We start from the raw sequence: 102,648 nt of genomic DNA on the forward strand, positions 1-102,648 counted from the left end.
GGGCCGGCTGGGCGGGGCCGCCGGGCCGCGCGCGGGCGGCCCCCGTGCCGTCGGCCCGGGCCGGACTCTCCTCGTGCGGACCGGCGGTGCGGCCCGCGGCCCGGAGCGTGACCGTGCCGTCGGTCGGCGGGCGTCCGCCGGACCGGTCGGCGCGGAGGGTCACGGTGCCGTCGGTGACCCGGTCGTCGCCGTCGCGCGGGCCGGTCCCGGCGCCGCGCGCGGGGACCGGGCCGGCGGGCACAGCGGCCGCCGGGGCGCCGGCCTCGGGGGCGCGCGGCTCGGGCGTACGGGCCTGAGGGGTTCGGGCCTCGGGCGTGCGGGGCTGGGGGGCGTGGGGGGCGTGCGCCTCCGGCGTGCGCGGGTCGGGGCCGCCCCATGCGACGTGGTGGTCGCGGTCGCCGCCGAAGCCGGCCTGCCGGGAGGTGTCCGCCTGCCAGGCGGTCGCCGGCAGGGACCTGCCGGCAGCGGCGTCCGGCGCACCGGCGTCCGGGCCGCCGTCGCCGCGGGCCGCGTCCGCCCCGGCGACCTCGTCGAAGTACATCGGCCCCGTCTCGTCCACCGGGGCGGAGGCGGCAGGGGCGGGCCCGGCCGGGGCGGAGGCCGCCGCGGGGGGCGTTCCGGGATGCGCCGCGGGGGGCGCCGCCTCCTGCGGAGGCGCGGGCCGGCTGGTGCCGGGGACCCACGCGGCGCCGTTCCAGTACCGGACGTATCCGGGGATGGACGGGTCGGGGTAGTAGCCCTCGCGGGGGCTTTCGTCACCGGGTGCCGGGGTTGGGGCGCTCATCACCGTGGTCCCGTATCTCTTCGAGGCCTCAATACAAGGGTCCACATCTATCAGACCGCCGGTCACCCCCGGGCCGGTCCTGCTGTTTGGACCACTTTCAGGGTCCGGGCAAGTTTTTCTGGGAAGTCGCGTCATAGACGTCCGGGAGGGCGCTCTCTCCTTGTGCGGACCGGTCACGGGACCGGGCCCTACGAGTATCGGAAGGTCGTGCACCCTCATGCAGAACGCCGTGGAACGCGAGCTGGAAGTGAAGCTGGTCCTGTCGCCCGAGCGGTCGGTCCCGGTGCCCGCCCGGCTGTCCTACTTCACCGACGACCCCTACGCCGTGCACATCACCTTCCACATCGGCTCCGAGTCCCCCGTGCACTGGACGTTCGCCCGTGAGCTGCTCGTGGAGGGGGTGTTCCGGCCCTGCGGGCACGGGGACGTGCGGATCTGGCCGACGAAGATCGAGGACCGGGGCGTCATCTGCGTCGCGCTCACCTCGCCGGACGGCAACGCCCTCCTGGAGATGCCCTCGGTCGCCGCGGCCGCCTGGGTGGAACGCACCCTGCGGGTGGTCCCCCCGGGCAGCGAGAGCGGTCTGCTGGGACTGGACGGGGCCCTCGCCGAGCTGCTCACCCCGCTGCCGGCCGACGACCTGTGGCTGAGCGATCCGTGGTCCCAGGAGGAGCAGCAGGACGGAGAGGGATGAGCCGGGGGCGCGCCGCCTCAGAACAGCTTGCCGGGGTTGAGCAGTCCGAGCGGGTCGAAGGCGGCCTTGATGCCCCGCTGCAACTCGATCCCGGTCTCGCCGAGTTCGCGGGCGAGCCACTCCTTCTTCAGGACGCCGACCCCGTGCTCGCCGGTGATGGTGCCGCCCAGCTCCAGGCCGAGCGCCATGATCGCGTCGAAGGAGGCGCGGGCCCGGCGCGACTCGTCGGGGTCGGTGTGGTCGAAGCAGACGACGGGGTGGGTGTTGCCGTCACCCGCGTGGGCGCAGACCCCGATGGTCAGCCCGTACTCCTCGGCGATCGCGGCGGTGCCCTCGATCATCGCGCCCAGCCGGGAGCGCGGCACGCAGACGTCGTCGATCATCGTGGCGGACTTGACGGTCTCCAGCGCGGGGAGGGACATCCGGCGTGCCTGGAGCAGGAGTTCGGACTCGGCCGCATCGTCGGCGGGCACCACCTCGGTGGCGCCGGAGGCCTGGCACAGCGCGCCGACGGCGGCGAGGTCGGCGGCCGGGTCGGGCGTGTCGAACGCGCAGAGGAGGAGGGCCTCGGTCGTCTCGGTGAGGCCCATGGAGGCCATCGCGTTGACGGCGCGCACCGTCGTACGGTCCATCAGTTCGAGGAGTGACGGGGTGTGGCCCCGCTCCATGATCCGGCACACCGCGTCGCAGGCCGCCGCGGCGGACGGGAACTCGGCGGCGAGCGCGAGCTGTCGTGGCGGCTGGGGCCGCAGCGCCAGGGTGGCCCCGACCACGATGCCGAGACTGCCCTCGGAGCCCACGAAGAGCCGGGTGAGGTCGTACCCGGCGACCCCCTTGGCGGTGCGCCGCCCGGTGGACAGCAGCCGCCCGTCGGCCAGGACGACGTCGAGGCCGAGGACGTACTCGGCGGTCACGCCGTACTTCACGCAGCACAGGCCGCCGGACGCGGTGCCGATGTTGCCGCCGATCGTGCACATCTCCCAGCTCGACGGGTCCGGCGGGTAGGAGAGGCCGAGTTCGGCGACGGCGCGCGACAGCGTGGCGTTGACGACCCCGGGTTCGACGACCGCGATCCGGTCGACCGGGCTGATCTCCAGGATCCGGTCCATCCTGACCAGGGAGAGCACGATGCAGCCGTCGGAGGCGTTGGCCGCGCCCGAGAGGCCGGTCCTCGCCCCCTGGGGGACGACCGGGATCCGCAGGGCGGTGGCGGTCCGCATGACGTGCTGGACCTCCTCGACCGTGCGCGGGAGCACCACGACGGCGGGGGTGCCGGCCTCGCAGAAGCTCGCCATGTCGTGGGCGTAGGAGACGGTGACGTCCGGGTCGGTGATCAGGGCCTCGGGCGGAAGACCTGCGCGCAGTCGTTCGAGGAGTGCGTCCATGATCCGAGCGTGACACCCGGGGCCAATGGTGTGAACCCGTCTGCGTCGGCCTTCCCGGAGCGCGATGTGATCGTCGTACTGACGCAGAGTGAAGGCCATGGATGCCAAGCCGCAGCAGAATCCGGAGCCGCCCCGGTCCTCCCTGCCGCCCCAGGGCGCGACGGCCGTCACCCCGCCTCCCACGCCGATGCGCACCACACTGCGCAGGGCGGCGTTCGGAGCGGTGGCCGGAGCCGTGCTCGTGGCCGGAGCGGTGATCGCCGTACCGGACGACGAGGTGGCCGCGCCGCCCGCGCCGGGGCCCGTCGCACGGGCCGGGGCCGCTGCGGCGGCCGGGTCCCCCGCGTCCCTGTCCGACCTGACGGCGCTGATCGGCGACCGGCAGAAGTGGGTGGAGACGCACCCCGCGGACGCCCCGTCCTGGGCGGTGCTCGGCACGTCGTACGTCGAGTGGGGGCGGCGGTCCGCGGACACGGCGTACTACTCCAGGGCCGAGCAGGCGCTGCGGCGTTCGCTGGCCGCCCAGCCGGGCGAGCGGGGGAACACGGCGGCGTGGGTGGGGCTCGGGTCGCTCGCCCTCGCCCGGAACGACTTCGTCGCCGCGAAGAAGTGGGGCGAGACGGTCCGTTCGCGGCAGCCCGGGAGCTGGACGGCGTACCCGGTGCTGATCGACGCCTACAACGGCCTCGGCGAGTACGCGGCGGCGGCCAAGGCCGTCGAGAAGTTCGGCACCCTGCGCAAGGGCGTCCCGGCGCTGGCCAGGACGTCCGACATGTACCGCAACCAGGGCTGGCGCGAGGACGCCCTGGCCACCGCCCAGGAGGCGGCGGACCGCGCCACGACGGCGGCCGAGAAGGCGGTGGCGCTGCACCGGCTCGGGGACCTCGCGGCGGAGCGCGGGGAGCCGGCGGAAGCCCTCGCGCAGTACGACGCGGCGCTGCGCACCGACCGGAGCCACCTCGTGTCCTTCGCCGGCCGGGCCCGTGCGCTCGCCGCCCTGGGCCGCACGGACGAGGCGCTGGCCGACTACCGGACCGTGACGGCGAAGCTGCCCCGGCCCGAGTACGTGCTCGAACTCGGCGAGCTGTTCGAGTCGGTGGGGCTCGACGGTGACGCCCGCACCCAGTACGCGAACCTCCGCGACCTGCTCTCGCGGGCGAGGACGGCCGGGGTCGACGAGTCGCTGACCGAGGCCCGTCTGGAGGCCGACCACGGTGATCCGGAGGCCGCGGTGGAGCTGATGCGCACCGCGTGGGGCGCACAGCGCCGCAGCGCGGCGGTGGCGGACACCCTGGCCTGGTCGCTGCACCGGGCGGGACGGAGCGAGGAGGCCGTGCAGTACGCCGACCGGGCGGTGGAGACCGGGGTGCGGAACGCCGCGTACACCTACCACCTGGGGGTCATCGAGAGTTCCCTCGGCCAGGACGGCCCGGCCCGCGGTCATCTGGAGGAGGCCCTCCGCACGGATCCGGGCTTCTCGCCGCTGGCGGCCCCGCTCGCGCGGGAGGCCCTGGACGCGCTGGGTGATCCGGCCGGGGGCGGCCCGGCCGAGATGCGGCCGCCGGCCCCGGAGCCCGAGCCGTCCGCCGCGCCCCCGCCCTCCCGTGCGCCGTCGCCGGAGCCCGCTGGTGCCGGGGCTTCGCCGGAGGCCTCGGAGCAGCCCTCGGCCGGGGGCGGCGAGGGGGCCCGGCGGGAGCCGGAGGCCTCGGCGACCCCGGCCCCTGCCCCGCGGGCGAAGGACGGGGCCGGCGCCACCGCTGCCCCGTGACGGCGTACGGGAGGAGCCCCTCGCCGGGGCTCCTCCCGTACGGCCGGGTCAGAGGTTGCCGCGCTTCTCCTGCTCCCGCTCGATCGCCTCGAAGAGCGCCTTGAAGTTGCCCTTGCCGAAGCCCATCGAGCCGTGCCGCTCGATCATCTCGAAGAAGACCGTCGGGCGGTCCTGGACCGGCTTGGTGAAGATCTGCAGCAGGTAGCCGTCCTCGTCGCGGTCCACGAGGATCTTCAGCTCGCGCAGAGTCTCCACGGGCACCCGGGTCTCGCCCGCCCACTCCCCCAGGGTGTCGTAGTAGGAGTCCGGGGTGTCGAGGAACTGCACGCCGGCCGCCCTCATGGCGCGCACGGAGGCGACGATGTCGTTCGTGGCGAGCGCGATGTGCTGGACGCCGGCGCCGCCGTAGAACTCCAGGTACTCGTCGATCTGCGACTTCTTCTTCGCGACCGCCGGCTCGTTGATGGGGAACTTCACCTTGAGCGTGCCGTCGGCGACGACCTTCGACATGAGGGCGGAGTACTCGGTGGCGATGTCGTCGCCGACGAACTCCTTCATGTTGGTGAAGCCCATGACCGTGTTGTAGAAGGTCACCCACTCGTTCATCCGGCCCAGCTCGACGTTGCCGACGCAGTGGTCGACGGCCTGGAAGGTCCTCTTGGCGGCCGGCTCGACGATCGGGTCGGCGGCGGCGTAGCCGGGGAGGTAGGGGCCGTCGTAACCGGAGCGCTCGACGAGCGTGTGGCGGGTCGTGCCGTACGTGGCGATGGCGGCGAGCACGACCGTGCCGTGCTCGTCCTTGACCTCGTGCGGCTCGGTGATGCCGCGCGCACCGTGCTCGACGGCGTAGGCGTAGGCCGCGCGGGCGTCGGGGACCTCGATGGCGAGGTCGACGACCCCGTCGCCGTGGGCGTGCACGTGGTCGGCGAGGAAGGTACCCCACTCGGTGGACGCCTTGATGACGGAGGTGAGGACGAAGCGCGCCGAACCGTTGGTCAGGACGTAGCTCGCCGTCTCGCGGCTGCCGTTCTCCGGTCCTGAGTAGGCCACCAGCTTCATGCCGAAGGCGGTCGAGTAGTAGTGGGCCGCCTGCTTGGCGTTGCCCACGGCGAAGACCACCGCGTCCATTCCCTTGACCGGGAAGGGATCGGCCTGCCGGGCGGTGTCGGGGGTGGTGTGCACAGTCTCAGTCATGTCCGAAGGTTCCCGCCGGTCCGCAAGGTGCGCAACAGTTCGCGCATCCACTGGTCAATGCGTACAGCCCGGGGCCAGGATGGGCGGACCATCTGTACAGGCTGACCATCGGGAGACGGTTCGTGGCGATCGATCATCTGGACGGCCGGCTCATCCTGCTGCTGGCCCGCGAGCCGCGTATCGGCGTGCTGGAGGCGTCCAGGCGTCTCGGGGTGGCGCGGGGGACGGTGCAGGCGCGGCTGGACCGCCTTCAGTCGAATGGCGTCATCCGGGGTTTCGGCCCGGAGGTGGACCCCTCGGCGCTGGGCTACCCGGTCACGGCGTTCGCCACCCTGGAGATCAAACAGGGCCAAGGATCGGACGTGCGGGCCCATTTGAGTGGTGTGCCGGAGGTGCTGGAACTGCACACGACGACCGGCCACGGGGACATGCTCTGCCGGCTGGTCGCCCGCTCGAACGCCGATCTCCAGCGGGTGATCGACCGCGTGGTCGGCTTTGATGGCATCGTCCGGGCGTCCACGGCGATCGTCATGGAAAATCCGGTGCCGCTGCGTATTATCCCGCTCGTTGAGCAGGCTGCAGGGGACACCGACTGAGCCTACGGAGCAACATGTGAACTTCTGGGAGTATCTGGGCACCCGCCACCAGCAACTGCTCATCGACACGTATCAGCACGCCAGCGCCGTCTTCCAGTGCATGGTCATCGCGACGCTCCTCGGCGTCCTGATCGGTGTCGTCAGCTATCGGAGCAGCTGGGGCGGCGCGCTGGCGGTCACGTCCACCTCGGCGATCCTGACCATCCCCTCGCTCGCCGCGATCGGCCTGCTCATCCCCCTGGTCGGCCTCGGGGTCCCGCCCACCGTGATCATCCTGACCCTGTACGGGCTGCTGCCCGTCGTCCGCAACTGCATCGTCGGCCTGCGCGGGGTCGACCCGTCGCTCGTGGACGCGGCCAAGGGCATCGGGATGTCCCGGACGCGGCGGCTCCTCAAGGTCGAACTGCCCCTCGCATGGCCCCCCATCCTCACCGGCATCCGGGTGTCCACCCAGATGCTGATGGGCATCGCGGCCATCGCCGCCTACGCCTCGGGCCCCGGACTCGGTAACGAGATCTTCGGTGGCCTCGCCTCACTGGGAAGCGCAAACGCCATCAACAAGGTACTCGCCGGCACGGTCGGCATCGTCATCCTCGCACTGCTCTTCGACGCCGCGTACGTGGTCCTCGGACGGCTGACCATCCCCAGGGGGATCCGTGCCTGACACCGCCACCGCGTCGACGGAGCCGATCGCGTCCGGCTCGGGTTCCGCCTCCGGCGCCACCATCCAGCTGGAAGACCTCAGCAAGTCCTACCCGGGCAGTGCCGGGCCGGCCGTGGACAGCGTGTCCATGGACATCAAGGCCGGTGAGACCGTCATCCTCGTGGGCCCCTCCGGCTGCGGGAAGTCCACCACGCTGAAGATGATCAACCGTCTGATCGAGCCGACCTCCGGGCGGATCAGGATCAACGACGAGGACGTCACCGACATGGACCCGGTGAAGCTCCGTCGCAAGATCGGCTACGCCATCCAGTCCTCCGGTCTCTTCCCGCACATGACGGTCGCGGAGAACATCGCCCTCGTGCCGAAGATGACCGGCTGGTCGAAGTCCGGGGTGAAGGACCGGGTCGAGGAGATGCTCGACCTGGTCGGACTGGACCCGCGGGAGTTCCACGGGCGCTACCCCCGTCAGCTCTCCGGCGGCCAGCAGCAGCGTGTGGGGGTGGCGCGCGCGCTCGCCGCGGACCCGCCGGTGCTGCTGATGGACGAACCGTTCGGGGCGGTCGACCCGATCACCCGCGACCACCTCCAGGACGAGCTGATCCGGCTCCAGCACGAGCTGCACAAGACGATCGTCTTCGTCACCCACGACTTCGACGAGGCCATCAAGCTGGGCGACCGGATCGCGGTGCTGCGGGAGCGTTCGCACATCGCGCAGTTCGACACCCCCGAGGCCATCCTGACGAACCCGACGGACGACTTCGTCTCCGGTTTCGTGGGCGCGGGCGCCGCCCTGAAGCGGCTCAACCTCACCCGTGTACGGGATGTCGGGATCGCCGAGTTCCCCACGGTGACCGTCGAGGACCCGCTCCAGTCGATCTTCAACAAGCTGCGGGACGGGCACCACAACGAGCTGCTGATGCTGGACCGCCGCAACCGCCCGTACAAGTGGCTGCGGCGCGGCGACCTGATGCGGGCCAAGGGCTCGCTCGCCCGTGCCGGGCAGCTGGTGCACGACACCGTGACCCGGGACGCGACGCTGCACGACGCGCTGGAGGCCGTGCTGACCGACAGCGGCGGCCGGGTCGCAGTGACGGGTCGGCGCGGTGAGTTCATCGGCGTGGTCGACATGCACACCCTGATGAACTCGGTGCAGGAGCTCCTGGAGGCCGACCGCCTCGCCGCGATGGAGCACCGGCACGACCGGGAAGAGCTGCGCGTCCACCGGACGGAGCAGGAGCAGGAGGGTGGTGACGGCGGGCTATGACCCCCAGTCATCAGGCTCCCGCCAAGGGAGCCCGACCGCCCGGAGAGCACGACGTCGGCGGGCACTCCTTCCGTGACGAGGAGACGGAGCCCTCGGCGCCGCACGCCGCGCCGGGACGCCGGATCACCTGGAAGAAGCTCGTCCTGGTGCCGGCCGTCCTCGCGGTCGTCCTGGCCCTGACCTACCTGTGGATCTCCCAGGTCGAACTCGACTCCATCGCGAAGAACTCGCTGGCCGGCGACACCGTCGAGGTCCGCTGGTGGCAGCACGTCAAGCTGACCGCGATCTCCACCTTCTGGGTGCTGATCATCGCGATCCCGCTCGGCATCGCGATGACCCGGCGCGGGCTGCGGAAGGCCGCACCCGGCGTCACGGCCGTCGCGAACATCGGACAGGCCACACCCGCCATCGGACTGCTCGCCCTGCTGGTGATCTGGCTGGGCATCGGTCCGTCGACCGCGATCATCGGCATGGTGATCTACGCCGTGCTGCCGGTGTTCTCCAACACGGTGGCGGGTCTGAACGCCATCGAGCCGACCCTCGTCGAGGCCTCCCGGGGCATCGGCATGTCGGCGATGGGCACCCTCACCAAGGTCGAACTGCCCCTCGCGGTCCCGCTGATCCTCGCGGGCGTGCGGACGGCGCTGGTGCTCAACGTGGGCACGGCGACGCTCGCCACCTTCGGGGGCGGCGGCGGACTCGGCGACCTGATCAGCTCGGGGATCCAGACCCAGCGCATGCCCGTGCTGGTGCTCGGCTCCGTGCTGACGGTGGTGCTGGCGCTGCTGGTGGACTGGCTGGCGTCGCTGGCCGAACTGTGGCTGACGCCGCGCGGACTGGAGGAAGCGTGAGGGTACGTACCGGCCTGGCATCGGCGGCCGCGCTCGCCCTCCTGCTCACGGGGTGCGGGCTGAAGAGCGGGTCGCCGCTGGTGGACGACGTGGAGCCGGGGTCGATCGGGAAGGGGCAGCCGCTCAAGGGCTCGTCCCTGACGGTGACCTCGAAGAACTTCAGCGAGAACATCATCCTCGGGCAGATCATGGGCCTGGTCTTCAAGGCGGCCGGCGCCGAGGTCCTGGACCGCACGAACCTGCCGGGGTCGGTCAGCGCCCGCGAGGCGGTCGTCAAGGGTGAGGCCGACGCGCTGTACGACTACACGGGCACGGCGTGGATCACCTATCTCGGCCACGCCAAACCGATCGTCGATCCGCAGAAGCAGTGGAAGGCCGTCCGCGACGAGGACATCGGCAACGGGGTGACCTGGCTTCCGCCGGCCACCCTCGACAACACGTACGCGCTGGCCATCAGCAAGAAGAACAACGCGAAGTACCACCTGAAGACGCTGTCGGACGTGGCCGCCCTCGCGAAGAAGGACCCGAAGGCCGTGACGGTCTGCGTGGAGAACGAGTTCGCCTCGCGGGACGACGGACTGCCCGGGATGCAGAAGCTGTACAAGATGAACCTGCCGGCCGCCAACATCCAGAAGATGGACGCGGGCATCATCTACACCCAGGTCTCCAAGTCCAACTCCTGTCTGCTGGGTGAGGTCTACACCACGGACGGCCGGATCAAGGCGATGGACCTGGACGTCATGGAGGACGACAAGCAGTTCTTCCCCAACTACAACGCGGCTCCCGCCATCCACACGAAGACCCTGGAGAAGCACCCGGAGATCGCCGAGCTGCTGGCGCCGATCACCGAGAAGCTCACGACCCAGCTCGCGCAGGAGCTGAACTCCAAGGTGGACGTGGACGGGGAGGACCCCCACGAGGTGGCGAAGGCCTGGCTGCTGAAGGAAGGATTCATCAAGGAGGGCTGACCGGGAGGCGGCCGGTCCGGTCCGGGGCTGCGGCCGCCCCTGGCCGGGCCGCTCTCTGCCGTGCGCCCGCGGCGCTCGGACGGGCTCGCACCGGGCGGGGCGCACTTCCGGGCGGGGCTCAGCCCGCCGGCGTCACCTCGCGCGGTACGGAGGGGCCGGTGCCGCGGGTCAGCAGCTCGGGACCTTGCCCCCGTGGTCCAGGGCCCGCAGCGAGGACACCGCGTTCGTGAGCGTGGTGACCGGGATCAGCCGCAGGCCGTCGGGCCGCTCGGCGTTCGCCTGCTTGCACTCGGCCTTCGGGACGAGGAAGACGGTGGCGCCGTCCCGCCGGGCGGCCTGCGTCTTGAGGGAGACCCCGCCGACCGCGCCGACCGTGCCGTCCGCATCGATCGTCCCCGTGCCGGCGACGGTACGGCCGCCGGTCAGGTCGCCGCCGGAGCCGTCGCCCGCCAGCTTGTCGATGATGCCGAGGGAGAAGAACAGGCCCGCGCTCGGGCCGCCGACGTCGGCGAGGTGCAGGGTCACGTCCACCGAGCCGGGCTTCTTGTCCAGGTACCGCAGGGCCGCGTCCACGGCGACGTTCTGCGACGTCCGCATGTCCTGGAGGTTGTGCTGCTCGATCTGCTTCTCGGAGCCGCCGGTCGGGTAGACGGAGTCGCGCGGCATGACCGCCCGGTCCGTCCTGAACCAGCTGTCGACGACGTCACCGATGCCGATGTCGGCCGTGGGGGAGGTCGCCAGGATCGTCGTCATCCGCAGCTCGCCGTCGGTGGTCCGGGTGGGCGTGCCCGTGATCGTGATGACCGGCGTCCCCTTGTCGTCCCCCAGCACGTCGGCGGTGGTGCCGGGCTGCGCGACGGTGAACGGCAGGGGCGCGAAGGCCGCCGCGCCGAACAGGGCGAGGACGGGCAGCGCACAGAGGGCGAGAGCGCGGGGGCGGGAGAGACGAATGGCCACCCGACCAATCTAACGGCCACGGGCCTCCGGGCCCGACCGCCCCGGTGCCTGCGGGAACCCCCGGCCGGGCCGGCGGGACGCCGAGGGTCCGCGGGGAAGATCCGGGCCGGGAGCCCGGGCTCCGCGGGGACGGTCCCGGCCGGGCGGCCGGGCGTCCCGGTGCCGGAGGGGCGGTCCGGGCCGGGGTGGCCGGACGACCCGCCTCCGGCGGGCGGGTCCGGTCCGGGCCGGCCGGGCACCCCCGCGCCGGAGGGGCCGTACTCCCGGCCGGGGCGGTGGACCTAGCGCAGGGCGTCGGCGACCTCGCGGGCCGCGTCGAGGACCCTCGGCCCGACCCGTTCCGGTACGGCGTCCGAGAGCATCACCACGCCGACGCTGCCCTCCACGCCCGAGACCCCGACCAGCGGGGCCGCCGCCCCGCACGCGCCGGCTTCGCCGCCGCCCCGGGTGAGGGTGTAGCCGGGGTGGTCGTGCGTCTTCTGACGGGCGGTGAGGATCGCCCGGCCCGCCGCGCCCCGGTCCAGGGAGTGGCGGAAACCGGCCCGGTAGGCCACGTGGTAGTCGGTCCAGGTCGGCTCGACGACGGCGACCGTGAGCGCGTCCGCCCCGTCCACCAGCGTGAGGTGCGCGGTGGCCCCTATGTCCTCGGCCAGCGAACGCAGTGCGGGCAGTGCGGCCTCCCTGACCAGCGGGTGCACCTGCCGGCCCAGGCGCAGGACGCCCAGGCCCACACGGGCCCGGCCGCCCAGGTCGCGCCGGACGAGCGCGTGCTGTTCCAGGGTGGCGAGCAGCCGGTAGACCACCGTGCGGTTGACGCCGAGTTTGTTCGACAACTCGGTGACGGTCAGGCCGTGATCGGTATCGGCGAGCAGTTTGAGGACACGCAGTCCCCGGTCGAGCGTCTGAGAAGTCTCCGCGGTCACGACGCCCTCTCCCTCGTGATGAGCGGGGCGGTTGTCTCCGGGGTGCCGACGCCGGTCCCACGGCGACGCACCGAGAGGCCGCCGGCTGGTCATGGCACCGGCTGCACTCCGCGGCGACACTGCCACGGGGCGTTCATGTTTCGGGGAGATTAGCGAGAGGGTCCGCTCAGCGGAAGCCCTCGTCCAGAATCCGGTCTCCTCCCCGAACGGCGCGGTATAACCGCCGGTCAGCGGCGGACCGTCCGGAACGCGAACATCTACGCGCGTTCAAGTCGGGCGACTCGGAGGCAACGCTCCGTGCATCAGGTGTGAACGATTGTTAACTCACCGTGAAGAGCGCGGAAAAATTTTTTCACCACCGGCGCCCGGAACCCCCACGCGCGCCCGCCCGGGTCCGCGCGCGCCGTCCGGCTCCCCGCCGCACCGTCCCGCACCCCTCCGGGGCCACGGTCCCGCCCGCGGATCCGCTGCGGGCCGGCGCGACGGCACGGCCACCGCGGGCGAGGGTGCGCCGGGCCACGCGCCGGTGTCCGGCCGAGGGGCCGGACATCCCGCCCGGACGACACCGCGGCCCCGGTGCGGAGGCGGGTCACGCCGCCGCACCGGGGCCGTCAGTCGTCGTACCGGGGGCCGGGGGCTGCCGCACCGGGGCCTTCGGGCCGGGGCCGTCGGGCCGGGCTCAGCGCATCCTGGTGGCCCACTCCTGGACCTTCTTGATCCGGTCCTGGATCTGCCCCGCCGTGGCCTCCGCACTCGGCGGGCCGCCGCACACCCGCCGCAGCTCGGTGTGGATCACACCGTGCGGCTTGCCGCTCTGGTGCGTGTAGGCGGACACCATCGTGTTGAGCTGCTTGCGGAGTTCCAGCAGCTTCTTGTGCGTGACGACGGGCCGCTCCTCGGCCGCCTTCTCCAGGAGGTCGGCCTCCGCCGCCGGCTTCTGACGGCTGTGGGCGATCTGCCGGGTCTGCCGCTTCTGGAGCAGCAGCTGCACCTGGTCGGGTTCCAGGAGCCCCGGGATGCCGAGGTAGTCCTGCTCCTCCTCGCTGCCCGGGTGCGCCTGCATGCCGAACTCGGCGCCGTCGTACAGCACCCGGTCGAAGACCGCGTCGGACTCCAGCGCCTCGAAGGGCAGCTGGTCCTCGGTCTCCTCGTCCTCCAGCTTCTCCGCGTCGGCGAGGAGCTGGTCCTCCTCGGCGAACGGATTCTCCTCGTCGCTGCCCTTCTTCGGCTTGTCGAGCACGTGGTCGCGCTCGACCTCCATCTCGTTGGCGAAGTCGAGCAGCATCGGGATGGTCGGCAGGAACACCGACGCCGTCTCACCGCGCCGCCGTGACCGCACGAAACGGCCGACGGCCTGGGCGAAGAACAGCGGGGTGGAGATGGTCGTCGCGTACACGCCGACCGCGAGGCGCGGCACGTCGACGCCCTCCGACACCATCCGGACCGCGACCATCCAGCGCGACCCGTCCTGGCTGAACGCGTCGATGTTCTTGGACGCGGCCTTCTCGTCGGAGAGGACCACCGTCGGCTTCTCCCCCGTCACCGACTTGAGGATCTTGGCGTAGGCGCGCGCCGACTCCTGGTCCGTCGCGATGACGAGCCCGCCGGCGTCCGGGATGCCCTTGCGGACCTCGGTCAGCCGCTTGTCGGCGGCGGCCAGCACGTTGGGGATCCAGTCACCGGTCGGCGCGAGCGCGGTGCGCCAGGCCTGCCCGATGGTGTCCTTGGTCATCGGCTCGCCGAGCCGGGCCGCGATCTCGTCCCCGGCCTTGGTGCGCCAGCGCATGTTGCCGCTGTAGCTGAGGAAGATCACGGGCCGCACCACGCCGTCGGAGAGCGCGTTGCCGTAGCCGTAGGTGTAGTCGGCCGAGGAGCGGCGGATGCCGTCGTTGCCCTCCTCGTACGCCACGAACGGGATCGGGTTGGTGTCGGACCGGAACGGCGTACCCGTGAGGGCCAGGCGCCGGGTCGCCGGGTCGAAGGCCTCCTGGCAGGCCTCGCCCCAGGACTTCGAGTCACCGGCGTGGTGGATCTCGTCGAGGATCACGAGCGTCTTGCGCTGCTCGCAGCGGTTGCGGTGCAGCATGGGCCGGACACCGACCCCGGCGTACGTGATCGCGACCCCGTGGTACTCCTTGCTCACGGGACCGGCGCTGTAGTCGGGGTCCAGCTTGATCCCTATGCGGGCGGCTGCCTCCGCCCACTGCTTCTTGAGGTGCTCGGTGGGCGCCACGACGGTGATCTGCTGCACCACGTGGTGGTGCAGCAGCCATGAGGCGAGGGTCAGCGCGAAGGTGGTCTTGCCCGCGCCGGGGGTGGCGACCGCGAGGAAGTCGCGCGGCTGCTCCTGGATGTACTTCTCCATGGCACCCTGCTGCCAGGCTCGCAGCTTCCCGGCCGTCCCCCAGGGGGCGCGGCCGGGAAAGGCGGGTGAGAGGTGGTGGGAGGCGGTAGTAGTCACGGTCTCCGGTTCGGGGCACTCGGGTACGTGGGGCGCTGTCCGTGCGGGCCGCGGGCAGCCCGTACGCGATACGACAACCGGGCCACCCTACCGGCGGGCGAGGCCGGACCCCTTGGCCGACGCCGCCCGGAGGGAGAGTGCGACGGCGGTCACACCGCGGCGACCACCGGCTCACGCGGGCGCACCCCCGCGATGACCTGGGGGTCCGCGGACGGCGGACACATCCGGTCGCCCTGGGCGGTCATCGCCTACTCCTGGGGTCGCGCACGGCCCGCGACCCACACCCCCACCAGCGCCACCGCCGCCATCGGCAGGAAGACGACGGTGAAGGCGCCGGGGTGCGCCGCCGCACCGCTGTCCACGGCCCCGTGCGCCGCCGCTCCGACCGCCCCGCCGCCGAGGGCGGCGAACACCGCGCCGCCCCCCGCGAGCAGCAGCGCGTTGGCGAGCCCGTCGGAGATCTGCAGCGCGGCGGAGTTGGCCCCCGCGTCCTGCGGAGCGGACAGCTGGAGGAGGAGCACGCTCGTCGACGCGATCACGATGCCCATGCCGAAGCATCCGACGGCCCAGACCACGGCCAGGGTCCACACCGGCACCGACTCGATCAGCACACTCGGCGCGGCGACGATCGCCACCGCCACGAGCACCATGGCCACCACCACGAGCGCGCCCCGGTACGGCTCCGTGCGCGGACGGGCGAGGATCCACGCGCCGAGCGCCCAGGTCAGACCGCCCGCCGCCAGGGAGAGGCCGGCGAGGGTCGGGGACAGTCCGCGCTGGGTCACCAGCATCAGCGGGACGAAGGACTCGGCGACGATGAACGAGCCGGAGGCGATCCCCCGCAGCAGGATCACGGCGGGCAGCCCGCGCGCGGCCCGCACGGTGCCCCGGGGCAGCAGCCCGCGTACGGCGGGGACGAGCAGGGCGGCGCCGGCCAGTGCCGGGACCAGCGACAGCCACCTCAGCTCCTGGCCCGCGTACTGGAGCAGCCCGGCCCCCGCCGAGATCCCGAGCGCGAGCCGGATACGGCGGCCGTCGAGGGGCTTCGCGGCGGCCTCCGCGTCCACCGGGCCGCCGGCCATCCGCCGGATCGCGGGCAGGGCGAGGCCGAGCGGCAGGAGGATGAGCACCGGGATGCCCACGAAGACCCAGCGCCACCCGAGGTGTTCGGTCACCGTCCCCGAGGCGAGCGGCCCGACGACGGACGGCACGATCCAGGCGGCCGAGAAGGCGGCCATGATGCTCGGCCGGATCCGCTCCGGATAGGCCCGCCCGATGACCACGTACAGCGCGACGATCACGAGCCCGCCGCCGACGCCCTGGACGGCACGCCCCAGGATGAACGTCCACATGCCGCCCGCGGTCCCGGAGAGCAGCAGTCCCGCCGCGAACGCCCCGATCCCGCCGGCCAGCGGTGCGAGCGGCCCGCGCCGGTCGGCCCACTGCCCGGAGACCACCATGGCGAAGAGGCTGGTCGTGAAGTACGCGGAGAACGCGAACGCGTAGAGCGGGATACCCCGCAGCTCACGGGCCGCGACCGGCATCGCCGTGCCGACGGCGGTCGCCTCGAAGGCGATGAGCAGGACGACGGACACGATGCCGACGCTGAGCGCCCGGTACGAACGCCCCAGCACGCCCTCCGCGGGAACGGGTGCGGCGGTCGTCTCCACGAGGGCGGCCGCACCTTCGGCGTCGCGGGGTTCCAGGGCAGTCATGAGCCCCAGAGTAAGGGCCGAACCGCCGGGTGACCCCTGTCGGTGGGCGGGATCCGGCTGGTCCCTTGGTCGTACGACCGGGGCCGGTGGCGTCCTTCGCCCGGTTCTTGGGGCGGGGCGGGGGCGCCACGCACACGGTCTACGCCGGGTCGAGTGCCGGCCGGGCTTCCAGCCCCCCGTCGTCCTCGCAGCCCAGCGCCTTCGCCATGGCCAGCGAGAAGGAGTGGGCGACGGTCGCGTAGGCGTCCCGCAACGCCCCGGGGTCGCCCTCGGGATCCGTGGGCATGCCACCGCGTTCGACGCCGATGTCGATGTGGGCCGGGCCGGATCCGGGCAGCTTTCCGCCCCGGCAGCCGAAGCGGAGGAACGCGCCGTCCGGCGCGGTCAGGGCACGCTCCCCCATCTTCAACACGGTGAACTTCTCGGCCGGGTCGTCCACCGGGGCGCTGCCGGACAGCCGCCAGGTGATCCGGAGCTCGTCGCCGGACGTGCCATCGGCGGTGTGGACGCGGCAGACGTCCCCGGTCGCCGTGGCGGAGGACGCGAACCGGTCGGCCAGCTCCTGTGCCGCGTGGGCAACCGTGGACCGCTCACCCGACGCCGCGAACTCCGACGAGCCGGTGATCACCTCCAACGCCTCGCCCGCACCGGTCGACACCGCCTTTCCGCCGCAGAGCCTCCCGGCCGCGACGGCCTCGTCCGCTCCCGTGGCGGGCTCGTCGGCCCCTCCCGCGCAGCCGGTGGCTCCGAGAACCAGGGAGCCGGCCACGGCGGCACCGAGGAGCCCCCCGCGCACCCTACGACTGACAGCCATCTGCATCCTTCCCGTCCTTGGGCGTCCACCGGCCTCAGCCGGTCTCCGGGTCGTTCCCCTGCTGGTTCTCGCGGTCATTGCCCGTCGCGTAACCGATCCTCATGGATTCCTTGAGGTCCTGTCCGAACGAACTGTCGGAGGTCACACCGTTCCGCTCCATGAACTCCTCCATCGGGGACTCGGCCATGCTTTCACCCGCGGAGTAGACCTTGGTCTTCTCGTCACGGGTGAGCTCCTCGACCTTCTCCTTGTGCTCGTCCACCGAGTTGTCGGACATATCACCGACCATCTGGCCGATGACCTGCTCGACGGCGCCTCCGGCCGTGTCGGTCGCCAGCGGGATGAGGACCGCCGCCGCTCCCACGGCCGCGGTCGCGGGAAGGAAGGCGACACCCGCCGCCACGCCCGCAACGGCCCCGAACTCGATCCAGCCGGACCGCTTGGCAACCGCCTTCTCGTAGTCCTCGTGGGTCTTCAGGTTCGTCGCCTCGACCTGGTCGGCACGGGACTGGTCGAGCATGCCCTGCACCTCGGCGCCCACGTGCACGGTCGCCCTGGCAGCACCCTCGTCGATCTTCCCGTCGGCGCCCACCTGCCCCTCCAGCACACTGCGGGAGTACACCTGCTCCGCGGCCGAGACCGTCGCATAGGCATCGGGGTGCTGGCCGAGGGCGCTGAGGAAGCCCCGGACCTCGCCCCGGCCGTTCTGGTCGTCGGTGTCCGCGAAGTCGAGATGCGCCCCGGAGTTCTCGCCCGGCGCAAAGGGGCTGTTCGCATCGTTCTTGTCCAGCGCCCAGTTGATGTCGTCGATGTAGCCGGCGCCCATGGTGCCCAGGCTGTCGGACATCGCCTCCTGCTCCTTGAGCAGGCCGGCGTCCGCCCCGTACTTCTCCATGACCTGCTGCATGACCGCCGCGTTGTCGGCGTCCCGCACCACGCTCGCGTCAGGGTGTCCGGCCGGGTAGCCGAGGGTGGCCGACTCCAGTGCGTGGCCCAGCGCGTCGGGCATCTGGTCGAGGGAGTTCTTGAGCTCGTCCTCGTCCAGTGAGTTGACGTCCGGGAAGGACTCCCACTTCTCGTTGCCGAAGAAGTCGAGGTAGTTGTCGATCGGCGTCTCGCCGTTCTTACCGAGGTCCGCCGTGGCGCCCCTGTTGACCGTGCCGTCCTCGTTGTACGCGGTGGGCGGATCGTTGAAGAAGTGCTTCGCCGCGTCCGGGCTGTTGCCGAGCGCCTCCAGCATGGCGGTCGCCGGGTCGTAGCCCGCACCGTTGACGCCCGAGGGGTTGAACGGGTTCTTGAAGGGGCTGTTCACCATCTTGTTCTCGGCGAACAGGTACGGGTCCTTCTGGTGCAGCTGCGCCACGTGCTCGGCGATCGGGTTGAGGAACGACTTGTCGTAGTTCCCGTACCGCATGATCCCGCCGAGCAGCTGGTACCCGAACGGCCCGTTGTAGTCGTGCTTGGCCAGCGGGATGCGCTCCGTGCCCATCTTGCGGAGCTCGGGGCCCCACTTCTCGCTGAAGTCCTTGTCGTGCGAGGCGGTGGCGAGGTTGAGTCCCAGGTTCTTCTGGAGCTCCTGGACGTCCTTGAGGCGCTCCTTGTCGACCTTGCCGTAGTCGTAGGTGTCCGTGGAGAGCTGCCCGAAGAACGCCAGCGACTTCTCGGGGCCGAGCTTCTCGTAGAAGTTCTTGGCGAACTCCGGCGACCCGCTGTTGTCGGCCAGCAGTTCGTTGAGCTGCTGGAGCTCGGTGTGCGTGATGTCGCGGCCCTTGGCGGCCAGGCCGGCGGCCCGGGCGGCCTCCTCCTGGTCCATCTTGGTGTACTTCGGGGCGTTGAAGTCCTTGCGGTCGGTGACGTTGGCTTCGAGGGAGTTCTTGAAGGAGACATCGGTGTCGTTGCAGTTGTCGACGATGAGGTCGATCTTCTTCTGCCAGGAGGCGATGTTCTCCTTCTGCTGCTGCACGAGCGCGGGATAGTCGGGGTCGTGCGCCTTCTGCTGGGGAGGCATGTCCTCCACCGGATGGCGCGCGAAGACCTTGCCCCTGCCGTCCACGCGGATCCCGGCGGCGGGGCCTTCGTGGTCCCGGATGTTCACCAGGTCGTCCTTGGCCTTCTTGAGGGCTGTGTGACCCTCCTGGAGGATCATCTTCACACCCTTGGCCTCGGCTGCGGCGTCCGCGAACTCCTTTGCCGTCTTGCCGACGAACGCCTTGGTGACACCCGCGTTGAGGCCTTCCCAGTTCGCCTTGTCGGCCTTGACCTTCATCCCGTCGGCGGCGTCTTCCGCGAGCTTCTCCAGCTTGCCCGCCATGTCCGACCAGTCGTCGGCAGCGGCCTTCAGCTTGCCCACCGGAGCGTCGACGATATCCTCGTAATTCAGCACGTTCGCACTCCCCCGAGCCTTACTTCATGTATTCCGTGAGCTTGGAGATCGGCGCCAGATCCCCTTCGATCTTCACTTCGTCCTTCGCATGCTGAGCCTTCGTGTAATCCAGGTGGTTCGAGATGTGCGCACAGGAATCCAACAGAGTCTTCAGATGGGTCTGCCAGAAGTCGTTCACCTTGAGCACCGCCGCACCACAGGAGAAATTCCCGTTGGTGAGCGCGACCCCCGCTTCATGGGTCGTCGGACGAGCGAGATCGCCTTCCTTCGACAACCTCGTCCTCAGCCCATAGGCGTCATTCCCGATAGCTCCGAGTTCGTCCCGGTTCACGACCAGGTCGCCACTCCCGCCACTGCCGCCTTCGGCAGGAACACTGTTGAGCCGCATGGCGCCCCGCCGGGCGGCTGCCTCGCGCAGTTCGGCCCATTCCTGATCGAACGTCACGAAATCCTCCTGTTCCCTGTGCGCAGGCCGTTTCGCCAACCTCATCCGGCCACCGACCCGCTCACCGTATCGGTCCCTTCTTCACCGACGCCGGACGGGCAACAACGGTTTCCGCAATTCCCGGAAAAGACGGCCGGGGGCGACGTCACGGGTCGGTCTGTGACGTGGAGTGACACGAGGGCACGGTTCGGGTCCCGTCGTCCCGCCACCGTTCATGAACGGCGTATGGCAGTCGCGTTGCGGCGCGCCCCGGTCCCTTGATGGTGCCCGCGCCCCGGCCGTACGGTCGTGAGCACGGGGAAGCGACACCACCTCGACCGTGTGCCCGAGAGGCTCAGGGGCTCGACTGCAACTCGAGTTACACCGGTTCGAATCCGGTCACGGTCTCCACCCACGGCGCCGGCGCGGAACATCCGCCCGGCGCCGCGCCGTCGGCGGGGCCCGTCCGCCGACGACGGCGCCTGCTGAGCCGGCGGATGCTGCCGGGGGGCTGCCCCAGGGATCAGGGGATGGTGACGCGGGGGCACGAATGATCGGCGGCTGTCGCGTCGAGGAAGTTCTGGAACGTTGACTTCCTGGCCTCCATGTACGAGCCCTCTCCAGGAACGCTGTCGGCCAAGGCCCTGTCGTACGCGGTGTTCCACTTCGCGGCGAAGTACACGTCACCGTCCCCACAATGCAGAACGGCCTGGCCGAGCGCTGCCACGCCCTTGCCACCCGGGAGCGCCTTGAAGCCGCTGTACTTGGCTTTCGTGGCCGTCTCGACGAAGTTCTTGTCCGATGTCGCGGAGAAGGACACCAGGCCCTTGGCCGAGCCTGCCAGGTGCAGGTCACACGCCCACGTATCCGCGCTCCCGGCACTCACCTGCTCCTGCCCCGGTTCGGCCCGGGAGGCGACCACGGCTTCCTTCGGCAACGTGAAGCCCGGCACCCCACATACGTTCCCGGCATCCGTCCTCCCCGGAGCGGACGGGGCAGCGAGATCAGGGTCGGCCGACAGTGCCGCCGTGCCGCAGCCTGCCTTCTCGGCAACCTGCCGCGCCGAGCGGGTGAGCAATCGGGCGAGACCGTCAGGGTCCACCGCCCCCTTCTCCACCGCGGCCTCCACGATCGCCATCACACCGTCGCCCCGCTCTCCTCGGAGCTTGTCCCAGCAAGGCTCAGGAAGGACCACGTACCCGCCGAAGTCCTGCGACACGGCGCCGGTCGCCCCACCCGTGAAATAGGACCGGGAAGCAGGGCTCTGCCAGACATGGGTCGTGAAGGGGAACGCCCCCTCCTTGAAACTCGTCCTCACCGTCACGCGCTGATCCTCGCCCCCGACGAAACGGCTGGTGCGCTCGACCGTGCAACTGAACGTGGGCCGCTGCGCATCGACCGACGCATCCACCTGCGACACACGACCGGTGGAGTCCAGAGCCGCCTGCACCTCCCCGCTGCCCATCCGGCCACCGCAGAACGACTCCGGACCGAGAAGGTTCGTATTCCACGAGCAGTAGGACCAGGCAAGCGCCACAACCGTCACCGAAGCGACCGCCGCTACACCTATAGGCCACTTCTTCCGCGCCTGCACTGTCATGGTCCTACCTATCGGTCTCTTGCGTCGGGCCGTAAGGGGTCGAGGTTCCGCACGCCGTGATCAATTACCTGGACCGCAGCGCCTCGTACGCTATCTGGCGGCCGCCCACGTAGCCCTCGCGGGCCTCTCTCGACGCCGCCCCCACGATGGGGTCGTCCGGCTGCATATCGTGCTTTGCGCCCCACTTGTGGACGTAGGCATCAATGTTGTCCTCGGCCTTGTCGTTGTTCCGACTCAACTCCTCCTTGGACAACGCACCCTCCTCGGCCTGGATGCCCGAGAGCCACTCGTTGAGTTCGATGTCCACCAGGCGCTGAGCAGCGTCGCCGACGACGGGGATTCCTGTGATAAGTCCGCCGCCCGAGTGGTACCCGTAGAACCGGATATCCGCGGCATTGTCGGTCTTGGCGTCATGGACATCCATTTTCACGTCACCTCCGACCGCATTGAGGGCGCCAATGACCTCGCCATACTTGTGGCCCTCATTCGCAGCAACGGTTGCGTCCGTTATGCCCTTCCTCGTCCATTCCTCCGCCATGTACCCCTGTTGCGCCTGGTAGACGCGCTCGAAGTTGGTGGTGTCGTCGGCCTCCGAGACGCCGCGGATCATGCGCACCAGGCTGCTGCGGCTGTTCTGGATCTGCGAGTCGTCACCGTCCCCGTAGGCGTCCCCCTTGCCGGACCGGCCGCCGGGCGCGTCGCCGTTGATGATGTCGACAGCATCCGGCGAGTAGTCCGCCAGGGCTTGGGACAAGGAGTCGCGCAGGGGCGCGTAGTCGTCCTGCGCCAGGACCTCATCGGCCTTGCCGACCCGCGGGTGCTTGGGATCCTCGCCGTACGTGCCATCGGCGTCGCCGTAGTCGATGAGGTTGATCGTGTCGTGCATGATGCGCGCCTGCGCGGCTGTGTGCCGGCCGAGCTCGTCGCCTTCCCCTGGCAGGTTCCCCGTGGCGCCCGCCGACAGAGCCAGGCCCAGGCCGGTGCGTACGTCCTTGTCGAAGGTGTCGTCCTGGACGGCTTCGTAGTCGCGGATCCACTCATAGGTGTTGACGTGGTTCCAGTCCCGGTCCCTGAGCAGGTACTCGAGGTTGTCGTTCTTCCCTGCTGTGCCCGGGTCGAGATAGCTCGTCGTCGTAGCCGGGTCCTTGGACATGATGCCGAGCACTCCATCGAGCGGGTCGTTGGCGAACCAGCCGTCTTCCTTCCCGCTGAAGTCACCGCGCAGATCCCAGATGTCAGGGTTTCCGCCCTGCCCCTTGTCCTCAGCGGCCCGGATGTCGGTGGCCACGTCCTTGAGGAACTGCCCGGAGTAACCGTCGCCCTGCTCCATCAGCGTCACGAGGCTCTGATAGCCACGCACCTGCTGGCCCTGCTCGGCGCCTACTGGAGTCTTGTCCGCCGCGACGTCCAGGTCGAACCTCTGGACGCCGGCTTTCTGCAGGTCGGAACGGAATTTCTTGTAGAAGGCCGAACCGGTGTCTTTCGTCGCCAGTGCCAGGGAGTTGGCCAGGTCGTCCTGGAACGCCGAGTACGGCCCTTTGTCCTTGCCGCCGTGGCTGAGGTCGCTCAGTTTGTTGGTGAACTTGATGGTTCCTGACGCCCCCAAACCGGCCAGGAACAGCTGATGGAACTTTTCGTTCTTGGCATTGTCACGGAAGGCGCGCTGTGCCTCTTTGATCTCCTGCGGGCTGGCGTCACCGGAGTTGATGTGCGTGGCGATATCGGCGAGCTCGTCCGCCTCGTACTTCTCGATATCGCCACTGGCCTTGCCGTTGAAGCCGTTCATCGTGCCGTCGGTGACATCCGAGTCGAGCACGACCCCCTTGAAGGCGATCTCCACGCCCTTGTCCGCGTCATCCACCGCGTGGACCGCGTTGTCGACGCGCTCCTGCCAGGAGGCGACTGCCTTCTGCGCGCTCTGCTGATAGTCGGGGTCGTGGTGAAGCGCGTTGCGTTCGCCCTCGGACAGTTTCTCGTAGTCGTACGTGACCACTCCCTGGTCCGAGACCTTCATCCCGGCCTGGATCGCCTCGTCCCGCGCGTCTTTCAACTTGGCCTTGAGGCTCACGTATTGCGTGTGTGCGTCGCGCAGCAGGGCGGCGATAGCCTTCGCCTCGGCCTGCGCGAACTGAAATTCACGTAGCGTGATGTCGAACTGCTGGTTGGCTGCCACGACGCTCACCCCCTGCCAGCCGGTACCTGTCGTGATGCCGTGCACATCCCGCTTGTAGGCGACTTCCTGACCGTGGAGTTTCTTGGCCGTGCCGTCCCAGCCGGTGGCAGCCTTGGTGAGCGTGCCGAGATCCGTGGTCATGATCTCGTGATACGTAGGCATATCTGGTCCCCGTGGAATACGTGTATACGTCAAGCGGGCCGCAGGAGCTCAGTACTTGTCGAAGATGGACGGCGTATGCACGCTCTGCACACCCGACCGTGCAGCGAGGTCCGTGTTCGACAGCTGAACGTTGGTACGGAGCAGCGCCGCCTGGTCGGCATGGAGCCGGTTCATCTGCGCTTGCATCTGCTCACCCCACGTCTTGTGAGCTTTCTTCAAAGCCGACGACATGAACCAGCCGTACCCGTCCTTGGCATCGAACGCCCTGACCACCTCGGAGGTCCCCTCGTCGGCGTGGTGACCAGCTGTCTTCGTCTGCGGCTTGATGTTCTCCTGAAGCGCGTCCGCTGCGGCTTTCTTCTGCGCAGGTGTCGACGCCAGCTTCTGCTGTCCGCCCCCAGGCCCTCCGCCCTGGTCGGCGGGGTACTGGTTGAGCCGCATGCCTATGTCTTCGGAGCCACTGGCCGACATGATCGCTATCCTCCCCGTGCGCTGCCAACGGTGTGTGAACGCCGACAGCGTTTGAGTAACCTATCAACCCGAACCTGTGATCGAGTGACGGGCTGCAGGAGCCGGAGCGCATCCGCGCCCGGCCCCTACGACTTCGGCGTAGCCGCCACCGCCGCCTGCGGCCTGATCGGGAGGCGGTTGACCGGGCGGCCCGTCGCGGCGCGGACCGCCGAGGCGACGGCGGCCGGAGAGGTCACCACCGGGACGGCCGAGACCGGTTTGGCTCCGAACGGGGCCACCACGTCGCGTTCCTCGACCAGCGTGACGATGCGGATGTCCGGCGCGTCCAGTGCCGTCGGGAGCGCGTAGCCGGTGAGGTCGGGGTGCCGGATCAGTCCGCGGGCGGTGCGGAGGTTCTCCGTGAGGGCCGCGCCGATGCCCTGGGTGACTCCCGCCTCGATGCGGGTCGCCAGCTGCGACGGGTTGAGGATCCGGCCGACGTCCTGGGCGACGGCCATCTCGACCACCCGGACCGAGCCGAGTTCGATGTCCACGTCGACCACCGCACGGACCGCGCAGAAGGCCAGGCCCACGAACGCGTCGCCCTGCCCGAACTCGTCCAGGGGCTCGGTGGGGTGGGGGCGGCACTGGGCGGTGGCCCAGAGTTCCTTGCCGTCCATCGCCTCCGTGACCGTGGTGGACAGCACCCCGTCGTACGAGGTGATCTTGCCGTCGGCGATCTGGAGGAGCTCGGTGGACATGCCGAACTTGTGGGCCAGCGGCTGGAGGAGCTGGGTACGGACCATCCGGGCGGCGCGTTCGACCGCACCGCCGGAGACCCAGGTGTGGCGCCCGTGCGTGGCCGCGCCCGCGGGGGGCTGGTCGGTGTCCACCGCCGCCACCTGGACCTCTTCGACGCCCAGGACCTCCTGGACGATCTGCCGGGCCAGCGTGGTGAAGCCCTGGCCGGTCTCGACGGCGGCGCAGATGACGGTGGCGACACCGTCGTGGACCCGGACCGTGGCCGTGGAGACCTCGTCGGCGCCCTCGGCGCCGAGCATGTGGACCATGCCCAGGGCGTAGCCGACGCCCCTGCGCACGGCACCGGGCTCGCCGGCGCCCTCCAGGCCGCCGGGCAGCAGCCAGTCGTCCTCGGGGGCGTCCTTGGGCAGGGTGGGCAGCGGGAAGTCGCGCAGCTCGCCGAGGAGCCGGGCGACGGGGGCCGGGCAGGTCACCGTCTGGCTGGTGGGCAGGATGTCGCCCGTGGACAGGGCGTTCCGCAGCCGCAGCTCCACCGGGTCGACGCCCAGCTTCGCGGCCAGCTTGTCCATCTGGCCCTCGTAGGCGGCGCAGACCTGCATCGCGCCCTCACCCCGCACGTGCCCGGACGGCGGGTTGTTGGTGCGGACCGCCCAGCCCTCGATGAAGGCGTGCGGGACGACGTACGGACCGCAGGCGAAGGCCACGGCGGCGGCGAGGGACTCGGACGAGGAGTCGGCGTACGCGCCCGCGTCGAGGAGGATCTGCGCCTCGACCTTGACCAGCCGGCCCTCGGCGTCCGCGTGGTGGCGGTAGCGCAGCAGGGTCGGGTGGCGGTGGGCGTGCCCGAGGAAGGACTCCTCGCGGGTGGCGGCCAGTTTGACGGGGCAGCCGGTGTGCAGGGCGAGCAGGCCCAGCGGGATCTGGAAGCCGGGGTCCTCCCGGTCGCCGGTCGCCCCGGGGACGCCGGTCACGACGACCTTGACCCGCTCGGGGTCCAGGCCGAAGCAGGCGGCGGCCAGATCACGGTCGGTGTGCGGGTCGGTGGACGCCGTGTAGAGCTCGACGCCCCCGTCGGGACGCGGTACGGCGAGGCCGGCCTCGGCGCCGATCGGGGCGGGGTCCTGGCGGCCGATGCGGTACAGGCCCTCGACGATGACCTCGCCCACGGCGTCCGGGTCGCCGTAGCGCAGCGGGATGTGACGGACGAGGTTGCCGTCGGGGTGCAGCGGCTCGGCGGTGAAGGCCTTCTCCGGGTCGGTGACCGGTTCGAGCACCTCGTACTCGACCGCGACGGCCGCGGCGGCCAGCCGGGCGGTGTCGGGGTGGTCCGCGGCGACTGCGGCGATCGCCTCGCCGTGGTGGCGTACGAGGTCGGAGGCGAACACCGGCCGGTCGGCGATCCGCCGGCCGTAGGAGCCGTCGCCGGGGATGTCCTCGTGGGTGACGACCGCGCGGACGCCCGGCATGGCGGCGGCGGCCGTGGTGTCGATGGAGAGGATGCGGGCGTGCGGGTGCGGGGAACGCAGCATCGCCGCCCACAGCAGCCCCTCGGCCCACAGGTCGGCGGCGTAGGGGAAGGTGCCCTCGGTCTTGGCGCGGGCGTCGGCGGGCGGCAGCGAGGCACCCAGTCCGAGCACGGGGACTTCCCGCTCCGGTTCGCCGCCGTCGGGCTGCGGGGTGGTCCGCGTGGTGCTGGTCGCGGTGGCTGCGTCGCTGGTCACGCCGCCTCCTTGTCGTTCGCTCCGCCGGTGTGGCTGTCGGTGGGGGTGACCGGTCCTGCGGGGGACGGCGCGGAGTTCACGGGACGTCTCCCTCGTGCGTCTGGACGCCGCCCTCTCCGGGGGCGGCCTGGTGCGGGATGCGCGGTTCGGCGTCGTCCGGGGCGGTGGCCGCGTCGGCGGCCGCCTCCCGGGCCGCGACGACGTCGCGTACGGCGTCGAGCACACCCCGGTACCCGGAACACCGGCACAGGTTGCCGCACAGCGCCTGGCGGGTCTCCAGCTCGGTGGGGGCGTGGTTGCCCTCCAGGAGGTCGTGGACCGTCATCGCCATGCCGGGGACGCAGAAGCCGCACTGGACGGCTCCGCAGCGGGCCAGGGCCCGTTGCACGTCGGACGGTTCGCCGTCCACCGCGAGGCCCTCGACCGTACGGACCTCGCTGCCCGCCGTGGTGGCGGCGGGCACCAGGCAGGACGCCACCAGGCGGCCGTCGACCTGGACGTTGCAGGCACCGCACTCGCCCTGCGAGCAGCCGTCCTTGGCGCCCGCGAGACCGAGGCGCTCGCGCAGGACGTACAGCAGCGACTCGCCGATCCAGGCGTCGCTGACGGGCCGGTCCGCACCGTTCACGTGGAGGACGTACGAGGCCGAGGGGTGCTCGCTGGGTCCGGCCCCGGGCGGGGCGGGCGCGTCGGCCTCCTCCGCGGGCACGAGCCCGTGCTCGGGGGCGGGTTCCGGCTCGGCGGGCGCCGCCGGGTCGTCGGCCTCGGGCACCTCCGCGGCCTCCGCCAGGGGCACCGCCGGGGCCTCGGGCTCCGCGGACCACGCCGGGTCGTCCGCCGCCGGGTCGCCGGCCTGCGGCTCGTCCGCCGGGGGTTCGTACACCTGCGGCTCGTCCGCGAGCCGGTCGTCCTGCGGCTCGTCCGTCGGCCGGACGTCCTCCGGCGGGGCCTCGGCGGCCTCCTCCGGACCCGCGGGCTGATCGGCGGCCTCCGGGGCCTCGTCCGGCTCCGGGGCGGCCTGGACGGCTTCCTGGGCCTCCGGGACCTCCTGGGCCACCGGGACCTCCTGGGCCTCCGGGACCTCCTGGGCCACCGGGACCTCCTGGGCCACCGGGACCTCGTAGGCCTCCGGGCCGTCAGGGGCCTCCGGGGTGTCGGCGGGCTCCGGCAGCCCGGCCGTGGTGTCCTCGGCGGCGGGGGCGGGGGCGACCGGGTGGTCCTGGGTCGCCCACGGCGCGGGAGCGCCGCCCGGCAGGGTGGCCGGGGGCGCGTCGGCGTACCACGGGGAGGCCATCGCGGAGGCCGCGTACTCGCCGGACTCGTCGGGCAGGTCGCCGTCGGCCACCGGGATCGTCCACTCGCCGGTGTGCCCGGCGGGTTCCGGAGCGGGCTCCGGCTCGGGCAGCGCCTCGGTGTAGTTCCACTGGGCGGTCGTGGACGAGGTCTGCGCGTACTGCGAGGTGTCCGGGTACGGCTGCTGGTACGGGTCCTGCTGCTGGTTCGGGTCGGGCCAGTGCACGGCCCCGGTGTCGGCCGCCCGCTCCTGCTGGCTCTGCGTCTGCACGACCCAGCTGCCCGTCGCCGCGGGGTCGAGACCCGCGGCCGGGGTCAGCGGCAGGATCATCGGCGGCACGTAGTTGTGGCCGGGGGCGGCCAGCGGGTCGTTCCCGAGGCCGGCGAGGTCCTCCGGGTCCAGGTGGACGAAGGCGGTGGCCTCGGCGTCGTACTCGCCGCTGTGCGGGGTCGGCTGCCAGCCGGCGTCGGCGTCGTAGGCACCGCCCTGCGGGACCGGCTGCCAGCCCGCGTCGGTGTCGTACTCACCGCCGTGCCGGGCCTGCTGCCAGTCGGCGTACGGGTCGGGCTGCCCGTGCTGCTGCCCGGGGTTCTCTTCCTTGCTCACGACAGTGCCCTCCCCAGTGCGCGTCGGGCGAGCGCGGCGACCGTGCGCCGCAGGTGCAGGACGGCGGGTGACAGCGGAGGTGCCTCGCCCCCGTCGTCCGGTGGATCGTGGTCCGGGATGCAGGCGGCCGCGACGTACTCGCCGAACGCGGCCAGCGCGTCGGGGGCCAGGCCGCGTTCGCCGTCCCAGTCGATCAGGGAGGCGATCCAGCGTTCCGCCTCCAGCGGGCGCAGGGGCATCGGGGCGATCGCGCCGACCGCGCAGCGCACCCCGCGCCGGGCCGGGTCCAGGACGATCGCGACGGACGCGGTGGCCCGGCCGGGTCCGGTGCGGCCGGTCGCCTTCAGGAAGACCTGCGGGGCGTGCAGCAGCGGTACGCGGACGAAGCCGATCAGCTCGGCGGGTTCGAGCATCTCGCGGCCCGCCAGCAGGTGCGAGACGGGGATCTCCCGACGGGAGCCCCCGGCACCGGCGATGACCAGCTCGGCCTCCAGGGCGGCGAGCACCGGCAGGGCGTCGCCGGTCGGCGCCGCGGTGGCGATGTTGCCGCCGAGCGTCCCGGCGTTGCGGATCTGGGGCGGGCCCGCGGCGCGCGCGGAGGCGGCCAGTGCGGGGATGAGCGCGGCGAAGTCCGGCCGTCCCATGCGCGCGTGGGTGAGACCGGCGCCGAGCAGCGCGTGGCCGTCCTGGTAGTGCCAGCCGCGCAGCTCGCTGATCCGGCCGAGGCCGACCAGCCCCGAGGGCCGCAGCAGGCCCTTGTTGACGGCCGACATGAGGTCGGTGCCGCCGGCCACGGGGACGGCTGCGGGCATGGCGCCGAGAGCCGCCACGGCCTCGTCGAGCGAGGCCGGCAGCGTCACCGACTGCATCGCCTGCGGTGCGTGCGTGGTCAACCCAGCTGCCCCTTCCCGGTATCCCGGCAGTCCCGCCTGTCCGCCGTACGGTACGTGCTCACGGCCGGGACGTGGCAACTCTGGCACATCTTCCGGACGGTCCGACGCGAGGGGCCACGAAGGGCGATTCCGTCCCCGGCCAGGGGAAAAGTCACCTTTGGCAGAGCTTCTGCCCGGCGTACGAATTGCACCTCTTCAGCGATTTCGCACGACTTACTCGGTTCCCCCGGCCGGGGCGCGGGAGCCTGCTCACATGATCGGGGGCGATCCCTCGATCGGGCGACCGAGGATCCCCGGACGGCGTTGCCAGGGCAGCGGCCCCGCGGGCGGCCGGTAGTCGACCCCCAGGGCGTCGAGCCGGGTGTAGTGCGTCTCCATCCTGCGGGCGAACGCGGCGAAGTCCCTCTCGCCGGGGCCCGGGAGGCGCGACCAGGCGACCTCGGCGAAGGCGGCGAGCCGCGGGAAGACCTGGTAGTCGACCCGGCGGCCGTCCTGCATCACCTCGGTCCAGACGTTGGCCTGCGTGCCCATGACGTGTCCGGCCGCCCCTTCGGAGAGTCCGGGCGGAAGGGGCTCGAAGCGGTAGACGTCCTCCAGGGTGCGGACGTAGCCGATGGGCATCGGCTCGTCGGCGCCGGCGTCCTGACGGTAGTCCAGATAGACCTGTTGCAGGGGGCACATCACGACGTCGTGCCCGGCCTCGGCGGCGGCGGCCCCGCCCGCCCAGCCGCGCCACGACGACACCGCTGCGCCCTCGGCGAGGCCGCCCTCCAGGATCTCGTCCCAGCCGATGAGCCGGCGGCCCCGGTCGGTGAGCCAGCGGTCGAAGTGGCGGATGAACCAGGACTGGAGCCCGTCCTCGTCGGTCAGGCCGAGTTCCGCGATGCGGGCCTGCGCGGTGGGCGACCGCTTCCACTGGTCCTTGGGGCACTCGTCGCCGCCGACGTGGACGAACGGCGAGACCTCGGCCGGGAAGAGGTCCAGGATCTCCTCGAGGACGCCCTCGAAGAACCGCAGGGTGGTGTCGGTGGGGGCGAGTACGTTCGGATTGACACCCCAGGTGTCCCACACCGTGAGGGCGGAGGTGTCCACGACATCGGTGTTGCCGAGTTCCGGATAGGCGCTGATGGCCGCCTGCGAGTGGCCCGGGATGTCGATCTCGGGCACGACCCGGATGTGGCGCTCGGCGGCGTACGCGACGATCTCGCGGATGTCGTCCTGCGTGTAGAAGCCGCCGTGCGGCGTCTCGTCCCAGAGTTCGGAGTCGCGGTGGCCGAGCTTGGTGCGTGCGCGCCAGGCTCCGACCTCCGTGAGCCGGGGATGGCGCTTGATCTCGACGCGCCATCCCTGGTCGTCGGTCAGGTGGAAGTGGAAGACGTTGAGTTTGTGCGCGGCCAGCAGGTCGAGCATGCGCAGCACGCCGTCCTTGGGCATGAAGTGCCGCGCCACGTCGAGCATCAGACCGCGCCAGCCGAAGCGCGGGCCGTCCTCGATCTCGGTGGCCGGAAGCGTCCGTCGCACGGTGGCGACGGGTGCGCGGCGGAACGCCTCGGGGCCGAGGAGCTGGCGGAGGGTCTGCGCCCCCCAGAACACCCCGGCGGCGCTCCCGCCGGTGATCCGCACACCCCGGACGGGGGCCACGGAGAGCCGGTAGCCCTCGGGTTCCAGGGCGGGGTCGACGCACAGTTCGACGGTGTCGGCGGGCTCCCCGGCGCCCGCGGGGGCCGGGGCGAACGGCAGGCCGAGCGCGGCCCCGACGGTGGAGCGCAGCCAGCGCGCGGTGCCCTCGGTCCCGGGGCCCGCGGTGATCGTGGTGGCGGCGCCCGGGAGGAATCCTTCGCCCTCCCCGTCGGAGGTCCGCACGGGGGCCGGAATCAGATGGTGCATGTCAGTCCTTGACCGCACCGCCCAGTCCGGAGACCAGACGGCGCTGTACGAGTACGAAGAAGACCAGCACGGGGACGGTCATCACGGTCGATGCGGCCATGATCCCTCCCCAGTCGTTCTCGTCGGGCTTGAAGAAGACCAGCAGCGCCATGGGCAGCGTCGACTGGGAGGTGTCGCTGATGAGGAAGGACTTCGCGAAGAGGAAGTCGTTCCAGGTCGAGATGAACGAGAAGACGCTGGTGGCCACCAGGCCGGGGAAGACCAGCGGGAAGAGGATCTGCCAGAGGAACCGGGCGCGGCTCGCCCCGTCGATGTAGGCGGCCTCCTCCAGGGCCTCCGGGACCGCCTTGACGAATCCGCGCAGCATCCAGATCGCGAACGGCAGCGAGAAGGCGAGGTGCGGGAGGATCAGCGATCCCAGCGTGTTCAGCTGGCCGAAGTCCCGCATCAGGAAGAAGAGCGGGATGGTGAGGGCCTCGACCGGCACCATCTGCGCCACCAGGAACATGATCAGCAGGGTGGTGCGGAACCGGAAGCGGAAGCGGGTGACGGCCGTCGCGGCGAGGAAGGCGACCAGCGCGGAGGCGATGACGACCGTCCCGGCGACGATCAGGCTGTTGAGGAAGTAGCGGCCGAAATCCTGTTGTTCGAAGACCCGCCGGAACGAGTCGAGGGAGGGCGCCAGGGTCCAGGGGCGGGCCTCGGTGGACTGGATCTCACCCGCCGGCTTGAAGGCGGAGAGCACCATCCAGTAGAGCGGGAAGGCGACCGCGGCGGCGATGACGAGGGCCGCCGCCTCCGCGGCGAGCCTCCCGGGCCGGCGGATGCGGAGCAGCGCGCGTGCGCTCACAGTTCCTCCCCCTGGCGCCGCACCAGGCGCAGGTAGACGAGCGTCACGGCCAGCAGGATCACCAGCATCACGACGCCGATCGCCGATCCGAGGCTGTACTGCGAGGACGCGAACGCCTTCTGGTAGGCGTACACGTTGAGCACCAGGTTCTGGCCGGCGATGCCGCCGCCGTTGGTCATGACGTAGATCTGGGTGAAGACCTTGAAGTCCCAGATGACCGACTGGATGGTGACGACGATCAGGATGGGCCGCAGCATCGGCGCCATGACCGACCGCCAGATCCGCCACTGCGAGGCGCCGTCCAGCGAGGCCGCCTCCAGCACCTCGGTGGGGATCGCGCGGATGCCGGCGTACACGGTGACCATCACGAACGGGAACGAGCACCAGAGCACTTCGAGGAGCACCAGGGCGAAGGCGCTGTAGCGCCCGTACGTCCAGGAGAAGTCGCCGAGGCCCAGCACCCGGTTGACCGGGCCGAAGTCCGGGTCGAAGAGGAAGACCCAGACGGTCGACCCGGTGATCGCGGGCATCGCCCAGGCGCCCAGTGCGGCCAGCATGAGGGCGAGCCGGGGCACGGCGCGGATCCGGGTCAGCAGGACGGCCAGGGCGCAGCCGGTGACCAGGGTGGCGAGCACGCAGGCCGCGGCGAAGACGACGGTCGCGAGGAGCACCTGCCAGAACTGGCTGTCGCGGAAGAGCGTGGCGTAGTTGCCGAAGCCCTGGAAGGTGGTCGGTTCGCCGCCGCTGACCTGGGCCTGGGTGTACTCCAGGAAGGAGATCAGGCCCAGTTGGTAGATCGGGTAGACGAGGAGTCCGCCGAGGAGGACGAGGGCGGGGAGCAGGTAGAGCCAGGGCGTCCAGCCGGAGCGCCGTGCCGGTGACGCCGGGCGGCGCCGGGGCGGGCGGGCCGCGACCCGGCCCGCCCCGGCCCGCCCGGAGGCGGCCTTGTGCAGGGTGTCCGCGGTCATCGTCAGCCCGCTTCGGCGAACGCCGCGTCCATCTTCTTCGCCGCGTCGTCCGAGGCGGCGGCCACGTCCTTACGGCCGCTGACGATCTCCTGGAACATGGTCGGCAGGATCAGAGAGGCGTCGATCTGGCCCCAGGCCGGGGAGGCCGGGACGAACTTCGCGCCGGCGCCGAGCGTGGTGACGAACGGGCCGACGAAGGGCTCCTTCTCCGCGGCGGTGTCCCGCACGTCGGTGTAGGTGGGGAGGAAGCCCATCGCGTCGAACATCTCGGCCTGGGTCTTCTTGCCGGTCAGCGACTTCATGAGGTCGACCGCGAGGGTGCGGTGCGCACTGCTCTTCAGCACCCCGATGTTGTTGCCGCCCGCGAAGGCGGGGGCGATCGAGCCGTCCTTCACACCGGGCAGCGGGACGACCGCGTACGAGCCCTTCACGCTGCCGGCCTCGACGGCGGCGTGGCTGAAGTCGCCGCCGATGGCCATGGCCGCCTTGCCCGACGCGAAGGCGGTGACGGTCGCGTTGCCGCCCATGGCGGCGCACTTGGCCGCCGGGCAGTTGTCGTCGCCGAAGAGCGAGGTGTAGGCCTCGATGCCCTTGCGGGCCTTCTCGCTGTTGACGGCGGAGGCGTAGGCCACCCCGGTCTCGTCGGCGAGTTCGCCGCCGTGCGCCCAGATGAAGGGCATGGCGCCGTAGGTGTACGCGCCGCCCACCGCGAGGCCGTAGAGGTCGGGCTTCTCCCGGTGGATCTTCTTGGCGGTGGAGATCAGCTCGTCCTGGGACTTCGGGGGCTCGATGCCGAGTTCGTCGAAGACGTCGGTTCGGTAGTACAGCGCCCGGACGCCCACGAAGAGGGGCGCGCCGTACACCGCTCCGTCCACCGTCACGGACTGCTTGGCAGTCGGGTCGGTGTCCTTGGCCTCGTCCCAGGCCGCGAACTCCTTGCTGATGTCGGCCAGTCCGCCGTCCTTCACGTAGCCGGCGGTGTCGGTGTTGCCGTACTCGATGAGGTCCGGGGCGCTCTTCGGGTCGTTGAAGGCGGCCTTGATGCGCTGGGCCCGGGTGTCGACGGGTATGTACTCGACCTCGACCTCGGCGCCCTCGTGGGACTTCTCGAAGGCGGCGACCGCGGCGTCGACGACCTTCTCCTTGGGCTTGTTGCCGACCTCCTGGAAGAGCCAGACGCGGAGGGTCCCGGTCTTCTTGTCACCCTCGGCGCCGGTGTCGGAGGTCTGCGGCGCGCAGCCGGTGGCGGTGAGGCCGGCCAGCACAAGGGCCGCGACGGGAGCGGCCATTCGAGCAGAAAGCTTCATCCGGAACCCCTACCGGTCAGCGTTGCATTCCATGCAACGTGCATTTCGTTCTGCACAACTGGCAGGAGACTAAGCGCGCCCCCGCACCCCGACAAGTGGTCTCAACCACTCTGTGACCACGCGATGCAGCCCGTGCAACGCGGACCGGTGCCCGGAGACCGGCACCCGGACATGACGACGGCCCCCGGGATGCGCGTCGCCGCGCGTCCCGGGGGCCGGAACCGGAGTCGGGGAGAGGAACGTGGAGGGACGGACGGGAGTCCGGCTACTTCTTGTCGCCGCCCTTGCCGCCCTTGCCCTTGTCCTTGTCGCCGCCGGCGCCCATGGACTCGTAGATCTCCTTGCACATGGGACAGACCGGATACTTCTTCGGGTCACGCCCCGGGACCCAGACCTTGCCGCACAGGGCCACCACGGGAGTGCCCTCCAGGGCGCTCGCCATGATCTTGTCCTTCTGGACGTAATGGGCGTAGCGCTCGTGGTCACCGTCGCCGTTCGACACCTGCGGCGTCGGCTCTACGAGGGTCCCCGTACCTGCCCCGCGCTCGGGCTCAAGAGTGCTCATAACTGCCAAGCGTACTGAAAGCCCCGTGCATCAGTTCAGCGAAGGGTCGTCCGGATACGTCGCGATCATCGCGAGTTCGCTGCGCTGCCGGCGCAGGACCGCCCGCCAGAGGCGCTCCGGGTGCGGGGACGAGACGTCGCCGGGCTCCGACTCGACCACGTACCAGGCACCGTCCGTCAGCTCCGACTCCAGCTGACCCGGCCCCCAGCCCGCGTATCCGGCGAAGATCCGCAGCGCCCCGAGCTCCGCGGCCAGCAGCTCCGGCGGGGCGTCCAGGTCCACCAGGCAGATCGCCCCGTGCACCCGCCGCCAGCCGAGGGGCACCGCTCCCCCGCCGGGACGGAGACCGGAGCTCGCGGAGGCCCCCTCGTCCCCGGGGATCAGCGCGACGCCGAGGGCCGAGTCGAGCGACACCGGGCCGCCCTGGAAGACCACGCCCGGTTCCCCGGTCAGGCTCGCCCAGGGCTCCAGGATGTCCCGGACGCCGACCGGGGTCGGCCGGTTGAGGACCACGCCGAGCGAGCCCTCCTCGTCGTGGTCGAGGAGCAGCACCACCGCGCGGTCGAAATTCGGGTCCGCCAGGGCGGGTGCGGCCACGAGCAGCCGCCCTGTGAGCGAGGACACCTCCGTCATGGCACCGATGATCCCGCATCTTCGCCCTCCGCGGGGCCCAAGTGGCCCGCCCGGTCCCGGCCGCGGCCCGTCCGCAGCTCAGGACGCACGGGGGCGGTGCGGGACACCAGGAACGGGCGTCCACCGGGGCACCGCACGGCCCGGAAGGGCGGTGACCCTGTGCGAGGACCGGCCAGCGGAACGTGTCGGACGGGCGGCGCGACGTCCGTGCACCCCCGGCGCCTTACGGAAGGGGGCTGTCGGCCCATTACCCTTTTGTTGGCCCCCTGCCCGACCACTCCGGAACGCGAGATACATGACCGGCACAGACGATGTCCTGCTTGTCCACGGCGGAACCCCGCTGGAGGGCGAGATCCGCGTCCGAGGCGCCAAGAACCTGGTGCCGAAGGCAATGGTCGCCGCGCTGCTCGGCAGCGGGCCCAGCCGGCTCCGCAACGTACCCGACATCCGCGACGTGCGGGTGGTCCGAGGTCTGCTGCAGCTGCACGGCGTGACCGTCCGCCCCGGTGACGAGCCGGGCGAACTCATCCTCGACCCGTCGCACGTCGAGAGCGCGAACGTCGCCGACATCGACGCCCACGCGGGCTCGTCGCGCATCCCGATCCTCTTCTGCGGCCCCCTGCTGCACCGCCTCGGCCACGCCTTCATCCCGGGCCTGGGCGGCTGCGACATCGGCGGCCGGCCGATCGACTTCCACTTCGAGGTGCTCCGCCAGTTCGGCGCCACCATCGAGAAGCGGGCGGACGGCCAGTACCTGGAGGCGCCGCAGCGGCTCCGCGGCACCAAGATCCGGCTGCCGTACCCCTCGGTCGGCTCCACCGAGCAGGTACTGCTGACCGCGGTCCTCGCCGAGGGCGTCACCGAGCTGTCCAACGCCGCCGTCGAGCCGGAGATCGAGGACCTCATCTGCGTGCTGCAGAAGATGGGCGCGATCATCTCGATGGACACCGACCGGACCATCCGGATCACGGGTGTCGACCGGCTGGACGGTTACACCCACCGGGCGATCCCGGACCGGCTGGAGGCCGCCTCCTGGGCGTCCGCGGCGCTGGCGACCGAGGGCAACATCTACGTGCGGGGCGCCCAGCAGCGCTCGATGATGACCTTCCTGAACACCTTCCGCCGGGTCGGCGGCGCCTTCGAGATCGACGACGAGGGCATCCGCTTCTGGCACCCGGGCGGCGCGCTGAACGCCATCGCGCTGGAGACGGACGTGCACCCCGGCTTCCAGACCGACTGGCAGCAGCCGCTGGTGGTGGCCCTGACGCAGGCCTCCGGGCTGTCGATCGTCCACGAGACGGTCTACGAGTCCCGGCTCGGCTTCACCTCGGCGCTCAACCAGATGGGTGCGCACATCCAGCTCTACCGCGAGTGCCTCGGGGGCTCCGACTGCCGCTTCGGCCAGCGGAACTTCCTGCACTCGGCGGTCGTGTCCGGGCCCACGAAGCTCCAGGGCGCGGATCTGGTCATCCCGGACCTGCGCGGCGGGTTCTCGTACCTGATCGCCGCCCTCGCGGCCCAGGGCACGTCCCGGGTGCACGGCATCGACCTGATCAACCGCGGCTACGAGAACTTCATGGACAAGCTGGAGAAGCTCGGCGCCAAGGTCGAACTCCCCGGCGGCGCACTCGTCTGACGCACCACCCCGGCGCGCTCCGGCGCGCGCACAGTGCTGCCGCACACAGCACTGCGCACCCCCGCACCACGGTCCGCCGCCCCGGCCCCCCTCACGAGGGACCGGGGCGGCGGACTTTCACGTGCCGTACGCGTCCCGGCGGCGGGACGGCCCGGCGGCCGGGACGCCTACGGCACGACGGCCCGGCCCGGCGGCAGGGACCCGGACGGCGGGCGGCCACCCGTGTCGGCGGCGGCGCCGCAGAACGCCCGTACAGCGCCGAACGGGACGGACCGGGCTCCCCCGGGCCGCCGGAGGGGCCGGGGAGCCGCAGCCCGCCCCACAGCCTCCGCACAGGCGCCGCGCCCCGCCCGCGAGCGGGCCGGGACGGCCCGGGGCAGCTCAGGGCAGGTCTCCGGGTCCCCGGGAACGCCGAAGGGCGGCCGTCCGGTCGGGACGGCCGCCCTTCTTGTTGCTGCCCAGGGGGACTTACTTGCCCTTGGCGGCTTCCTTGAGCTTGGAGCCCGCGGAGACCTTCACGCTGTAGCCGGCCGGGATGTTGATCGGGTCGCCGGTCTGCGGGTTACGAGCGGTGCGAGCGGCACGGTGGGTGCGCTCGAAGGTCAGGAAGCCGGGGATGGTGACCTTCTCGTCGCCCTTGGCGACGATCTCGCCGACGGTCTCGGCGAGCGCGGCCAGAACGGCGTCCGCGTCCTTGCGGGTCACCTCGGCACGGTCGGCCAGGGCGGCCACCAGCTCACTGCGGTTCATGTGTGTACTCCCGTGTTCTTCTTGCCTGTGAGGCGTGAGATCGAAGCCGATGCTGCCAGGGCCCTCTGACAGTCCCCGGACCCGGGTCTGATGTCAGACCCTCGCGCCCGAATACGCATCCTGCCCCCACCTGCGGCGCTAACGCCAATCCGGAACCACTCGGCGTCACACGAAACACACCACCGCGTGGCCGTGATGACGTTCCGTCGACTTGTTGGAGCGGTCCGCAGCGGATGCCGGGCCGGTGGGGCTCGCTGCCCGCCCACCCTAAAGGGGCGTTTGGGACGTCGCGACCCGCGACGCGCCGTACGGGGCACCCGGACGTGACCTACGGCACCGTCAGGGGCGGCCCGGGACGGCTCCGCCGTACGCCCGGACGGCGTACCGCAGGGCCGTCCGGACGTCTGTGCGGGCGGTCCGGCCGGCAGGACGGCCGGCCTGCCGGACCGCAGGGGCCCTCAGACGGTGTCGGAGGCCGCCTCGGCGACCCCGGCCGCCTTCGCGGCCTCCCGGACGGCGCCGGCGACGGCACCCGCGACCTTGTCGTTGAAGACCGACGGGATGATGTAGTTCGCGTTCACCTCGTCCTCCGCGACGACGTCGGCGAGGGCGCCCGCCGCGGCGAGCATCATCTCCGTGTTGACGGTGCGGGACTGAGCGTCCAGCAGACCGCGGAAGACACCCGGGAAGACCAGCACGTTGTTGATCTGGTTCGGGAAGTCGGAGCGTCCGGTGGCGACGACCGCGGCCGTCTCGCGGGCGACCGCCGGGTCCACCTCCGGGTCCGGGTTCGCGAGCGCGAACACGATCGCGCCCTCCGCCATGGCCGCGACGTCGGAGCCGTCCAGGACGTTGGGGGCGGAGACCCCGATGAAGACGTCGGAGCCGGCCACGGCCTCCTTGAGGGTGCCGGTGACGCCCTCCGGGTTGGTGTTGTCGGCGATCCAGCGCAGCGGGGAGTCCGGGGTGGCGTCCACCAGGTCCTCGCGGCCCGCGTGCACCACGCCGTGGATGTCGGCGACGACCGCGTGCTTGACGCCGGCCGCGATGAGCAGCTTCAGGATGGCCGTACCGGCCGCCCCGGCACCGGACATGACGACCCGTACGTCACCGATCGCCTTGCCGACGACGCGCAGCGCGTTGGTGAGCGCGGCGAGGACGACGATCGCGGTGCCGTGCTGGTCGTCGTGGAAGACGGGGATGTCCAGGGCCTCGCGCAGCCGTGCCTCGATCTCGAAGCAGCGGGGGGCGGAGATGTCCTCCAGGTTGATCCCGGCGAAGCCCGGGGCGATCGCACGGACGATCGAGACGATCTCGTCGGTGTTCTGCGTGTCCAGGCAGATCGGCCAGGCGTCGATGCCGGCGAACCGCTTGAAGAGGGCCGCCTTGCCCTCCATCACGGGGAGCGAGGCCATCGGGCCGATGTTGCCGAGGCCGAGCACCGCGGAGCCGTCCGTGACCACCGCGACGGAGTTCCGCTTGATGGTCAGGCGGCGGGCGTCCTCGGGGTTCTCGGCGATCGCCATGCACACCCGGGCCACGCCCGGGGTGTAGATCATCGAGAGGTCGTCACGGCTGCGGATGGGGTGCTTGGACGCCATCTCGATCTTGCCGCCGAGGTGCATGAGGAACGTACGGTCGGAGACCTTGCCCAGCACGACGCCGTCGATGTCGCGCAGACCCTCGACGATCTCGTCGGCGTGCGAGGTCGAGGAAGCCGCGATCGTGACGTCGATCCGCAGCTTCTCGTGACCGGAGGCCGTCACGTCGAGGCCGGTGACCGAGCCACCGGAGGACTCCACGGCCGTGGTCAGCTGGGAGACCGCTGTGCCGCTCGCGGGCACCTCCAGCCGGACCGTCATCGAGTACGAGACGCTGGGCGCCGTTGCCATGGCCGAGTCCTTCGCTTTCCTGAGCTTCGTTGCCGCACGTGAACGGGGCTCAGCCCGCACGTGCGTTCCGATCGTCGCACCTACCGACCGGTAGCAGGTAATGACTGCCACCTTTCGGAAATTTGTTTCCACCATACGAGAAGTTGCCGTTCGGCGTCACCCCGGTCCGCCGGGAGCCGGGGCAGCGGCCGGGCGGGGCTGTTCGTGCGGGGTTCGCCTCCTTCCCCCAGGGCGGGCGCCCCCCCCCATACACGAACAGACCCGCGCCACCATCAGGTGACGCGGGTCTGTCTTCTGCGAGTCAATGACACCGGCCCGCCATGCTCGCCTCGCGGCAAGTGGTCGCTCGTGGCGACGAAGGTTGGGCCCGGGGGCTTGGATCGAGCCGGTGCCGTTATCAGGCTAACAAACACCTCGGAGAAGTGACTCCCGTGCGACGGGTTGACTCGCAGAAAGGCTTCCCCTCCCGGCTCCGGCCGGCTCCGCTCAGTCCCTCAGCAGGTCGGGAACCCCGTCGCCGTCCGGCATGTCGCGCTCCCCCGAGACCACGGTGAGCTGCTGCGTCGCCCGGGTGAGGGCCACGTACAGGACCCGCAGGCCGGCCGGGGACTCGTCGGCGATCTCCGCGGGCGAGACCACCACCGTGGCGTCGTACTCCAGGCCCTTCGCCTCCAGGCTCCCCAGCGCCACGACGCGCGCGCCGAGCTCCTCCAGCCAGCCCCGGGCCTCGGCACGGCGGTTCATCGCCACGACCACCCCGACGGTGCCGTCCACCCGGGCGAGGAGCCTGCGGGCCTCCTCCCGCACGGTCGCGGCGAGGTCGCCGTCCCGCACCGTCTCGAAGCGCGGCTCGACCCCCGTGGAGCGGACCGCGGCCGGGGACTCCATCCCCGGCATGGCCAGCGCCAGCACCTTGGCCGCGAGCGCGGCGATCTCCGCCGGGTTGCGATAGTTCACGGTGAGGGTGAAGTGGCGCCGCGGCCGGTTGCCGAGCGCCTCGTCGCGGGCGGCGGACGCCTCGTCGGGGTCGGACCAGGAGGACTGGGCCGCGTCCCCGACGATCGTCCAGGTCGCGTGCCGGCCGCGGCGGCCGACCATCCGCCACTGCATGGGCGTGAGGTCCTGCGCCTCGTCGACGATGACGTGGGCGTACTCGGTGCGCTCGGCGGCCAGCCGCTCGGCCCGCTCGCGCTGGGTCTCCTCGCGCTGCGGCATCAGCTCCTCCAGCCCGGTGAGCTGGTCCAGCGGATCGGCCTCCCGCTTCCGCTTCGGGCGGGCCGGGGTGCCCAGCAGCGTCTGGAGCTCGTCCAGGAGCGCCACGTCGTGGACGGACAGCGCGCCGCTGCCGTCCTCGCCCAGCCGTCTCAGCGAACGGGCCAGCCGGCGCACCTCACCCTGGTTGAGGATCCGGCGCGCCCACCGGTTCAGGCGCCGCTCGTCGGACATCGCCGCCAGGACCTGACGGGGGGTGAGCTCCGGCCACCAGGCGTTCAGGAAGGTGAGGAAGGGGGTCTCGGTGGACACGTCCTCGTCGAACGAGGAGCGCAGTTCGGCGGCCAGTTCGGGGTCGGTGTAGCGGCCCCGGCCCGACGACTTGTTCCACAGGGCGTCCAGGAGCAGCTTGCGGGCGCGCGGGCGCAGCAGGTTGACCGGTGCCGTGCCGCCGAGGACGTTGTGCCGGATGCGCCGGAGCTCCTCCGCCTCCAGCTCGATGCGGGCGCCGAAGGCCACCACCCTCAGCCGGGTCGGGGTGCCGGCCTCGGCCGGGGCCTCGCCGAACTCCAGCTGTCCGTCCTGGGGGGCGGGCCGGGGCGCGGGCTGCTCCAGCGCCCCGCGGGCCGCCTTGCGCAGCACGTGGAGCATCCGGGACGCGCCCTTGATCCGGGCGACGGCGGGCTCGTCGTAGGTGGTCGCCCCCTCGGCGCCCGCGGCGTCGTCGGACAGCGATCCGACGGCGCGGATCGCGACCTGGCCCTCCTCGCCGAGCGAGGGCAGCACGCCCTCGGTGTACGCGACGAGCAGAGGGGTCGGCGAGACGACAAGGATGCCGCCCGAGTACCGCCGGCGGTCCTGGTAGAGGAGGTAGGCGGCCCGGTGCAAGGCCACCGCCGTCTTGCCCGTACCGGGGCCTCCGGACACCTCGGTGACGGAGGCGGCGGGGGCGCGGATGACCATGTCCTGCTCGGCCTGGATCGACGCGACGATGTCGCGCATCGTGTGGCTGCGGGCCTGGCCCAGCGCGGCCATCAGGGCGCCGTCGCCGACCACGGGGAGCGTCTCGCCCCCCAGGGTGGCGGTCAGCTCCGGGCGCATCAGGTCGTCCTCGACCCCGAGGACCCTGCGGCCCTTGGAGCGGATGACCCGGCGGCGCACGACCCTGCCCGGCTCCCTCGGCGTCGAGCGGTAGAAGGGGGCCGCCGCCGGCGCCCGCCAGTCGATCACCAGGGGCGCGTAGTCGGAGTCCAGCACTCCGATGCGGCCGATGTGCAGGGTCTCCGCGATCGAGGCGGTGCCGTCCTCGGCCACGGCGTCGTCGGCGGCCTCGACGGAGGTGAAGGCACCGTCCGGTCCGCGCTCGCCGTCCTTGCCGCGGAGCAGGTCGATCCGTCCGAAGAGGAAGTCCTCGAACTCGTTGTTCAGCCGGTTGAGGTGGACCCCGGCGCGGAAGACCTGGGCGTCCCGCTCGGCGAGTGCCCCGGGGGTGCCCACCTGGCCACGTTTACTGGCGTCCTCCATGAGAAATTCCGCCTCGTCGATCTTCTCTTCGAGACGGCGGTAGACCCGGTCCAGATGTTCTTGTTCGACACCGGTCTCCCGGTCCCGCAACGAATCGACAGCGGCATCCTGCGCGGCCACCGAGGCCCCCTTCTGACGTGCATCGGGCAGCCGACAACCGTACGCGAAAGGGGGCCCCGCGCGCACCTGCCGCTCCGGTCACGTTTCGGGTGGTGAAGCCTCCGCCCGGGTCATGCCGGCGTCTGCGCACGGCGGCGGTGCCGGGCCACCCGCTCCCTGTTGCCGCAGATCTCGCTGGAGCACCAGCGGCGCCGCATCCCCCGCGAGGTGTCCAGATAGAGCCGCCGGCAGGCATCGCCCTGGCAGCGGCGCAGGGACGCCCGCGCCACCGGGTCCGTCAGCAGGTCCACGGCGTCCCGTGCCACCGCGGCGAGCAGCGCCCCGCACACCGGGTCGGCGCCCAGGACCCGTACGAGCGCTCCGCCCCGTCCCCGCACGGCCCGCAGGACCGGCGGGGCGACCGCGGCCAGCGCGTTGACCCGCTCCAGGGCGTCTTCGGCGCTCCCGCCGGACAGCTGAGCCGTCATCAGCCGGTCGACGCACGTCCGCAGGTGCAGGAAGCGGTCCAGCCAGGTCTCGTCGACGGCCTCCAGGGGCGTGCCGCGCGGGACCAGGCGCGAGGACACCAGCCACTCGGCGAGGCGTGCGGGACGGTCGAGCCGCTCCCGGGCGCCGGAGGTCTCGGCCCCGGTCGCCACCAGGTCCAGGCAGACCCGGCCCGAGTCGAACCGCCGGCCGTACGCACCGGTGCCCTCCGCCATGAGCCTGTCACCGCCTCGGGGTTCACCTGTGGGGTCGCCCCCAGAGTGCCCGCATCCGGCCCCGCCCGGTACCCCTCCCGCCGGGCCGTGTCGTGCGCGGAGTGGAGGCCAGGGGTCGAGAGAACGTCATCGGGCCGGTCGCGGGACGACTCGGTGGCCGCCTGGCATCACAGAGCGCTGTCAGCGGTGGATGGCAGCATCAGGTGCATGGCGCGTACGACACCTTTCGACTGGCGGCCGTTCCTGGACAGATGGAGCGGGGAGTGGTCGGATTCCCGGCCCGATGACGAGACTCTGAACGAGAAGGACGAAGCTGCCCGACGTGGCCGTTGGCTGGGGTTTCCGCCTGCGTCCGAGGAGCGCATCGCAGCCATGGAGGAACGCCTCGGCCGACGGATGCCCCCGTCGTACCGGGAATTCCTCAAGGTCAGCGACGGATGGCAGCACGCCGGTGAGTTCATCTGGCTGCTGGCGGGGACCAAGGACACGCGCTGGCACAACAACGAGTCCGGACTCGCGGACATGTTCGGGGAGTACCTGGACGACGACGCCGGGCCCGCCGAGCGGCGGGCTGCGGACGTCTGGCGGCACGGGCTCCAGCTCGACGTCGAGTCCGACGTCACGTACGTCGTTCTGGATCCCGATGACGTGGACGAGGAGGGCGAGTGGGCCGTGTACACGTGGGCGAGCTGGCTGGCCGAGCCCCCCGAGCGCCACGCGAACTTCGTCGAGTTCATGCGGGACAGGTACCGGGAGTTCCACGCGCTTCATGCCCGCACGGCCGACGGGGCGCCGGAGTTCACCAACGACACCACACGAGAGCTGGACGCCCTGGTGGGCCGGGCCCGGCTGGAGGCATTGCGTGGCGATTGGGAACGGGCCGCACAGACACTGGACGAGGCGAAGGAGTACGGCAGACCGTGCGCCGCCGGGCTGGGTGACCAGATTCGCCGCCTTCTCGGACAGACCTACATGGTGTATTTCCAGGACCTGGTGACCGATCCGCAGTACGCGGCCGAACTGCTGCCGGCCCTGGCCGCCGAGCACGCGCGCAGGGACGACTCGACGCTGAAGTTCCACCTCAGGGGAGCCGGTGAGGACGTGGTGTCGCTGGCCTACGAGATGCTGGAGCAAGCGCGCAAAGGCACCTACCGGTACACGGCGGCCGGACCGTTCGGGCAAGCGGTCGCCCAGGCGCGGGAGCTGGCTCGATGGGGCGACACCGACGGGGCATGGCGCAGGCTGATCGACGCTCTGCCGGTGTGGCAGCCGTTGGGCCCCGACCACCTGGCGCCGCTGGGGTGGGTGGCAGACCCCCTTCTCGGCCCCTTGCTGACCCCGGAACGGGGCCGCGAGCTGCTGTCCACCCCCCGGGGCGGGCAGACGGGTGAGGGACCGAGCCCGACGGCCGGCCTCGACCCGGACGGCCTGGCGTGGCTCGCGCGTCCGGAGGCCCACCACCTCACGTCGTACCGGTTCGTCCTGGTCGAAGGCGTGGAGCCGGAGAACCTGCCAGGACGTCTCGCGGACGGGAACGAGGCAGCGCTGAGTGATCATTTGACCTGCGACGAAGTCCGCAGGCGATCGCTCCGCGGACGGAAGGAGTTCTCGCCCGACGACGACAGAGCCCTCATGGTGGTCGGCCAGGCCGGCACCCGTTGGAGCTTCGCTTTCGACGGCGACCCGGCGCAAGTGGCCCCGAAGCGGTTCGTCTCCCCAGCCGCAGCCGCCAGCGAAGGCACCCGCGCGGTGGTCGTGTGGAGCGGTTTGAGGTCCTGGCACGGGGATCCGTTCTTCCATCTTTCCGTAGCGCAGGACTGTGCCGAGCAGTACGCCTTCACGTATTCGGGCGGAGTGATACACCGAACGGGAGAAGTCCCACAGGCACTGGACCCGGAGCGGTTCTTCGGATCCCGGGGGGAGGGCGACGATGCGGAACGGTCGCTCCTGGAGGCCATCACCGGTGAGTTCGGCGTCCGACTGCCACGCCACGCGATCACCTGCGGACGGCTGCACACGTTCGCCACCCGCTCATGGACTCGGCCGCCGCGAACCGGGGAGACGCACATCAGGCTCTCCATCAGCTGATGTGCCGCGCGTTGGCGGATGCGTCGTGCACCTCCGTCTTACGCGGTCACAGTCCCGTACAGGAGGGAGCGGCCGACGCCGAGGTGCACGCCGGTGGCGGTGGCGGACTCCTTCACGCCGTGGCGGTGCAGGGCGATGGCCGGCATGTCGCCGTCGGCGGGTGGTTGCCGTTCGCCGGTGCCGACCACGACGCGCCCACCGTCGTCACCGCCCTCGCGTGGACGGACTGCCCCGCCGTGTCCTGTCCGCGCCCCTCCCGCCGGAGCCGAGGCGTGCCGCTGCGCTCCGGGCGGGGTTCGTGCCCGCCGGGCCGTCGCGGCGGCCGCCGGCCTGCCACCGGTACGGCAGGCGCCCGCCGTTCAGCCCTCCGGCGGGCCGTCGTGCAGGATGCGCTGGAACATCCGGTGGTCCTGCCACGCGCCGTCGATGTGGAGGTAGCGCGGCGCCGTGCCGTACGGCTCGAACCCGCACTTGGCCAGGACCCGCTGCGAGGCCAGGTTGTCCAGGACCGTCCCGGCCTCGATCCGGTGCAGTCCGAGCCCGTCCCGGGCCAGTGCGCACACCCGGGTGACGGCGGCCGTGGCCAGGCCGCGGCCCGCCCGGTCGACGTCGATCCAGTAGCCGAGCCGGGCGTTGCGGAACGGCCCGCGCTCGATGGAGGCCAGTGTCAGGGCCCCCACGATCCGGTCCTGCTCGTCGGCCAGCGCCCAGGGCATCGCGCGCCCCGCGTCCCGGTCGGCCAGCAGCCCGGCGAGCCGGCCGGCCTGGCCGTCGGCGGTGTAGAAGGCGTCGGGGCGGACAGGCTCCCAGCGCCGCATGTACGCACGGCTGCGGGTCAGGGTCTCGGCGAAGGACTCCGCGTCGCCGGGGGTCACCGGCCTGAGCCTGACCCCGTCCGTCAGGGGGTGGATGTCGTCGGTCATCCCCGCACGCTAAGGGGTGTCCCCCGGCCCCCGCGCGCCGCACCCCGGCCGGCCGGGAGCCGCGGTCTCAGGAACCGTCGTACTTGGTGTCCGCGGAGGGGTCCAGCGCGAGCCGGTACCCCCGTTTGACGACCGTCTGGATCAGCCGCGGCGCCCCGAGTGCGGTGCGCAGCCGGGTCATCGCCGTCTCCACCGCGTGCTCGTCGGTGCCGCTGCCGGGCAGGGCCCGCAGCAGGTCGGCCCGGGAGACGACCCAGCCGGGCCTGCGGGCCAGCGTGTGCAGCAGGGCCATGCCGGCCGGGGGCACCGGGTGCAGGGCCCCGTCGACCAGCACGGCGTGGCCGCGGATCTCGACCCGGTGGCCGGCGACGGGGAGCGCGCGGGCCCGGGCGGGCAGCCGGGTGCAGAGCACCTGGACGAGGGGGCCGAGCCGGAAGCGTTCCGGCTGGACGGTGTCGATGCCCTTGGCCTGCAGGGGCAGGGCGGTCACCGGTCCCACGCACGCCGTCACGACGTCGTGGTTCAGGGCGTCCAGCAGCTCCGGGAGGGTCCCGCGGCCCTCCGCACGCTTCAGGAAGGAGGCGGCGGCGGGGGCGCTGGTGAAGGTGAGGGCGTCCAGGCCGCGGGCGACGGTGGCGTCGAGCAGCCGGTCGAGCGGGGCGATGTCCTCCGGCGGCATCCACCGGTAGACGGGCACGCCGACGACCTCGGCGCCCGCCGCCCTGAGCGACTCGACGAAGCCGGGCAGCGGTTCGCCGTGCAGCTGGAGCGCGATCCGGCGGCCCGGGACGCCCTCCTGCAACAGCCGGTCCAGGACCTCGGCCATGGACTCGGACTGCGGCGACCACGCCTCGGTCAGACCGGCCGCCCGGATGGCGCCCTTGACCTTGGGGCCGCGGGCCAGCAGCTCCGTACCGCGCAGCAGGTCGAGCAGCCTTTCGCCGATGCCCCAGCCCTCGGCGGCCTCCACCCAGCCCCGGAAGCCGATGGCGGTGGTGGCGATCACCACGTCCGGCGGATCGGCGACGAGTTCCTCGGTGGCGGCCAGGAGTTCGCGGTCGTCGGCGAGCGGGACGATCCGCAGGGCGGGCGCGTGGAGCACCGCGGCGCCCCTGCGGGTGAGGAGCGTCCCGAGCTCCTCCGCGCGACGGGCTGCGGTCACCCCGACCGTGAAGCCCGCCAGAGGCCCGTGCTGTGCGTCGTCGTCGTGCATGGAATGATACCCGGCTCTCGTCCCGCTGGTGCCCGCTGGTCTCGTCCCGCTGGTGCCCGCTGGTGCGGAGGACCGAGCCTGTCAATTCCGCGTGACGGTCTCGGTCCTCCTGTATTTCCCGCCCGTTACGTCCTGCGGCGGACGGCGGCGGTCTCACACCTCGGCGTAGCTGAGCCGGGGCTTGGTGGCGACCGCCGCGGGACGCCGAAGGTATACCGCCCAGGTGAGGGCGAAGCAGACGGCGTAGAAGCCGAGGAAGCACCAGAAGGCGGCCGTTCCGGTGCCCGAGGCGGCGAAGGACTGGCGGAACGCGAGGTTGATCGCGAGGCCGCCCAGCGCACCGACGGCGCCGATGATGCCCATGGCCGCGCCGGACAGCCGCCGCCCGTGGGCCGCGGCCTCCTCGCCGCGCAGCCCCTCGGCGACCCCCTGTGCGTGGAAGATGCCCGGGATCATCTTGAACGTGGAGCCGTTGCCCAGCCCCGTCAGCACGAACAGCGCGATGAAGCCGACGAGGAACACCGCGAGCGACTCGGCGCCCGAGGCGTACACGACGACTCCGGTCGCCGCCGCCATGGCCGCGAAGGTCCACAGGGTGATCCGGGCGCCGCCGTAGCGGTCGGCGAGCCAGCCGCCCGCCGGACGGATCAGGGAGCCGAGCAGGGGGCCGATGAACGTGAGCGAGGCGGCCTGCAGCGGGGTACGGCCGAACTGGGTCTGCAGCACGAGTCCGAAGGCGAAGCCGTAGCCGATGAACGAGCCGAAGGTGCCGATGTAGAGCGCCGACATGATCCAGGTGTGGGGTGCGCGCAGCACCTGGAGCGCGGCCCCGGTGTCGTTCCGCACGGGCCGGAGGTTGTCCATCCTGAGTGCCGCGCAGAGTGCGGCGACGACGATCAGCGGTATGTACACGCCGAGCACGATCCGCGGGTGCGCGGCACCGGCCGTGCCGATGACCAGCAGGCCGACGAGCTGGACGACCGGGACGCCGACGTTGCCGCCGCCCGCGTTGAGCCCGAGCGCCCAGCCCTTCCGGCGCAGCGGGAAGAAGGCGTTGATGTTCGTCATCGAGGAGGCGAAGTTGCCTCCTCCCAGGCCGGTGAGCGCGGAGACGACGAGGAAGGTGGTGTACGAGGTGCCGGGCTCCATCACCCAGTAGGCGGCACCGGTCGGCACCAGGAGCGCCAGCGCGCTGAAGACGGTCCAGTTGCGCCCGCCGAACAGGGCGACGGCGAAGGTGTAGGGCACCCGGACGAGGGCGCCGACCAGGGTGGCGGTGGAGATCAGGAAGAACTTCCCCGCCGGGTCGACGCCGTACTCCGGCCCCATGAACAGGACCATGACGGACCACAGGGACCACACGGAGAACCCGATGTGCTCCGAGAACACGGAGAGCCACAGGTTCCTGCGGGCGGTCCGCTCCCCCGTCTCCCGCCAGAAGGCCTCGTCCTCCGGCTCCCACCGCTCGATCCAACGACCGGCCATCTCGCGCCTCCACAGAGTTCTCAGGATGTTGTCGTGCCGACGCTAGGCGATGCGCGTTTCGGCGCGGTGCCGTGAGGTGACCGGTGCGCAACCTCGCTCTCACCCGCCCGCCGGCGGAGCGGTGAGCAGGGTGGGGAGGAGGGGCGGCCGTACGGGGGTGCGGCGACGTGTGCCGCACCCCCGCACGGCCGGTCAGGCCCCGCGCGTGCGGCCCCCGCCGGTCGGCCACAGGCGCGGACGGCGCCGGGCGGCGATGTCCTCGACCCAGCCGAACGCCAGGATCGCCAGCCCGATGAGGGGCCAGATCACGATCAGGATGAGCACATCGTACGACTGCTCGATCCGGGTGCTGAACGTGTCCCCGAGCCACGGCACGGACCACAGCAGGTCCACCAGGTGCGCGGCGGCGATCAGCAGCAGGTTGTGCCACAGGTAGATCGTCACGGCCCGGTTGTTGGCCAGGGTGACCAGGCCGTCCCAGCCCGCGAGCCGGCCGGGGAGCTTCTGCCAGGACGGGGCGTAGACCAGGAGGATCGCGCAGAAGCCCAGGGACCAGGTGGACTGGGCCAGCGGGATCTCGTCGAGGTTCCAGCCCTCCTCCGTGAGGTGCCCGGACGCCCACCACAGGCCGAAGCCCATGACGAGCGCGGCGGACGACACCGCCAGGTAGCGCGGGACCTCCTTCAGCAGGCCGTCGTTGTGGGCGAATCCCAGGACCCAGCAGGACCCGAACACGGCGAAGTCGACGAGGCTCTCGCCGAACGTGCCGGGCACCGTCACCAGGCCGGTGCCGATGACGGCGGTGAGGAGGACCGGGGCCGCCAGGGTGACCCACGGCAGCCTGCGGAACGCCCTGAGCAGCAGGGGCGACGCGAGGACGAACCAGAGGTAGGCCCGGATGTACCAGAGCGGCCCCGCGGCCTGGTCGGCCCAGCTCAGCTCCAGCCACCCGCCGGCCGAACCGCTCTCCTCGGGGAAGGGCGGCGAGCCGAGCGGGACCACGTAACTGCCGAGCCTGACGAACCACCACAGCCCCTCCTCCCGGACGGGCTGCCAGCTCAGCGCGAACATCACCGGTACGACGACGAGCGAGAACAGCCACATCGGGGGGAGCAGCCTGCGCAGCCGGCCGCGGAGGACGCCGCCGGCCGGGCGGGACAGCGAGCGGGCCATCAGCGAACCGGCCAGGGCGAACATCACGCCCATGGACGGGAACAGGAAGGTCAGCCAGGCCCAGCCGAACAGGTGGAAGAAGACGACCCGGACGAGGGCGACGGCCCTGAGCAGGTCCAGGTAGCGGTCCCGCCCGGGCCTGGCGCGCGGGCCGGGGGTCCCGGCGGCGGGGCTGCGCTCCGGGTGCTCCGCCGGGGCGGGCACGGTGGGACCCGGGCGCTCCGGGTGCGCCGCCGGGAGGGGCAGGGTGCGGGCGTGCACGGACGGGTCGGGCCCGCCCCGGTCGTGAACGGTCATGCCACCGGCCTCCGTTCGGTGTCCTTGCGCCGGTTCGGGGTCCCGCCCGGCGCCTCCACCACGCCGGTGCGGCGCAGTTTCTGCCAGCGCAGCCGGCCCCCGGTGAGCGCGGTGATCCAGGACTGGAGCAGCACGACGTACATCAGCTGCCGGTAGAGGACCTGTTGGAGCGGCAGGGAGATCAGGTGGGTCATGCGCTCCCGGTCGAGCCGGAAGGCGTAGGCGGCGCAGACGGCCTGCACCAGCAGGACCCCGAACCAGGCGGCGACGGTCTTCCCGGTGGGGCCGAAGACCAGCCCGTACAGCAGGAACACGTCGATCAGGGGCGCCAGCAGCGGGGCGACGACCATGAAGAGGGAGACCAGCGGCAGCCCCACCCGGCCGAACCGGCCCGAGGGCCCGCGCTCGACGAGCGCGCGGCGGTGCTTCCAGATGGCCTGCATCGTGCCGTAGGACCACCGGTAGCGCTGCGACCAGAGCTGCTGCACGGATTCGGGGGCCTCGGTCCACGCCCGGGCGTTCTCGGCGTAGACGACGCGCCAGCCGTCGCGGTGCAGTGCCATGGTGACGTCGGTGTCCTCGGCGAGGGTGTCCTCGCTCATGCCGCCGATGCGGTCCAGCGCGTCCCGGCGGAAGGCTCCGACGGCGCCGGGGATGGTGGGCATGCAGCCGAGGAGGTCGTACATCCTGCGGTCGAGGTTGAAGCCCATCACGTACTCGATGTGCTGCCAGGCGCCGATCAGCGAGTCGCGGTTGCCGACCTTGGCGTTGCCGGCGACCGCGCCGACCCGGGGGTCGGCGAACGGCTGCACGAGCTCGCGCACGGTGGCGGGTTCAAAGACCGTGTCGCCGTCCATCATGACGATGATGTCGTGACGGGCCTTCGCTATCCCGTGGTTGAGGGCCGCGGGCTTGCCCGAGTTGCGCTGGCGGAGGACCCGGACCTCGGGTATCCACATCGCCTCGACCAGGTCGGCCGTGCCGTCGGTCGAACCGTCGTCGATGACGAGGACCTCGATCGGGTGGTCGCCGGCCACCAGGGACCGCACGGTGGCCTCGATGCACGCGCGCTCGTTGTACGCGGGCACGAGGACCGAGACCGGGGCGGTGAACGGCTCCTTGCCCCAGTGGAAGTCCCTGCGGCGCACCTTCCTGGCGTGCAGGAAGGAGAGCAGCAGCATCAGTCCGAAGCGGACCATCACGAGGACGCCGACGACCGCGAGACCGGCCACCAGGACACCGGTGACGCGCTCGGAGATCTCCACCGCGGCGACGAACGCCCTGCCCTTCCACAGGGCGGACCCGGTGACCGGGGTGTGGGCGCTGGGGGCGCCGAGCGCCGAGGTCAGGTTGGTGAACTCGTAGCCCCGCTCCTGCATACGCGGCAGGAAACGGCCCAGGGCGGCCACGGTCTGGGACCGGTCGCCGCCGGAGTCGTGCATCAGGATGACCGCGCCCTCGTCGCGCTTCGGCGTGGCGCGTTCGATGATCGCGGGCACGCCGGGACGCTTCCAGTCCTCGCTGTCGGTGTTGTTCACGACGGTGAGGTAGCCGCGGCTGCCGACGTACCGCGTGACCGGCCAGGACTTGTCGTCCATGGCGTCGGAGAACGAGGAGTAGGGCGGCCGGAACAGGGACGTGCGGATGCCGGCCGCGCCCGCCAGCACCAGCTGGTTCTGGGAGAGTTCCCAGTCGATCCGGTCGGTGGACTGGAAGGAGAGGTCGGGGTGGTTGAAGGTGTGCAGCCCGATCTCGTGGCCCTCGTCCACCATCCGCCTCACGAGTCCGGGGTGGCGCGAGGCCATCGTGCCGGTGACGAAGAAGACGGCGTGCGCGTGGTGCTTCTTGAGCTCGTCCAGGACGCGCGGGGTCCAGACCGGGTCGGGGCCGTCGTCGAAGGTCAGGACGATCCTGCGGTCGGGTATCCGGAGCGTCGTGGCGTCCCCACCCGCGCGGGCGTCGATGACGGGACCGCCTTCGAGCACCTTGTCCGGCACCCGGTCGGTGGGCGCGGGTGGCTGGACGCGGTGGTCGGCGAGTATCTCGCTGTGCACGTAACCGCGCAGCATGAGCATGGCGAGCAGGGCCACCAGGAGGAGCGAGGGAAGCAGGTAGCGCAGGGGGAACCCGCGCCTGCCCGTCCGCTTCTTCTTCCTCCGGTTGTGCCTGCCCCGCGCAACGGGGGATGTCATCTACTGGGCGCCTTCTTGTGGTTGCACCGGTGATTCCGAGGGGTCCGGGGACGTCGGCGGACTCTCCTCGACGGACGGTTCGGGGACGACCGACGGCGACGGACCGCCGCTCGGCGGTACGGAGACGGAGGCCCGCGGGGCGGGCGCCGAGGAGGCGGCGCCCCGCGTGGGCCTGACGGACGCGGAGGCCGAGGCGCTCGCGCCGGGCCCGGCCGGGGCAGCTGTGCCGGACGCCGGGGCGCCGGCCGCGGCGGGGACCGCGGCCGCCCCGGAGGACGGCGCGGAGGCACCGGGCGTGGTTCCGGGGTCCCCGGACACCACGTCGCTCGGCGCGGGCCGCACCTCGACCTCTGCCGCGTGCTTCTTGTCCGGGCCGGAGAGCGGCAGCCAGGGAGCGCTGGAGTTCCCTCCCAGCACGGCCACCCCGAGCGTCACCGCGTACACGGCGCAGACCGAGGCGAGCACCCAGCCCACACGCCGGTACGTCTTGCTGCGCCGGCCGCTCTCGTCGACGAAGACCGGCCCGTCCGCAGGATCCGGCGGGCCGGGTTCGACAGGTAGTTCGGAGAGCTGACGCCCCAGTCCGTCCAGTGGGACGGTGACGTCGCTCGATTCATGCGTGTGCCCGGTTCGGGCACCTTCGCGCCAATTTTCCACAGGTGTTCGCACATCCCCCAGTCAAGGAAACAGGTGCCGTGGAATGACTGGAATCATGCCAACGTCCAGGGCCCCCACCCCGTACGTGCGCCGCTCCACGAGCACCCGAAGCCCTGAATGTAGCGCAAGAGGGGATCTCAACAAGGGCGTTATCACCTGTTGTTCATCAACAGTGACGCATGAGTGACGCATCCACCGCAGGCAGCCAGGAGCCAGGGATTCTTTTCAGCCACCCTTCCGTCTCGGCGAGTTCGGCGGCCGCCGCGCGCAGTGCGGACAGGCCGGGATGGTCGAGTCCCGCACGCCACACCATCAGCAGCGGGGACAGCGGAACGGGCCCGACGAGCGGGCGCAGCACCGTCCCCGGCAGCGGCGGAAACCCCTCAACGGCCAGCACCGGATGCCCCGTCCTCGCCATGACCCGCTGGAATTCGGCCACACCGACGGCGAGGGGCGCGGGCGGAGCCAGCACGATGTCCCACTCCGCGAAGAGCGCCGCCGCGAGATCGGTCCACTCCAGCGTCCGCTCATTGCCCGCCCCCGCGTAGACGGTTTCGCCGGCCAGATCGCACAGGGCGACCGCTTCACGCCCGGCCAGAGGGTGATCGTTCGGCAGGAGCACGGCCATCGGCTCGTACCGCACCGGCTGTACGGAGAGCCGGGAGAGGACCGCGGGGCGGAGTCCGGCGGCGCGTCCGAAGGAGACGTCCAGCCGCCCGGCGAGCACCTCGTCCGCCGCCCACGTCAGTCCGCTCTCGAAGCGGGCCATCAGCTCGCACTCGGGGGCGCGCTCCCGCGCCCGGGCCAGCACCCGGGCGGCCGTCATCCCGTCGGTGTTGAGGTCGACGAGCAGCGGACGGCCCGCCGGGTCCGCACAGGCGGCCCGGAGCGCGGCGTGCGCGTCGAGCACCCGGCGGGCGTACGGCAGGAGCCGCTCCCCGTCCGCGGTCAGGGACACCTGCCGGGTGGTCCGGACGAACAGCTCCCGGCCCAGCTCGCGCTCCAGCCTGCGGATGTCCCGGCTCAGCGCCTGCTGCGCCACATGGAGGCGGGCCGCGGCACGGGTGAAGTGCAGTTCCCCGGCGACGGTGACGAAGGCGCGGAGGAGGCGGGGATCGAGATCGGGCGCGGTCATCGGCAGAATTTACAACAGGGGCGCGTCAATGGGCTCCGAACAGGTGTTGGACACCGAGGAGCACGCGCCCCGAGGGTGGTGGTCGTGCCCCCTGAGACCACCGCCGCCCCGCCGGCCGCCGCCGGCCCGTCCAACCCCTACCTCCGGCTGCTCGCCACCCCCGGCGCACGCGCCTTCACCGCGGGCAATCTGCTCGCCCGGCTGCCCATGGGGATGTTCAGCGTCAGCGCCGTCATCATGATCGCCGGGGCGCACGGTTCGTACGCCCTCGCCGGTGCCGTCACCGCGACCGGGCTGGCCGCGACGGCGGTGGTCGCCCCCTGGACGGCCCGTCTCGTCGACCGGTACGGCCAGGCCAGGGTCGCGGTGCCCGCCACCGCCGTCGCCGTGCTCGGCTCGCTGGCCCTGGTGCTCTGCGTGCACCACGACGCGCCGGTCTGGACGCTCTTCGCCGCCTACGCCGCGACGGCCACTACCCCGAACACCGGCGGTATGTCGCGGGCCCGCTGGGCGCATCTGCACCGGGGCGACCCGGCGGCCCTGCACACCGCCAACTCCTTCGAGCAGGCGGCCGACGAGCTGTGCTTCATGCTGGGCCCGGTCCTGGCCGCCACGCTGTGCGGGGCCCTCTTCCCCGAAGCCGGCACCCTCACCGGCGCGGTCCTGCTGATGACCGGCGTCCTGCTCTTCGCCGCGCAGCGTGCCACCGAACCGCCGGTGACCCCCGGCACACGGGGCGGCTCACCGCTGCGCACCCCGGGCATGGCCGCCCTGCTCGCGGTGTTCCTGGCGACCGGGGCGGTCTTCGGCTCGATGGAGGTCGTCTCCATCGCGCACGCCGGAGGCGCGATCCTCGCGCTCCAGGCCGGCGGCTCCTGCGTGGCCGGGCTGCTCTACGGTTCGCTGCGCCCCGCCGCCCGCGCCGGGCGCCGGCTGCTGCTGTGCCTGACGGGCATGACCGCGCTGATGTCCCTCCCGCTGCTGGCCGCGGCCGCGACGGACTCGCTGCTCCTGCTGGCGGGCTGCCTGCTGCTGGCGGGGGCGGCCACGGCGCCCACCATGGTCACCGGCATGACGCTGATCCAGCGGCTCACCCCGCAGGACCGGCTCAACGAGGGGATGACGCTCGCGGTCACCGCACTGCTGGGCGGGGTGGCGGCGGGATCGGCGGCGGGCGGCTGGACGGTGGAGCACGCCGGGACGGTCGCCGGATACGCGGCGCCGGTGTGCGCGGCGGCCCTCGCCCTGGCCGTCGCGGCCGCGGGAACACGCCACGCCTGAGCGGACCCGCCGCACGGGACACGGGCGGGGCGGTCCATCCGGTCGGGCCCGCCGCACACGGGAAACCGGTCGGCCCCGCCGTACACAGGGGGCCCGGTCGGACCCGCCGCACAACAAAACGAGGACCCCGCTGCCGGTGGCAACGGGGTCCTCGTTCACATGGGAATTGTGGAGATGGCGGGAATCGAACCCGCGTCCAACGGTGCGGAACCAGGGCTTCTCCGAGTGCAGTTCGCTACGCTTTTCTCGGCCCCGGAGGTCACGCGAACAAGCCTCCGACAGGCCCAGTCACTGTTTGATTTCCTTCAGAACCCCGTGACCGGGCTCAGAAGTTTAGATCCCTGAATGATGCCAGGATCCGGGTCGGGATCACCCCCGGGCTGACACTCCGCAGAGTCTTCGCTTAGCTGCTAATTAGGCAGCGAGGGCGAAGGCGGAGGAATCGCGCTTGGAATTGGCGATTATTGGTTGCGACATATGGTTTACGAGATCATTGCCGCTTCCTCGACTCGCTTCCCCTGCTTCGACATCCGCTGTCGAAACCGATCATCCCCATGTTGTTTTTTCAATCGTCGCACCTTCGCTGAGGTGCACGACCCATCGTACGTGACCGACGCACGCGGATGCCACCGTATTCCGGCTGCCCCGGGGCGCGGGCCCCGGTCCGGGGGCGACTACGCCTGGCGCTGCCGCCGGCGGGCCGCCGAGATCGCGCGGTTCGTCTCCCGCGTGTCCTGCTTCTCGCGCAGTGTCTGGCGCTTGTCGTACTCCTTCTTGCCCTTCGCGAGCGCGATCTCGACCTTGACGCGGCTGTCCTTGAAGTACAGCGCGAGCGGCACGATCGTGTGGCCCGTCTCCTGCGACTTCGACTCCAGCTTGTCGATCTCGGCCCGGTGCAGCAGCAGCTTGCGCTTCCGCTTGGCCGCGTGGTTGGTCCAGGTGCCCTGCACGTACTCCGGGACGTGGATGTTGTGCAGCCACGCCTCGCCGTTGTCGATCTGGACGAAGCCGTCGACCAGCGACGCCCTGCCCATCCGCAGCGACTTGACCTCGGTACCCATGAGCACGAGACCGCACTCGTAGGTGTCGAGGACGTGGTAGTCGTGCCGCGCCTTCTTGTTCTGGGCGATCATCTTGCGCCCGGTGTCTTTGTCCTTGGCCATAGTGCGGTCATTTTCGCACTAAGACCCACCCCCGAGGCCACTCAATACCGTCTCGCCCCGCTGCTGGGCCTCCGGGCCCGCTCCGACGTCCGGGGTGATGCCGCCCCCCTCGACGCTGCGGCCCGCCGGGGTGCGGTAGTGCCCCACGGTCAGCTCGGCCACCGAACCGCCGGGGAGCTTGCTGGGCATCTGCACGGATCCCTTGCCGAAGGTGCGCGATCCCACGGTCACCGCCCGGCCCCGGTCCTGCAGCGCGCCCGTCAGGAGCTCGGCGGCGCTCATCGTGCCGCCGTCCACCAGGACCACCACGGGCCGCTCGGTGTTCCCCCCGGGCTCGGCGTACAGGGCGCGCTGGTCGCCGTGCACGTCGTAGGTGGCGACCAGCCCGCCGTCCAGGAAGGCGGAGGAGGCGGTGACGGCCTCGGTGACCAGTCCGCCGGAGTTGGCCCGGAGGTCGAGCAGGATCCCCGCGTCCTCGGGCACCTCGTCGACGGCGTCGCGGACCGCGGCGCCGGCGCCCTTGGTGAAGGCGGCCACCTTGATCAGCACGGCCGCCGAGGGGGACCGCCCGAGCCGCCGGACGCTGACCGGGTCGGTGCTGAGCCGGGCCCTGCGCAGGGTCGTGGTCCAGGAGTGCCCGCCGCGGCTGACCCCGAGGGCGACGGTGGAGCCCTCGGCCGCCTGCGTGCGGTCCCCGCGCAGCTGGGCGACCACCTCGGCGACGGGGCGCTTCTCGACCGGACGGCCGTCCACCGTGCGCAGCAGGTCGCCCTTGCGCACACCGGCCCGGTCCGCCGGTCCGCCGCGCTGGACCCCGGTCACGACGACCTCGCCGCGGGCCGAGCGGCGGGCGGAGACGCCGACCCCGGTGTACGAGCCGTCCAGGGCCTGCTCGAACTCCTCGAACTCCCGCTCGTCGTACACCGCGCCCCAGCGGTCGCCGCTGCGGCTGACGACCTCCTCGGCGGCGTCGGTGCCGGACTTGCCGTCGGCCTCCGCGTCGGCCGCCGCGTGCGCGATCTCGTCACGGTCCACCGGGCGGACGGTGGAGGACACCGAACGCGTCTCTATCTCCGTGCCCGTGTCGTCCTCCCGGGGGAGGGACCCGGTGGCGGCGGCGGTGGCCAGCACGCTCGCGAACACCAGCGTCAGGGCCGCCCCGCGGCAGATCCCGCGGGGATTCACGTGGTGCGTATGGCCCGGCATGCCGCCGAGTCTAGGACAAGGCCCCGCTCGCACACGGCGCGTTCGCCGCATGCGGAACGGGGCGCTCATCACACCTTGAGGTACTTGCGCAATGCGAAGAGAGCGGCCACGGCGGGCATCAGCAGCCCGATCGCGATCACCAGCGGAAGCTTGGTGAGCACGGCCTCCCAGCCGATGAAGTCGATCAGGTTCAGCTTCTCCTGGAGCGCCAGACCGCCGTCGATGAGGAAGTACCTGGCCGCGATCAGGATCACGCAGGCGAGCAGTCCGCCGATCAGCCCGGCGAACGCGGCCTCCATGATGAACGGCATCTGGATGTAGAAGCCCGAGGCTCCCACCAGCCGCATGATGCCCGTCTCCCGTCTCCGGCTGAACGCCGAGACGCGGACGGTGTTCACGATCAGCATCAGCGCGATGACCAGCATCAGCCCCATCAGGAAGATCGCGGCGACGTTCATGCCGTTCATCAGCCCGAAGAGGTTGTCCAGGATGCTCCGCTGGTCCTGGACGGACTGCACGCCGTCACGCCCCGCGAAGGCCGTCGCGACGACCTTGTACTTCTGCGGGTCCTTCAGCTTGACCCGGAAGGACTCCTGCATCTGGTCCGGCGTGATGTTGCCGGCCATCGGCGAGTCGCCGAACTGCTCCTGGTAGTGCTTGTACGCCTGGTCGACGGTCTCGAAGAGGACCGGCTTCTCGACGGCCTCCATCTTCTCCAGGTCCGCCTTGATCTCCTTCTTCTGCTCCGCCGTGACCGCGCCCTTGGCGCACTTGGGCACGTCCTTGGCGTCGTTCTTGTTGCAGAGGAAGATCGAGACGTTGACCTTGTCGTACCAGTAGGTCTTCATCGAGCTGACCTGCTCGCGCATCAACAGCGCACCGCCGAACAGGGCGAGCGAGAGGGCGACGGAGACCACGACCGCGAAGGTCATCGTGAGGTTGCGACGAAGACCGACGCCGATCTCCGACAGGACGAACTGGGCGCGCATGGCGTCCTTTCAGTACTCGATGCTCGTGCAGAGGCGCGGAGGGCCGGCGGATCGTTCCACCGGCCCGCCCTTCTCAGTGCTGGTAGCCGTAGACGCCGCGCGCCTGGTCGCGCACGAGACGGCCCTGTTCGAGCTCGATGACGCGCTTGCGCATCTGGTCGACGATGTTCTGGTCGTGGGTCGCCATGATCACGGTGGTGCCGGTCCGGTTGATCCGGTCCAGCAGCTTCATGATGCCCACGGAGGTCTGCGGGTCGAGGTTGCCGGTCGGCTCGTCCGCGATCAGGAGCATGGGGCGGTTGACGAACGCCCGCGCGATCGCGACACGTTGCTGCTCACCACCGGAGAGCTCGCCGGGCATGCGGTCCTCCTTGCCCCCGAGTCCGACCAGGTCGAGCACCTGCGGCACGGCCTTGCGGATCTCGCCGCGCGGCTTGCCGATGACCTCCTGGGCGAAGGCGACGTTCTCGGCCACGGTCTTGTTGGGCAGGAGGCGGAAGTCCTGGAAGACGGTGCCCAGCTGGCGGCGCATCTGCGGCACCTTCCAGTTGGACAGCCGCGCCAGGTCCTTGCCGAGCACGTGGACCATGCCCTGGCTGGCCCGCTCCTCACGGAGGATGAGCCGCATGAAGGTGGACTTGCCGGAGCCGGAGGAGCCCACCAGGAAGACGAACTCGCCCTTCTCGATGTCGAGTGAGACGTCCCGGAGAGCGGGACGGCTCTGCTTCGGGTAGGTCTTGGAGACGTTGTCGAATCGGATCACGGATGCACCACGGTCGGCCGGGGGTAGGTGAGCGTGACCATACGCGAACCGGGTGAGCGCGTGTATTCGGCGTCCGGCAATGAGCGATTTATGACGGAAAGCGGCAGGGAACGAACCGGGGCGTGCCGGGCGAAGGGCCGTTCCACCGTCCGGCGCCGGTCCACCGCGCGCGAAGGGGCGTCTCTCCGCCCGGACGGGCCGCGCCGAAACCCGCCCGAGCTGGCACAGTGGGAGGGGGAACAGTTGCGTTTCCCGGAGCGTTGTGCGGAGAGAACGCGAATGCGGCTCCCGCCGCGCGGGAGGAGGACTGCGCATGACCTATGACCGACTGGTGTGCGCGAACTGCGCGGCGCCCGTGAGCGAGGGCCGCTGCCGTGTCTGCCGGGCGAGCCGGGAGCGGATGCAGGAGCAGGGCCCCTTCGCGGGGCTGAATCCGGCGATGCTCGTCGCGCTGATGGTGATCCTGGTGGCCGCTCTCGCCCTGCTGGCGCACCAGGCCGTCTGACCGGGGGCCGCGACCCCCGGACCGCCCCCGCGGGCGGCCTCGCCGCCCGCGGGGGCGTACGTGCGCGTACGCCCCCAGGAGCGCCTGGACACACGAAAGGGCCCGGGAAGGCCGTGACGGCTCTCCCGGGCCCTTCAGCGTGCGCTGACGGACGTCAGGCGGTCGTGCGACCGCCGGCCAGACGCGGCAGGAGGCGGAAGCCGATGCCACCCGCGATCATCGTGGCCGCACCGAGCAGCAGGAACGTGGTCTCGGCCGCACCGGTCTCGGCGAGCTCGTCCTTGCCCTTGCCCTGCTCGACCGGCTGGTTGCCGACACTGTCCGTGTCGGTGTTGTCGTCGGCGTCCGGGTAGGACGGGTCTCCGGTGGAGCCACCGGTGCCGCCGTCGGTCCCACCGTCAGTGCCACCGTCAGTGCCACCATCGGCACCGCCGTTGGAGCTGGTGCCACCGTTGGAGCTGGTGCCACCGTCGGTGCCACCATCGGTACCGCCGTCGGTGCCACCATCGGTACCACCGTCGGTGCCGCCGTCAGTACCGCCATCGGTACCGCCGTCAGTGCCACCGTCGGTACCGCCATCGGTGCCACCGTCGGTGCCGCCGTCAGTACCGCCATCGGTACCGCCGTCAGTGCCACCGTCGGTGCCACCGTCGGTACCGCCATCGGTGCCACCGTCAGTGCCGCCATCGGTACCACCGTCAGCACCGCCGTCGGTGCCTCCGATCACGCCGCCGATCACACCGCCGTCGGTACCGCCATCGGCACCACCGTCAGTGCCGCCGTCGACACCACCGTCGGTACCGCCGTCGGTGCCGCCGTCAGCACCGCCGTCGACGCCGCCGGCACCACTTTCGCCACCGCCGTCGACACCGCCGATGAGGCCACCGATCAGGCCGTCGTCGTCCGTGGTCTGGGTGCTGGTCTCGTTCGCGTCCACCCCGATGTTCAGGTTGAGACCGGCGGCCTGCGCGGCGCCCGCCGCGGTGAGCGAGGCACCCGCTGCGATAACCGCACCAGCGGCTATCCGCGCGACGCGGATTCGCGTCTTCTTCGTCATCTGTTGCTACCCCCAGTAGCTGAGCTCGTCGGAGCAGCCGTATGCGGTCCTCGGCCCTGCGGGGTCACGCTCGCTGCGGGGCCCACGCCGTACGTGGTCGTCCCACCCGTCCCCGTTCACACCTGTCCCAGACATACACGTGCTGCTCCAGCAGCCTGGCCAGAGATAAGGGCCACGTCAAGGCCGTTCCGGGGGCATACCGTCCGCTATGAGGGCTCTTGACGGCTATTCGGAATCACGACTGTGACTCATTCGGCACAACTTCCCCCCGACCACCGCCCGTCCGCGACGGGGTGGAAAGCGGCGGGCCCGGACAGAGGATTCTGTCCGGGCCCGGCGGCCTGACGGGTGCCGCTACTTCTCGTTCTGCTTGCGCCAGCGGATACCGGCCTCGACGAAGCCGTCGATCTCGCCGTTGAAGACCGCTTCCGGGTTGCCCATCTCGAACTCCGTACGCAGGTCCTTGACCATCTGGTACGGGTGCAGGACGTACGAACGCATCTGGTTGCCCCAGGAGTTGCCGCCGTCGCCCTTGAGCGCGTTCATCTTCGCCTGCTCCTCCTGGCGGCGGCGCTCGAGGAGCTTCGCCTGGAGGACGTTCATCGCGGACGCCTTGTTCTGGATCTGCGAGCGCTCGTTCTGGCAGGAGACGACGATGCCGGTGGGCAGGTGGGTCAGACGGACCGCGGAGTCCGTCGTGTTGACGCCCTGGCCGCCGGGGCCCGAGGAGCGGTAGACGTCGACGCGGAGCTCGGACTCGTCGATCTCCACGTGGTCCGTCTGCTCGACCACGGGGAGCACCTCGACACCCGCGAAGGACGTCTGGCGGCGGCCCTGGTTGTCGAAGGGGGAGATCCGCACGAGACGGTGCGTGCCCTGCTCGACGGAGAGCGTGCCGTAGGCGTAGGGCACCTCGACCGCGAAGGTGGTCGACTTGATGCCGGCCTCCTCGGCGTACGCCGTCTCGTAGACCTCGGTCTTGTAGTGGTGCCGCTCGGCCCAGCGGAGGTACATGCGCTGGAGCTTCTCGGCGAAGTCGGCGGCGTCGACGCCGCCGGCCTCGGCGCGGATCGTGACCAGGGCCTCGCGCGCGTCGTACTCGCCGGAGAGGAGCGTGCGGACCTCCATCTCGTCCAGCGCCTTGCGGACGGACTCCAGCTCGCTCTCCGCCTCCGCGAGGGCGTCCGCGTCGCCCTCGTCCTCGGCGAGCTCGAAGAGGACCTCGAGGTCGTCGATGCGGCCGCGCAGGGCCTCGGTCTTGCGGACCTCGGCCTGGAGGTGCGAAAGCTTGCTGGTGATCTTCTGCGCCGCCTCCGGGTCGTCCCAGAGGGACGGCGCCGCCGCCTGCTCCTCGAGCGCGGCGATGTCGACCCTCAGCGCATCCAGGTCCAGGACGGCCTCGATCGACCCCATGGTCGAGGAGAGGGACTTCAGCTCTTCGGAAATATCGACGACTGCCACGGGTCCAGCGTAACGGCTGGACGAGTGAAGCTGTCCCTCCCCCGGTCCCCGGCCCCTCCTCACCCCCCTCTCAGGGGGCCGTCGGGGCCGAGTTCCGGGTGTCCTCGGGGGCGGAGCCGGGGTCGTCCCCGCCGGTGGCGAACCAGCCGCCCACCCCGATCGCCGCACACAGGGCCACGGCCGCCGCGCCCAGGGTGATCCGGCGCTTGCGGACGGCCGCCGAGCGGTTGCGGGCCGAACCGGGACGCGGCCGGCCCGGCGAGCGCGGGGCGCGGGCCGTGCCGAGCGGGCCGCCGGAGAGCTCGTCGGGCGCCGGGACGCGCATGCTCGTGTGGGTGTCCCGGTTGGAGTCCGGGGAGGAGCCGGGCACCAGCGGGACCGCGCCGCGGCGGCGGGGCTCCTCGGGCGCCGGGGTGTACTGCTGCTCGTCGTAGGCCTGCGGTTCGGTTCCGGCGTCCGGCTCGTCGACGTCCAGGGGAGGTATCCCGGACAGGAGCGGGAGCAGCTCCCGCAACCGGGTCGCGAGCTCGGAGGCGCGCAGCCGGGAGGCCGGGGCCTTGGCCAGGCACTGGACCAGCAACTGCCAGAGCTCCTCGGGGATGCCGGGGAGCGGGACCACCGTCTCGGTCACATGGCGGCGCAGGACGGCCCCGGAGTGACCGCCGCCGAAGGGGGTGAAGCCGGCGAGCAGCTCGTAGAACACGGTGGCGAGGGCGTAGATGTCCACGGCGGCGCGCGGCGGGAGCCCCTCGACGATCTCGGGGGCCAGGTAGTCCGGCGTACCGATGATCTTGGTCGTTCTGGTGCGGCGCGGGGTGTCGATGAGCTTGGCCACACCGAAGTCGGTGAGCAGCGCGGGGTGCGAACCGCCGGGACCGAGCGGGCCCTCCATGTCGAGCAGGATGTTCTCCGGCTTGACGTCGCGGTGCACCACCCCGGCCCGGTGCGCGGCGGCGAGGCCGTCGGCGACGTCCGCGACGATCGCCGCGGCGGCCTCGGGCGCGAGACGGCGCTCCCGGTCCAGGCGGGTCCGCAGGTCCGTTCCCCGCACGAGGTCCATCACCAGGGCGAGGTCGGTGCCGTCCACGACGAGGTCGCGGACGGCGACGACGTGCGGATGACCGAGCCCGAGCAGGGCGGTGCGTTCCTGTACGAAGCGGCCCACGAGCTCCTGGTCGGACGCGAGGTCCTCGCGGAGCAGCTTGATGGCGACGGGGCCCTCGGGCCCCTCGCCGAGCCACACCGTGCCGGCGCTGCCGCGCCCCAGGATCTGGTGGGCGGTGTACCGGCTGCCGATATTCCGTGCCAAGACTGCTCCCTCAGCGGCTGGCGTTGACCCCCGGTCGACAAAGTTACGCGGCGAACGGGGTGCTGCGTGCCCGGGATGGCGCCAACCTCGGCTTCTGCGGGCGAATTGGGTCCGCAGAAGTCGACAAAGACACGGAACGGTGGCTTTCTACTGGCTCATCGGGTCGCCCGAGCCGCTCCCGCCGAGCTCCTTGAACCAGTCGGTGACCGTGCCGATGCCGTCCCCCAGGGCGTCCCAGAAGCTCTTGCCCTGGGCGATCCAGTCCTGGAGCGGGGTCAGTTCCCAGATGAGCCAGGCGGCGACGACCAGCAGCACCACCGAGAACAGGCAGCCCTTGAGGCAGCCGAGGCCGGGGATGCGCATCGGGTTGGCGCTGCGCTGCCTCGGCTGGCGCGGGGCCGGCGGCTGGGGAGCGGGCTGCTGCGGGGGTGCGTACTGCTGCCGCTGCTGACGCTGCGGGCGCTGCTGCTGTTGCTGCTGTTGCTGCCGGGAGGGCTGATAGCTCTGCGGCTGCTGCTGCGGGTAGTGCGGGGCGCCCTGCGGCTGCCGGGACTGCGGCTCCGGGGCCGGCTGCCGGCGCTGGGGGCGTCGGCGCAGCGGGTCCTGGCTCGGGTCGAGGTACTGGACCTGGGTCTGCTCGTTGCGGTCCCGGGCGGCCCGGAGCTGGGACTGCCAGGGGTGCGGGTCGTCCGGCCGCGGCGGGCCGTCGGGGTGCGGGGGCACGGGCGGCATCATCGCGGTCGGGTCGGCCTGGCCGCCCCCGCCCGAGGTCTGCGGCATCACACTGGTCGGCGCCGCGGGGTCGTACGAACCGGCGGTGCTCGGCAGCACCTGGGTCGCGTCCGAGGCGCCCGGCGTCTCCGGGACGGCCGCGGGCGCCGGGTCGGGGGCGAGCAGCGCGCCCACCCCTTCGGCGGCTGCGATCTGCGCCGAGTTCGCGTGGACGCCGATGCCCTCGCCGACGGTGCGCAGCGCACGGGCGAGGTTCACGGCGCTGGGCCGCTGGTCGGGGTCCTTGCGCAGGCAGCGCTCCATGACCGTCCACAGCGGCTCGGGCACGGTGCTGGGGCGGCGGGGCTCCTCGCTGAGGTGCTGGTGCAGGACCTCCAGGGCGGTGCCGCCGCCGAACGGCGGACGGCCGGTGACCAGCTCGTACAGCAGGATGCCCGCGCCGTAGACGTCCACGGCGGAGGTCTGCGGACGGCCCTCGGCCGACTCGGGTGCCACGTAGGCGGGCGTGCCGACGAACTCATGGGTCCGGGTCAGGCCCGGGGAGTCGGCGAGGCGCGCGATGCCGAAGTCGGTGAGCATCGGGTGCATCTCGCCGTTGCGCTCGTCGAGCAGCACGTTGGCGGGCTTCAGGTCCCGGTGCACGACACCGTCCGCGTGGCTCGCGGCCAGCGCGTCCGCGATCTGCGCGGTGAGCAGAGCGGCCGCGACCGGGGAGAACGGGCCGTTCTCCCGCAGGTAACGGTGCAGGTCGGGGCCGTCGACCAGGTCCATCACCAGGGCGAGGAGGTCACCCTCGACGACGAGGTCCCGGGTGCGCACGATGTTCGCGTGGGTGAGCCGCAGCAGCACCGAGCGCTCGCGCAGGAACCGCATCACGACATCCGCGTCGTTGGCGAGCTCCTCCTTGAGCACCTTGATCGCGACGGTCTCACCGGGCTGCCCGGCGACGGCCGCCTCGGCGCCCGCGGTCTCCCGCTGGCGGGCTCGCCAGACGGTGCCCGTGGCGCCGCGTCCGAGCGGCTCCTCGAGCAGGTACTTGCTGCCTACCGGCCGCACGTCATGCGCTCCCTGCTGGTCGTTGTGCTTGCGGACCCCCCGGCCCCGCCCGGATGTTCCGGCCCACTCTAATGCCGCCGTACGGGGCACCGGCCGGTCGTCGTCCGGTGGTCCTCCGGCCGTGTTGCCGCCGTGTCAGCAGGAAGACGCACACTCGGAAGAGTTGGTTGCCGAACGAGTGTGCATCACGTCCCCCACGGGACCAAGCAGGCACTTTTGCCCCACACTCGGCCATTCAAGATCACTAAGCGGTCACCGCCGGGCGTGTTGTCCGTGGCAGGTGCGAGGATGCCTCCAGCACGGAACCCCGGGGTCGGCGACCCCGGGTGCCGTGACGACCTGTACCGGACGACGCGTCCGTGCCGGGTGGGGGGAATCACAGGGCCGTACCCCTGCCGGGCACCCCGCGCAGAAGGGACCGCTGACGGCGATGCAGATCCGGCTGACCGTCCTCGCGCCGCGCAGCGGCCAGACCCCGGCGCACGCCTGCGACGTGCTCGTGACCGCCCCGGCCGGGACGGCCCTCGCCGCCGTCGTGTCCGGTCTGGCCACGGCGGTCTCCGGCCCCGAGGGCTCGCTGGGCGGCGGCGCCACCGTGCTGTACGCCGGGCGCGAGCGGCTCGACCCGCAGCGCTGCGCCCTCGGCGAGCCGCCCCTGGTGGACGGCACGGTGCTGTCGCTCCAGGTGCCCGGGGAGGACGAGGCGGCGGACGACCCGGTTCCCGCACGGCTGCACGTGGTCGCGGGGCCGGACGCGGGCGGGGTCCACCTGCTGCACGGCGGCCGGATCCGGATCGGCCGCTCCGCCGAGGCGGACGTACCGCTGGACGACCCGGACGTGTCGCGGCTGCACTGCGCCGTGACCGTCGCCGAGGACGGCCGGGTGTCCGTCGCCGACCTGGGGTCCACCAACGGCACCTCGCTGGACGGCGCGGACGTCCACGACCGGCCGGTCCGGCTGGCCCCCGGCGCGCTGCTGCGGCTCGGCGAGTCCACCCTGCGGCTCACCCCCGGCACCCGCACGCCCACCCTGACGACGACGCCCGACGGCGAGGGCCACCTCCGGGTGACCCGCCCGGAGGCCCCGGACCACCCCGGGACGCAGCGGGAGACGGTCGCGGCCCCCTCCGGCGGGGAGGAGCGCCACCGCACCCCCGGTCCCGCCGGTCCCGGGCACGAGACGTACGGCACCGACAGCACCGACGGTCCGGCCGGCCACGCCGCGCCGCCCCCCGCGGTCACCCACGGCCGGGGCGAGCAGCTCACCGACCCGGAGTCCCCCAGACGCGGCGGCATAGGCGCCTGGGCGCGGCGGCTCACCGGCGGCAAGGAGGAACAGGCCGAGGGGACGGCGTACGACGGCCCCGCCACGGCCGGACAGGACCCCGCGCACGCCCCCGCCGCGCACACCCCCTCCCCGGCCCCCGCCGGGACCTGGCCGGACCCCGCGACCGTGCTCCTCACCGCGCTCGGCCCCGGACCCCGTCTGTGGGAACGCGGCACCGCGCACCCCGAGGCCCTGGTCGTGCGGCTCGGGACGACGGAGCGTGCCGACCTGCCCGCCGTACCGGTCACCGTGGGCCTGCTGGAGGCCGGCTCGCTCGGACTCGCCGGCCCCCGCGCGCGGCTCGCCGGGCTGGCCCGGTCGACGGTGGCGCAGCTCGCCGCCCTGCACTCCCCGTTCGACCTGGAGATCGTGCTGATCAGCGCGGACCGGGCGCGGAGCCCGGAGGAGCGGCGGCGGGAGTGGTCCTGGCTCGGCTGGCTGCCCCATGTGCGCCCCATGCACGGCCAGGACTGCCGGCTGCTCCTCGCGTACGACCGTGAGCAGGCGGGGGCCCGCGCGGCGGAGCTGGAGCGGCGGATGCAGGAGGGGCCGCTGGGGCCCGGCTGGGCGAGCGCCGACCCGGCGGCCGTCGCCGAGGCGGCCCGCCGGCACACCGGGCCGTACACCGTGGTGATCGTGGACGGCGATCCCGGCTCCGCCGCCCTGCGCGAGACGACGGCCGGGCTGGCCGGTGCCGGGGCGGGCTCGGGCATCCACCTGATCTGCCTGGCCGAGGCCCCGGCCGCTTCCCCGACGTCCCCGGTGGCCGCGACGTACGACACCGCCTGCCGGGCCTCGATCGCCTTCCGGGAGTGCGGTGCGGTCGCCATGCTCAGCGGTGACGTGGCGACGGCGCTGCGGCTGCTGCGCACCGCGGGCGGCCGGGCGGCGGGCCACGGCACCGTCGCCGCGGTGGACGCGGTGTCGGCGGCCTGGGCCGAGCGGTTCGGCCGCGCCCTCGCGCCGCTGCGCGACGAGGGCGGGGCCGCGCTGCCCGGCCGTCCCGCGGCCGCCGCCCTGCCGCCGTCCGCCCGGCTGCTGGACGAGCTGGGCCTCGCCCGGGCCACCCCGGCCTCGCTGATGACCCGCTGGGCCTCCGCGGCGGAGGACCAGCCGGCTGCTTCGGCCCGCCCGGCCGCCTCCGCCGGCACCGCGGACCTGGGGACGACGAGCTCCGGCCGCACCCTGAGCACCGGTCCCCGGGTGGCCGCGCAGCGCGAGTCCCCCGACTCCGGCCGCACCCCGTTCCGGGGCGGCGGACCGGCCGCCGGGACCGGGGAGGGCGGTGCGCCCCTGATCGGCGCGCAGCGGCGGGACAGCGGGGCGGCGGAGACCGGTCCGGCGGTGGTGTCCGCCGGCTCCGCGGGCCGCCCCGTGCTCGTGCTGGGCGCCGGTCCCCGGGGCCCGCTCTCCGTCGACCTGGCCGACGAGGGCCCGCACCTGCTGATCGAGGGGCCCGCGGGCAGCGGCCGTACGGAACTGCTGCGCGCCGTGGCCGCCTCGCTGGCCTCGGCCGCCCGCCCGGACCGGCTCGGCATCCTCCTCATCGACGGGGCGGGCGGCGAACGCGGGGAGCGTGGCGAGGGGCTGCGCCCCTGCACGGAGCTGCCGCACGCCTTCACCCATCTGGTGGCCTCCGACCCCGGGCGCATGCGGGAGTTCGCGCAGGCGCTGGGCGGGGAGCTCAAGCGCCGCGCGGAGCTCCTGGGCACCCTGGACTTCGCGGCGTGGCACGCCCGGTACGAGGAGTCCCAGGCCTCCGCCGGGCGCCGCCCCGCGAAGGCCGCCGACCCCCGCGGGGACGTCGAGTCGACCGGCACCCTGCGGCTGAGACCCGCCGCGGCGCGTCCGGCCGAGCCGGGTCCCTCGCCGCTCCCTCGGCTGGTCGTCCTCGCCGACGACTTCGACGCGCTGGTCGCCCCGGCGCTCGGCAGCCCCGGGCGCCCGTCCGCCGGGTCCGTGGTGCGGGTGCTGGAGGCCGTGGCCAGGGACGGCGGACGGCTGGGCGTCCACCTGGTCGCCACGTCCGCACGCCCGGACCGCACCGAGGACACGGAGCTGGCCAGGGGCGCGCGGCTGCGCATCGTGCTCGACCCGCCCGTCGTGCCCCCGTCCCCGGACGAGGCCGCGCCGGGCCGGGGGCGGCTGGGGCATCCGGACGGCCGGGTGACCCCGTTCCAGGGCGGCCGGGTCACCGGCCGTATCCCGCGCACGGCGACCCTGCGCCCCGTCGTCGTGCCGCTGGAGTGGGAACGGATGGGTGATCCGCCGGCCCGGCGCCCGGTCCGCGAGCTGGGCAACGGCCCCACCGACCTGGCCCTGCTGGCCAGCGCCCTGGAGCGGGCCGCCCGTTCGGTGGACGCGGAGCCGCTCCCCCCGCTGATTCCGTAGCCCCGTCCCCCGCGTTCCCCCTCCCCCGGGGCGCGGGGCCGGCTCCGCGGACGTGCGCCGGAGCCTCCCTGTCAGCACGTCACGAGCCCATCACGATCACGCAGTTGACGTGGGCGGTGGTCTTGCGGCCCGGGTGTGCCGGGCATAGGACTGTCCGCACGGACGACGTGAACCGCACGATGTGAGAGGTGACCGGTACCGACGGGTTCTCCCGCCGGTACCGGTCACCGCTCATCCGCGCGCAGGAGAGACGGGGCAGGAATGCGCAGAACCCTTCGCATGCGTAGGGCCGCAGTGGTGTGCACCGCGATCGGGGCGCTGGCCCTCACCGGGTGCGGTGGCGACGACGGCGGCAAGGGCGGGGCCGGCGACGGCACCGGCACGAGCGAGGACAGCGCGCCGAGCGTCACCCTGCCGAAGCTCGACGGCGAGAAGATATCGGTGGCCGCGGTCTGGACCGGCCCCGAGCAGGACAACTTCACCAAGGTCCTGGCGGAGTTCGAGAAGCGGACCGGTGCCACGGTCACCTTCGTGCCGGCCCAGGACCCGATCGTCAACTTCCTCGGTACGAAGATCGCGGGCGGCCAGCCGCCGGACGTCGCGATGATCCCCCAGGTGGGGGCGATCCAGCAGGCCGTGGCCAAGAAGTGGGCCAAGCCGGTGGGCGCGGAGGCCAAGGCCGAGCTGAGCAAGAACTACGGCAAGATCTGGCAGGACCTCGGCGCGGTCGACGGCACCCAGTACGGCGTCTACTTCAAGGCCGCCAACAAGTCCCTGGTCTGGTACAACGCCCAAGCGTTCGAGAACGCGGGCGCGAGCGAGCCGAAGACCTGGAAGGACTTCATCGCCACGGCCGAGACGATCTCCGCCTCCGGCGTGACGCCGGTCTCGGTCGGCGGCGCGGACGGCTGGACGCTCACCGACTGGTTCGAGAACATCTACCTCTCCCAGGCCGGGCCCGAGAAGTACGACCGGCTGGCCCGGCACGAGATCAAGTGGACGGACCCGTCCGTCAAGGACGCGCTGACCACGCTCGCCGAGCTCTTCGGCAAGCCGAGCCTGATCTCCGGCGGCGCCGACGGGGCCCTGCAGACCGAGTTCCCGGTGTCGGTCACCCAGACGTTCACCGGCGGGGACCAGCCCAAGGGCGCGATGGTCTTCGAGGGAGACTTCGTCTCCGTCAACATCGCGCAGACCGAGGCGAAGATCGGTACGGACGCCAAGGTGTTCCCGTTCCCCGCGGTCGGCGCGGACTCCCCCGTGGTGACGGGCGGCGACGCGGCCGTGGCGCTCAAGGACAGCAAGGGCGCCCAGGCGCTGCTGACCTGGCTCGCCTCGACCGACGCGGCGAAGATCTGGGCCGAGGCGGGCGGGTTCATCTCCCCCAACAAGGAACTGGACGCGGCCGCGTACCCGAACGACGTGCAGCGCACGATCGCCGAGGCGCTGATCGCCGCCGGTGACGACGTCCGGTTCGACATGTCCGACCAGGCCCCGCAGTCGTTCGGCGGGACGCCCGGCAAGGGCGAGTGGAAGACCCTCCAGGACTTCCTGAAGAACCCGAAGGACGTCGCAGGGGCTCAAGCGAAGCTGGAGTCCGACGCGGCCAAGGCGTACAAGAGCTGACGGGATGACCACAGCGACAGCGGGGGGCGCCGGCACCGCGCCCCCCGCCGACAAGCGTCCCGGCACGGACGGACGACGGCGCGGGAGCGTGACCGGGACCCGGCGGGCCGTCGCGGCGGTGTTCCTGCTGCCCGCCCTGGTGCTGCTCGGCTCCCTCGTCGTCTATCCGATCGTGTACTCCGTCTACCGTTCGTTCCTCGACCAGTCCGGCACCGCGTTCGCCGGCCTGGACAACTACCGGGCCCTGTTCACGGACGACACCATCCGGACGGCGGTCAAGAACAACGCCGTCTGGGTCGTGTTCGCGCCGACCGTCGCCACCGTGCTGGGCCTGATCTTCGCGGTGCTCACCGAGCGGATCCGGTGGGGCACGGCGTTCAAGCTGATCGTCTTCATGCCGATGGCGATCTCCATGCTGGCCGCGGGCATCATCTTCCGACTGGTGTACGAACAGGCGCCGGAGCGCGGTGTCGCCAACGCCGTGGCGGTGGGGGTGCACGACACCTTCGCCGAGTCCTCGGGCTTCCCGAAGGCGCATCCGCTGCCCGTCCATCCGCTGAAGGCGGGCGGCGTCGGCTCCTTCGTGACGAAGGAACCGGTGCGCGCCGGCCGGCCGGTGAACCTGCCGCTGGTCGGTGTGGCCCCCGCGAAGATGCCGGGGGACGCCGCACCCGCGAAGGCGGCCACCGCCTCCGGTGACGGCGTCACGGGGACGGCCTGGCTCGACTTCACCAGGGGCGGCGGCGGGAAACCCAACGTCGTCGACCCGAAGGAGCTCGGTCTCAAGGGCATCACCGTCGAGGCGGTGAAGGACGGCAAGGTCGTCGCCACGGCCACGGCCGGGGCGGACGGCGTGTTCACCCTGCCGGCCTCGGCCGACGGGTCCGTGCTCCGGCTGCCCGCGGACAACTTCCGTGAGCCGTACAACGGCGTCGACTGGCTGGGCCCGTCCCTGGTGACGCCGGGGATCATCGGCAGCTACGTCTGGATGTGGGCCGGGTTCGCGATGGTGCTGATCGCCGCGGGCCTGGCGGGCCTGCCGCGTGAACTCCTGGAGGCGGCCCGGGTGGACGGCGCGAACGAGTGGCAGGTGTTCCGCCGGATCACGGTCCCGATGCTGGCACCGGTGCTCGCGGTGGTGCTGGTCACCCTGATGATCAACGTGCTGAAGATCTTCGACCTGGTCTTCATCATCGCGCCGGGGTCCTCCCAGGACGACGCGAACGTCCTGGCCCTGCAGCTGTACCGCTCCTCGTTCGGCACGGACGCGGATCTCGGGGTCGGCAGCGCGATCGCCGTGCTGCTGTTGCTCCTGGTGATCCCGGTGATGCTCTTCAACATCCGCCGGATCCGGAAGGAGGGGCGCCGGTGACCGCGCAGCGCCGCACCGCGGCCGCCCCCGGCCGGGGGCACCGGGGAACCTCCCCGCACGCACACAGCACCGTTCACCGGACCCGGAAGGAGGGGCGCACATGACGACGACCGAGACCTCACGGGCCGGACGGGACCGGCCGGCAGCCGGGGCGGGCAAGGCGCCCGCGGCGGCCGGGGAGTCCCTCGGCGCACGGATCGCCGCCCGGGCCGGGGGCGGCGCCATGCGGGTCTTCCTGATCCTGGTGGGCCTGTTCTGGCTGATGCCCACCGTCGGGCTGCTGCTCTCCTCGCTGCGCGGGCCCGAGGACATCGCGGCGACCGGGTGGTGGAAGGTCTTCACCGTCCCCTCCGAGCTGACCTTCGACAACTACCAGCGCCTGCTGGACAATTCGACCATCACGAACTCCCTGTTCAGCACGGTCCTGATCACCGTCCCGGCCACCTTCCTGGTGGTCGTGATCGGCTCGCTCGCCGGCTACGCCTTCGCCTGGATGGAGTTCCCCGGCCGCGACTGGTGGTTCCTCGTGGTCGTGGGGCTGCTGGTGGTCCCGGTGCAGGTCGCCCTGATCCCGGTGTCCGAACTCTTCGGCACCATCGGGATCTTCGAGACGACCTTCGGCGTGATCATGTTCCACACGGCGTTCGGCCTGCCGTTCGCCATCTTCCTGCTGCGGAACTTCTTCGCCGAGATCCCGCGCGAGCTGCTGGAGGCCGCACGGCTGGACGGCGCGGGCGAGATCCGGCTGTTCACCCGGGTCGTGATGCCGCTCGGCGGTCCCGCGATCGCCTCGCTGGGGATCTTCCAGTTCCTCTGGGTGTGGAACGACATGCTGGTCGCGCTGATCTTCGCGGACTCCGGGTCCCCGCCGATCACCGTGGCGCTCCAGCAGCAGGTCCGGCAGTTCGGCAACAACATCGACGTGCTGGCGCCCGGCGCCTTCGTGTCCATGGTGATCCCGCTGGCGGTGTTCTTCGCGTTCCAGCGGCAGTTCGTCTCCGGGGTGATGGCCGGAGCCGTCAAGTAGCGGGCGCCGTCAGCGGTTCCGGACCGCCGGCCCGGCGGTCCGGAACCGCGGCGCGGCGGCGCGTGTCACGCCGCACCGCGTCGCACGCCTGTACGTCAAGGCCGGGGCGGTCCGTTCACTCGTGAGCGGGCCGTCCCGCCTCGTTTTTCCTCCGAATGCCACATCCCGCGTAACCACGTCACTCCTTCGGCCGTTTGCGAGCCACCTGACCGCCCGCGAGCGACCCCTGGATGTGTTGTGCCCCGGTTCAGTGTCATCGTGCCCGCGTACCGGGTCCAGGCGTATCTGCACGCGTGTCTCGACTCCGTGCTGGACCAGTCCTTCAAGGACCACGAGATCATCGTGGTCGACGACTGCTCACCGGACGCCTGCGGCCCGATCGCCGATGAGTACGCCGCGCGCGACCCCCGGGTCGCCGTCGTCCACCTGCCGCGCAACTCCGGTCTGGGCCCGGCCCGCAACGCCGGGGTGGCCCGGGCCTGCGGGGACTACCTGCTCTTCCTCGACGGCGATGACACCTTCGCCCCCGAGGCGCTCCAGGCCATCGCCGACCGCCTGGACGCGACCGGCGGCCCCGACGTCCTGGTCTACGACTACGCCCGGACGTACTGGTCGGGCGAGAGCCTGCGCAACGCCTTCGCCGAGCACCTCGCCGAGACCGGCCCGGCCTCCTTCCGGCTCGCCGACCGGCCGGAGCTGCTCAAGGTCCTGATGGTCGTCTGGAACAAGGCGTACCGCCGGGAGTTCGTCGAGGCCGGCGGATTCACCTTCCCGCCCGGCTACTACGAGGACACCCCCTGGACCTATCCGGTGCTGATGGCCGCCGGGTCGATCGGCGTGCTGGACCGCGTCTGCGTGGGCTACCGCCAGCGCCGCCGCGGCAACATCCTCTCCACCACCACCCGCCGTCACTTCGACGTGTTCGACCAGTACGACCGGGTCTTCGCCTTCATCGACGCGCGGCCCGAACTCGCCGTCTGGCGGCCGGTGATGTTCCGCCGGATGCTCGACCACTTCTCGACGCTCTTCACCGCCCGGGACCGGCTGCCGCGGGGCACCCGCGCCGAGTTCTTCCGGCGGGCCCGCGCGCACTGCCGCCGCTACCGCACCCCGGGCGCCCCCGTGCCCCGCAGGGCGCGGCTGCGGCACGCGCTGTTCCGGCTCGGCGCGCACCGCACGTACCGCACGCTGTGGGCCGCCCAGCGGCTGCGCGGCCGCCTCGACCGCGCCGCGTCCGCGGCGGGCCGGGCGGTCCGCGCGGGGGTGCTCCAGCTGCACTACCGCGTCCAGTTGCTGCTGCCCGTCCGCGGTGGCGACGCGGTGTTCGCCGCCTACTGGCACCGCGGTTACACCTGCAGCCCGGCGGCGCTGGAGGCCACGGCCAGGACGCTGGTGCCCGGGCTCCGGACCTTCTGGATCTGCCGCCCGGAGGACGCGCACACGGTCCCGGACGCCACCCGGGTGCTGCACCCGGGGACGGCGGCGTACTGGACGGCCCTGGCGCGCGCCAAGTACCTCGTGAACAACGTCAACTTCGACCGCAGACTCGTGAAGAGACGGGGGCAGGTCCTCCTGCAGACCCATCACGGCACCCCGTTGAAGACGATGGGCACCGACCTCGTGGACCGGCCGGCGGCGGCCGGCGGCATGGACTTCGCCCAACTGCTGCGCAGCGTCGACAAGTGGGACTTCTCGCTCTCGGCGAACCAGCACTCCACCCTGGTGTGGGAGCGCACCTATCCGTCGGCCTACACCACCCTGGAGTACGGCAGCCCGCGCAACGACGTCTTCCACCGCGCGGACCCCGCCGGTGCCGCGCTGCTGCGCGAGCGCCTGGGTGTCCCGGAGGGGAGCACCGCCCTGCTGTACGCGCCGACCCACCGTGACTACCGGCGGGCCCAGCGGCACTCGCTGGACCTGGACCGGCTGGTCCGGGTCCTCGGTCCGCGCTTCGTGATCCTGGCCCGCGCCCACTACCTGGACGCGGACGCCCGGACCGGCACCGGGCGGGCCGGGCATCCGCGGATCATCGACGTCAGCGCCCATCCGTCCGTCGAGGAGCTCTGCCTCGCCTCCGACGGGCTGATCACGGACTACTCGTCGCTGATGTTCGACTACGTCAACCTGGACCGGCCGGTCGTCCTGCACCTGGAGGACGCGGAGGCCTACGAGGCGGCCCGGGGCACCTACTTCGACCCGGCGGCCTTCCCTCCCGGTGCGGTGGCCCGGGACCAGGACGAGCTGCACGAGATCTTCGCCACCGACCACTGGCGCGGGCCGAGGTCCGCGCAGCGCCGGGCGGCGTTCCGGGCCCGCTTCTGTCCGCACGACGACGGGCACGCGGCGGAGCGGGTGGTGCGGCGGGTCTTCCTGGGCGACACCTCGGACCTGACGGCGGCCGCCCGGGTCACGGGCCGCGGGCCCACCGGGGTGCCGCGCCAGGTGCCGATCCGGGAGTTCACCGGAGGGTGACGGCGCGCCCCGCCCCGCCCCCCCCCTCCGGCAGGAGGGGAGCGGGGCGGATCAGCGCTCCAGGAGGGCGAACAGCTCTTCCCAGCGGCCCATGGTCTCCGCCTCGGAGAACCGCTGCACGTTGACCCGCGCCCGGTCGCCCATCGCGTCCCGCATCCGGGGGTTCCCGGTGAGCCGGAGGAGCCGGTCGGCGAGCGCCCCGATGTCCCCCGCGGGCGCGAGCAGTCCGTCCTCGCCGTCGCGGACGATCTCCCGGACGCCCGGCGCACAGTCGAACGCCGCACAGGGCACGCCGCTCGCCATGGCCTCCAGCAGCGCGAGGGGGAAGCCCTCCCCGCGGGAGGACTGGACGAACACCGAGGAGCCCGCGAGCGTGCCGGGGACGTCGTCCGTGCGCCCCCGCCAGACGACCGAGCCGTCGAGGCCGAGACCGGTGCACTGCGCCCTGAGGGCCGCCTCGTCCTCCCCCGTCCCGTACACGTCCAGCCGCCAGTCGGGGCGCTGCGGGGCCACCAGCGCCCAGACGTCCAGGAGCATGTCGATGCCCTTCTGGTCGGTGAGCCGGCCGATGCTCGCCACCGACCGCTCACGGCGCGGGGACGGCAGTTCGGGCAGCGCGGCCAGGGCGTTGGGCAGGAAGCCGACGTTGTCCATCCCGTCGCCGGCCCACTTGTCGGCGTCCTCCGCCGTCAGGACGAGCCAGTGGTCCAGGGACGGGTAGTGGGTCTTGATCCAGCGGTGGCGGTGGCTCGCCCGGGAGTAGTCGTAGGACTCGTGGCTCATCCCGATGACGCGGAGATCTCCGGTGTCCGCCTCGCCGACCCACTCCATCGCCCAGACCTGGCTGACGATCACCACCCCGCCGGGCCGGGCCGTCCGGAAGATCTCCGAGAGCCGGTCGACGGCGTGCCGTTTGCGGACGGCCCGGCGGGCCTCCGCCCGCCGGGCGGGGATCCGGAAGCGGTCCCGCAGCCCCCGGGGCGCCCAGGGCGTCGGGGGGTGCGCCGGATACAGGGCCGTCACCGGGTAGCCGGGCGGCTCGGGCAGCGCCATCTTGCGTTCGGCGGCGTGCACCCCGATGGTGTGGACCCGGTGGCCCGCCTCCTGGAACAGCTGGGCGGTCCGGTGCATCCAGCCCGTCACACCGCCGAGTTCGTCGGTGCTGTTGGAGACGATGAAGACGTCACGGCTGCGGCTCATCGGCCGGCCTCCCCGGTAGGGACGGTACGGGACGGGGGGAGGTGCCGGGCGAAGACGGTGTCGACGACCGCACGGGCCGCGTCCCCCCGGTCGTACGCCCCGAACTCCGCCGCGAAGGCGGCACGCCGCTCCTGGAACTCGACATCGGCGGTCTTCAGCCGCGCCAGCACGTCGAACAGCTCCTCCTCGGTCGAGGCCACCGGTCCCGGCGCCTTCTCCCGCAGGTCGAAGTAGCTGCCCCGCTCGGCGGCGTAGGCGTCGAGGTCGGGGGCGAAGAGCACGATCGGGCGGTCCAGGAGCGCGTAGTCGAACATGATCGACGAGTAGTCCGTGACCAGGACGTCGGCGAGCGCGAGGAGTTCGCCGGTGTCGTGGTGGCGGGAGACGTCCACGACCGTCCCCGGCGGGCACGCCGGCAGACTCGCCACCTCCAGGTAGTGCGCCCGCACCAGCAGCGTGTGGGTGTCGCCGAAACGTTCCGCGAAACGCGCCACGTCGAGCAGCGGCCGCTGCCGCCTGCGCTTTCCCGGACCGCCGCGGAAGGTCGGCGCGTACAGCACGACCTTGCGGTGGTCGGGCAGGCCGAGCCCGGCCGCGAGCGCGGGGCGGGGCAGCCGCCCCTCGGCCTCGTCCCGGGCCCGGGCGGCGAACAGCAGGTCGTTGCGCGGATATCCGGTGCGCAGCAGCGTCCGCTCGGGCAGACGGTAGGCGCGGGCGAGCGTGCGCTCGTCGTGCTCGGACCGCACGAGGAAGTGGTCGAAGCGGTGCACGGCCCGCTGGAGCCGTTCGCGCTGCGGAGCGTTCTGCAGGCGCACCCGGGTCTCGTCGAAGCCCATCCGCTTGTACGCCGACCCGTGCCAGGTCTGCAGGTAGGTCGTGCCGGACGGCTTGTCGAGACTCTGCGGGAACCCCTGGTTGTCGACCCAGTACTCCGCCCGGGCCAGCGCCCACAGATAGCGCCAGGACCAGCGGCGCACCAGCCGGGCGTCCGGCGGGAAGCCCTCCGGGGTGTCGGCGTACGCCCAGACACAGCGCAGCGGGAGGTCCCGGGAGCGCAGCTCCTGGTGGACGGCGCGGGGGCTGTCGCCGTAACAGGTGCCCATGTGGCTCTCGAAGACCACCGACCCGCTGCGCACCGGCAGCCGCAGCAGCCAGGATCGGTAGACCGACTCCTTGAAGCCCCGGGCGTGCAGCCGGTCCCGGCGCCTGCCCAGCGCGCGCAGCAGCAGCCTCGCCCGGCGCGCGGGCCGGAAGTGGGTGGCGTAGTGGACCAGCCGCCGCGCCGTGCGGGCCGGACGGTGACGGGCTTCGAGCCGGAGCGCCAGGTGGTCCCGGAGGGTGACGTAGGGCTGCCAGGTGTCCCCGGTCGTCCGGCCCAGCCGGGGCCGGGCCGGGCAACCGCTCTCCGGGCCGACCAGGTCGTGCGGCGCGAACAGGTCGCTCACCGAGCGGGTCCGTCCGTCCTCCAGCACCATCCGCACGTCCCACACCGTGTCGCGGGGCCCCAGTGCGCGCAGCAGCCGGGTCAGGTCGACGCCGGTGGACCAGCTGATCCCGGTGGGGTCGGGCCGCAGCGAGTCGACCGGGGCGCGGAAGGTGCGGGCGCCGTCGCGCACCCGGAACTCCAGACGGGCCGTCAGGGGGCCCTCCGGGTCGGGGCCGGTGTGCGAGGGCAGGACGAGCCGGCCCGCGAGCAGGACCCGGCCGCCGTGCGCCTCGTAGCGGGTGACCCGGTTCATCAGCTTCAGCTCGCCGAACGTCCGGTACTGGTGGCCCAGTCCGGTGACGTCCAGCACCGGGTCGGGCCCGCCCGGCCAGTACACCCGGCCGTCGTCCTTCAGCGAGAGGGGCGCGGCCACGGAGCCCCTGCGCCGCAGCGCGTACGCCGCCGTGAGGGCCCCGTCCGCGTCGCCACGCTCCAGCTGCCGCACGCCGACGCGCTCGACGGGCGGCAGGGTCAGCAGGACCGGCTCGGGGACCGCGTCGGGCAGCACCCGGGCCGCCGTCGCCGCGATGCGTTCACGGGCCGCGGCGGGCCGTTCGGGGAAGCTCCGCACCAGCGGCACGAGGTGGTCCAGCAGGAAGGCGCGGTCCCGCTCCTCGCGCAGGTCCGCCAGCCCCTGGGCCACCAGCACGTGGCACACCCGCCGGTGCGCCTCCACCAGCCCGGCGAGGTCAGGGCCGGCGTCGGGCACCGCACGCCCCGAGAGGATCCGGCGGCGCACGAGGGCGATCCGGCCGACCACGGCCGCCGCGAGCGGTCCGAACAGGACCTCGCTGTGGGTGAGGTCCTCGTCGTAGCGCAGCGCGTGCCGCTCCAGCGCCGCGCGGCGCACGCAGAACCCGGCCACCAGTGCGTCGTGCACGGCGAGTTCGGGGGCCTCGGTGAACCGGGCGACGGTGCGGGAGCGGAGGAACAGCGGGTGCTGCCAGGAGGGTTCCCGCTCCTTCGTCCCCTCTCCGGTGAGCCGGCTCCAGCGCCCGGCGACCAGGTCGGCGCGGGTCCGCGTCCCGGCCTCCCAGAGGGTGCGGCAGGCGTGCCGCTGGAGGCGTTCGCCGGCGTCGAGCACCAGGACGTAGGTGCCGAGCGCCGCGTCGAGGCCGGTGTTGCGCAGCGAGGCGACGGAGTCCGTGCCGGGGTCGAGCACCCGGATCCGGTCCGGGGAGCGCCCGGCCCGGGCCGCGGCGGCGGTCCGCACAGCGGCGGAGGCCCCGGCGGGCAGCACGACGAGGGCCTCGACCGCGCGCAGGCTCTGACCGAGCACGGAGTCCAGGGACGCGGCGAGCGCCTCCGCCCCGCCCGGGCCGGCCGGGATCACACAGCTGACGTCGGGCGTGCTCATGCCTGGCCCCCCTTCAGCATCAGGTCGGCGACCCGGGCGGCGGCCGTCCCGTCGTCCAGGTCGCAGAACGACGCGCGGAAGCGGGCGTAGGCCTCGCGGTGGCCCGCCGTCGCGGCCTCCGGGTCGCGCAGCGCCTCGACGACGGCCGACGAGTCGGTGATCAGCGGACCGGGCGCGAGCTCCTCGAAGTCGAAGCAGAAGCCGCGCAGGGTGTCGCGGTAGTGCTCCAGGTCGTAGGTGTGGAACAGCATCGGCCGGCCCGTCTGGGCGAAGTCGAACATCAGCGACGAGTAGTCGGTGACCAGGACGTCGCTGATCAGCATCAGCTCGGCGACGTCGGGGTGGCGCGACACGTCGCGGACGAAGTCGTTCTCCGGGACGCTCCCGCCGACCAGGTAGTGGCGGCGCACCAGCAGGACGTGGTCCTCGCCCAGCGCCTTCCGCGCCTGCTCCAGGTCCAGCCGGAGGTCGAGGCCGTACCGGCCGCCCTGTCCGGGCCGGTCCTCGCGCCAGGTCGGGGCGTACAGGACGACCCGCTTCCCGTCGGGCACGCCGAGCGACCGCCGGACGGCCTCCGCCGTCTTCGCCCGGTCGGGGGCGTACAGCAGGTCGTTGCGCGGGTAGCCGGATTCGAGCACCTCGCCGGTGTGGCCGAAGGCCCGGCGCAGCACGGGTGTGGAGAAGCTGTTGGGCGACACCAGGACGCTCCACTGGGCGGCCCGCCGCGGCATGGACTCGATGTACGCGGCGTCCGCGTGGGGGGTGCCCGCCAGGTCGCGGCCGATGCGCTTGAGCGGGGTGCCGTGCCAGGTCTGGACGACGAACTGGCCCTCGGCGCGGACGAACCACGCGGGCAGCTGGGTGTTGGTGACGATCCACCGGCTCCGGGCGAGTGCCTCGTACCACGCGGCGCTGTGCAGGGCGACGGCGCGGACCCCGGCGGGCACGACGGCCTGCTGGTCGCGGACCACCCAGAGGTGCTCGACCGCGGTACCGCGCCGGGCCAGCTCCTCGTGGACGGCGCGCGGCGAGTCCGAGTATTGCCGGCCGTCGAAGCTGGAGTACAGCACGGCGTCCCGCAGCTCCGCCCCGCGTGCGCCGGCGTACCGCTCGCGCAGCGTCCGCTGCCCGTACGCGCCCCGCTCCGCGGCCGGCAGGGCGCTGCCCGACCGGAGGGAGAGCCGGTCGTGGAAGCGGCGCTCCAGGGTGAAGCGGCGCCCTCCGGCCTCCCGCCACAGCGGCAGTCCGGCGTGCAGCTGGTGCACCACCCGCACGGGGAGGTAGCGCTCCGGGTCGGTCTCGCCGCGCTCCCGCAGCGAGGGGTACCAGCGGCCCTCGGCGAGCGGCAGCACCCCTCCGGCCCCCTCGACGGCCCCGGGGGACAGGGCCGCACGGAAGCCGGTGCCGGTGCGCTCCACGGCGAAGGTGTGCTCCTCCTGGTGGCCGCTGTGCCGCAGGACGAGCTCGTCGGCGCGGTCCCGCACCGACGGGAAGGTCCCCTCCAGCACCAGGCCGGCGGCGTCCGTCCAGGTCGTGCGGGTGACCACGGGCCGTACGTCCCGGTCGGTGAGCACCAGGTCCCCGGAGGGGTTGGCGGCGGCGTGCACCTCACGGCCGCCGGGCAGCGGATAGTGCCCGGCGTCGGTCTCCGGCCGGGCCGCGACCGTCAGCCGGCGCGTCCCGCCGGTCAGCTGGACGCCCCAGTCGCCGTCGGCGCCGCGGAACGTCACCAGCGGCACCTCGGCGACCAGGGTGCGGCCGTCCGGCCCCTCCTGCGCCACCAGCGGGAAGTCGCGGGTCTCCTTGGTGCGCCACTCCTGCAGCCGCAGGGTCGTCGGGGCTTCCCGGCCGAGCAGCCGCACCGCGATCCGGATGCCGCCCCCGGCCGTCGGGGCGTGGCCGGCGAGCACCGCGTCGATCCGCTCGGCCCGCAGCTCCAGCTTGTTGCCGGAGAGCAGGGGGACGACCCGGGTGCGCTCGTCGACGTACCGCACGGCGGGCGCGGCCGGACGGCCGAGGAGGCGCATCGGTCCGCGGCGCGGCCGTCCGGCGCCGAGGACGACGGACTCCAGCTTCCACAGGGTCCGGGTGCCCCGCGTGGTGCGCCGGCCGACGAGCCGGCGCGGGTCGACGGACGTCTCGAAGCCGGACCGCCGGTAGTGGTGCATCGAGCGGCCCGATCCGGCCGTCGCGTCGTCCGTCTCCGTCCTGCGCAGCCGGAGCGGGACGAGCCGGCGGCCCGACCGCAGCCAGCCCGCCGCCACCGGTCCGCCCGGGGCGTTGCGGACGTAGGCGTAGCCCTTGAGGTGCAGCAGCCCGTCGCGCCACACCGCCTCGGTGAGGTGTGCGTGCACGGGGAGGTCGTCGGCGGCCAGCGCGGTGACCCGGCGCGGGAGCGGCGCGACGACGGCCGGGTACTGGGCGCGTGGCCGGAGCCGCCCGCGGACGTGGAAGGTGTCGCGGTCCGTGGACTCCTGGGCCAGTAGTGCGAGGAGTTCCGCCGTCCTGCGCTCCCTGATCAGCCGCCACTTGACCCGCAGGTGCAGGGGCAGCCCTTCGAGGACGGCGGGGTCGACGGTGTCGGCGAAGGCGTTGGCGTGCGTGAGGAAGGCCTCGTGGAAGCTCTCGTCGCCGTCCGGGAGCGCCTCCATGAACAGCCAGAGGTCGCCCGAGAGCGCGTGCTCGTCGTAGCGCCGCTTCCCCTCGGTCATGCCGCGGTGGGCGAGGAAGCGGCTCACCGTGGACACCGCGGTGACCCGGTCGCGGATGCCCCGGGGAACCGCCCGCCGGGTGGTGATCGAGCCGTCGCGGTCCCGCCAGTGGTAGACCGGCTCCGCGACGACGTCGACGCCCCGCGCCAGGAAGTGGGCGGGCAGGACCACCGCGATGTCCTCGTAGAGCACGCCCGTCGGGAAGGCGAAGCCGTGCCGGTCCCAGAAGGACCTGCGGAAGACCTTGTTGCACGCGATGCGGTCGCCGAGCAGGATCCAGTCCCGGCTGACGTGCGTGGAGCGGCGGGGCGTCTCCATCGGCCTGCGGAACATCGGGGACTGTTCGAGCAGCCCGTTCGCCCGGAGCCTGAGGACGTTGCCCGTCGCGAAGTCCGAACCGGAGGCGTCGAGTTCGCCGAGCATCCGGGCGAACGCGTCCGGCGGCACCAGGTCGTCGCTGTCCACGAACGCCAGGTACCCGGCGTCCGGGTGCGCCTGCGCGGCCCCCGCGTTGCGCGCCGCCCCGAGCCCGCCGTTCCGCTGCCGGATCAGCCGGAAGCGCGGGTCCCGCCGGGAGAACTCCATCGCCACGTCGGCGCTTCCGTCCGTCGACCCGTCGTCGACCATGACGACCTCCAGGTCGGGCATGGTCTGTGCGGCGAGCGACTCCAGGCAGGCTCCGAGGTACTCCTCGACGTTGTAGAGCGGGACGACGACGGTGAGACGGGGTGCCATGGCGCTGCGCACGATCCTTCCGGGCGGACGAACATACTTCCTCTGGTGGAACGAGCCCCGTGCCGAGGAGGCACGGGGCTCGCGACGGGTGACGCGCGCTCAGGGCTTGACGGCGATGCGGCCCTCGTCCATGCGCAGCAGCAGCAGCTGCTCGCCGGTCTCCTCCAGGAACTCGTCCACGGCCTGACGCGACCCCTGCCAGTAGCCGTAGTCGTCGATCAGCAGCACGCCGCCGCTCACCAGGCGTCCGTACAGGTGCTTCAGCTCGTGCTTGGTCGACGCGTACCAGTCGGTGTCGAGCCGGAGGATGGAGATCTGCTCCGGCGCCCGCTCCGGGACGGTCTCCTCGACCGTGCCCCGCACGTAGTGGAGGCGGTCCTTCGGGTAGGGGACCTGCTCGAACCCGGCCTGTACGTCCTCCAGCGAGGCCACGGCCCAGATCGGCCGGTCCTTGCCCTGCGCGTCCAGGAGTTCCCGGGCCGGCCTGCCGTCCCGCCGCAGGTCCTCCGCGGTGGGCGCGGTCATGCCCTCGTAGGTGTCGAAGAGGTAGAGGTCGCGGCCGGTCTCGCCGAGCGACAGCAGCGTCCTGGCGCAGGCCTGCATCGAACCGCCGCGCCAGACACCGCACTCGACGATGTCCCCCGGGATGCCGTGCCGGACGACGTGCCGGGTCGCGAGGACGAAGGCGTTGAGCCGCTCCGGGGAGGTCATCGTGTACGGCTTAACCGCACGGATGATGTCCTTCGCCTCGTCGTCGTAGTCGGCCGGGAACGCCGGCTTCTTCGCGGCGGCCGGCTTCTTCGCCGCCGCCGCGGGCTTCGCCTCGGGCGGGGGCTGCACGGCTGCCGGGGCGGAGCGCGGTGCGGGCACGGTCGCACGCCTGAGCTGGTATCCGGTGAGTTGCTGAAGGACGCCGTTGACGGCGTTGCGCCAAGCCATGGGCCCGGACAGTACGCGCGCTTTGCGGCTCATGTCATCTTTCGTCAACCTGTAGTTGATGGGACCGCACGGCTGTCCGGACGCCCGCACCGCTCCCGTCCGTCCAGCGGGCGCGGCAGCGGCACGCGGTCCACTCCCCCGGCCCGGTTGGCCCACCACACCGCCGTCTCCCGCACGGCCAGGTCGGCCAGGGTGTTCTTCAGCCGGGTCACCGGACGCCGGTCGGGCCGCGGCCTGCGGAAGACCCCCACCGAGTCGCCCCAGTAGGCGGCCCGGGCGTCGATGGCGGCGTAGTCGTGCCAGATCCCCCTGGCCGGCGGGAAGTCCGTGTACGCCTCGCAGAGTTCGAGCCGCGAGTGGGCGGCCATGGCGCGGAAGCCGTCGGGGTAGTAGCGCCAGCAGTCCTGCGCGTCGTGGGCGTGCCCGCGCGAGGGCGCGGTGATGAAGGCGTAGCCGCCGGGCCTGAGGACCCGGGCGATCTCCATCATCGACACCCAGAAGAAGGGGATGTGCTCGAACGCCTGGCCCGAGAGCACCACATCGGCGCTCCGCGACTTCGCGGGGATGCGGTACGGGCGGGTCATGACCGCGTCGACGTTGGGGCCGTCCAGGACGTCGACCCCGACGTAGTCGATGTCGTGGCCGGCGAGCAGCCCGCGGTGGGTGCGGGTCTGCTTGCCGGAGATCCGCGAACCGAGGTCCACGACGCGGTGCCTGCGGTCCTTGGGCAGGTACTCCTCGATGCAGAGCTGCATCTGCTCGTAGGCGGACCGGTGCATGCGTGTCTCCCGACGTCGGCGTGTGCGCGCGCTGTTGAGGACAACGACGCAGCGCCGTGGAGGGATCGCCCCGTACGGGTGAGCCCGGTCCGGTCCGGGTGACCCGGGTCGCGTCGGGGGGGCGGTCCGGGGACGGCGCGGTCCGGTCAGGGGCCGGTCCGGTCCGGGGACGGCGCGGTCCGGTCAGGGGCCGGTCCGGTCCGGGGGCGGCGCGGTCCGGTCAGGGGTCCTGGTCCGGTCCGGGGACGGCGCGGTCCGGTCCGGGGGCAGCGGTCCGGTCCGGGGGCACCGGGAAGATCCGCCGCACCACCCGCTCCGCCGCGCGGCCGTCGTCGTACGGGCAGAAGCGGCGGCGGAAGGCGGCGCGCAGCGCGTCGGCCTCCGGGGACCTCCAGGCGCCGCCCCGCACCGCCTCGACGAGTTCCTCCTCGGTGGTGGCCACGGCCCCGGGGGTGTCGCCGGGACGGCCGGACAGCAGGTCGACGTAGGTGCCGCGGGCGGCGCGGTAGGCCTCCCAGTCGGGGACGTAGGTGATGATCGGGCGGTCCAGGCAGGCGTAGTCGAACATCAGGGACGAGTAGTCGGTGATCAACCCGTCGGCCACCAGGAAGAGTTCCTCGACGACCGGGTGTCCGGTGACGTCGACGACCCGGTCCCCCGCCGGTGTGCCGGCCGAGCGGCCGTAGAAGTAGTGGGCCCGCACCAGGAGCGTGAACCCGGGGCCCAGCGCGCGGACGAGGCGTTCCGGGCGGAGCCGGGGGACGAAGCCCCTGCGGTAGTCGCGGTGGGTGGGCGCGTACAGCAGCACGGTCGAGCCGGGCGCGATGCCGAGCCCGGCCCGGATGCCGGCGGCCCGCTCGGCGGAGGCGGTGCACAGGACGTCGTTGCGCGGGTAGCCGTAGGGCAGTTGCTCGTAGGACGCGGGGTAGACGCGGTCCCAGGTCTCGGTGCTGTGCGGGTTGGCGGAGAGGCTGAAGTCCCACTGGTCGGCGTGGGCGACGATCCGCTCGAAGCTGACCCCGCCGGTGAGGGCGGGGTACGGGAGCTGGTCCAGGCCCATGGTCTTCAGCGGGGTCCCGTGGTGGGTCTGGAGGTAGGTCTGGCCGGGCCGTTTGGTGAACCCGCCGGGGAAGCTGGAGTTGTTGACGAGGTACGTGGCGGTGGCCATGGTCCGCCAGTAGGCGCGGGAGCCCTCGATGACGTACGGCACCCCGGGGGGCATCCGGTCGCGGTGCCGGGAGGAGACGACCCAGACGCCCCGGATGTGCGGGACGAGTTCGCGGGCCTTGGCCCAGACGGCCGCCGGATTGCAGGCGACGCCGCGGTTCCAGTAGGCGCCGTAGACGGCGAGCCGGGGGTCCAGCGGCCGGTGCAGGTCGGCGCGGTAGAGGACCTTCATCACGCGGGCGCGCAGCGACTTCTTGCCGGCGCGCGCGAGGGCCCGCGCCCGGGTGCGCCCGGCGCGGACCGCCCGCCGGACGCGGTGCGCCGCGTAGCGGCCGGGGAGCCCCGCGGCCCGGAAGAAGGCCGCGCGGTCGCCGGGGGCGATGCGGCCCGGGTCGTCGAGCACGGCCGTCAGGTGCGCGGTGCGGGCGGCCGGGACCCTCGGGTCGCTGCCGGTCTCCTCGGCCAGCCGCTCGTAGGCGCGGACGACCGCGAAGTGCGCGCGGCCCGGTGTCGTGCCGGTGCGGCGCAGCCGGTGGCGTACGCAGATCCGGTCGAGCCGGGCGAGGGTGCCGGCGTCGGACGCGAGGAGCACCGCGCGGTGGACGGGCACCACGTCGCCGTACGGGCCCTCGGTGAAGCGGAGTCCACGGGCCTCCCAGAAGGCGCGGCGGAAGAGCTGGTTGCGGGCGGCCGGCAGGGCGGTGTCCCCCGGCACGACGGTGTCCCACCAGTCGGCCCGGTCGTGGCCCAGGCACAGCACGTCGGGGCGGACCTCCGACGGCGCGTCCCCGGGAGGCCCCTCCACCGGCGGCGCCCCGGAGGGGAGGTGCGGGAGCGGCGTCCCGGGGCGGACCTGCGGGCGCCCGTGCTCGGACCGGGCCTCCACCGGCGGTGCCCCGGACGGGAGGTGCGGGTGCGGCGTCCCGGGGCGAACCTGCGGGCGCCGGTGCTCGGACCGGGCCTCCACCGGCGGTGCCCCGGAGGGGACGTGCGGGAGCGGTGTCTCCGGGAGCTGCGCCTCCGTGAGCCGCGTCTCCGGCAGCCGGGCGGTGATCTCCGCCAGCGCCCCGGGGAGGAGCAGGTCGTCCCCGTCGAGGAAGAGGAGGTAGGCACCGCGCGCCGCCGCCGCACCGGCGTTGCGGGCCGCGCCCGTGTCCCAGGGGCCGTCGAGGACGAGCACCCGCACCCGGGGGTCGCGTTCGGCGCACTCCCGTGCGACGGCGAGCTCCAGCGGGCTCTCCGCCGTGCCGACGACGACCAGGTCCGGTCCGGTCCGGTCGTCACCGGCCGGCTCCTGCCCGGTCACGGACTCCAGGGCCGCCCTCAGGTGGCCCTGGACGCGGTGGGCGGGCACGACGACACTGAGCAGCATGGCAGCCGAGCGTAATCGGCTCCGGCCCGCCCGCCCCAGCGATCTTCACCCGTTCGGGTAGGCCGCGTGACCCGCGCCGCTTCCCCGGGTTGTTCCGTACATGAAGCCACTCCTCAGCGTCGTCGTCCCGGTGCACAACGTCGAGGGCTATCTGCCGGAGTGCCTCGACTCGCTGGCCGGGCAGACCCTCGCCGACATCGAGGTGGTGCTGGTCGACGACGGCTCGACCGACGGGAGCCGCCGCGTCGCCGAGGGGTTCGCCGCCCGGGACAGCCGTTTCCACGTCGTGCACCAGCCCAACGCCGGTCTCAGCGCCGCGCGGAACGCAGGGGTCGCCCGCACCACCCCCGGCGTTCCCTACCTGGCGTTCGCCGACAGCGACGACGTCCTCGTCCTCGACGCGTACGCGCGCATGGTCGCGTCGCTGGAGTCGACCGGCTCGGACCTGGCGACCGGCAACGTGTGGCGGCTCGGCGCACAGGGACGGCAGCAGGCCTGGCAGTACCGCTGGCTGACGGACGACCGCCTCCGCACCCACATCACCCGCGACGCCCGGCTGCTGGCGGACCGGGTCGCCTGGAACAAGGTGTTCCGGCGCTCCTTCTGGGACCGGCACGGCTTCTCGTTCCCGGTGGGCAAGCTCTACGAGGACACCCCGGTGATGATCCCCGCGCACTACCTCGCCGGGGCGGTGGACGTGCTGCACGAGCACGTCTACCACTGGCGGGTCAGGGAGGGTTCGATCACCCGGCGGCGCACCGACGTACGCGGCGTGCGGGACCGGATCGCCGCCTGCGAGCAGGTCAGCGCGTTCCTGGCGGACCGCGGCGCCGGACAGCGGCTGCGCTACGACGTCTCCTGCCTGCGCGACGATTTCGTGTACTTCCTGGAGGGCCTGCCGATGGGCGGCCCCGCCTACCGCTCCGCGTTCATGGCGGACGCGGGGGCGTTCCTCGACCGGGCGGGCGACGCGGCCCTGGCCGGTCTCCCCGCCGAGGCGCGCATCCGCTGGCAGCTGGTGCGGGAGCGCAGGATCCACGAGCTGCTGTCCCTCCTGGAGTTCGAACGGGCCAACGGCGCGGGCACGTTCGCCGTGACGGGCCCCCCGGGCAGGCGGCGGGCCGTGCACCCCCGGATCGCGGGCGGCGGGAGCGTCTCGGCGCGGCTCGGCAAGGGCGACCTGCCCGCCGTGGCACGGCTGACGGGGGCCTCGTGGGGCGAGAACGGCACGCTGCGGCTGCGCGGATACGCGTACATCCGCAATCTCCCCGCCGAGTCGGCACGGCAGTCGCTGAAGGGCGGACTGGTGCGGGAGGCCGCGAGCGGGCGGATGCGGCCGGTCCCGGTGCGCACCGTCCGGACCCACCGGGCCACCGCCGACTCCGGCCAGGAGCTGCACCGTTACGACCACGCGGGCTTCGAGATGGTCCTCGACCCGGGACGGCTGGGGCCGGGCGACTGGCTGGTGGGCGTGGTGGTGGCCGGCCACGGCGCCGTACGGCGGGCGGCGCTGCGCGCGGTGGAGGCGGCTGCGGCGCAGCCCCTGGTGCGCGACCTGGGCGAGGGGCTGCGCGCGGTGCTCGGGTACCGGGACGGCCGGCTGGAGCTGACCGTGACCCGGCCGCCCGCGATGGCCACCGGCCACGACGGGGGGCCGGACGCCCTGGAGCTGACCGGCCGGCTGTACGGGGACGCCGCACCGGCCTCCCTCGTGCTGACCCGCGACGGAGCCGCGGAGCACGTCTGCCCGGTGCGGTGCGGGGACGGGGGCGGCTTCGGCGTACGGCTCCCGCTCGACGCGCTCGCGGCCGGCTCCGGGCCGGAGGGCGGCGGCCGGTGGCGGGCGGCGCTCCTCACCGGCGGTGTGCGGGTGCCGCTCGCCGCGGCGCCGGACCTCCCGCCGCCCGCCTTCGCGGACGCCTCGGGCCACCTGGTGGTGGACCTGTCCGGCGAGCCGTACGTGGACCGCGCGGGCAGCGCGCCGGACGGCGGCCTGCGCATCGACGGGGCCGGGACCGGAGCGCTCGAACTGCGGCACAGCACCCTCGGCGGGACGGCGAACGTGCCCGTCTCGCGGCAGAAGTCCGTGGAGCGGGACGCCCCCGCGGCACGGCGGGAGCACCGCTTCGCCGCCGTGCTCGCCCGGCCTCCGTACGAGGGCGACTGGGAGGTGTTCCAGGGCGGCCGGCCGGTGCGGGTGGGTGCCGCGCTCGCGGCCCGCCTGCCGCTGAGCGCCGCCGGTTTCCGGCTGGACCGCCGGCACGGCGACCGGCTGACCGTGCGCTGCGCGCCCGCGCTCGGCGAGGGGGAGCGCAGCGCCTACCACCAGGGCCGGCTGCGGACGGCGTACCACCCGGCGCAGCGCCGGCTCCCGCTGCGGGACACCGTGCTCCACCTCGGGGACGGCCCGGTGCGCGCCGTGCACGCCGAGCTGGTGCGCCGGAGCACCGACGCGGAGCACCTGTGGGTCACCGACGGGTCCGCGGGCTCCGCGGCCGCGGTCCCGCCCACCGCCGCTCCCGTGGTGGAGCACAGCACCGCCTGGTACGAGGCGCTGGCCCGGTCCCGGTGGATCGTCGCGGCCGGCCACCTGCCCGCGTGGTTCGACCGCCGCCCGGGCCAGACGGTCGTCCAGACCTGGCACGGCGCCCCGCTCGGCCGGTTCGGCCTGGACCTGACCGACTCCCTGTACGCCGACCACCAGGACCTCGCGACACTGGCCCACCGCTCCGCCCAGTGGTCGGTCCTGGTCTCCCCCGGCGCCTGGGCCACCCCGCACCTGCGCCGGTCCCTGGCCCACCGCGGCGAGGTGCTGGAGGCGGGTTCCCCCGCCGACGACCTGCTGTTCGCCCCCGGCCGGGACAAGACGGCCGAGCGGGTGCGCCGGCAGCTGGGCGTGCCGGACGGGCACCGGGTGGTGCTCTACGCACCGACGTACCGCGACCATCTGGCGCACGCGCCGGCCGACCTCCCCCCGGGCAGCGGGCCGCTGTACCGCTGGGACCCGGCTCTCGACCTGTCGGAGCTGGCCCGTTCGCTGGACGGCCGCACCACCGTGCTGGTCCGCAGGCATCCGCAGGTGACGGGCAGCGTCCCGGTGCGCCCCGCGCTGCGCGACGTGTCCGCGCACCCGGACGCCACCGAGCTGCTGCTCGTCGCCGACGTGCTGGTCACGGACTACGCGGGCCTGGTGTTCGGCTTCGCGCACACCGGGCGCCCGATGCTCTTCCACACCTACGACCTGGAGCACTACCGGGACACGGTGCGCGGCTTCTGCCTGGACTTCGAGACCCGCGCCCCGGGACCGCTGCTCGTCACCACCGGGGAGGTCGCTCAGGCCCTGCGGACGACTCCCGCCTCGGCGGCCCTCCACGCGGAGGCGTACGAGAGCTTCCGCCGGGACCACTGCGGTCCGGCCGACGGCGGAGCGGCCGCCCGGGTGGTGGACCGGCTGCTGGGCGGGGAGGCCGCCCCGCCGGAGCGCGTCAGGCCCTGAGCGCCCGGACCGCCGAGGCCGCGAGGTCGTCGAGGTACCCCGCGGGCAGATCGCCGCGGACCACGACGAGGCGCCAGTACAGCGGCCCGACGATGAGGTCCAGGGCCCGGTCGGGATCGCTCCCCTCGGGCAGTTCGCCCCGGGCGACCGCCGCCCGGACGACCACGGCGGCCACTCCCTGCTGCGGGTCGAGGAGGGCCGCCTTGATGGCGTCGGCGATCTCCGGGTTCCGGGCCGCCTCGACCAGCAGGTCGGGGATCACCTGCGAGGCCACGGGGTGGCGGAGGGCGTAGGCGGCCAGTTCCAGGACGGCGCGCACGTCCCCGTGCAGCGACCCCGTCGCGGGTGCGGGCATGCCCTGCGCGGCGACGGCCGCGACCAGGTCCAGGACGAGGTGGAGCTTGGACTTCCAGCGGCGGTAGACCGCGGTCTTCCCCACGCCCGCGCGCCGGGCGATGCCCTCGATGGACATCCGCGCGAATCCCACGGCGGCCAGTTCCTCGAAGACGGCGCCGCGGATCGCGTCGGTGACGTCCTCGCGCAGCACCGCGGCGCCTGCCGGGGTGCGGCGCCCGGTTCGCCGTTCGGTGGTCATGGCCCGAATGATAGACCGTGACGACGAAACGGTTGCGTTGCGGCGTACAAACGTCCTACTGTCGACGTTGCGACGATACGGTGCCGTCCCATCGAGCCGGATCCCCGCGCACCGACCTCCCCGACCTCCGTCGAAAGCGATCGTGGTGAGCCAGACAGCAGCTCCGCCGGCCCCGGTGGACACCGCATCACCCGCCCTCCTCCCCGTGTACGAACCCGGCGAGCTGGCCGCGCTCGCGGCCCGGCACGGTCTGACCGTCAGCGGGGCGCGGCCGACGCTCGGTGCGTACGTCCGGCAGCTCTGGGGGCGCCGGCACTTCATCACGGCCTTCGCCACGGCGAAGCTGACCGCGCAGTACAGCCAGGCGAAGCTCGGCCAGATCTGGCAGATCATGACGCCGCTGCTCAACGCGACGGTCTACTACTTCATCTTCGGCGTCCTGATGAACACCAAGCACGGGGTCCCCGACTTCGTGCCGTTCCTCGTCACCGGTGTCTTCATCTGGACCTTCACCGCCAGCTCGATCACGGCCGGCACCCGGGCCATCAGCGGGAACACCGGGCTCGTCCGGGCCCTGCACTTCCCCCGGGCGTCCCTGCCGATCGCCCTGGCCCTCCAGCAGCTCCAGCAGCTGCTGTTCTCCCTGGGCGCGCTGTTCCTGATCCTGCTGGCCTTCGGCCAGTACCCGCGGCCCTCCTGGCTGCTGGCGATCCCGGCACTGGCCCTGCAGGCCCTGTTCAACACCGGCGTCTCGATGGTGATGGCCCGGCTGGCGGCCAGGACCCCCGACATCGCCCAGCTGACCCCGTTCCTCCTGCGCACCTGGATGTACGCGTCCGGCGTCATGTGGAGCCTGGACACCCTGCTCTCCGCCGACCGGGTCCCGCGGCTCGTCCTGCTGGCCCTGGAGTGCAACCCGGCGGCCGTCTACATCGACCTGATGCGCTTCGCACTGATCGACAGCTTCACCGGCGACCAGCTGCCCCCGCACGTGTGGGCCGTCGCGACGGGCTGGGCGCTCCTCTGCGGCGTCGGCGGCTTCGTCTACTTCTGGAAGGCCGAGGAGAGGTACGGACGTGGCTGACACCGCTGACACCCGGGTACCCACCGTCGTCGTCGACGACGTCCACATCACCTACACGGTGAACGGCGCGCGCACCGGACGGGGCAGCGCCACCTCCGCCCTGAACAGGATCGTGTCGCGCCGGCAGCCCCGCGGCGCCCGCAAGGTGCACGCGGTCAAGGGCGTCAGCTTCGCCGCGTACAAGGGCGAGGCCATCGGCCTGATCGGCTCCAACGGCTCCGGGAAGTCGACGCTCCTGAAGGCCGTCGCGGGACTGCTGCCCCCGTCGCAGGGCCGGATCCACACCCAGGGCCAGCCCTCGCTGCTCGGGGTGAACGCCGCCCTGATGAGCGACCTGACCGGGGAGCGCAACGTCGTGCTCGGCGGCCTGGCCATGGGGATGACGCGCGCGCAGATCCGGGAGCGCTACCAGGACATCGTCGACTTCTCCGGCATCAACGAGAAGGGCGACTTCATCACCCTGCCCATGCGGACCTACTCCTCCGGCATGGGGGCCAGGCTGCGCTTCTCCATCGCGGCGGCCAAGAGCCACGACGTCCTGCTGATCGACGAGGCGCTGTCCACCGGCGACGCGAAGTTCCAGCGGCGCAGCAAGGACCGGATCATGGAGCTCCGCGAGGAGGCGGGCACGGTGTTCCTGGTCAGCCACAGCAACCGGTCCATCACCGAGACCTGCGACCGGGCGATCTGGCTGGAGTCGGGCACCCTGCGGATGGACGGCCCGGCCCAGGACGTCGTGGCCGCGTACGAGGAGTTCACCGGGCCGGCGAAGTCCGCGAGGAAATGACCCCGTGGCCCGCGTGAAGCCGTGAAGCCGTCCGCGGGACGGGCCGGGTGGCCCGCCCCGCGGACGGCTTCGGTCGCGGCCCGTCCGCCGCGGAGCCTCCTGCCGGACACCGGTCCGGCAGGAGGCTCCGCGGCGTCCCGGGTCAGGCGTGCGTGCGCAGCAGCGTCCGCATCGTCCGCATGGCCACCGACAGGTTCGCCAGGTCGAAGGACTCCGAGCCCCGGATCTCCTCCAGGGTGGCGCGCGAACGGGCCAGGAGCGCCGCGTTCTTCTCCTGCCACGCCGTGAACCGCTGCTCGGGCGACGCGGTCCCGTCGCCGACGGACAGCACGTCCGAGGTCAGCGCGGCGTGCGCGGCGTACAGGTCCTCACGGATGGAGGCGCGGGCCATGGACTGCCAGCGGTCGGCCCGCGGCAGCTCGATGATCCGGTCCATCAGCTGGGTGATCCCCAGCCGGTCCGCCAGGTCGTAGTACACCTCGGCGACGGCCAGCGGGTCCTTGTCCGTACGGTCCGCGATCGCCACGATGTCCAGCGCCGGGAAGGCCGAGGAGAATCCGGCCACCCGCACCGCCAGCTCGTCCGGCACGCCCACCGAGGTGAGCTCGTCGACGATCGAGCGGTGCCACTCGGCGTCCGCGCCCTGGAGCAGCTTGGGCAGCTCGCTCCAGACGCGCTCCACGCCCTCGCGGAAGAAGCCGATGGTCTCCGCGATCTCGACGGGCTGCGGACGGTTGCCGAGCAGCCAGCGCGAGCCCCGCTCGACGAGCCGGCGCGAGTGCAGCCGGATCCGGGTCTGGACATCGGCCGCCACCGTGTTGTCGAGGGCCTCCACGGCGTCCCACACGGCGGACAGGCCGAAGATCTCACGGGCGGCGAACTGGGCCCGCACGATCTCCTCGAGCGACGCCCCGGTCTCCTCCCGCAGCCGGTGCAGGAAGGTCGAACCGCCGGTGTTCACCGTGTCGTTGACCAGCACCGTCGTGATGATCTCGCGGCGCAGCGCATGCCCGTCGACCGCCTCGGGGAAGCGCTCGCCGAGCTGCCTCGGGAAGTAGGCGTGCACGAGCTTCTGCAGGTGCGGGTCGTCCGGCAGGACGGTGGAGACCAGCTCCTCGGCCGCCGTGATCTTCGTGTAGGCGATCAGCACGGCCAGTTCCGGCTGGCTGAGCCCCTTCTCGTGGCTCAGCAGTTCGCGGATCTGGCGGTCGTTCGGCAGGAACTCCAGGGCCCGGTCCAGGTGTCCGTCACGGCCGAGCCTGCGCATGAAGCGCTGGTGGGCGTGGAGGAGCGACGGCGCCTGGGCGCAGGCGTTGGCGAGCGCGGTGTTCTGCGCGTAGTTGTTGCGCAGGACGAGCTGGCCGACCTCGTCGGTCATCTCCGCGAGCACCTTGTTGCGCTGCTTGACGGTCATGTCGCCGTCGCGGACGAGACCGTTGAGCAGGATCTTGATGTTCACCTCGTGGTCGGAGGTGTCCACACCGGCGCTGTTGTCGATCGCGTCGGTGTTGATCCGGCCGCCGGAACGGGCGAACTCGATCCGGCCGAGCTGGGTGGCACCGAGGTTGCCGCCCTCCCCGACGACGCGGGCCCGCAGGTCGGCGCCGTCGACGCGGATCGAGTCGTTGGCCTTGTCCCCGACGTCGGCGTTCGACTCGGCCGTCGACTTGATGTACGTCCCGATGCCGCCGTTCCACATGAGGTCGACCGGCGCCTTGAGGATCGTCTGCATCAGCTCGGCGGGCGTCATCTTCGTGATCTTCGCGTCGATGCCGAGCGCCGCCCGGATCTGGGCGTTGACCGGGATCGACTTGGCGGAACGCGGGTGGATGCCGCCGCCCGCGGACAGCAGGTCCTTGTCGTAGTCCGCCCAGGAGCTGCGCGGCAGGTCGAACAGCCGGCGCCGCTCGGCGTAGGAGGTCGCCGCGTCCGGGTTCGGGTCGATGAAGATGTGCCGGTGGTCGAAGGCGGCGACCAGCCGGATGTGCTCGGAGAGCAGCATCCCGTTGCCGAAGACGTCACCGGACATGTCGCCGACCCCGACGACGGTGAAGTCCTCGGTCTGGGTGTCGTGGCCCAGCTCGCGGAAGTGCCGCTTGACGGACTCCCAGGCACCGCGGGCGGTGATGCCCATGCCCTTGTGGTCGTAACCGGCCGAGCCGCCGGAGGCGAAGGCGTCACCGAGCCAGAAGCCGTACGCGACGGCAACGTCGTTGGCGATGTCGGAGAAGCTCGCGGTCCCCTTGTCGGCCGCGACGACGAGGTAGGTGTCGTCCTCGTCGTGGCGGACGACGTCCGCCGGGTGGACGACCTCGCCCGTCACCATGTTGTCGGTGATGTCGAGCAGCGCCGAGATGAAGATCTTGTAGCAGGCGATGCCCTCGGCGAGCCAGGCGTCACGGTCCACGGCCGGGTCAGGCAGCTGCTTGGCGACGAACCCGCCCTTGGCGCCCACCGGCACGATCACGGTGTTCTTGACCATCTGCGCCTTGACCAGGCCGAGGATCTCCGTACGGAAGTCCTCCCGCCGGTCCGACCAGCGCAGCCCGCCGCGGGCGACCTTGCCGAAGCGCAGGTGCACGCCCTCGACACGCGGCGAGTAGACCCAGATCTCGTACGCCGGGCGGGGCGCGGGGAGGTCCGGGATGGCCTGCGGGTCGAACTTCATCGAGACGTAGTTGTGCGGCTCGTGGTCGTCGGCCAGCTGGAAGTAGTTGGTCCGCAGCGTCGCCTTGATGACCGTGAGGAAGGACCGCAGGATCCGGTCCTCGTCGAGCGAGGCGACCTGGTCCAGGGCGCCGTCCAGCTCCTCCAGCAGCCCGTCCGTCAGCTCCGTGCCGGCCTTCTGGCGGGTCGGGGACATCCGGGCCTCGAAGAGGGAGACCAGCAGCCGGGTGGTGTGGACGTTGTTGCGGAGGGTGTCCTCCATGTAGTCCTGGCTGAACGTCGAACCCGCCTGGCGCAGGTACTTCGCGTAGGCGCGCAGCACCATGGCCTGGCGCCAGTCCAGCCCGGCGCCCAGCACGAGGGAGTTGAATCCGTCGTTCTCGGCCTCACCGGTCCAGATGGCGGCGAACGCCTCCTGGAAGCGGTGGCGGGCGTCGTCGGCGAGGTGCTCGCCGTTGCCCGTCGACTTCGGCAGGCGCAGCCCGAAGTCGTAGATCCAGGCGTGCGTGCGGTCGGCGCAGCGCAGCTCGTACGGGCGCTCGTCGACGACCTCGACGCCGAGCCGCTGGAGCCCGGGCAGGACCGCCGAGAGCGAGACCTGCTCCCCGGTCCGGTAGATCTTGAAGCGGCGTTCGTCGGGGCCGGCGCCGACCGGCTCGTACAGGCTGAGGGCGAAGTCCTTGTGCTCGCTCTTGAGCTCTTCGATGTGGACCAGGTCGGCCACGGCGGCGCGCGGCGAGTGGTCGGCCTTGTAGCCCTCGGGGAAGGACTGCCCGTAGCGGCGCAGCAGCTCGGCGGCACGCTCCTCGCCGCACTCGGCGTTCAGCGCCTCCTGGAAGCCGTCGGCCCAGGAGCGGGCGGCCTCGACGAGGCGGGCCTCGATGCGGTCCGCGTCCGCGTCGGTGAGGTGCGGGAGCTCGGTGCCCGGCGCGACCCGGACGACGAAGTGCAGCCGGGAGAGGATCGACTCCGTGTTCCAGGCCGTGAAGTCGACGCTGTTGCCGCCCAGTTCCTCCTTGAGGATGTCGATCAGGCGGAGCCGGACCCCGGTGGTGTAGCGGTCGCGCGGCAGGTAGACGAGGGCGGAGTAGTAGCGCCCGTACTCGTCCTGGCGCAGGTAGAGCCGCAGCCGGCGGCGCTCCTGGAGGTACAGGACGGAGGTCACGATGGAGCGCAGCTGGTCGACGGGCGTCTGGAAGAGCTCGTCGCGCGGGTACGTCTCCAGGATCTGGAGCAGGTCGCGGCCGTCGTGGCTGTTGGGCGTGAAGCCCGCGCCCTCCAGCACCTCGGCGACCTTCCGGCGCACCACGGGCACCCGGCGCACCGACTCGGTGTAGGCGGCCGAGGAGAACAGGCCGAGGAAGCGGCGCTCGCCGACGACGTTGCCCTCCGCGTCGAACCGCTTCACCCCGACGTAGTCCAGGTAGCTGGGGCGGTGCACGGTCGCCCGGCTGTTCGCCTTCGTCAGGACCAGGAGCCTGTGCTCCCTGGCCTTCGCGCGGGCGTCCGCGGGGAGCCGGTCGAAGGACGGGCTCACCGGGTGCGCCTCGTCCTCGCTGTGCTGCGGGTCTGAGCGCAGGATGCCGAGACCGGAGCCGGGGACGGCCGACAGGGCGTCGGAGTCGCGGAGCTCGTACTCCCGGTACCCGAGGAAGGTGAAGTGGTCGGCGGCCAGCCAGCGGAGCAGCTCGCGGGCCTCCTCGACCTCCTCGTCGGCCAGCTCGTCGAGCGGCTCGGAGGGGAGGTCGTCGGCGATCCGCAGGGCTGTGTCGCGCATCTTGTCCCAGTCCTCGACGGTCTCCCGTACGTCGGACAGGACGCGGAGCAGGTCGGCGGTGATCTGCTTCAGGTCCGCGCGGTCGGTCTCGCGGTCGATCTCGACGTGGATCCACGACTCGACGAGCGCGTCGTGCGGGAGTTCGGTCCCGGAGTCCTTGCGGGCGCGCTTGGCGCCGTTGCTCCTGGCCCGGTCGTCGGCGAGCACCTCGATCAGCGCGCCCGCGACGTCGCGGCGCACGACGACCTGCGGGTGGATCACGAGGTGGATGCCGCGGCCCTGCCGGGACAGCTCGTTGGTGACGGAGTCGACCAGGAAGGGCATGTCGTCGGTGACGACCTCGACGACGGAGTGGCTGCTCGTCCAGCCGTTCTCCTCGACGGTCGGGGTGTGCACCCGGACGTTCGCCGTGCCCTGCGGGCGGTTCTCGGCGAGCCGGTAGTGGGAGCAGGCGGCCCCGAAGATGTCGACCGGGTCGCGGTCGGTGATGTCTTCCTGGGCGGTGTGCAGGTAGTAGCGCTGGAGATAGGCGAGCAGCGTGTCACGGCCCGGCGATTCGTCCTGGCCGGCTTCCGCGTCGGTACCGGTTCCGTCGGCAAGGTGCACCCGGAGGCCACCTCCCGGGCCACCGACACCACCGCCCGGACTGTTGTCAGCTACCCGGGCCGCCCGTGCGAGCAGCTCGGCCTTGGCTTCGTCCAGCTTGGTCTGCATGTCCTCTGGCTCCTGTCGCGCGCCGTTGCGTGACGTAGGTGAGAAAGACGACGTACCGCCACGACGCGGGGTATCCGGTCTGGTTCGACGTTATGCCGCCCGGGGAGACGCCCGGCACCGTATCGGCCATTTTCGGCTGACGGCCCGGGACGCGGAGATCGCGCATGGCCCGGGTGCTGTGGCACTCCGGGCGCAGGCCGGGGGCTTCGCTGCCCCCGAGGCATATCGCGCTGATCACGGGACCAGGCTATCCCTCCTGCACCCACAACCGTCATGAGCCGCTTAGGTACAAAAGAACGTCCCGAACTTTGACACTCTGGACAACGCGCGGGACCGCTCCTGCGCGTAAGCGCGCGTACGCGAACAGTCCTGCCCGGCATACGGACGGACCGGGGTGACCGGGAGCCGCCCCGGGACGCCCCGGGACGGCGGGCTGTGCTGCGGGCTGTGCTGTGGGCTGTGCTGTCCTCGGTGCGGGGTCCCGACCGGAGGCGGCTTCAGTCCGCCATCCGCTCGGCCATCCGCTCGGCCAGCGCGACGGCCTCGGCCAGCGTGTCCACGACGGGCACACCGGCCTCCTCCAGGCTGCTGCGGCTGTGCGATCCACCCGTGTACAGCACGGCGCGCGCACCGACGTGGGCCGCGGCCACCGCGTCGTCCACGGCGTCGCCGATGACCACCGCGGACTCGGGGGCTATGTCCCCGAGCACCTCGAAGTGGCGTTCCATGTGCAGCGCCTTGCTGCCACCGGAGGGTCCGGTCCGGCCGTCGACGCGCACGAAGTGACGCTCGATGCCGTACCCCCGCACCGCCGGGACCAGCTGCTCGTGCCCGTACATGCTCAGCAGCGACTGGCTGCGACCGCCGCTCAGCCACCGGACCAGCAGTTCCTCCACACCCTCGGTCAGCCCGCAGGCGGCCCGCTGCTCGGTGTAGTGGCGGTGGAAGAGGCCGTCCATGCGCTCCCACTCGGCGGGGGTGGGGAGCCTGCCCATGAGGCGCTCGTAGAACTTGGGTATCGGCACGCAGTACGTCTCCCGGTACTGCTCCAGCGTGAGCGGCGCCAGGTCGACCTCCGCGAAGGCGGCGTTCGTCGCCCCGACAACCGCGTGGATGTCGTCCAGCAGTGTGCCGTTCCAGTCCCAGACCAGATGTGTGCGGTGCTTCCCCGTTGTCGCCATGAGGAGAAAAATACTCGCCCGCACCGACAGCCACCCCGGCACAGCCCCGGAGGCCAGGCGCTCCGGGCCAGGAGCGCTCCGGGCGAAGAGCGCTCCGGGTGACGGGCACCTTGGGGGACCCGGTGTCCCGGGCGGTGATGCAAACGGGGGACCGGAGCTCCGGAGGGACGGGCCTCCGGGCGTCCGGGCGACCGGCGTCACGGGAGACCCGGTGCCTCGGGCCGCCGGCGCAGCAGCGGGCCCGAGGGTCTTACGGGGGCGGACGTCCGGGTGACGAACGCCCGGGTGACGGGTGCAGCAGGAGGTCCGGGGCGCTCCGGGGTGGGACGGAGGGACGCCCGGGTGACGGGTGGTTCAGGCGATGAGGCCGGGGATCTCCTGGATCCCGAACCACAGCAGTTCGTGGTCCTCGGCCCCGTCCACGGTGAAACGGGCGTCGTCGTCGCCCAGGTCGGCCGCTCCCAGCGCCGCGGCGGCCGCCGCGACGTCCTTCTCGGCGTCGTCGGCGTCCACGTGCACGGCGGCGGCCTTCGACAGTGCCACCGGCTCCGCGATGCGCACCTCACCCAGCGAGGACGCGTCCAGAGCCTGGCCGGGCTCGGCGAACGCCGCCCCGTCCGGCACGTCCAGGGCGACGACGACCCGGCGCCGGGCCTCGTCCGGACGCCCGGCGATCAGACGCAGCGAGGCGGAGGCGGCGCGGGTCAGCGCCGCGTACTCCAGCTCCTCGATGTCGTCGGAGACGTACCACTCCCGCAGGCCGGGCGTCACGGCGTACGCGGTGAGCGGCCCCGGGCCGATCTCGCCGGCCCCGTGCACCGCGGCGAGACCGGAGAGGGTGAGGGGGACGTACACACGCATGGATGACCGCTTCCGTAGTCGATGACGCCCTCAGGATACGTGCGGCGTCCCCCTTCGGGGTTGCCGATCAGCCCGCCGTCGTCCACCGCGCGGCGCCCGTCACCCCCGCCGTTCCCTTGGGACACGGGGCCCGCCACCCGGATAGGTGATCCCGCCGGACGCCCGAGGGGCCCGCGACGCCGGTTGCGAGGCCGCCGATCCGCCCCGTAGAAGGTCCCCAGCAGAAGTTACCGCCCGGTATGAGCCGGGCTCCGGACAGCAGCCACGGGGGCTATGAGCATGAGCACGGACAGGACGAGGCCGGCCGGACGACGCGACCACAGCAGGCCGGGCACGGTGCCGCAGCAGCGGCCCCGGAGGCCGTTGCGCCCGCACCAGTGGTTCGCGGAGCGTCTGCTCGCGGTCCTCAGCGGCCAGCGACCGGTGCACTGGATGCTCGGCCACACGATCGGCGAGGCCTACGACCAGCTCGCCGAGCTGGCGCCCGCCGCCCCGCTCGGCGCGGGCGGCAGGCGCCCGGTCGTACGCGCCTGCCGCGGCACCCAGCCGGCCACCGGCGTCGTCGAGGCGTTCGCGAGCATCGCCACCGGTGAGCAGGTCCGCGCCATGGCCTTCCGCCTGGAGCAGGGAGCCGACCTCCGCTGGCGCTGCGCCGCGATCGACCTGGGCGGCGAACGTCTTCCGGCGGTCCGTTGACGCGGTGATCACGGGGATCACGGGGATCGTGGTGCGCTGAGCGTCCTGCGGCGATCGGTGGACCCGGCGGGCGGCGCGGCCCCGTCCGGCGCGACGGGCTCGGACGGCAGTACGCGCCCGACGCCGGTGTGCGCCGTCCCGTACGGCCGTGCGCGTCGGGCCCGTCGCGCACCGCCCCGTACCGCCGACGCGTCGGCCCGGCTGTGCACCGTCCCGGCCGAGCCGAGCCGACGCGCACCGCACCGCACCGCACCGCACCGATCCACCGGTAAGCGTCGGCCTCCGCACCTGAGGACATACCTCAGAGAAGCCCGCAGAACGGCCCTCACAGGCCGCACGGCTCCTCCGGCACCCGAAGGGGCCGGGAAAGCACGGAGAAGCCCTCCAGCGCCGGGAGAGGGACCGTGCACGGCAGAGCGCAGCCACCGGGGCGCGGGCAGCGACAGCCCCCGCGCCCCGACAGCCCTGCCAGCGGTCCGCGACAGCCGGCCCGGGAAACGGCCCGGGAAACGGCCCGGGAAACGGCCCGGGAAACGGCCCGGGAAACGGCCCGGGAAACGGCCCGGGAAACGGCCCGGGAAACGGCCCGGGAA

General features: G+C 72.4%; 72 protein-coding genes, 1 tRNA gene and 1 other RNA gene. 21 read left to right on the forward strand and 53 right to left on the reverse strand.

Translation table 11 applies throughout. The features are described from left to right. The coding region (locus tag ABZ172_RS19145) for a DUF2510 domain-containing protein (RefSeq protein ID WP_356884905.1) at positions 1-784 on the reverse strand (784 nt) is incomplete at its 3' end. Between the two features lie 217 nt (positions 785-1,001). On the opposite strand from ABZ172_RS19145, the gene ABZ172_RS19150 reads away from it, so the two are divergent. Then, complete coding sequence (locus tag ABZ172_RS19150) at positions 1,002-1,478, forward strand: SsgA family sporulation/cell division regulator (protein ID WP_356884906.1); 477 nt, start codon at positions 1,002-1,004, stop codon at positions 1,476-1,478. A 17-nt stretch (positions 1,479-1,495) separates the two neighbouring features. On the opposite strand, the gene ABZ172_RS19155 is transcribed toward ABZ172_RS19150, so the two are convergent. Then, a complete protein-coding gene (locus ABZ172_RS19155; RefSeq protein WP_356884907.1) occupies positions 1,496-2,863 on the reverse strand; it encodes an FAD-linked oxidase C-terminal domain-containing protein in 1,368 nt (455 codons plus the stop codon). Between the two features lie 97 nt (positions 2,864-2,960). Here ABZ172_RS19155 and ABZ172_RS19160 point away from each other — a divergent pair, with 97 nt between their 5' ends. Further along, on the forward strand, positions 2,961-4,631 hold the full coding sequence (locus ABZ172_RS19160; protein WP_356884908.1) for a tetratricopeptide repeat protein: 1,671 nt from the start codon (positions 2,961-2,963) through the stop codon (positions 4,629-4,631). Positions 4,632-4,679: 48 nt separating this feature from the next. On the opposite strand, the gene hppD is transcribed toward ABZ172_RS19160, so the two are convergent. Beyond that, positions 4,680-5,825: a 4-hydroxyphenylpyruvate dioxygenase gene (gene hppD / locus ABZ172_RS19165; RefSeq protein ID WP_356884909.1), complete on the reverse strand. Its 1,146-nt coding sequence runs from the start codon at positions 5,823-5,825 to the stop codon at positions 4,680-4,682. A 122-nt stretch (positions 5,826-5,947) separates the two neighbouring features. Here hppD and ABZ172_RS19170 point away from each other — a divergent pair, with 122 nt between their 5' ends. The 5 genes from ABZ172_RS19170 to ABZ172_RS19190 are packed head-to-tail and all read left to right on the forward strand — an operon-like array spanning position 5,948 to position 10,168. Then, the gene (locus ABZ172_RS19170) at positions 5,948-6,421 is read left to right on the forward strand and encodes an Lrp/AsnC family transcriptional regulator (protein ID WP_356884910.1); all 474 of its coding nucleotides are present in this window, start codon (positions 5,948-5,950) and stop codon (positions 6,419-6,421) included. A 16-nt stretch (positions 6,422-6,437) separates the two neighbouring features. Beyond that, positions 6,438-7,085 carry an ABC transporter permease gene (locus ABZ172_RS19175; RefSeq protein WP_356884911.1) on the forward strand — a complete coding sequence of 216 codons (648 nt, stop codon included), beginning with the start codon at positions 6,438-6,440 and terminating at the stop codon, positions 7,083-7,085. Beyond that, positions 7,078-8,349, forward strand: a complete 1,272-nt coding sequence (locus ABZ172_RS19180; RefSeq protein WP_356884912.1) for a betaine/proline/choline family ABC transporter ATP-binding protein — start codon at positions 7,078-7,080, stop codon at positions 8,347-8,349. Before ABZ172_RS19175 ends, ABZ172_RS19180 begins: the two co-directional genes overlap by 8 nt. Further along, on the forward strand, positions 8,346-9,200 hold the full coding sequence (locus ABZ172_RS19185) for an ABC transporter permease (RefSeq protein ID WP_356884913.1): 855 nt from the start codon (positions 8,346-8,348) through the stop codon (positions 9,198-9,200). The genes ABZ172_RS19180 and ABZ172_RS19185 overlap by 4 nt, the downstream gene beginning before the upstream one ends. After that, positions 9,197-10,168, forward strand: a complete 972-nt coding sequence (locus ABZ172_RS19190; RefSeq protein WP_356884914.1) for a glycine betaine ABC transporter substrate-binding protein — start codon at positions 9,197-9,199, stop codon at positions 10,166-10,168. Before ABZ172_RS19185 ends, ABZ172_RS19190 begins: the two co-directional genes overlap by 4 nt. 168 nt (positions 10,169-10,336) lie before the next feature. Here the strand turns inward: ABZ172_RS19190 and ABZ172_RS19195 are convergent, their stop codons facing one another. From ABZ172_RS19195 to ABZ172_RS19225, 7 genes are all read right to left on the reverse strand, one after another. After that, positions 10,337-11,125, reverse strand: coding sequence for a S16 family serine protease (locus ABZ172_RS19195; protein ID WP_356884915.1), 789 nt, complete (start codon positions 11,123-11,125; stop codon positions 10,337-10,339). Positions 11,126-11,406: 281 nt separating this feature from the next. Beyond that, positions 11,407-12,048, reverse strand: a complete 642-nt coding sequence (locus ABZ172_RS19200) for a helix-turn-helix domain-containing protein (RefSeq protein ID WP_356884916.1) — start codon at positions 12,046-12,048, stop codon at positions 11,407-11,409. Positions 12,049-12,727: 679 nt separating this feature from the next. After that, complete coding sequence (locus tag ABZ172_RS19205; RefSeq protein ID WP_356884917.1) at positions 12,728-14,509, reverse strand: DEAD/DEAH box helicase; 1,782 nt, start codon at positions 14,507-14,509, stop codon at positions 12,728-12,730. A gap of 248 nt (positions 14,510-14,757) precedes the next feature. Next, a complete protein-coding gene (locus ABZ172_RS19210) occupies positions 14,758-16,224 on the reverse strand; it encodes an MFS transporter (RefSeq protein ID WP_356884918.1) in 1,467 nt (488 codons plus the stop codon). Positions 16,225-16,363: 139 nt separating this feature from the next. After that, positions 16,364-17,038 carry a hypothetical protein gene (locus ABZ172_RS19215; RefSeq protein ID WP_356884919.1) on the reverse strand — a complete coding sequence of 225 codons (675 nt, stop codon included), beginning with the start codon at positions 17,036-17,038 and terminating at the stop codon, positions 16,364-16,366. A 34-nt stretch (positions 17,039-17,072) separates the two neighbouring features. Then, positions 17,073-19,421 (reverse strand): hypothetical protein, encoded by a 2,349-nt coding sequence (locus ABZ172_RS19220; RefSeq protein WP_356884920.1) that lies wholly within the window; start codon positions 19,419-19,421, stop codon positions 17,073-17,075. Between the two features lie 19 nt (positions 19,422-19,440). Beyond that, positions 19,441-19,866 carry a hypothetical protein gene (locus ABZ172_RS19225; RefSeq protein ID WP_356884921.1) on the reverse strand — a complete coding sequence of 142 codons (426 nt, stop codon included), beginning with the start codon at positions 19,864-19,866 and terminating at the stop codon, positions 19,441-19,443. Between the two features lie 315 nt (positions 19,867-20,181). Between ABZ172_RS19225 and ABZ172_RS19230 the strand changes: the two genes are divergently transcribed. After that, positions 20,182-20,256, forward strand: a tRNA-Cys gene (locus ABZ172_RS19230). 112 nt (positions 20,257-20,368) lie between these two features. On the opposite strand, the gene ABZ172_RS19235 is transcribed toward ABZ172_RS19230, so the two are convergent. From ABZ172_RS19235 to ABZ172_RS19290, 12 genes are all read right to left on the reverse strand, one after another. After that, the gene (locus ABZ172_RS19235) at positions 20,369-21,445 is read right to left on the reverse strand and encodes a hypothetical protein (RefSeq protein ID WP_356884922.1); all 1,077 of its coding nucleotides are present in this window, start codon (positions 21,443-21,445) and stop codon (positions 20,369-20,371) included. 64 nt (positions 21,446-21,509) lie between these two features. Continuing rightward, positions 21,510-23,759: a hypothetical protein gene (locus tag ABZ172_RS19240; protein ID WP_356884923.1), complete on the reverse strand. Its 2,250-nt coding sequence runs from the start codon at positions 23,757-23,759 to the stop codon at positions 21,510-21,512. Between the two features lie 69 nt (positions 23,760-23,828). Then, entirely contained in the window at positions 23,829-24,251 is a 423-nt protein-coding gene (locus ABZ172_RS19245) for a hypothetical protein (RefSeq protein WP_356884924.1), read from the reverse strand. 125 nt (positions 24,252-24,376) lie between these two features. Continuing rightward, entirely contained in the window at positions 24,377-26,713 is a 2,337-nt protein-coding gene (locus ABZ172_RS19250) for a xanthine dehydrogenase family protein molybdopterin-binding subunit (RefSeq protein WP_356884925.1), read from the reverse strand. A 76-nt stretch (positions 26,714-26,789) separates the two neighbouring features. After that, entirely contained in the window at positions 26,790-28,613 is a 1,824-nt protein-coding gene (locus ABZ172_RS19255; protein WP_356884926.1) for a 2Fe-2S iron-sulfur cluster-binding protein, read from the reverse strand. Then, positions 28,610-29,506 (reverse strand): FAD binding domain-containing protein, encoded by an 897-nt coding sequence (locus ABZ172_RS19260; RefSeq protein ID WP_356884927.1) that lies wholly within the window; start codon positions 29,504-29,506, stop codon positions 28,610-28,612. The genes ABZ172_RS19255 and ABZ172_RS19260 overlap by 4 nt, the downstream gene beginning before the upstream one ends. 249 nt (positions 29,507-29,755) lie before the next feature. Continuing rightward, positions 29,756-31,393, reverse strand: coding sequence for a beta-N-acetylhexosaminidase (locus ABZ172_RS19265; RefSeq protein WP_356884928.1), 1,638 nt, complete (start codon positions 31,391-31,393; stop codon positions 29,756-29,758). A gap of 1 nt (position 31,394) precedes the next feature. Then, entirely contained in the window at positions 31,395-32,243 is an 849-nt protein-coding gene (locus ABZ172_RS19270) for a carbohydrate ABC transporter permease (RefSeq protein WP_356884929.1), read from the reverse strand. After that, complete coding sequence (locus ABZ172_RS19275; RefSeq protein ID WP_356884930.1) at positions 32,240-33,211, reverse strand: sugar ABC transporter permease; 972 nt, start codon at positions 33,209-33,211, stop codon at positions 32,240-32,242. The genes ABZ172_RS19270 and ABZ172_RS19275 overlap by 4 nt, the downstream gene beginning before the upstream one ends. Before the next feature lie 2 nt (positions 33,212-33,213). Next, positions 33,214-34,518, reverse strand: coding sequence for an extracellular solute-binding protein (locus tag ABZ172_RS19280; protein ID WP_356884931.1), 1,305 nt, complete (start codon positions 34,516-34,518; stop codon positions 33,214-33,216). A gap of 265 nt (positions 34,519-34,783) precedes the next feature. Next, the gene (locus ABZ172_RS19285; RefSeq protein ID WP_356884932.1) at positions 34,784-35,083 is read right to left on the reverse strand and encodes a DUF3039 domain-containing protein; all 300 of its coding nucleotides are present in this window, start codon (positions 35,081-35,083) and stop codon (positions 34,784-34,786) included. Positions 35,084-35,113: 30 nt separating this feature from the next. After that, on the reverse strand, positions 35,114-35,716 hold the full coding sequence (locus ABZ172_RS19290) for a YqgE/AlgH family protein (protein WP_356884933.1): 603 nt from the start codon (positions 35,714-35,716) through the stop codon (positions 35,114-35,116). 295 nt (positions 35,717-36,011) lie between these two features. Between ABZ172_RS19290 and murA the strand changes: the two genes are divergently transcribed. Next, positions 36,012-37,352: a UDP-N-acetylglucosamine 1-carboxyvinyltransferase gene (gene murA / locus ABZ172_RS19295; protein ID WP_356884934.1), complete on the forward strand. Its 1,341-nt coding sequence runs from the start codon at positions 36,012-36,014 to the stop codon at positions 37,350-37,352. 468 nt (positions 37,353-37,820) lie between these two features. On the opposite strand, the gene ABZ172_RS19300 is transcribed toward murA, so the two are convergent. The 4 genes from ABZ172_RS19300 to ABZ172_RS19315 all read right to left on the reverse strand — a co-directional run bounded on the left by ABZ172_RS19300 (position 37,821) and on the right by ABZ172_RS19315 (position 43,551). Beyond that, complete coding sequence (locus ABZ172_RS19300) at positions 37,821-38,102, reverse strand: HU family DNA-binding protein (RefSeq protein ID WP_003968811.1); 282 nt, start codon at positions 38,100-38,102, stop codon at positions 37,821-37,823. 458 nt (positions 38,103-38,560) lie between these two features. Then, positions 38,561-39,994, reverse strand: a complete 1,434-nt coding sequence (locus ABZ172_RS19305; protein ID WP_356884935.1) for an NAD-dependent malic enzyme — start codon at positions 39,992-39,994, stop codon at positions 38,561-38,563. A 486-nt stretch (positions 39,995-40,480) separates the two neighbouring features. Beyond that, positions 40,481-42,850 (reverse strand): UvrD-helicase domain-containing protein, encoded by a 2,370-nt coding sequence (locus ABZ172_RS19310; RefSeq protein ID WP_356884936.1) that lies wholly within the window; start codon positions 42,848-42,850, stop codon positions 40,481-40,483. A gap of 110 nt (positions 42,851-42,960) precedes the next feature. Beyond that, positions 42,961-43,551, reverse strand: a complete 591-nt coding sequence (locus ABZ172_RS19315; RefSeq protein WP_356884937.1) for a CGNR zinc finger domain-containing protein — start codon at positions 43,549-43,551, stop codon at positions 42,961-42,963. 207 nt (positions 43,552-43,758) lie between these two features. Here ABZ172_RS19315 and ABZ172_RS19320 point away from each other — a divergent pair, with 207 nt between their 5' ends. Beyond that, positions 43,759-45,639: an SMI1/KNR4 family protein gene (locus tag ABZ172_RS19320; protein ID WP_356884938.1), complete on the forward strand. Its 1,881-nt coding sequence runs from the start codon at positions 43,759-43,761 to the stop codon at positions 45,637-45,639. Positions 45,640-45,677: 38 nt separating this feature from the next. Here ABZ172_RS19320 and ABZ172_RS19325 read toward each other — a convergent pair whose 3' ends face one another. The 8 genes from ABZ172_RS19325 to ABZ172_RS19360 form a co-directional block, all read right to left on the reverse strand. After that, a complete protein-coding gene (locus ABZ172_RS19325; RefSeq protein ID WP_356884939.1) occupies positions 45,678-45,827 on the reverse strand; it encodes a hypothetical protein in 150 nt (49 codons plus the stop codon). Positions 45,828-45,998: 171 nt separating this feature from the next. Continuing rightward, positions 45,999-46,562: a GNAT family protein gene (locus tag ABZ172_RS19330; protein WP_356884940.1), complete on the reverse strand. Its 564-nt coding sequence runs from the start codon at positions 46,560-46,562 to the stop codon at positions 45,999-46,001. A gap of 67 nt (positions 46,563-46,629) precedes the next feature. After that, a complete protein-coding gene (locus ABZ172_RS19335) occupies positions 46,630-47,775 on the reverse strand; it encodes a uroporphyrinogen-III synthase (RefSeq protein ID WP_356884941.1) in 1,146 nt (381 codons plus the stop codon). A 153-nt stretch (positions 47,776-47,928) separates the two neighbouring features. Next, entirely contained in the window at positions 47,929-49,260 is a 1,332-nt protein-coding gene (locus tag ABZ172_RS19340) for a nitrate/nitrite transporter (protein ID WP_356884942.1), read from the reverse strand. A 192-nt stretch (positions 49,261-49,452) separates the two neighbouring features. Then, positions 49,453-50,730 carry an acyltransferase gene (locus ABZ172_RS19345; RefSeq protein ID WP_356884943.1) on the reverse strand — a complete coding sequence of 426 codons (1,278 nt, stop codon included), beginning with the start codon at positions 50,728-50,730 and terminating at the stop codon, positions 49,453-49,455. Further along, complete coding sequence (locus tag ABZ172_RS19350; protein WP_356884944.1) at positions 50,727-52,922, reverse strand: glycosyltransferase; 2,196 nt, start codon at positions 52,920-52,922, stop codon at positions 50,727-50,729. Before ABZ172_RS19350 ends, ABZ172_RS19345 begins: the two co-directional genes overlap by 4 nt. Next, positions 52,923-53,579, reverse strand: coding sequence for a hypothetical protein (locus ABZ172_RS19355; RefSeq protein ID WP_356884945.1), 657 nt, complete (start codon positions 53,577-53,579; stop codon positions 52,923-52,925). Positions 53,580-53,745: 166 nt separating this feature from the next. After that, positions 53,746-54,714 carry a LysR family transcriptional regulator gene (locus tag ABZ172_RS19360; RefSeq protein WP_356884946.1) on the reverse strand — a complete coding sequence of 323 codons (969 nt, stop codon included), beginning with the start codon at positions 54,712-54,714 and terminating at the stop codon, positions 53,746-53,748. 84 nt (positions 54,715-54,798) lie between these two features. Here ABZ172_RS19360 and ABZ172_RS19365 point away from each other — a divergent pair, with 84 nt between their 5' ends. Beyond that, positions 54,799-55,995: an MFS transporter gene (locus ABZ172_RS19365; RefSeq protein ID WP_356884947.1), complete on the forward strand. Its 1,197-nt coding sequence runs from the start codon at positions 54,799-54,801 to the stop codon at positions 55,993-55,995. A gap of 166 nt (positions 55,996-56,161) precedes the next feature. Here the strand turns inward: ABZ172_RS19365 and ssrA are convergent. The 5 genes from ssrA to ftsE all read right to left on the reverse strand — a co-directional run bounded on the left by ssrA (position 56,162) and on the right by ftsE (position 60,116). Further along, positions 56,162-56,549, reverse strand: a transfer-messenger RNA (tmRNA) gene (gene ssrA, locus ABZ172_RS19370). 120 nt (positions 56,550-56,669) lie between these two features. Further along, positions 56,670-57,158 (reverse strand): SsrA-binding protein SmpB, encoded by a 489-nt coding sequence (gene smpB, locus ABZ172_RS19375; protein ID WP_356884948.1) that lies wholly within the window; start codon positions 57,156-57,158, stop codon positions 56,670-56,672. 18 nt (positions 57,159-57,176) lie between these two features. Further along, positions 57,177-58,364: a S41 family peptidase gene (locus tag ABZ172_RS19380; protein WP_356884949.1), complete on the reverse strand. Its 1,188-nt coding sequence runs from the start codon at positions 58,362-58,364 to the stop codon at positions 57,177-57,179. Positions 58,365-58,432: 68 nt separating this feature from the next. Continuing rightward, a complete protein-coding gene (ftsX, locus tag ABZ172_RS19385; RefSeq protein WP_031100677.1) occupies positions 58,433-59,353 on the reverse strand; it encodes a permease-like cell division protein FtsX in 921 nt (306 codons plus the stop codon). A 73-nt stretch (positions 59,354-59,426) separates the two neighbouring features. Continuing rightward, positions 59,427-60,116 carry a cell division ATP-binding protein FtsE gene (gene ftsE, locus ABZ172_RS19390; protein ID WP_014046319.1) on the reverse strand — a complete coding sequence of 230 codons (690 nt, stop codon included), beginning with the start codon at positions 60,114-60,116 and terminating at the stop codon, positions 59,427-59,429. A gap of 313 nt (positions 60,117-60,429) precedes the next feature. On the opposite strand from ftsE, the gene ABZ172_RS19395 reads away from it, so the two are divergent. Continuing rightward, positions 60,430-60,621, forward strand: a complete 192-nt coding sequence (locus tag ABZ172_RS19395; RefSeq protein ID WP_356884950.1) for a hypothetical protein — start codon at positions 60,430-60,432, stop codon at positions 60,619-60,621. Between the two features lie 154 nt (positions 60,622-60,775). Here the strand turns inward: ABZ172_RS19395 and ABZ172_RS19400 are convergent, their stop codons facing one another. The 4 genes from ABZ172_RS19400 to ABZ172_RS19415 form a co-directional block, all read right to left on the reverse strand. Next, the gene (locus tag ABZ172_RS19400; RefSeq protein WP_356884951.1) at positions 60,776-61,678 is read right to left on the reverse strand and encodes a hypothetical protein; all 903 of its coding nucleotides are present in this window, start codon (positions 61,676-61,678) and stop codon (positions 60,776-60,778) included. Positions 61,679-62,032: 354 nt separating this feature from the next. Continuing rightward, the gene (prfB, locus tag ABZ172_RS19405) at positions 62,033-63,139 is read right to left on the reverse strand and encodes a peptide chain release factor 2 (protein ID WP_356884952.1); all 1,107 of its coding nucleotides are present in this window, start codon (positions 63,137-63,139) and stop codon (positions 62,033-62,035) included. Positions 63,140-63,209: 70 nt separating this feature from the next. After that, positions 63,210-64,448 carry a serine/threonine-protein kinase gene (locus ABZ172_RS19410; RefSeq protein WP_356884953.1) on the reverse strand — a complete coding sequence of 413 codons (1,239 nt, stop codon included), beginning with the start codon at positions 64,446-64,448 and terminating at the stop codon, positions 63,210-63,212. Between the two features lie 147 nt (positions 64,449-64,595). Further along, entirely contained in the window at positions 64,596-66,236 is a 1,641-nt protein-coding gene (locus tag ABZ172_RS19415; RefSeq protein ID WP_356884954.1) for a serine/threonine-protein kinase, read from the reverse strand. A gap of 430 nt (positions 66,237-66,666) precedes the next feature. On the opposite strand from ABZ172_RS19415, the gene ABZ172_RS19420 reads away from it, so the two are divergent. The 5 genes from ABZ172_RS19420 to ABZ172_RS19440 all read left to right on the forward strand — a co-directional run bounded on the left by ABZ172_RS19420 (position 66,667) and on the right by ABZ172_RS19440 (position 76,451). Next, positions 66,667-69,954 carry an FHA domain-containing protein gene (locus ABZ172_RS19420; protein ID WP_356884955.1) on the forward strand — a complete coding sequence of 1,096 codons (3,288 nt, stop codon included), beginning with the start codon at positions 66,667-66,669 and terminating at the stop codon, positions 69,952-69,954. 261 nt (positions 69,955-70,215) lie between these two features. Further along, on the forward strand, positions 70,216-71,580 hold the full coding sequence (locus ABZ172_RS19425; protein ID WP_356884956.1) for an ABC transporter substrate-binding protein: 1,365 nt from the start codon (positions 70,216-70,218) through the stop codon (positions 71,578-71,580). 4 nt (positions 71,581-71,584) lie between these two features. Then, entirely contained in the window at positions 71,585-72,952 is a 1,368-nt protein-coding gene (locus tag ABZ172_RS19430) for a sugar ABC transporter permease (RefSeq protein ID WP_356884957.1), read from the forward strand. Positions 72,953-73,052: 100 nt separating this feature from the next. After that, positions 73,053-73,979 (forward strand): carbohydrate ABC transporter permease, encoded by a 927-nt coding sequence (locus ABZ172_RS19435; protein WP_356884958.1) that lies wholly within the window; start codon positions 73,053-73,055, stop codon positions 73,977-73,979. Positions 73,980-74,216: 237 nt separating this feature from the next. Then, positions 74,217-76,451 carry a bifunctional glycosyltransferase family 2 protein/CDP-glycerol:glycerophosphate glycerophosphotransferase gene (locus ABZ172_RS19440; RefSeq protein ID WP_356884959.1) on the forward strand — a complete coding sequence of 745 codons (2,235 nt, stop codon included), beginning with the start codon at positions 74,217-74,219 and terminating at the stop codon, positions 76,449-76,451. A 51-nt stretch (positions 76,452-76,502) separates the two neighbouring features. On the opposite strand, the gene ABZ172_RS19445 is transcribed toward ABZ172_RS19440, so the two are convergent. The 6 genes from ABZ172_RS19445 to ABZ172_RS19470 all read right to left on the reverse strand — a co-directional run bounded on the left by ABZ172_RS19445 (position 76,503) and on the right by ABZ172_RS19470 (position 88,197). After that, complete coding sequence (locus ABZ172_RS19445) at positions 76,503-77,651, reverse strand: glycosyltransferase (RefSeq protein WP_356884960.1); 1,149 nt, start codon at positions 77,649-77,651, stop codon at positions 76,503-76,505. Beyond that, positions 77,648-80,494 (reverse strand): CDP-glycerol glycerophosphotransferase family protein, encoded by a 2,847-nt coding sequence (locus ABZ172_RS19450; protein WP_356884961.1) that lies wholly within the window; start codon positions 80,492-80,494, stop codon positions 77,648-77,650. Before ABZ172_RS19450 ends, ABZ172_RS19445 begins: the two co-directional genes overlap by 4 nt. Continuing rightward, positions 80,491-83,940, reverse strand: a complete 3,450-nt coding sequence (locus tag ABZ172_RS19455; protein WP_356884962.1) for a CDP-glycerol glycerophosphotransferase family protein — start codon at positions 83,938-83,940, stop codon at positions 80,491-80,493. Before ABZ172_RS19455 ends, ABZ172_RS19450 begins: the two co-directional genes overlap by 4 nt. Positions 83,941-84,039: 99 nt before the next feature. After that, on the reverse strand, positions 84,040-84,912 hold the full coding sequence (locus tag ABZ172_RS19460; RefSeq protein ID WP_356884963.1) for a TylF/MycF/NovP-related O-methyltransferase: 873 nt from the start codon (positions 84,910-84,912) through the stop codon (positions 84,040-84,042). A gap of 11 nt (positions 84,913-84,923) precedes the next feature. Further along, positions 84,924-85,658 carry a methyltransferase domain-containing protein gene (locus tag ABZ172_RS19465; RefSeq protein ID WP_356884964.1) on the reverse strand — a complete coding sequence of 245 codons (735 nt, stop codon included), beginning with the start codon at positions 85,656-85,658 and terminating at the stop codon, positions 84,924-84,926. Between the two features lie 220 nt (positions 85,659-85,878). Continuing rightward, on the reverse strand, positions 85,879-88,197 hold the full coding sequence (locus tag ABZ172_RS19470) for a CDP-glycerol glycerophosphotransferase family protein (RefSeq protein WP_356884965.1): 2,319 nt from the start codon (positions 88,195-88,197) through the stop codon (positions 85,879-85,881). Between the two features lie 100 nt (positions 88,198-88,297). On the opposite strand from ABZ172_RS19470, the gene ABZ172_RS19475 reads away from it, so the two are divergent. Next, positions 88,298-91,693, forward strand: coding sequence for a CDP-glycerol glycerophosphotransferase family protein (locus ABZ172_RS19475; protein ID WP_356884966.1), 3,396 nt, complete (start codon positions 88,298-88,300; stop codon positions 91,691-91,693). Here ABZ172_RS19475 and ABZ172_RS19480 read toward each other — a convergent pair. Further along, entirely contained in the window at positions 91,683-92,288 is a 606-nt protein-coding gene (locus tag ABZ172_RS19480) for a TetR/AcrR family transcriptional regulator (RefSeq protein WP_356884967.1), read from the reverse strand. The genes ABZ172_RS19475 and ABZ172_RS19480 overlap by 11 nt on opposite strands. 142 nt (positions 92,289-92,430) lie before the next feature. On the opposite strand from ABZ172_RS19480, the gene ABZ172_RS19485 reads away from it, so the two are divergent. Further along, the gene (locus ABZ172_RS19485) at positions 92,431-93,372 is read left to right on the forward strand and encodes an ABC transporter permease (protein ID WP_356884968.1); all 942 of its coding nucleotides are present in this window, start codon (positions 92,431-92,433) and stop codon (positions 93,370-93,372) included. Beyond that, entirely contained in the window at positions 93,365-94,159 is a 795-nt protein-coding gene (locus ABZ172_RS19490; protein ID WP_356884969.1) for an ABC transporter ATP-binding protein, read from the forward strand. The genes ABZ172_RS19485 and ABZ172_RS19490 overlap by 8 nt, the downstream gene beginning before the upstream one ends. 142 nt (positions 94,160-94,301) lie before the next feature. Here ABZ172_RS19490 and ABZ172_RS19495 read toward each other — a convergent pair whose 3' ends face one another. The 3 genes from ABZ172_RS19495 to ABZ172_RS19505 all read right to left on the reverse strand — a co-directional run bounded on the left by ABZ172_RS19495 (position 94,302) and on the right by ABZ172_RS19505 (position 101,359). Beyond that, positions 94,302-99,317: an NAD-glutamate dehydrogenase gene (locus ABZ172_RS19495; RefSeq protein ID WP_356884970.1), complete on the reverse strand. Its 5,016-nt coding sequence runs from the start codon at positions 99,315-99,317 to the stop codon at positions 94,302-94,304. 497 nt (positions 99,318-99,814) lie between these two features. After that, the gene (locus ABZ172_RS19500) at positions 99,815-100,498 is read right to left on the reverse strand and encodes an HAD hydrolase-like protein (RefSeq protein WP_356884971.1); all 684 of its coding nucleotides are present in this window, start codon (positions 100,496-100,498) and stop codon (positions 99,815-99,817) included. Positions 100,499-100,852: 354 nt separating this feature from the next. Then, positions 100,853-101,359, reverse strand: a complete 507-nt coding sequence (locus ABZ172_RS19505) for a hypothetical protein (protein ID WP_356884972.1) — start codon at positions 101,357-101,359, stop codon at positions 100,853-100,855. A gap of 279 nt (positions 101,360-101,638) precedes the next feature. Here ABZ172_RS19505 and ABZ172_RS19510 point away from each other — a divergent pair, with 279 nt between their 5' ends. Continuing rightward, positions 101,639-102,055 (forward strand): Rv3235 family protein, encoded by a 417-nt coding sequence (locus ABZ172_RS19510; RefSeq protein ID WP_356884973.1) that lies wholly within the window; start codon positions 101,639-101,641, stop codon positions 102,053-102,055. The last annotated feature ends 593 nt before the right edge of the window (positions 102,056-102,648 follow it).

This window comes from Streptomyces sp. NPDC006296, from assembly GCF_040613235.1.
In the GTDB taxonomy this organism is placed as follows: Bacteria; Actinomycetota; Actinomycetes; order Streptomycetales; family Streptomycetaceae; genus Streptomyces.

What these genes read in the sequence shown, in the direction of transcription:
- ABZ172_RS19150 (WP_356884906.1), top strand. Translation starts at nt 1,002, where the DNA reads ATGCAGAACGCCGTGGAACGCGAGCTGGAAGTGAAGCTGGTCCTGTCG.
- ABZ172_RS19155 (WP_356884907.1), bottom strand. Translation starts at nt 2,863, where the DNA reads ATGGACGCACTCCTCGAACGACTGCGCGCAGGTCTTCCGCCCGAGGCC.
- ABZ172_RS19160 (WP_356884908.1), top strand. Translation starts at nt 2,961, where the DNA reads ATGGATGCCAAGCCGCAGCAGAATCCGGAGCCGCCCCGGTCCTCCCTG.
- hppD (WP_356884909.1), bottom strand. Translation starts at nt 5,825, where the DNA reads ATGACTGAGACTGTGCACACCACCCCCGACACCGCCCGGCAGGCCGAT.
- ABZ172_RS19185 (WP_356884913.1), top strand. Translation starts at nt 8,346, where the DNA reads ATGACCCCCAGTCATCAGGCTCCCGCCAAGGGAGCCCGACCGCCCGGA.
- ABZ172_RS19210 (WP_356884918.1), bottom strand. Translation starts at nt 16,224, where the DNA reads ATGACTGCCCTGGAACCCCGCGACGCCGAAGGTGCGGCCGCCCTCGTG.
- ABZ172_RS19215 (WP_356884919.1), bottom strand. Translation starts at nt 17,038, where the DNA reads ATGGCTGTCAGTCGTAGGGTGCGCGGGGGGCTCCTCGGTGCCGCCGTG.
- ABZ172_RS19235 (WP_356884922.1), bottom strand. Translation starts at nt 21,445, where the DNA reads ATGACAGTGCAGGCGCGGAAGAAGTGGCCTATAGGTGTAGCGGCGGTC.
- ABZ172_RS19240 (WP_356884923.1), bottom strand. Translation starts at nt 23,759, where the DNA reads ATGACCACGGATCTCGGCACGCTCACCAAGGCTGCCACCGGCTGGGAC.
- ABZ172_RS19245 (WP_356884924.1), bottom strand. Translation starts at nt 24,251, where the DNA reads ATGTCGGCCAGTGGCTCCGAAGACATAGGCATGCGGCTCAACCAGTAC.
- ABZ172_RS19265 (WP_356884928.1), bottom strand. Translation starts at nt 31,393, where the DNA reads ATGCACCATCTGATTCCGGCCCCCGTGCGGACCTCCGACGGGGAGGGC.
- ABZ172_RS19275 (WP_356884930.1), bottom strand. Translation starts at nt 33,211, where the DNA reads ATGACCGCGGACACCCTGCACAAGGCCGCCTCCGGGCGGGCCGGGGCG.
- ABZ172_RS19280 (WP_356884931.1), bottom strand. Translation starts at nt 34,518, where the DNA reads ATGAAGCTTTCTGCTCGAATGGCCGCTCCCGTCGCGGCCCTTGTGCTG.
- ABZ172_RS19285 (WP_356884932.1), bottom strand. Translation starts at nt 35,083, where the DNA reads ATGAGCACTCTTGAGCCCGAGCGCGGGGCAGGTACGGGGACCCTCGTA.
- ABZ172_RS19290 (WP_356884933.1), bottom strand. Translation starts at nt 35,716, where the DNA reads ATGACGGAGGTGTCCTCGCTCACAGGGCGGCTGCTCGTGGCCGCACCC.
- murA (WP_356884934.1), top strand. Translation starts at nt 36,012, where the DNA reads ATGACCGGCACAGACGATGTCCTGCTTGTCCACGGCGGAACCCCGCTG.
- ABZ172_RS19300 (WP_003968811.1), bottom strand. Translation starts at nt 38,102, where the DNA reads ATGAACCGCAGTGAGCTGGTGGCCGCCCTGGCCGACCGTGCCGAGGTG.
- ABZ172_RS19305 (WP_356884935.1), bottom strand. Translation starts at nt 39,994, where the DNA reads ATGGCAACGGCGCCCAGCGTCTCGTACTCGATGACGGTCCGGCTGGAG.
- ABZ172_RS19315 (WP_356884937.1), bottom strand. Translation starts at nt 43,551, where the DNA reads ATGGCGGAGGGCACCGGTGCGTACGGCCGGCGGTTCGACTCGGGCCGG.
- ABZ172_RS19320 (WP_356884938.1), top strand. Translation starts at nt 43,759, where the DNA reads ATGGCGCGTACGACACCTTTCGACTGGCGGCCGTTCCTGGACAGATGG.
- ABZ172_RS19330 (WP_356884940.1), bottom strand. Translation starts at nt 46,562, where the DNA reads ATGACCGACGACATCCACCCCCTGACGGACGGGGTCAGGCTCAGGCCG.
- ABZ172_RS19335 (WP_356884941.1), bottom strand. Translation starts at nt 47,775, where the DNA reads ATGCACGACGACGACGCACAGCACGGGCCTCTGGCGGGCTTCACGGTC.
- ABZ172_RS19340 (WP_356884942.1), bottom strand. Translation starts at nt 49,260, where the DNA reads ATGGCCGGTCGTTGGATCGAGCGGTGGGAGCCGGAGGACGAGGCCTTC.
- ABZ172_RS19345 (WP_356884943.1), bottom strand. Translation starts at nt 50,730, where the DNA reads ATGACCGTTCACGACCGGGGCGGGCCCGACCCGTCCGTGCACGCCCGC.
- ABZ172_RS19350 (WP_356884944.1), bottom strand. Translation starts at nt 52,922, where the DNA reads ATGACATCCCCCGTTGCGCGGGGCAGGCACAACCGGAGGAAGAAGAAG.
- ABZ172_RS19360 (WP_356884946.1), bottom strand. Translation starts at nt 54,714, where the DNA reads ATGACCGCGCCCGATCTCGATCCCCGCCTCCTCCGCGCCTTCGTCACC.
- smpB (WP_356884948.1), bottom strand. Translation starts at nt 57,158, where the DNA reads ATGGCCAAGGACAAAGACACCGGGCGCAAGATGATCGCCCAGAACAAG.
- ABZ172_RS19380 (WP_356884949.1), bottom strand. Translation starts at nt 58,364, where the DNA reads ATGCCGGGCCATACGCACCACGTGAATCCCCGCGGGATCTGCCGCGGG.
- ftsX (WP_031100677.1), bottom strand. Translation starts at nt 59,353, where the DNA reads ATGCGCGCCCAGTTCGTCCTGTCGGAGATCGGCGTCGGTCTTCGTCGC.
- ABZ172_RS19395 (WP_356884950.1), top strand. Translation starts at nt 60,430, where the DNA reads ATGACCTATGACCGACTGGTGTGCGCGAACTGCGCGGCGCCCGTGAGC.
- ABZ172_RS19400 (WP_356884951.1), bottom strand. Translation starts at nt 61,678, where the DNA reads ATGACGAAGAAGACGCGAATCCGCGTCGCGCGGATAGCCGCTGGTGCG.
- ABZ172_RS19420 (WP_356884955.1), top strand. Translation starts at nt 66,667, where the DNA reads ATGCAGATCCGGCTGACCGTCCTCGCGCCGCGCAGCGGCCAGACCCCG.
- ABZ172_RS19425 (WP_356884956.1), top strand. Translation starts at nt 70,216, where the DNA reads ATGCGCAGAACCCTTCGCATGCGTAGGGCCGCAGTGGTGTGCACCGCG.
- ABZ172_RS19430 (WP_356884957.1), top strand. Translation starts at nt 71,585, where the DNA reads ATGACCACAGCGACAGCGGGGGGCGCCGGCACCGCGCCCCCCGCCGAC.
- ABZ172_RS19435 (WP_356884958.1), top strand. Translation starts at nt 73,053, where the DNA reads ATGACGACGACCGAGACCTCACGGGCCGGACGGGACCGGCCGGCAGCC.
- ABZ172_RS19445 (WP_356884960.1), bottom strand. Translation starts at nt 77,651, where the DNA reads ATGAGCCGCAGCCGTGACGTCTTCATCGTCTCCAACAGCACCGACGAA.
- ABZ172_RS19450 (WP_356884961.1), bottom strand. Translation starts at nt 80,494, where the DNA reads ATGAGCACGCCCGACGTCAGCTGTGTGATCCCGGCCGGCCCGGGCGGG.
- ABZ172_RS19455 (WP_356884962.1), bottom strand. Translation starts at nt 83,940, where the DNA reads ATGGCACCCCGTCTCACCGTCGTCGTCCCGCTCTACAACGTCGAGGAG.
- ABZ172_RS19460 (WP_356884963.1), bottom strand. Translation starts at nt 84,912, where the DNA reads ATGAGCCGCAAAGCGCGCGTACTGTCCGGGCCCATGGCTTGGCGCAAC.
- ABZ172_RS19465 (WP_356884964.1), bottom strand. Translation starts at nt 85,658, where the DNA reads ATGCACCGGTCCGCCTACGAGCAGATGCAGCTCTGCATCGAGGAGTAC.
- ABZ172_RS19470 (WP_356884965.1), bottom strand. Translation starts at nt 88,197, where the DNA reads ATGCTGCTCAGTGTCGTCGTGCCCGCCCACCGCGTCCAGGGCCACCTG.
- ABZ172_RS19475 (WP_356884966.1), top strand. Translation starts at nt 88,298, where the DNA reads ATGAAGCCACTCCTCAGCGTCGTCGTCCCGGTGCACAACGTCGAGGGC.
- ABZ172_RS19480 (WP_356884967.1), bottom strand. Translation starts at nt 92,288, where the DNA reads ATGACCACCGAACGGCGAACCGGGCGCCGCACCCCGGCAGGCGCCGCG.
- ABZ172_RS19495 (WP_356884970.1), bottom strand. Translation starts at nt 99,317, where the DNA reads ATGCAGACCAAGCTGGACGAAGCCAAGGCCGAGCTGCTCGCACGGGCG.
- ABZ172_RS19500 (WP_356884971.1), bottom strand. Translation starts at nt 100,498, where the DNA reads ATGGCGACAACGGGGAAGCACCGCACACATCTGGTCTGGGACTGGAAC.
- ABZ172_RS19505 (WP_356884972.1), bottom strand. Translation starts at nt 101,359, where the DNA reads ATGCGTGTGTACGTCCCCCTCACCCTCTCCGGTCTCGCCGCGGTGCAC.
- ABZ172_RS19510 (WP_356884973.1), top strand. Translation starts at nt 101,639, where the DNA reads ATGAGCACGGACAGGACGAGGCCGGCCGGACGACGCGACCACAGCAGG.